This window comes from Enterovibrio sp. QJM3NY_24 (assembly GCF_057786035.1).
The window spans coordinates 2,882,258-2,997,600 of sequence record NZ_CM173519.1 but is presented as its reverse complement, the minus strand read 5'-3'; the positions used below and the strand labels follow the sequence as shown (position 1 = coordinate 2,997,600).

The following is a 115,343-nucleotide window of genomic DNA, read 5'->3' as shown; positions in this document are numbered from 1 at the left end:
CGCTCTGATTTACATCACTTTGATCGTGTTTGGCTTCATGTACTTGCTTCCTTTGTTTGTCATGCTAGTGACTTCGTTTAAAGAGTTGGATGAAATTCGTCAGGGCAACATGTTGGCGCTTCCTCAGGTTTGGACAATTGAACCTTGGGTTTCAGCTTGGGGCTCGGCTTGTATCGGACTGACGTGTGAGGGGATTAATGGGTATTTCATGAACTCCATTATGATCACAGTGCCGGGTGTCTTGATATCGACAATCTTAGGAGCCTTGAATGGGTATGTGCTGACTAAGTGGCGTTTTAGAGGGCATCGTTGGGTGTTTGGTCTCATGCTGTTTGGCTGCTTCATCCCGTTTCAGGTCGTGCTCGTACCCATGAGTCAGGTTCTAGGCGCACTTGGTTTGGCGAACACCACGGCAGGCCTAGTTCTGGTGCATGTGATTTATGGCGTTGGCTTTACGACACTGTTCTTCCGCAATTACTACGAAGCCTTTCCAAGTGAATTGATCCGTGCCGCCATGATTGATGGCGCAGGGTTCTTTAGAATGTTTTTCCGCATTTTATTGCCAAGCTCAGGCCCGATCATCGTGGTGACGATCATTTGGCAGTTCACGAATATTTGGAACGACTTCCTGTTTGGCGCGTCGTTTGCGTCGGGCGACACTGCGCCTATCACGGTCGCATTGAATAATTTGGTCAACTCTTCGACGGGTGTGAAGGAATACAACGTGCACATGGCTGGCGCCATGATTGCAGCACTTCCCACGCTTTTGGTTTATATCCTGGCCGGGCGCTACTTCGTTCGCGGTCTCATGGCGGGCTCAGTAAAAGGATAATACAATGGCATCTTTGACGCTAAATAACGTAAAAAAACGGTTTGGACAAATAGAGGTTTTAAAGGGTATTGATATTGCCATTGATGATGGTGATTTTTTGGTGCTGGTAGGACCTTCAGGTTGCGGTAAATCAACCTTGCTGAACATGATTGCAGGGCTTGATAGCATCAGTGATGGCGACGTGATGATCGGTGACAACATGATCAATACGCTGCATCCCGCTGATCGTGATATTGCGATGGTGTTTCAGTCTTACGCTTTGTATCCGAACATGACGGTGGCACAGAATATTTCGTTTGGTCTGGAAATGCGTCACGTTCCAAAACCAGAGCGTGAGCGCTTGATTGGCGATGTGTCAGCCATGTTGCAAATTGAGCACTTACTGAAGCGCAAACCGGGTCAATTGTCGGGTGGTCAACGACAACGTGTGGCGATGGGGCGCGCACTGGTGCGCGATCCGAAAATTTTCTTGTTTGATGAGCCATTGTCTAACCTTGATGCGAAGTTACGGGTAGACATGCGAACGGAAATCAAACGTCTCCACCAGCGCCTAAACGCCACGATTGTTTATGTGACTCATGATCAGATTGAAGCTATGACGCTAGCAACCAAAATCGCGGTCATGAAAGATGGTGAAGTGCAGCAGCTTGGCTCACCCGCTGAGGTGTATGACAACCCAGCAAATACTTTTGTGGCAACCTTCATGGGTAGCCCTTCGATGAACTTGTTTGATGCAAAGGTAGAAGCATCAGATAGCTCGAAGACTCAACTTGAGATCCATGGGCATGAAGGGGAAGCACAAGTCGTCAGCTATAACCGTGGTTTTTCTGAGTTGGCCTCTTATGTTGGTAAAACGGTGAGCCTTGGTGTGCGTCCGGAAGACATCTCTGACCAAAAGCACGGCGGTGAAGGAACACTGCTTTGCAAAGTGGATGTCACCGAGCCAACGGGGGCAGATACGTATGTGATTACGTTGTTGTCTGGAAAATAAGTCGTGGCGCGAATGCCCGCTAATGCTAATTTAAAACTGGGTGATATCACTCACTTTGCTTTCAACCCAGAAAAGCTGGTGTTGTTTGATCGAGAAACAGGCATGCGTATCCGGTGAGTGGTTAAACATGTAGAAAGCCCCACGTTGGTAAATCAACATGGGGCTTTTTTTTGCACTGAGGTTTTTACTTGGCGCTTCTTACTGGTGAATGAGGCTAGTTGCCCGTATTCAAGCCCGAAACAGTTTGTGCCACGTTTTCAGCGCCAACGCGAATTTCTTCCATTACAGACGAGGCTTCGGATATTTGTTGTTTACCGAGTTCAGCGGATTCTGACACGCTCGACATTTTGCGTGTTGCCTCTGCAGTAAGGTCTCGGTTCTTTTTCACCACATCGGCGATTTCAGCCGTTGATTGACTGGTTCTTGCTGCTAATTGTCGAACCTCATCTGCAACCACCGCAAAGCCTCGGCCTTGGTCTCCGGCTCGAGCGGCTTCAATGGCTGCATTAAGGGCAAGCAAGTTTGTTTGGTCTGCAATATCGCTAATCGTCGAGACAATCGCTTCAATACTTTTTGACTGCTCATTGAGCTGCGAAATTGACACAGATGTTTCCAACACTTGATCGGAAATGGATTGAGATGTCGCAACCGTTGATTCCAGAACATCAGCACCTTGCTTAGCAATTTGCGATGTTTCGATAGAAGTAGAGTAAGCAATTTCTGCCGCTGCTCGAATAGCCTGCTCTTGTTCTATCTTTTCGGTAATATTGCTGGCGAATTTTACAACACGGACAACCTTACCTTTGTCATCAAACACGGGGTTATAAGTCGCACGCAGCCAAAGCACCTTCCCCATTGAATCCTTGCGTTCGAATTGACCGCCCATGAAGTCACCGGCGGCGAGTTCCGCCCAGAAGTTCGGATTCTCTTGATAGAAATGATCCGGGCAGAACATGCGGTGATGCTTGCCCTTGATCTGATCAAGGGAATAGCCGACGGCACCAAGGAAATTGGCATTGGCTTTAACAATGGTGCCATCAGGAAGGAATTCGATCGTGGCCATTGATTTGTCTAATGCCGTCGCAACCGCTTCGTTCTCATCTCGTTGGATTTTATCTTTGGTGACGTCGGCAGCAATTTTCATCACTTCAGTGACAGTACCGTTCTCTTTGATCGGGAAGTAAGTGGCTTCAAGCCAAAGGCGTTCGTCTTTACTGTTTCTCCGAGCAACGGTGCCGCTAATCACTTCTCCAGCCCGCAAACGCGCCCAAAATTTTTGATATTCAGCGCTTTGGGCATATTCGGCATCACACAGTTCGCGGTGATGTTTGCCTGTGAGTTGTTCTAGGGTAAAACCGGCTGCGCCTAGGAATAGCTGATTTGCGCGTTTGACGATACCATCAGGCGTGAAGTAGATGGTGGCGACACTGTTATTAATTGCGTTGAGCAAAGCCGTGTTATGAGCCGCAGCTTCTTCAACGGCTAGAAGTTTGTTTTTTAATTTCCCATTGAACATTGAATCTACCTTCCACAAGTTATTCTCATTTGCTGATGCGCCGTTTAATCGGACATATCTGCAAAGTACTCATTAAAAAATAGTTCAAATATCACACTAACGTCTGATATTTAAGAAGCCATTTAATATGCACATCAAATAAAGATTGAGGGAGTGAGATCTAATGGGATGTGAATGTGTAAAAAAGCCAGCGATTAGCTGGCTTAGTCATGTCGAGAGCAGAAACTAGACGTTTGCGCTTTTGGGGACGGGAAGTATTTTGACTTGCTTTATCATGTTCTCTGCCACCTCGACAATTTCCATTTGATGACCTTCGACCTCAATGCTGACTTGGCTATCAGGAATGTCTTCCAAATGCTCGAGTATTAACCCATTTAAGGTACGAGGTCCATCGGTGGGTAATGCCCAGTTTAGGCTTTTGTTCAAATCACGAATGTTGGCTGTTCCGTCAATCATGTAACTGCCGTCTGGCAGCGCCGTGATTTCTTCAGCAAGGCTCGGTGAAAGTGATGTGGTGAATTCACCAATAATCTCTTCCAGAATGTCTTCCAAAGTGACGAGTCCGATAATGTCGCCGTATTCATCGACAACAAGACCTATGCGTTGCTTATTGCGCTGGAATTTGAGCATTTGCACGTTGAGAGGCGTGCCTTCGGGAATGTAGTAGACCTCATCGGCTGCTCTCAGCAGATTTTCTTTATTGAACTCATTTTCCACCATCATACGATAGGCTTCACGAACACGCAGCATCCCGACAACTTCATCAATGTTATCGCGATAGAGGACCATGCGACCATGGGGTGCATGCGTTAACTGACGCATGATGGCTTTCCAATCATCATTAACATTAATGCCAGTAATCTCGTTGCGTGGCACCATGATGTCATTGACCGTAATTTCTTCTAGTTCCAGAATCGAGATCAGCATGTCTTGGTGGCGACGGGGGATCAGCCCGCCAGCTTCATTGACCACTGTGCGCAGCTCTTCTGAGCTAAGGTGGTTTCTTCCATCATGGCTGGTGGTTAAACCAATTAAACGTAAAAAGCCATTGGTAATACCATTAATCAACCACACCAGTGGGTACATCACTTTCATTAGGATGTTAAGTAAGATACTACTGGTGTAGGACACGCGTTCAGGGTAGAGCGCGGCAAGTGTTTTTGGCGTGACTTCTGCAAAAACAAGGATGACTAAGGTGAGACCACCAGTAGCAATAGCAACGCCAAGGTCGCCGTACAAGCGCATACCCAATATGGTGGCGATGGCAGAGGCCAATATATTGACGAGATTGTTGCCAATCAGGATAAAACGCTATGAGCCTATCTGGGCGCGAAAGCAGCTTTTCTACGCGCTTTGCGCCTTTGTGTCCTTGGTTGGAAAGGTGCCGAACTCGGTAACGGTTTAACGACATCATTCCGGTTTCGGAACCGGAGAAATACGCTGAAACGACGATGAGCAATACCAATAGGGAAATTAACGTTCCCGTCGATATGTCGTCCAAATTACAAGATCCTTTTTATTCAATTCAGCCCTAATTAAGGACAAGAATGTGAGCTGCTGTCAAACCCGATGGTTAAATTTTAGCCCTGTCATCACGAAGCAATAATGACTTCGCGTACAAATCGGCTGCCGAAATAGGCCAGAGTCAGCAAAAATGCGCCTACAATACTTATCCAAATAACACGTCGACCACGCCATCCAGAACGATAGTGCCCCCATAGTAAGGTGCCATAAACACACCATGCCATGGCGGATAAAATAGCTTTATGCGCTTTACCTTGGGCAATCATGTCATGCACGAATGCAAAGCCAGTTATCAGCGTTAGCGTCAGTAAAATTTCACCAATCAAAATGATATTGAACAACTGACGTTCTACGGCCATTAGTGGCGGTAAATTCGGATTCATCATGAGCTTTTTCTTACTTTTCAATTGATGATCAAGCCACGCTAATTGTATGGCATACAATGTCGCTATCATCAGTGTTGAATAAGAGAATAGAGCCAGTGATATATGCAAAAGGACTTGTGGGTTCGCTTCAAGGTGCGAAATGACAGCCCCAGGAAGCAAGGTCGCAGCAGTAAGATTAATTGCAGAAAAGCTGTAGACGACGGGCAGTAATACCCAAACGCGCATTTTGAAAAGAAGACCGGTAGTGATAGCGGCAATAATAAAACTGATCAAAGACGCGACATTAAGGATACTGAGATTTTGGCCGCCATCGGCAAAAATAAGATCAGATATCAGATAAGCATGGAGAGCGAGTGCACCGCAAGCGCTGAGAAAAACGCGTTTTGCAGGGATCTGATTGGGGCCGGATAGCCCGGGTATGATCTGCATAAGTGCCGCTATATAGAGCAGTGCGGCTAGGAGTGCTATAAAAATATCCATGCGTCTTTCAACAACATCGCGTAAAAAATAAAGGTTTAGTATACCCTGCACAGCTAAGAGTCGCTATGCAAGGCAGCCGATCTTTTAGGCATAACCGTCTTGCAGCTTGCAAACTCAGCAGAAAGTGACAGCAACTACCTTTAAAACTATCGTCACTGCCATCATGTAAGACAAGCTTATAATGAGTTATAATCCCAGCAATTTTGTGTTGATCGCCACCTGAGTATTATCAGCTTTGTGGTGCCGTCGCGTAGAGAGCGAGTAGGACATGTTTGAGAACTTAACGGATCGTTTATCTCGATCGCTGAAAAATATCAGCGGTCGTGGTCGACTCACTGAAGACAATATTAAAGAGACCCTGCGCGAAGTACGTATGGCGTTACTTGAAGCCGATGTTGCGCTTCCTGTGGTGCGTGATTTCGTCAAAAAAGTAAAAGAAAGTGCGGTTGGCCTTGAAGTATCCAAAAGCCTAACGCCAGGTCAAGAATTCATCAAGATAGTTCAATCTGAACTAGAAGCTGTGATGGGTGAGTCCAACGCTGAATTGGATTTGGCATCCCAGCCTCCTGCGGTTGTTTTGATGGCAGGTTTGCAAGGTGCGGGTAAAACGACCAGCGTCGGTAAACTGGGTAAAATGCTGAAAGAGCGCCACAAGAAGAAAGTGCTGGTGGTCTCGGCTGACGTTTATCGCCCTGCGGCGATTAAACAGTTGGAAACGTTGGCGACGGATGTTGGGATCGATTTTTTCCCTTCAACGGCAGATCAAAAGCCTGTTGATATTGCATCAGCAGCACTGGCGCACGGCAAGCTGAAATTTTACGATGTGGTGATTGTCGATACTGCAGGTCGTCTGCATGTCGATGAAGCCATGATGGATGAAATTAAAGACATCCATGCTGCTCTAAATCCAATAGAAACCCTGTTTGTGGTTGATGCCATGACGGGGCAAGATGCCGCAAATACGGCAAAAGCATTTAACGATGCACTGCCATTGACCGGTGTGATCCTGACGAAAGTCGATGGTGATGCTCGTGGTGGTGCGGCGCTGTCTGTGCGTCATCTTACGGGTAAGCCGATCAAATTCTTGGGTGTGGGCGAGAAAACTGACGCACTTGAACCCTTCCACCCTGATCGTATTGCAAGTCGTATTTTGGGGATGGGTGACGTACTGTCGCTTATTGAAGATCTCCAGCGCAATGTCGATACCGATAAAGCGGAACAATTGGCGAAAAAGTTCAAAGAGAAGAAAGGCTTTGATCTGCAAGACTTCCGTGATCAGTTACAACAGATGAAGAACATGGGCGGCATGATGGGCATGATGGATAAACTGCCAGGCATGTCCAATCTTCCTGATGATGTAAAAAACCAAGTGGACGACAAAATGTTCGTTCAAATGGAAGCCATCATCAATTCCATGACGCCAAAAGAGCGTACACGCCCTGACCTAATTAAAGGGTCACGTAAAAAGCGTATTGCTGCGGGTTCTGGTACACAAGTTCAGGACGTTAACCGTTTGCTTAAGCAGTTCACCCAAATGCAGAAAATGATGAAGAAAATGCAAAAGGGTGGCATGAAGAACATGATGCGCAATATGAAAGGCATGATGGGTGGCATGGGCGGAGGCGGTGGAATGTTCCCGCGTTAAGCGTATGCTACGTAAATAAAGGTCTAGGAATGTGAAGTACCTAGGCCTGAAAGACTAAAGCAACCGGATTTGCTAAGTGATTGATTGTTTATTTGCACTGATGCTTTTTTAGCTAAAGCAGTTGCATTCGATCACAGAAAGCGTAAAATTCCGGAGCTTTATTTTGGCACGAGGCCCTGTATTTACGCAGGGCCAATTTAATTCAGTAATGCAATAGAGGACGATATGGTAACCATTCGTTTGGCACGTCACGGCGCTAAAAAGCGTCCATTCTATCAAATCGTTGTTGCCGACAGCCGCCAAGCTCGCGACGGTCGCTTCATCGAGAAAATTGGTTTCTTCAACCCGATCGCACAAGGTCAAGAAGAGAAACTGCGTTTGGACCTTGATCGCGTTACCCATTGGGTTGGCGAAGGTGCAGCGGTTTCTGACCGAGTAGCACGCTTGATCAAAGACGCTGCGAAAGCTGCGTAATTTATCAGTGTCAGGGTTAAAAGAAGAAATGAGTGAGCAAGAAAAGATTGTAGTAGGCAAGCTAGGTGCTTCTTATGGCATCCGTGGTTGGCTCAAAGTTTTTTCTTACACTGAAAATGCTGAAAGTATTTTCGACTACACACCTTGGTTTATTAAGGTGCGTGGCGAGTGGCAAGAATTCGGTCTTGAAGACTGGAAACGCCATGGTCAAGGTTTTGTTGGTAAACTGAATGGTCTGGATTTGCGTGAAGACGCCCAGGTCATGACGAATGCCGAAATTGCGGTTAACCCAGAGGTATTGCCTGCGCTGTCGGATGAAGAATTCTACTGGCGAGAGCTCTACGGTATGGAAGTGTTCACTACCAAAGGTTACAACCTGGGTAAGGTCTCGGACATTCTGGAGACAGGCTCTAACGATGTGTTAGTCGTGACTGCAAACTTGAAAGATGCTTTTGGACAGAAGGAACGCCTAGTGCCGTTCCTCGATGGGCAAGTCATCAAGTCGATTGATCGCTCTGCTCAACGGATCGAAGTTGACTGGGATCCTGGATTTTAAAATCCCCAGGTAACACTTAAAGCAATAGGAGCGGAAAAATGTGGGTTGGTATTATCAGCCTTTTTCCTGAAATGTTCCGTGCTGTTACCGATTTTGGGGTAACTGGCCAGGCGGTAAAAAAAGGCCTACTCGAAGTAGAAACGTGGAATCCCCGCGATTTTACTCACGATAAACACCGGACGGTTGATGATCGACCTTATGGTGGCGGCCCGGGCATGTTGATGATGGTACAGCCTTTGCGCGATGCCATTGACGCTGCCAAACATACCGCCAAAGGCAAGGCGAAAGTGATTTACCTTTCACCTCAAGGTCGAAAGCTTGACCAAGCAGGTGTCGAAGAGTTGGCGCAGAATGAGAACTTGATTCTTATCTGTGGACGCTACGAAGGGGTAGATGAGCGCATTATACAAACCGTAGTCGATGAAGAATGGTCTATTGGTGATTTTGTGCTCAGTGGTGGCGAACTGCCTGCCATGACGTTGGTTGACGCAGTCGCTCGGTTTGTACCGGGTGTACTTGGAGACTTTGCGTCAGCGGAAGAAGATTCTTTCGCAAATGGCTTGCTTGATTGCCCACACTACACGCGACCTGAAGTGTTAGACGGACTCGATGTACCTTCGGTACTGAAATCCGGTAACCATCAGGACATACGCCGCTGGCGATTGAAGCAATCGCTAGGCCGAACCTGGCTCAGAAGACCAGAGCTCCTGGAAAACCTAGCTCTGACTGACGAACAGGAATTACTACTTGCTGCGTTCATTAAAGAACACAGTTAAAGTTCCTAAACATACTTAGTATCAGTTTATTCTAGGGTATAGAAAATGAGTAACATCATCAAAGCGCTCGAAGAAGAGCAACTTAAGCAAGACATTCCTGGCTTCAAAGTGGGTGACACTGTTGTTGTTCAGGTTAAAGTTAAAGAAGGTGAGCGTTCACGTCTACAAACGTATATGAAGGTGTTGTAATCGCGAAACGTAACCGTGGTCTGCATTCTGCATTTACCGTTCGTAAGATTTCTAACGGTGAAGGCGTTGAGCGTGTATTCCAAACTCACTCACCAGTTGTTGACAGCATTACTGTTAAACGTCGCGGTGCAGTACGTCGTGCCAAACTGTACTACCTGCGTGAGCGTTCTGGTAAGGCAGCTCGTATCAAAGAGCGTCTCACTAAGAAATAATCGCTCCGGCGTTTATACCCCGCAAGGGATAGAAAAAGCCCGCCATTTGGCGGGCTTTTCTTTTATCGGTACAAAGACAAACGTTCAGCTAAAGCTTTCTTCTATATACAGCTGAGCAACCTCAAGATGCTTGTTCAGCGAGAAGTTGTTGGTTTGCCTGTCGCGCCGGCAAGGCGCTGATTTGAAAACATAGTGGCTTTACGTTGAAAGTCAGCAATACAGCCTGGAAGCCAACAAGACTGGTGCTCGGCAGCCACACATCATGCTCACTTTTTTTTGACGGAAAGGGTCGAAAGGGAGGACTATTCCTTCCACTTTTCTCCTTAAATTGAGCGTGATGTGTCGCTCTGAATCCTGCATATTGAGGTGACTCGGGTATAATGCGTTGTCGCTATGGAGGATTACGCGTGAAATACGATTGGATTTTATTTGATGCAGATGAAACTTTGTTTTCGTTTGATGCATTTGCTGGATTAAAGGCCCTGTTTTCTGGCCTTGGCGTTGATTTCTCTGTGCAAGACTTTTCTGAATACCAAGCCGTGAACAAGCCACTTTGGGGAAAATACCAAAACGGCGAGATCACTGCAAAGCAATTACAGGAAGATCGCTTCGTTCTCTGGTCTGAAAGACTGAATGTTTCCCCCGCGAAACTTAATCGTCTCTTTTTGAATGCCATGGTCGATGTGTGCCAGCCACTTGAGGGAGTGAGCGAGCTTATTCCTGTACTCGCTCAAAAAGCCAAACTCGGCATCATCACCAATGGTTTTACTCAGCTTCAGCAAGTGCGTTTGGAAAAAACGAATTTGAGTGAGTATTTCGATTTGGTGGTGATATCGGAAGAGGTTGGGGTCGCTAAGCCAGACGTGGCGATTTTCGATTATGCTTTCGAGAAAATGGGACTACCAGAAAAATCGCGCATTTTGATGGTGGGAGATAATCCTGATTCGGATGTTCTTGGCGGGAATAAAGCGGGTATCGATACTTGCTGGCTAAACCGTGATGAACAATGTGTGCCCAATGGTGTCTCTCCGACTTATATTGCCAACTCTTGGGCGGAGATTGAACGCTATTTACTAGGCTAATGCGCTAAACACTGTCTGCAGGCAGGTTGTTCGTGCAACCTGCTGACTATTTTCCCTTCATCTATTTGCCTTTCTCTTCTCATGTTGCTCTCCTGTTTTTGCAATATTCATTTGGTTTCAAAGATAGAACACCGTACTGACTCAAAGCAGTCTTCACTCTTTAGGTAAGTCAGCATCTTACCGACGCTAGTTGTATTTGTTGTTAGCTTGGTTTTCTGCTTGGGTTTTTGATAGAGATAAACCAAAAGAACAATTTGAGGAGACAAGTAATGGAACCAACAGAAACACTGGCTAAGCAAATGGTGGGAGTACTATCCCGTAATTGGTGGGTGTTATTGCTACGTGGTATTGCGGCCATTATTTTTGGCTTTATGATGTGGACGCTTCCGCCGGGAGAGTCGATAGAAACCTTAGTGCTGGTTTTTGGCATTTACGCGTTTGTGGATGGCAGCTTGCAAGTATGGACAGCCTTGGTTGAGCGTAAAGATCATGATAACTGGGTTGTGTTGTTACTTTGGGGCGTAGTGGGGATCGCGGCAGGGATCATGACGTTTGCCGTCCCTGGCCTGACGGCCGTTGCATTGCTTTTTTATATAGCGGTTTGGGCAATCGTCAAAGGGGTGCTAGAAATCATTACCGCGATCAGACTTCGTAAAGAAATCACAGGTGAGTGGCTGTTAATCTTTGGCGGTATTATTTCTATCTTGTTTGGTGGCTTCTTGATGAGTAATCCAGCAGCTGGTGCGATGGCGTTGGTATGGGTTATTGCGACGTATGCGTTTGTGTTTGGTGTGTTGTTTGTTGCTTTGTCTTTCAAACTCAAAAGCATGAAAACGTCAGACAGTTAGTTGATTGCATCAGGAAATCGCAGTCAAAAACGGGTTATTCGTCTATAGTGAATGCCTTTTCGTCTGAATGATAAATTGAGGAACAGGATGCTAAATAAATTCCTGACGTCGCTACTGGCGTTGCTTTTGGTTGGTTGTGTGAATATCGAAGCAACAGAGTCTTTGGTTCAAAAAGGTAACTGGCAGGCGGTCGGTGAGCGTGATGGTGTGAGAGGTTTACCCTCTCGTTCTATGTCCAATCTGGATGCTTTGGCCAATAAAGCTGGCGTTCAAAATGTAGACGTTGGTGGCTATGAAGCGGGTTATAACACTGGCATCGATCTCTACTGCGATGTTAACAATGCTTATGATATAGGTCTGTCTGGTATGCAATACCTTGGGGTGTGTTCAAACCAAGATGATGGTATGCGCTTTCAGATGCAATGGCAGCGAGGCTTTGAGGACTTCCAATCTGCCGATCAGACTTTCTGATTAGCTGCTGATCGTGTTCCAATTCAAAGGCCATTATTTGGCCTTTGTTCATTTTTGTTTACGAATATATTTCCCGACTTTATCCTTCCTCCCTTTCATAGCTTCCAATAAAGCCAATTTCATTTCTTTGTGTAAACTTATCATTACAATGTTATTTTTTCTTTACGAATGCTTGCAATCCCGTTTCAGATTGATAAGGTGTGTGACATCTGCGGCGAAAACAACGCTGTTCAATATGGTTAAGCACTAAAAGATTAAGTAAGGATTGTTTTCATGGAAAGAGATCTGCTGACGAATGTACACATTCAGGATGAAACGGTACTGATCACCCCAGAGCAGTTACGCCAAAAACTGCCGGTGAAAAAAGAGACGCTGGAATTTATCTCTAGATCACGTGATGACATCGCCAATATTATCCATAAAAAAGATCACCGCTTGTTGGTGGTTTGTGGACCTTGCTCAATTCACGACACCGAGGCTGCGATTGCATACGCTAAACAATTAAAAACGTTGTCAGATCAATTGAACGACCAGATTTATATCGTGATGCGTGTTTACTTTGAAAAGCCACGTACAACGGTTGGCTGGAAAGGATTGATAAACGATCCGCACCTTGACGGTTCTTTTGATGTAGAAGCGGGTTTGCACAAAGCGCGCGAGTTGTTGATTACGCTGTCAGATATGGGTTTGCCATTGGCTACTGAAGCGCTTGACCCAATTAGCCCTCAATACCTTGGCGACCTGTTTAGTTGGGCGGCTATCGGTGCGCGCACGACGGAGTCACAGACTCACCGTGAAATGGCCAGTGGTCTATCAATGCCTATCGGTTTCAAAAATGGTACTGATGGTAGCCTTTCTACTGCAATTAATGCGATGAAAGCGGCTTCGTCTGGTCACCGTTTTATGGGGATCAATAAAGAGGGGCAGGTTGCGTTATTGACTACCCAAGGCAATCCTGATGGTCATGTCATCCTTCGTGGTGGTAAACAAACAAATTACGATTCTGTCTCTGTGACGGAATGCGAAAATGAGATGAAAGACGCAGGGCTAGAAGCATCTCTGATGGTAGACTGCAGCCATGCTAACTCTCGTAAAGATTTTCATCGTCAGCCACTGGTGGCCGAGGATGTCTTTCATCAAATTCGTGAAGGTAATCAGTCTATTATCGGCTTGATGATTGAAAGTAACATCCATGAAGGAAATCAATCTGCGGATCTTCCGCGTGAAGAGATGGCTTATGGCGTGTCTATTACGGATGCATGTATTGATTGGGAGGACACTGAAACCCTGTTGCGTCGTGCACATAGTGATTTGACCCCATTCTTGGAACAGCGTTTAAAAGGAAGTTAAGCCTCATGGTTGCAGAGTTGTCCCTTCTCCGGGATCAGATTGATGAAGTCGATAAACAAATGGTGGAATTGCTAGCGCGACGCCTAGCACTCGTTTCGGATGTGGGCGAAGTGAAAAGCCGTCATGGTTTGCCTATCTATGCCCCTGATCGTGAGGCGGCAATGCTGGCTTCTCGCCGTCAGGAAGCCGAACTCAAAGGTATTCCACCTGATCTGATCGAAGATATTCTTCGCCGTACGATGCGTGAATCATACGCCAGTGAGAATGACTCGGGGTTTAAATGCCTTAATCCTGAATTGCGCTCCATTGTGATAGTTGGCGGTAACGGACAGCTGGGCAAATTATTCGGTAAGCTATTTCGTCTGTCAGGTTATGACGTGAAAGTGCTGGGTAGCCAAGATTGGGATAACGCGGAAGCCATGCTATCGGACGCAGGGATGGTTGTGGTCACCGTACCTATTCATCGAACAGACTCTGTAATTCGTCAGCTCAGTACCTTGCCAGATGATTGTATTTTGGCTGATCTTACCTCCATCAAGAGTGAGCCGTTGCAAGCTATGCTCGAGTCTCATAAGGGGCCAGTTGTGGGTTTGCATCCTATGTTTGGGCCAGACATTGCGAGTTTGGCTAAGCAGGTCATTGTGTATTGTGATGGTCGTAATCCAGAAGCTTACCAATGGTTGCTAGAGCAGTTTCGTATCTGGGGGGCGAGTTTACATCGTATCAGTGCGATTGAGCATGATCAGGGCATGACTCTGATCCAAGCATTGCGACACTTTACATCATTTGTTTACGGCCTGCATTTGGCCGAAGAAAACCCGAACTTGTCACAACTCACTGCACTCAGTTCACCGATTTATCGTCTTGAGTTGGCAATGGTAGGGCGCTTGTTTGCACAGGATGCACAGCTTTATGCGGACATTATTATGTCGTCTAACCAGAATATAGACATGATTAAGCGCTTCCATGCTCGCTTTGGTGAAGCGATTGAGTTACTTGATCAAAAAGACAAAGATGGTTTTATTACTGCCTTTAAGCAGGTTGATGGCTGGTTTGGTGATTTCGCTCCGCGCTTCTTAAAGGAAAGTCAGAACTTGCTGAGGCAAGCGAATGATACTGCTCACCGAGGTTAGTCTTTATTGGAAAGTGGCATAACGAGAAATGAAAAAAGGAGCAATTGCTCCTTTTTATTTACCTGGATAAAAGTCATGCTGACGGTGAGTTATGCCGTTAGACATCAATCTCAGTTGGGGCAACATTCTCAATAGGGTATGAGCCTAATACTTTGATGTAGCGTGTCAGCTTGGTTAACTCTTCTAGCGTCTCTTTCATGATGTCTGTGCGCATATTGCCTTCCACATCGACGTAAAACATTTCTTCCCAAGGGTTGCCCAACACCGGACGTGACTCAAGTTTGGTCATATTGATGCCTCGGGTGCGCAGCACCAGTAAACATTCCACCAGTGAGCCCGCAGTTTGTCCTGTCGACATAATAAAAGTGGTTTTGGCCGGTATCAGAGCAGTGACGTCAATAGGTTTACGCGCCACCACGATAAAACGTGTGTGATTTTCTTGCTGATTGGCAATGCCAAACTTGAGCGGTTTCAGCCCGTAAAGCTCACCACTGCTCGCATTGCCAATCGCCGCTACGTTTGGTTGTTTCAATTCAGCCACGACTTTCATCGCTTCGGCGGTGCTGGAGCAATATTCTTGTTTGATGTTGCCCAGTGAACGTAGAAACTCGCTGCATTGCTGGTGTGGCTGCGGGTGCGAGTAAAGCACATTAATCTTATCAACGTCAGTGTCCACCGAGGTCAATAAGCAGTGCTCGATAGGCTGCGTGATTTCACCCACGATGGACAAACGCGTGTGCTGAAGTTGGTCATAAACATCGTTTATTGAGCCAGAACTCGTATTTTCGATCGGCAGCACGCCGTAATCTGCGTTGCCACTTTCGACTACTTCAATGACTTCTTTGAAGCTTGGGCATTGAATTTCAGCAAGCTTAGTGTGTTTACGGGCGAAGAAATTGCGTGCAGCAAGATTGGAGTATGAGCCTTTCCCTCCGAGAAACGAAACACGAGCTAGGGGCTGTTCATTGTCTGGGTTCGCCAAGCGTTGTAAAAATGCTTGCTGATAGAGCACGGAATCTTCAATAACACTGTGGAAGATTTTGGTGACGTACTGCGGGTCGAGATCGTGGGTGTGGTCATCTGCTACCAGTCTTTCCAGAAGAGCTTGCTCTCGTTCTATATCACGAACAGGTTTCTGGGTTTGAATTTTGCTCTTCGCAACTTCCAGGCTGAGCTTGCGGCGATCAGCCAGTAGCGATAGCAATTGCTTATCGATTCGACTGACATTTTCTCTGATTTCATCCAGTGACATAGTTGGTTTACTCATTCCCTTTCCCTGTTGTTTCTTAGTCTGACCCTGACTGACATAAAAAAGCCCCCCTGATGGAGGGAGGCTTCGGGATTCTATCGTTATCGATGCTCGCCCTAAACCCCACCTCAAAAGGTGCGGATAACAAAGCGAAAGAAAAACGAGGTTGTCAGTGTCATCGATAGTGGTTTTAGTTGACGTTATATTGTTCAACCATATTGGGCTGACCGTGTCATGTCAAGACGAATCAGCCCCGCATTGGCGGGGCTGATTCTTTTTAATCCTCAATGGGTTTATACAACTTCAGATTCTTCATCTTCCGGCACGTCAATGTGACTTGCGCGGCGAGCTTCACCTTTGTGAGCTTGTTTGTTGAGTTGCTTCTCCAGTTTCTGACCTACGTCATTTATTGCTGCATACATATCATCATGTTCTGCTGATGCAACCAGCTTTGTGCCAGGAACCGATACGCCGGCTTCTACTTTGAATTTGTTTCCAGGTGCTTCACTGATGACTGCATGAGGGTTAATGAGAGCGACTTGCCATTTTTCCAGCTTTTCAAAACGAGATGTGATTCGATCGCGGATAGCTGCAGTGACGTCGATGTTTTTACCAGTAACTTCTACTCTCATAGGTCTTTCCTCTTTTGCTTGCCCTTTGCTGGGCTCACTTTCAGATTACGTTTCTGTAGGATAAATAAAGTGATCTAGATCACCTTTATGCCGTGAAAGTTTATCTGTCTAAGTAATTGTGATCCTGTTTTTAACTCTGATTTAAAACTGCCAGAAAGTGCTTGATGTAAGGATTGGATGTGTTGCAAGATGAAGAGATAAGGTCGCTAACAAACATTCAATGTTAGGGATTTTATTCGTGCTAAATAATCTTGTTGATGAATAATTCACCAGCTTGCATTACGTATCCTATGTGAGTACTTGGGGATATATCAGATTGGCATGTATACCGAATGATAAAAAAAGCAGCCAAATGGCTGCTTTTTTCGTTGATAGGTCGTGTTATGCGCCGGCGCCGTTTAACTGAATCAGTTCTCGAGTACGCTTCGCTGGTTCTTCAAGCTCAAGTTCTTCGTAAGCTTTAAGCATTAATGGCAATGATTTTTTCGCGGCGTCAGTGTCAGGGAAATCTCGCTGGATTTGTTGACAACGATTGATCACAGCAATCCATGCTTCACGTCTCACATAAAAATCAGCGGTTGCCAATTCGTAGTCCGCCAGGCGGTTTTTCAATGAGACTAGTCGCTTTTGAGCATCAGCAGCATATTCACTATCAGGATAGCGATCTAGCAAACGACGGAAATCAATAAAGGCACGGCGTACGGGCTCAGGATCTCGATCGCTCCTGTCTATGCTCATTACATCATGAATAAAGCTTCTGTCTTGCGCCATGCTCGTTAGGCCACGCATATACAAGACCCAGTCCATTTCCTGATGTCCGGGATTCATACGCATAAAGCGATCAATCGTCGCCTCGCCCAAGGCTAGGTCATCATTTTTGTAGTACGCGTAGACCAAATCAAGCTGCACTTGTTCTGAATAGGCGCCAAAAGGATAGCGAGAATCGAGGGCTTCGAGTTTTTGGATCGCGGTATTCCAACTGCCTTGGTTAAGTGAAACCTGTGCTTCCTGATACAGCTCCGACGGCGGAATATCAGGAACAATGTCTTCAGTGCTTGAACATCCAGCCAGCACGGAAATGGCAAGTAGTGAGGATAAAGTAAGGCGTTTCATTACTACAGGTGCTTCCTTGAAAGAATATTTTCAGCCTTTGCCATTACGGATTCAGCCGCAAAAAGCTACAATGGCGCGATAGAGGTTATTCTACCCATCGGCCAGATATAATACCAACAAGTAAACGTGACCAAGCCCTAGGGCTGAAAATCGCGTAATACGGTATTAGTCTCATTGAGAATCAAAAAGTTCGTTATGGCACAGCAGTTAGAGTTAAACAGTACAGTTAATGAGAATCAACTAGGGCAACGTCTCGATCAGGCGGTAGCGGAGTTGTTTCCGGATTATTCCCGATCGCGCATCAAAGAATGGATTCTTGCAGACAAAGTGACTGTCGATGGTGAAATCTCCAATAAACCGCGTTTGAAAATGATGGGTGGCGAATCCATCGTTGTTCAAGCGGATATTGAAGATGAACTGCGTTGGGAAGCTCAGGACATTCCACTTAATATCGTTTATGAAGATGATGATATTGTCGTGATCAACAAGCCACGTGGTTTGGTTGTGCATCCAGGCGCAGGTTGTCCAGATGGCACCGTCCTAAATGGTTTGTTGCATCTTTACCCGCAGATCGCTGAAGTTCCGCGTGCAGGTATTGTTCACCGTCTAGACAAAGACACCACGGGTCTAATGGTGGTTGCGAAGAATGTTCCAACCCAGACACGATTGGTTCGTGCATTGCAAAAGCGTAAAAAATTCACCCGTGAATATGAAGCGATTGCGATGGGCACCATGACAGGTGGCGGTACTATTGAGAAATCTATTGGCCGTCATTCGACCAAGCGAACGCAAATGGCGGTTCAGGAGTTGGGCAAACCAGCGATCACGCATTATCGAGTGGTTGAGCATTTCCGTGCCCATACACGCTTACGCGTGCGCTTGGAAACGGGTCGTACTCACCAAATCCGTGTTCACATGGCTTACTTGAATCATCCGTTGATCGGTGATCACTTGTATGGTGGTCGTCCACGACCGCCGCGTAATGCTGGTGATACCCTAATCCAAACACTTCGTTCTTTTGATCGTCAGGCACTACATGCAGCAATGTTGCGTATTGAGCATCCGACAACAAAAGAAACGATGGAATGGCATGCGCCGATCCCAGATGACATGGTGAATCTGACTGAAGTGTTACGTGCTGATGCGCTTGAGCTTGGGGACTTGGATTACTAAGCATGGATTGGATCACGCCAGACTGGCCAGCACCATTGTCGGTAAAAGCAGTGAGTACTACTCGAGCGGGAGGCGTAAGCCAACCGCCGTTTGATAGCTTTAATTTGGGTATTCACGTTGATGACTCTCTTGATGCTGTCTTGGCAAACCGTACTCGATTAGCTGATGTTATGTGTATGCCATCAGCGCCAAGCTGGCTGAACCAAATCCATGGAACAGATGTGGTGACACTACCATTGACGTCAACGTTGCAAGTACCAGATGCTGATGCATCTTTTACGGCTGAAATGGGGCAAGTTTGTGTGGTGATGACTGCAGATTGCTTACCTGTACTTTTTTGCAGTAAAGATGGCACTCAAGTAGCGGCTGCGCATGCTGGCTGGCGTGGTTTGGTTAATGGTGTATTGGAAGAGACCTTGGCTCAATTTTCTGATCCTAAAAACGTCATGGCATGGCTTGGCCCTGCTATTGGCGCAGAGAAATTTGAAGTTGGTGGCGAGGTGAGAGAGCAATTTATAGCGAAGGATACTGGCGCAAGCTCTGCATTTAAACCGCGTAACGGTCGCTGGTTAGCGGATATTTATCTTCTAGCCCGCCGTCGCCTTGCGCAGGCAGGTGTCACTGATATCTATGGCGGGACTCATTGCACGGTCTCAGAGCCAGAACGTTTTTTTTCCTACCGTCGAGAGGCTCGTACAGGCCGTCAGGCAAGCTGTATTTGGATCTCTACAGATAGCATGCGATAAAAATTTCACCAAATAACTTGAAATCGGTCACGATCGCTCCCATTTTCGTTATGCAAACTTAGACGAAATTAGAGGAGGGGCTATGCGCCTTGACCGATTTACCAGCAAATTCCAACTGGCCATTTCCGACGCTCAGTCATTGGCCTTAGGGCGCGATAATCAATACATCGAACCCGTCCACTTGATGGTGTCTCTCCTCAATCAGGACAGCAGTACCATTCGACCTTTGATGACACTACTTAATATTGATGTTACTCAATTACGCTCTAGTCTCAGTGAACTGTTAGATAAACTTCCCAAAGTCACTGGTACAGGCGGTGATGTTCAGCTTTCCCATGGCATGGGCATGTTGTTCAACATGTGCGATAAACTGTCGCAAAAGCGTAAAGACAAATTCATTTCCTCTGAGTTGTTTATCCTCGCTGCAGTCGAAGAAAAAGGGGCATTGGGAGAACTATTGCGTAGTCTTGGATTGGCTACAAAAAAAGTGGAAGCAGCGATCGATAAAGTTCGCGGCGGTCAGTCCATTGATGACCCCAATGCTGAAGAGTCCCGACAGGCACTGCAAAAGTTCACGGTCGACCTGACTGAAAAAGCCGAACAAGGCAAGTTAGATCCTGTGATTGGTCGTGACGAAGAAATTCGACGCACCATACAAGTGTTGCAACGCAGAACGAAAAATAACCCTGTGATCATTGGCGAGCCGGGCGTTGGTAAAACCGCGATCGTTGAAGGCCTTGCTCAACGTATCGTTAATGGCGAGGTGCCAGAAGGGCTTCGCAATAAACGCGTGCTTTCTCTTGATATGGGTTCATTGGTCGCGGGGGCGAAATATCGAGGTGAATTCGAAGAACGTTTGAAATCAGTTTTGAACGAGTTGGCGAAAGAAGAAGGCAATGTCATTCTGTTTATCGATGAAATCCACACAATGGTGGGGACCGGTAAAGCAGAAGGCGCGATGGATGCGGGTAATATGCTCAAACCTGCACTTGCTCGTGGCGAGTTACATTGTGTTGGTGCGACGACTTTAGACGAGTATCGCCAATATGTAGAAAAAGATGCGGCCCTTGAGCGTCGCTTCCAGAAAGTATTAGTCAATGAACCAACGGTGGAAGATACCGTTGCCATTCTACGTGGCCTGAAAGAGCGTTACGAACTTCACCATGCTGTGGAAATTACCGACCCTGCGATTGTGGCGGCAGCGAGCTTATCTCATCGTTATATCTCTGATCGCCAATTACCAGATAAGGCAATAGATCTTATTGATGAAGCAGCGTCTAGTATTCGAATGCAAATTGACTCAAAGCCAGAGCAATTAGATCGTTTAGAACGACGTCTTATTCAGCTCAAAATCGAGCAGCAAGCGCTGGCAAAAGAAAATGATGATGCAAGTAAAAAACGTCTTGAAACATTGCAGACAGAGATTGATGAGAAAGAGCGTGATTATGCTGAGCTGGAAGAGGTTTGGAATGCAGAAAAAGCGGCGCTTTCAGGCACACAACATATAAAGAGTGCGTTAGAGCAAGCTCGTACTGATTTAGAGATTGCGCGTCGAGCGGGTGATCTCAATCGAATGTCGGAGCTGCAATATGGACGTATCCCGGAACTAGAGAAGCAACTGGATCTTGCAAGCCAAGCTGAGATGCAGGAAATGACATTGCTCAGAAACCGAGTAACAGAAGCTGAAATCGCCGAAGTCCTGTCGCGTCAAACAGGTATTCCTGTCGCCAAAATGCTTGAAGGCGAGAAAGAAAAATTACTTCAAATGGAAGATGAACTTCATTCCCGTGTTATTGGACAAGAAGAAGCGGTCAATTCAGTGGCAAATGCCATACGTCGTAGCCGAGCCGGTCTTGCTGATCCAAATCGTCCAATAGGCTCATTCCTATTTTTGGGGCCAACGGGGGTAGGTAAAACGGAGCTTTGCAAATCGCTAGCTGAGTTCATGTTTGATAGTAGCGATGCCATGGTACGTATCGATATGTCGGAGTTTATGGAGAAACACTCTGTAGCGAGACTAGTTGGTGCGCCTCCAGGTTATGTGGGTTATGAAGAAGGCGGGTACTTAACAGAAGCTGTACGCCGACGTCCGTACTCTGTCATTTTGCTGGATGAAGTAGAAAAGGCACACCCAGATGTATTTAACCTTCTCCTACAAGTATTGGATGATGGTCGATTGACTGATGGGCAAGGTCGAACTGTCGATTTTCGCAATACTGTGGTTATCATGACTTCTAACCTTGGTTCGGATCGGATTCAAGAACACTTTGGTGAATTGGATTACGACGGTATCAAAGTGATGGTTATGGATGTTGTGAGCAAGCACTTTCGTCCAGAATTTATTAACCGTATTGATGAAGCTGTGGTGTTCCACCCGTTGGGTCAAGAGCACATCAAGCTGATTGCAGATATTCAGTTACATCTTCTCGCACAGCGAATGGCTGAACGAGACTTGGTGCTTGAGGTTAGTGAAGAAGCATTGACCTTGATTGCTCAAGCGGGTTTCGACCCCGTATATGGAGCGCGCCCGTTAAAACGTGCTATTCAACAGAGTATTGAAAACCCGTTGGCGCAGGCCATCCTTAAAGGTGAAGTCAAACCTGGTAAGCCAGTTCGACTGGTAGTAGAGGACGACCAAATAAAAGCAATCCAATAACTTTTTCAATTCGAGAACATGGAAAGAGGCTAGAAATAGCCTCTTTCTTGCTTTTAGTGCATTTAATCTGGTGGATTAGATTGCTTTATAAGCGTCTTGAGTGATTGTCGAGCAAAAAGGTCTATTTATTGAGGTTTTCTAAAAAATCCCTTGCCAACATATCAATTCTCCCTATAATGCAGCCCATCGACACGGTGAGTGCTTCCAGTAGGAAACGCCCATTGAATCGATATGGCGAAAACGGCTTCAAAACTGAATGGAAATAAACGCTTGACGTTAACGACCCAATCAGTAGAATGCCCGCCTGCTTCAACGGAAAAGCCCAGTGCTTATCGCGGTTGAAGGGAGTCAACAAGACGTTTTGGATGCGGTGAGCAGCACGCTGAAAAATCTCAAAATTTCTTCTTGACTTCATCGCCTGGCAGCGTAGAATTCGCAGCCCTGACGATGAGAAGACGTCTCCATGGAGTCGCTTCTACAGTCAACGTTCTTTAACAATTTGACCTATACAATCTGTGTGGGCACTCGTACTTGATAGACATAAGATTTATCAATGAACTGAGTGACCTAAGATGGTTGAACTCTACGGAGTCACACTGTCAACACAGTCAATGCAGATTTGCCTTAGGGCAAAAAAGTAATTCAGTATTCATTGAGCGTTAGACCTGTTTCTTCGGAAATGGGGATAACAAGAAAAATTCTAATTGAAGAGTTTGATCATGGCTCAGATTGAACGCTGGCGGCAGGCCTAACACATGCAAGTCGAGCGGTAACATTTCAAGAGCTTGCTTTTGAAGATGACGAGCGGCGGACGGGTGAGTAATGGCTGGGAACCTGCCCTGACGTGGGGGATAACAGTTGGAAACGACTGCTAATACCGCATGATGTCTACGGACCAAAGAGGGGGATCTTCGGACCTCTCGCGTCGGGATGGGCCCAGTTGGGATTAGCTAGTTGGTGAGGTAATGGCTCACCAAGGCGACGATCCCTAGCTGGTTTGAGAGGATGATCAGCCACACTGGAACTGAGACACGGTCCAGACTCCTACGGGAGGCAGCAGTGGGGAATATTGCACAATGGGCGCAAGCCTGATGCAGCCATGCCGCGTGTGTGAAGAAGGCCTTCGGGTTGTAAAGCACTTTCAGCAGTGAGGAAGGTTGGTACGTTAATAGCGTATTAATTTGACGTTAGCTGCAGAAGAAGCACCGGCTAACTCCGTGCCAGCAGCCGCGGTAATACGGAGGGTGCGAGCGTTAATCGGAATTACTGGGCGTAAAGCGCATGCAGGCGGTTTGTTAAGCAAGATGTGAAAGCCCCGGGCTCAACCTGGGAACCGCATTTTGAACTGGCAGGCTAGAGTCTTGTAGAGGGGGGTAGAATTTCAGGTGTAGCGGTGAAATGCGTAGAGATCTGAAGGAATACCGGTGGCGAAGGCGGCCCCCTGGACAAAGACTGACGCTCAGATGCGAAAGCGTGGGGAGCAAACAGGATTAGATACCCTGGTAGTCCACGCTGTAAACGATGTCTACTTGGAGGTTGTGGCCTAGAGCCGTGGCTTCCGGAGCTAACGCGTTAAGTAGACCGCCTGGGGAGTACGGTCGCAAGATTAAAACTCAAATGAATTGACGGGGGCCCGCACAAGCGGTGGAGCATGTGGTTTAATTCGATGCAACGCGAAGAACCTTACCTACTCTTGACATCCACAGAATTCGCTAGAGATAGCTTAGTGCCTTCGGGAACTGTGAGACAGGTGCTGCATGGCTGTCGTCAGCTCGTGTTGTGAAATGTTGGGTTAAGTCCCGCAACGAGCGCAACCCTTATCCTTGTTTGCCAGCGAGTAATGTCGGGAACTCCAGGGAGACTGCCGGTGATAAACCGGAGGAAGGTGGGGACGACGTCAAGTCATCATGGCCCTTACGAGTAGGGCTACACACGTGCTACAATGGCGTATACAGAGGGCAGCGAGACCGCGAGGTGGAGCGAATCCCAGAAAGTACGTCGTAGTCCGGATCGGAGTCTGCAACTCGACTCCGTGAAGTCGGAATCGCTAGTAATCGTGGATCAGAATGCCACGGTGAATACGTTCCCGGGCCTTGTACACACCGCCCGTCACACCATGGGAGTGGGCTGCACCAGAAGTAGATAGCTTAACCTTCGGGAGGGCGTTTACCACGGTGTGGTTCATGACTGGGGTGAAGTCGTAACAAGGTAGCCCTAGGGGAACCTGGGGCTGGATCACCTCCTTAACGATACTATTAATGCAAGTGCTCACACAAATTGTATAGGTTGAAAAAGCAAAGAACATTACTTAGATGTGTTTGTTGCCCCTGTGGTTAGCACCCCATTCCCTTGGTAAAAGAGGGTGAGGTCGTTGGTTCACAGCCAGGGACGCAAAATTGGGTCTGTAGCTCAGGTGGTTAGAGCGCACCCCTGATAAGGGTGAGGTCGGTGGTTCAAGTCCACTCAGACCCACCAATTTCGTTTCCTAGACGAGATTGGTTAAACACTAAGTATTCGATGGGGTTATAGCTCAGCTGGGAGAGCGCCTGCCTTGCACGCAGGAGGTCTGCGGTTCGATCCCGCATAGCTCCACCACTCTTTAAACGCATTCTCACGAGTGTCTTTAGAAAGTGGACATCTCTGTATCAGAGACACATCACTTTGCTCTTTAAAAATCTGGAAAGCTGACTAGTAGATTTATGACTTCTCTTTATAGAGAGGAAATAAATTGAAATCTGTTTCTTATCTCTCTACCCGAGAGGTAATGAAACAAAAGTTCTCAAAACGTTAATCCTGATGGGATTAACACCAAACACATTCAAGTGTTCTTGGTTTCATCGAAAGATGAACATATTTGAGTCCGGCGAAAAACCGTTCAGCGAAAGCTGAACCGACTCTTTAACGAGAGTCACCTTGGTTGTTTGTCCATACATAAAGACCTCTTGGGGTTGTATGGTTAAGTGACTAAGCGTACACGGTGGATGCCTTGGCAGTCAGAGGCGATGAAGGACGTATTAACTTGCGATAAGCGTAGATAAGGCAGTAAAAGCCACTTGAGTCTACGATTTCCGAATGGGGAAACCCACGTGCATAAGCACGTATCATGCAGTGAATACATAGCTGTATGAGGCGAACTCGGGGAACTGAAACATCTAAGTACCCGAAGGAAAAGAAATCAATTGAGATTCCGGCAGTAGCGGCGAGCGACCCCGGATTAGCCCTTAAGCAGTTTAAGTGTTAGTGGAAGCCTCTGGAAAGTGGCGCGATACAGGGTGATAGCCCCGTACACGACAATGCTTTTATTGTGAAAACGAGTAGGACGGGACACGTGGTATCCTGTCTGAACATGGGGGGACCATCCTCCAAGGCTAAATACTCCTGACTGACCGATAGTGAACCAGTACCGTGAGGGAAAGGCGAAAAGAACCCCTGTGAGGGGAGTGAAATAGAACCTGAAACCGTGTACGTACAAGCAGTGGGAGCCTCTTCGTGGGGTGACTGCGTACCTTTTGTATAATGGGTCAGCGACTTACTTTTAGTAGCAAGGTTAACCGAATAGGGGAGCCGTAGGGAAACCGAGTCTTAACTGGGCGAATGAGTTGCTAGGAGTAGACCCGAAACCGAGTGATCTAGCCATGGGCAGGTTGAAGATTGAGTAACATCAATTGGAGGACCGAACCGACTAATGTTGAAAAATTAGCGGATGACTTGTGGCTAGGGGTGAAAGGCCAATCAAACTCGGAGATAGCTGGTTCTCCCCGAAAGCTATTTAGGTAGCGCCTCGGACGAATACTACTGGGGGTAGAGCACTGTTAAGGCTAGGGGGTCATCCCGACTTACCAACCCTTTGCAAACTCCGAATACCAGTAAGTACTATCCGGGAGACACACGGCGGGTGCTAACGTCCGTCGTGGAGAGGGAAACAACCCAGACCGCCAGCTAAGGTCCCAAAGTTATCGCTAAGTGGGAAACGATGTGGGAAGGCTCAGACAGCCAGGATGTTGGCTTAGAAGCAGCCATCATTTAAAGAAAGCGTAATAGCTCACTGGTCGAGTCGGCCTGCGCGGAAGATGTAACGGGGCTAAGCGATACACCGAAGCTGCGGCATCAATTCTTCGGAATTGTTGGGTAGGGGAGCGTTCTGTAAGCCGTTGAAGGTGAACTGTAAGGTTTGCTGGAGGTATCAGAAGTGCGAATGCTGACATGAGTAACGATAAAGGGGGTGAAAAACCTCCTCGCCGGAAGACCAAGGGTTCCTGTCCAACGTTAATCGGGGCAGGGTAAGTCGACCCCTAAGGCGAGGCCGAAAGGCGTAGTCGATGGGAAACGGGTTAATATTCCCGTACTGCTTATAACTGCGATGGGGGGACGGAGAAGGCTAGGTGGGCTTGGCGACGGTTGTCCAAGTTCAAGTGCGTAGGTGGGTGTCTTAGGTAAATCCGGGACGCTGTTAACACTGAGACACGATGTCGAGTCACTACGGTGATGAAGTCATTGATGCCATGCTTCCGGGAAAAGCCTCTAAGCTTCAGGTTATAAGGAATCGTACCCCAAACCGACACAGGTGGTCGGGTAGAGAATACCAAGGCGCTTGAGAGAACTCGGGTGAAGGAACTAGGCAAAATGGTACCGTAACTTCGGGAGAAGGTACGCTGCCTCCGGTGAAGTCCCTCGCGGATGGAGCTAGAGGCAGTCGCAGATACCAGGTGGCTGCAACTGTTTATTAAAAACATAGCACTGTGCAAAATCGAAAGATGACGTATACGGTGTGACGCCTGCCCGGTGCCGGAAGGTTAATTGATGGGGTTATCTTCGGAGAAGCTCTTGATCGAAGCCCCGGTAAACGGCGGCCGTAACTATAACGGTCCTAAGGTAGCGAAATTCCTTGTCGGGTAAGTTCCGACCTGCACGAATGGCGTAATGATGGCCACGCTGTCTCCACCCGAGACTCAGTGAAATTGAAATCGCAGTGAAGATGCTGTGTACCCGCGGCTAGACGGAAAGACCCCGTGAACCTTTACTACAGCTTGGCACTGAACATTGACCCTACATGTGTAGGATAGGTGGGAGCCTTTGAAGCATCGTCGCTAGATGGTGTGGAGGCAATCTTGAAATACCACCCTTGTATGCTTGATGTTCTAACGTTGGTCCCTTATCGGGATTGCGGACAGTGCCTGGTGGGTAGTTTGACTGGGGCGGTCTCCTCCCAAAGAGTAACGGAGGAGCACGAAGGTGGGCTAATCACGGTCGGACATCGTGAGGTTAGTGCAATGGCATAAGCCCGCTTGACTGCGAGAATGACAATTCGAGCAGGTACGAAAGTAGGTCATAGTGATCCGGTGGTTCTGAATGGAAGGGTCATCGCTCAACGGATAAAAGGTACTCCGGGGATAACAGGCTGATACCGCCCAAGAGTTCATATCGACGGCGGTGTTTGGCACCTCGATGTCGGCTCATCACATCCTGGGGCTGAAGTCGGTCCCAAGGGTATGGCTGTTCGCCATTTAAAGTGGTACGCGAGCTGGGTTTAGAACGTCGTGAGACAGTTCGGTCCCTATCTGCCGTGGGCGTTGGATGATTGAGAGGGGCTGCTCCTAGTACGAGAGGACCGGAGTGGACGAACCTCTGGTGTTCGGGTTGTCACGCCAGTGGCATTGCCCGGTAGCTAAGTTCGGAATTGATAAGCGCTGAAAGCATCTAAGCGCGAAGCAAGCCTCGAGATGAGTCATCCCTGACACTATAAGTGTCCTAAAGGGTTGTTGGAGACTACGACGTAGATAGGCAGGGTGTGTAAGTGCTGCGAGGCATTGAGCTAACCTGTACTAATTGCCCGTGAGGCTTAACCATACAACACCCAAGGGGTTTTAGCGGACTCAGATAAGAACGTTGAATGTGTATTGAGAAGTCACTAGTCAGAATTTTCCCAGATTTTCGTTTTCCGCCTGCTGGCGGGGGACAATACAAAATTTGCTTGGCGACCATAGCATTATGGACCCACCTGATCCCATGCCGAACTCAGTAGTGAAACGTAATAGCGCTGATGGTAGTGTGGGGTCTCCCCATGTGAGAGTAGGACATCGCCAGGCTTCAAATTCGTTTTCATCTTTTTAAGAAAAAGATGAAGGCAAAAAGTTTAGATACACGCATTGAACGGTGTGTATCGGATAGACACCAAGGTGTTTATCTTCGTGTGGAGCGGTAGTTCAGTTGGTTAGAATACCGGCCTGTCACGCCGGGGGTCGCGGGTTCGAGTCCCGTCCGCTCCGCCATTTATTAAGAAGCCTCGTCAGAAATGACGTGGCTTTTTATCGTCTGTAAGTTTCAAATTCCCCCCTCGCTTTCCTTGACTTAATCACCGCTTGATATCCTCGCAAGCGACACAATACGCATTATTCTGTAATTTGTGACTATCTTGTGTTCTTACTTAATCCTCTTATTTGTGATTCCGCTGTTGGGATTCCGCTGTTGGTATTACGCCTCTCAAATTTCGTTAGGTTAACAATTTGAAAGAAGTAGCCTGCTAGGATGTTACTAAGGTGAATGTGGCGGGGGCGAAATGAAGAAAAATCTACTTATGATCCTTTTTATCTTTCTTTTCTTGCTTGGCAGTTTGATTGCTATAGCAAATGCTAATCCATGGGAAAATGTTACTAATCCTTCAAAAGGCAGTGAGCAGTCGATAGGAAGTTATGCCAATGGATGTTTGAGTGGCGCAGAAGCGTTACCGCTTAATGGTGTAGGTTATCAAGTGATCCGTTCTTCTCGTCATCGCTACTATGCACATCCTGACATGGTTGCTTATCTCAAAAAACTTGCTTCAAAGACACAAGGATTTGGACTGGATGATTTGATGATCGCAGACATTTCTATGCCACGAGGCGGAAATTTTACGAGTGGCCATTCAAGCCATCAAACAGGGTTGGATGCGGATATTTGGCTTAGCTTTGCACCGGAAACTTTAACTCGGGAAAGGTTAGAAAGCCCAACGGCGGTCAGTGTAGTTGATCTAAAGAGCTACTCACTTCGTCGAGATACTTGGATGGATGATCATGCGATCCTTTTTCAGGTCGCAGCTTCAGAGCCTGAGGTTGCAAGGATATTTGTACATCCCGTCATAAAAGAAACGCTTTGTGGCATGGAGTGGGAAGACAGAGCTTGGCTAAGAAAGGTGAGACCATGGTGGGGCCATCATTATCATATGCATGTCAGACTTCATTGTCCTGACGGGAGTCAGGAATGCGTGCCACAAAATGTTATACCAGCAGGTGATGGTTGCGGATCAGAGTTGATGAGCTGGCGACCTAAGCCTGACGATGGTAAAAAAAACAAAGAAACAGTCAAGAAGAAGAAGCGAGTTAAGGTGAAGCCTAGTGAGTGCTAGATAGTTCTGACGCAATAAAAAAAAGCGCCTCTAACAGGCGCTTACTCAACTAGGCTAAACCTTGCAGTTTGACGAACTTTTCCAATAGCTCGTCATTGGCTTCCTGATTGTCAGGATCAATGATGATGCAATTGTTGATTGGACAAACGGACTGACAGGTTGGCTTCTCATAGTGACCAACGCATTCCGTGCATTTGTCTGGATCAATTTCGTAGATCTCAGCCCCAAACGTTATTGCTTCGTTCGGACACTCTGGATCGCACATGTCACAGTTAATGCACTTCTCGGTGATCAGTAGTGCCATGGATTACGCACTCACCACTTCAATGGCGTTTGGATTACGGGTATTAGTACCTGCAACCAGATTGCGCATTAGCAAACCAAACGATAAATCCATATCTTCTGGCATCGGGATAAAGACAAAGTGTCCGTTACCTTTTGCGTCGTCGATAACTTCGCTCTTACGGTTTTCCATCGTTTCGAGTGTAAATACAACATTACCATTTGGCGTCATCATTTCGATTGAGTCACCAACAACAAATTTGTTCTTCACTTCAACTTCAGCCAAATTTCCACGACGTTTACCCGTGAATTCACCAACGAATTGCTGGCTGTCAGATACAGAGTATCCGTAGTCATAGTTTTGGTATTCGCTATGGTTGTGACGGCGAAGAAATCCTTCTGTGTATCCACGGTGAGCAAGGCTTTCAAGCGTAGACATGAGTGTTTCGTCAAAAGGCTTACCTGCAACAGCGTCATCAATTGCTTTTCGGTAAACTTGCGCTGTACGTGCGCAGTAATAGAAAGACTTGGTACGACCTTCAATTTTCAGTGAATGAACACCCATTTTAGTTAGGCGATCAACATGCTGAATAGCACGAAGGTCTTTTGAGTTCATGATATACGTGCCGTGCTCATCTTCAAACGCAGCCATTTTCTCTTCAGGGCGATGTGCTTCGCTCAGCAGAACAACGTCATCAATTGGCTTACCCAGACCCAAGGTGTTATCAGGGCGCTCTTCGGCTTCGTGAATTTGCACGCCAGACGTTTTAGGCACTTCAACGATTTGCCCGGTTTCGTCCTCTGTCGCTTTTTCTGCCTTATATTCCCAACGGCAAGCGTTGGTGCAAGTGCCTTGGTTCGGGTCACGTTTGTTGATGTAGCCTGAAAGTAGGCATCGTCCAGAGTACGCCATGCAAAGTGCGCCATGAACGAATATTTCAAGTTCCATCTCAGGGACTTCTTGTCGAATTTCTTCGATTTCTTCCAAAGACAATTCACGCGACAGAATGACACGCTCAACGCCTTGGGTTTTCCAGAACTTTACAGTCGCCCAGTTAACAGCATTTGCTTGGACTGACAGGTGAATAGCCATCTCAGGGAATGCTTCACGAACCATCATGATAAGACCTGGGTCTGACATGATTAGAGCATCAGGTCCCATGTCTACGACGGGCTTAAGATCGCGAATAAAGGTCTTCAGCTTCGAGTTGTGTGGCTGAATATTACATACCACGTAGAACTTCTTGCCCAACGCATGAGCTTCATCGATACCGATTTGAAGGTTTTCGTGATTGAATTCATTGTTGCGCACACGAAGGCTATAACGCGGTTGGCCCGCGTAGACTGCATCTGCGCCATAAGCGAAAGCGTAACGCATGTTTTTTAGGCTGCCAGCTGGCGACAAAAGTTCTGGTACAAACATATTCTTGGGCTTCTATTTTCTGAGTCTAAGTCAGGCCACATCGAACTTGATGCGGGGTAGCGGGCGATTTTACTGTGATCTGGTTAACATAGCCAGTTCCATTCGGGAAACCAATCGAAGAAAATAATGTCTTTCCTATGGTCTGCAAACTTACTCATTAGCAGCGCATAAATTGACATTATGATGAAATGAATTGTACGGTGCTTTATTATACTGTCACCTATAGTTCTCATTGAACGAGCAAAAATCAGAAGTTTGAGAAGTGGATTGATGTACGAAAAGAAACCCAAGACGTTTAGTAAGCTGTCTAAATCGATGCTTGGCTTGATGGGATTGTCACTCGTGACGATGGCGGTGTCCGTTAACATGAAAAACGACCCGATTCGAATCATCCCCCTCAACATCTCAGAATCTGTGATGCCATCGCAGCCTGCGGTGGAAGCGCCCTCAGAAATAGCCATAGACCTCCCTGCCTATGAATACACCATTCAGTCAGGTGATAGTCTCAGCGAAATTTTCATGAAACTGGGGATCCCATACAGCGACTTGCTGAAATTAATGGAAGCGGATTTAAACCACCTGCGTATCGATACGTTAAAACCCAATGACATTTTGCGCTTTTGGGTTGATGGCAGTGGTAAACACCTTGAAAAGCTAGAGCTTGAATTTAACATTGCTCAGAAGGTGCAATACAAACTTTTGGACGATGGCTCGTACGAGTTGGAAGAGATCATTGTCCCAGGTAAATGGATTCAGACAGTAGCCGCTGGTGATATCGAAGGAAGCTTTTCTGTCTCAGCCCGCCGAGCCGGATTGAGCTACAACGATGTTGAAGTTGTCACCAGCCTACTCAAAGACAAAATTAACTTTTCTCGTGATCTACGTGCCGGCGATAAGTTTGAAGTGGTTCGAGCGGAGCAGTTTGTTGATGGTCAACCCAGTGGGCAGCGCGAAATACAAGGTATCCGTATAGAGCGAAGAGGTGCGCCTATCACGGCTTATCTTCATTCGGATGGCAACTATTATGACAATCGAGGCGAAAGTCTTCAGAGTGCGTTTCAGCGCTATCCGATGACTTATAAGGGACGCATCAGTTCCCACTTTAACCCCAAAAGAAAACACCCAGTGACAGGGCGAGTTTCGCCGCACAATGGTACTGATTTTGCCGTTGCCACAGGAACACCGGTGGTTTCGACAGGTGATGGTGTCGTGGTGATGGTGCGTAATCACCCTTACGCAGGTAAGTATATCGTCATAGACCATGGCAACCAATTTCGTACTCGCTATCTGCATAACAGCAAGATATTGGTGCGCAAAGGGCAGCGCGTGAGCCGTGGTCAGAAAATCGCATTATCTGGACGCAGTGGGCGCGTGACCGGGCCACATATTCATTATGAATTGCTAAGTCGTGGTAGAGCTGTCAATCCGATGAAAGCCAAAATCCCTATGGCGACATCTGTGCCTCGTGCTGAAATGACTGATTTTAAGAAATCAGTCGCCGCGTTTGACAAGATGATGTTGGCACAGCAATTCAAGTAACCAAAAACGGGGCATCATTACGATGCCCCGTTTTAATATGCAGACTGTGCTGTTTACACCGAATTATTCCGCTCTATCGACGCCGTCAAGTTCCTCATAGAGGTTTGGCAGGAATGCGCCTAGCTCGCCGCACATTAGCGACAAATCTGCATCTAAACGTTGAGCCATATCTTCACGGTCAATGTCCGCATTTTGATCGCGTAGTTCTTCAGAGAACTTAATGCGCTTGATAGACATGTCATCACACAGCATCAAATCAATACGATCTTGCCAGTTGAGTGCCAGTTTGGTGACCAGCTTCTCTGCCTCAATATGTGCCAGAATCTCATCACTCGACAGATCTTGTTGCTTACAGCGAATCACGCCGCCTTGCTCCAAAATGGCTTTGAGTTCAGCCTCATCACCGATAGTGAAACCTTTTGGCGCGGCATTAGAGCGAACCCACTCAGTCATCGCCAGTTCCACCGGCTTGTTGGTTTCCACTGGAACAACAGGAAGACTACCCAAAGATTTGCGAAGCAGCGCCAAGATGTCTTCTGCTTTTTTAGCACTGCTAGCATCGACAATCACAAAGCCCGTCTTTGGCATAATTAACGCGTAGGTTTGGCTTAAGCGGCTAAATGCACGTGGGAGCAAGTCCATCACGATGTCATCTTTAATGCTGTCTTTTTCTTTCTTTTTAAGCGGGCGACCTTGTTCGGTTTCCATTACCTCAACGCGAGCATTTAGCGAATCTTTGATCACTGACGCGGGCAGCATTTTTTCTTCTTTGCGTGCACAGATCAGAATATTGTCATCGCTGACGTGAGTCATCATATCGCCGTGTTTACCCAGCGCCGTCGTCCAACCGAACTTCTGCATATCTTGGCTGCCACATGGCGTGAAACGAAACTCAGATAGCTGCTTTTCAATGTGCTCAGGGTCGAGATCGATTTCTCGAGTAAGGCGGTAGGCAAAAATATTCTTAAACCAAATCATGGCGAGGCTCTATCCATCCGATAATGACAAAGGCCACATGGTATTGCATTCATAGCAGAATGTCGCTCCAAATGGAGTACAATTTGGCGCAGATCTAAAACAGCGAGCACACAAACGGCAATGAAAATACTCCACACTTCTGACTGGCATTTAGGGCAAAACTTCTTCACGAAAAGTCGTCGAAGCGAGCACCAAGCCTTCCTCGATTGGTTACTTGACCAGATCGATGATCACCAAATCGATGCGGTTATTGTTGCGGGAGATGTGTTTGATACGGGCGCACCGCCAAGTTATGCCCGAGAGCTGTATAACCAATTTGTGGTATCGATTAGTCAACGTCACTGCTCACTGATTGTCTTAGGCGGAAACCATGATTCGGTATCGACGCTAAAAGAGTCTAAATCCGTATTGGCCTGCCTTCATACACAAGTGGTGGCCAATACCAGCGATGATCTTCAAGACCAATTACTGACGCTGAAAAACAAAGCGGGCGATGTCGGCGCGATTGTCTGTGCCGTGCCGTTTGTGCGCCCTCGTGATGTGATGATCAGCCGCGCTGGCGAGTCGGGCACTGAAAAACGCCAAGCGTTAGGCGATGCTATCAAGGCCCATTATCACGCGCTTTATCAAGCGGCGGTCGCGCTTCGCGATGAACACCAATGGCAAGTTCCCATTATTACTACCGGGCATTTAACCGCATTGGGCGTGAGCCCGTCTAAATCGGTGCGTGACATTTATATCGGATCGCTCGATGGCTTTGCCGCGGATGGTTTTCCCCCAGCCGACTATATTGCTTTGGGGCACATTCATCGCCCTCAAATTGTTGCCAAGTCCGAGCATATTCGTTACAGCGGATCGCCCATTCCCTTGAGTTTTGATGAGCTCAAATTTAGCAAGCAAGTGGTGCTGGTGGATTTCGACGGTGAACAGCGCAAAAGCATTGAACCAATCAATGTGCCGAGCTTTCAGCCTATGGCTGTCCTAAAAGGGTCACTGGAAGAGATTGAAGTACAGCTTTCCGAGTTAAAAGATCATGATGATCCAAAACCTATTTGGCTGCACATTGAAGTCTCGGTGCAAGACTATTTGTCTGACCTGCAGCAACGCATTCAGCTTCTTACCGAAGGCCTCAATGTGGAAGTGCTTCAGCTACAACGTGCTCGCACACAAAAATCGCAAGCGCTGACCCAAGAGGCAAAAGAAACCTTGGCAGAATTAACCCCGCAAGATGTTTTCCAAAAACGCCTCGACTTAGAAGTGTTTGACGGAGAGGTAGAGGAAGCACGCAAAGCACGCATTCAAACTCAATTCGCGCAAATCGTCGCGGAAGTTGAGCATGTGGAGGCCAGCGAATGAAAATCCTCAGCTTACGTTTTAAAAACCTGAATTCGCTGAAAGGCGAATGGAAAATTGATTTCACCCAAACGCCATTTGTAGACAATGGCTTGTTTGCCATTACGGGCGCGACCGGTGCAGGTAAAACCACCTTGTTGGACGCTATTTGCTTGGCGCTTTATCACCAAACACCGCGATTGGGGCTGATCTCTACCTCAAGTAACGAAATCATGACTCGCGGCACGGCTGAGTGTGCCGCGGAAGTGGAATTCGAAGTGAAAGGCCACCCGTATCGCGCGTTTTGGAGCATGCGACGTTCTCGCGGCAAGGTTGACGGTAACTTGCAGCAGGCCGATGTTGAGTTGGTCGATGCGAAAACCGACAAGGTGCTGGCAACACAAGTGAAGCAAAAAAATGAGCTGGTGGAAGACATCACAGGTCTCGATTTTTCGCGATTCACGAAATCCATGATGTTGTCGCAAGGTGACTTTGCGGCTTTCTTAAATGCCAAAGAAAACGAACGTGCGGAGTTATTGGAAGAACTCACGGGCACGGAGATCTACGGTCGAATTTCAGAGAAAGTGCACGAGCATTTTGCGGCAGCGAAGCTTTTACTTAGCCAAAAGGAAGCGGAAGCCAAAGGTGTTCAACTGCTGAGTGCAGAAGAAGTCGAGGCAGTCGAAAAGGCCTTGGCAGATGCGGATGCTAACCACAAAACCCAGCAAGGACGACAAGTCGAGCTGACAGCTCATCTTGCGTGGTGGAAAGAGCACCAAAAGAGCCAGCAAGAAAAGACTCAAGCTGAACAGCAGCAACATCTTGCCCAATCAAATTGGGATGCTGCCCAGCCGCGCATTGAAAAACTAGAAAACAGTGAACCTGCTGAAAAGCTGCGTATGCCTTACGAATTATGGCAAACAGCGATGCAGAAAAGTGCATCAAGTGCCGAAGCATTTGCGGCGAAACAGCATATGCTGACAACCAGCACAGTGCAAAGCGAGACGGCAGAAAAAGCCCTGACGGTAGCGCAAGAAATCTTGACGCAAACAAAAGCGCAGCACCAAGCGCTTGATGCACTGATCACCGAAAAAGTCATGCCTCTTGATGCTGAGATAAAACACAGCACCCAGCGTCACCAAGAGGTCTCTGCGCAGAGCCTGGCACTGCAAACCAAGTGTGCTGATCAAACCTCGGTTCGTGATGAAAAAGTGCGAATTCTAGAGGAGCAAACCCAAGCGCTGGGAGTGGTGACAGCTTACCTTAGCGAGCATCAATCGGCGGGAATGCTCAAGCAGCACCTTGGTCAATGGGCACAAATGGGTCAGCAGATCCAACAAGAACAATCCGCCATGGGGGCGCTTACCGAGCAAGAAAAAACGCTTAACGAGTCACTGAATGCTGACAAGGCTCGAGCAGAGAAAGATCAGCAGGCGCAGCGTGCCGCAGTTGCAGCCAGTGATTCGGCAAAACGCCACTGGGAAGCCTTGCAGCATGCCTTTGTAGAAGCGACAGCAAAGGGTGATGTGGAAGCCATCGATAAGCAGCGTGAGCAGCTCAACACGCAACTTTCAACGCACTTCCAGTTGAGTCAGTGGCAACAGCAGTGGATTGATATCGATAAAGACAATGTCGAGAAACGAACACTACTTGAACAGCAAACCGTGTTGGCGACAACCCTAGAGCAAGAACTGGTGGCACTTCGCGGTCAGTTCAAAGATAAAAAGCAGCTTATTGACGCGCTTGGCAAACTTGTCAGTCAAGAAGAGCACCTTGCTCAGTACCGCGCAGCACTTCAGCCTGAAGAAGCATGTCCGCTGTGTGGTTCGACCGAACATCCTGCTTTGACTGGTGCGGTGCTGAATGTATCAGAAACCGTTCAACAGAAAATCGATGCAGAAACAGTATTGAGTCAGCTGGAAATTACAGGCAAAGAAACAGGCGTAAAGCTGGAAACATGCAAGCGTTACGTCACTGAGCTTGATCAGCAATTAGCGCGCACACAATCTCAACAGGCAGTATTAGAACACCAATGGGCCGAAACCTCTTCTGCATTGGCTATGGCATTGGCGATACAGCAGAAAGACGCGTTTACGGCCATCACTGATGAGCAAAAACAAGCCCGAGATACATTGACGCAAACGCTGGCTCAACTGAAAGACCAAGACAAGCATCTTCAACTCGCGAAGCAGCAATGGGATGACGCAGAACGCGTTCAAACGGGTGTTGAGCAAGCTCTGTCTTTGCTGACGTTAACTATAAAAAATAATGAACAGCAGCTACACCGCTTGCAAGAAGACAAGCGCCTGCGCCTAGACAAAGTTGATACCTTACAAGCTGCCTTGAACACCGAAATTGTGGATAGCGGTTACACCGCGCCTGATGCCGACACGCTGTTAACCTGGCTTGAGGAAAGAAAGCAAGATGCGGAGTTATGGGATCAAAACACGCAGCGTAAAGACGCACTTGGAAAAGCGGTGGCTTTGTTGGAATCTGAACTCGCGGGCATATCTCGTGAGTTAATCGCATTGAACGAACAGCGGTTAGCCATGCAAGCGGACAGCGAAAAACTGCTCGGTGTATTGAATGGAGCGAAAGCACAGCGAGACGCGCTATTCGGCGACAAAGTGGCGGAGCAAGAACGACATAATAGTGCAGTGAAATTGGCGAACGCAGAACAAGCCCTGACGTTATCTCAGCAGCAAGCGCAACAATGCCAAGGTGATTTGCGCGCGATACAAGCGGAAGTGAGCAGCTTAGAACAAGCACTCAATAGCCAGAAAGAAGACACAGCAAACAAAGAAACAACGTGGAATGAACGCTTACTTGCTTCACCTTTTTCATCACTGGATGCCTTCCAATCAGCCTTATTGCCAGAAGATGAAAAGCAGCAATTGTTGGTAGAAAAGCGCCAGCTAGAACATGCGTTAGAAGTGGCGAAAGTCTTGCTTCAAAAAGCGCAAAATCATGTGGCAGAGGTATTGGCTCATGAAAACGCAGAACGATTGCAGCAAACGCCACTCGATGAAGTAGAAACTGCGCTTCAGGCGCAAACTGACGTACTTAACCAATTGGCAAAACGCAGTGGTGAGCTAAGTAATGAGTTGTCATCTGACAAGCAACGTCGAGAGAATCAACAAGCCTTGTTTGCTGAGATTGAACGCCTTCGTGCTGACTATGATGATATTCAGTATTTGCACTCGCTGATCGGTTCACAAAAGGGCGATAAATTCCGTAAGTTTGCCCAAGGCTTAACACTGGATAATCTGGTGTACCTCGCGAACAAACAGTTGGATCGCATTCATGGTCGATACCAACTTAATCGCAAGCAGGGTGAGGGGTTAGAATTAAGTGTGCTCGATACGTGGCAGGGCGATATTGAACGTGACACGAAGACCCTGTCAGGCGGCGAAAGCTTCCTGGTCAGCTTGGCGTTAGCATTGGCGCTTTCTGATCTCGTGAGCCACAAAACCAGCATTGATTCTCTGTTCCTTGATGAAGGATTTGGCACGCTAGACAGCGAAACCTTGGATATTGCTTTGGATGCACTGGATAGCTTAAACGCATCCGGCAAGATGATTGGGGTGATCAGTCATATCGAAGCGATGAAAGAGCGGATCCCGACGCAATTGCGCGTATCTAAAAAGACCGGATTGGGAATTAGCGAGCTAGAAAGTGACTATCGAGTCACGAGAGCGTAATCTGCTATAGACCGTATGTTTCGTGGTGTGTAGGGATAAGTCGACATAATCTAGCAATGTCTGTACACGCATTCATCGCGAAAGGTCACAAAACTGTCATAATAGAATCACATAATGGCGCCCATAAATCATAAGTTAACTGGGTATGAAATAATGGTAAGACGGATTCTTGTTGTCGAAGACGAAGCGCCGATTCGCGAGATGCTGTGCTTTGTACTGGAACAAAAAGGCTATCAGGCCGTAGAAGCAGAAGACTATGACAGTGCTCTGGAAAAAATCTGCGAGCCTTACCCTGAACTGATCCTGATGGATTGGATGTTGCCGGGTGGATCAGGGATCAACCTGATCAAGCACCTAAAACGCGATGAATTGACTCGTCAAATCCCTGTTGTGATGCTTACCGCTCGCGGCGAAGAAGAAGACAAAGTTCGTGGTTTAGAAGTTGGCGCAGATGATTACATCACTAAACCTTTTTCACCTAAAGAGCTGATGGCGCGATTAAAAGCCGTGATGCGTCGTGTATCGCCGACCTCTTTGGATGATGTTATAGACGTTCAGGGCTTGAAACTTGACCCTGTTTCTCACCGCGTGACTGCGAATGAAAAACCGCTGGATATGGGTCCAACAGAATTTAAGATGTTGCACTTTTTCATGACCCACCAAGAGCGCGTTTACAGCCGTGAGCAGCTTCTCAATAACGTTTGGGGTACCAACGTATATGTAGAAGATCGCACCGTAGATGTGCATATTCGCCGTTTGCGAAAAGCGCTGGAAGAAGACGGGCACGACAAACTGGTTCAGACAGTGCGTGGTGCTGGCTACCGTTTCTCAACGCGCGCCTAGCCTGACAAATTAATAATCATGTTGCTATCCGTTGGCCACGGGATGGCCTGATGGAGACATAGATGGTCGAAAGACTCACATGGAAAAAGCTGGCCCTAGAGCTGGCTTTTTTTTATTTACCTTGGTTTGTGATTGGCTGGTTCTTTGGCGGTCTGCCTTGGCTATTGCTGCTCGCTACTGTACTTGTTCTGTTGTGGAACTTTTATCACCAACTCAAGCTTTCTGATTGGTTGTGGAAAGAGCGCAGTCTCACTCCGCCTTCGGGTTCGGGCAGTTGGACACCGCTGTTCAATGGTATTTATCGGTTGCAGAAACGTAACCGTCGCCGTCGTAAAGAGCTCGCTAACCTGATCCGTCGATTCCGTAACGGTGCAGAATCACTCCCCGATGCCGTTGTGGTGTTTGAACACGATGGGTCGATTGTGTGGTGTAACAAGCTGGCACAAGATCTTCTTGGCTTTCGCATGCCCGATGATGCCGGTCAGTATATTGGCAACCTTATCCGTACGCCTGAATTCATTGAATATTTGAGCCGAGCAGAACTCGGTGAAGCATTCGAGATGCGCTCACCGCTACATGTATCGAAAACTCTCGAGTTTCGTACCATGCCTTACGCGGAAGGCGAGTATCTGATGGTCGTGCGTGACATTACGCAGCTTAAACAGCTTGAAGGTATGCGTCGGAATTTCTTCGCCAACGTTTCTCATGAATTACGGACACCCATGACAGTGCTTCGTGGCTACTTAGAAATGGCAGAAGATCCTGACATGCTGGTGGGCCCGATGTGGGATAAAGCACACGGCGTGATGACAGAGCAATTGACGCGTATGGAGGGATTGGTTGAGCAACTACTTACGCTCTCCAAAATCGAAGCCAGTGTGAAAATCGCGCTTGATCAGAAAGTGAATGTTCCTGCCATGTTGGATGTACTGCAAAAAGAAGCTCAAGCACTCAGTGGCGATCAAGCTCATGAGTTTGAATTTGACGTTGACCATTCACTTAGTGTGCTTGGGGACGACGATCAGCTGCGAAGTGCTATCTCTAATTTGGTTTACAACGCGGTTAAACACACGCCAGCCAGTGCGAAGATCGCCGTGCGTTGGTTTAGAACGCCTCAAGGTCCACGCCTCGAAGTGAAAGACAGCGGAGAAGGAATTGCACCTCAGCATATCGATCGCCTAACGGAGCGTTTTTATCGGGTCGATAAAGCGCGATCCCGTGAAACTGGCGGCAGTGGTTTGGGATTAGCGATAGTAAAACACGCTCTGAATCATCATGAATCGGAACTCGAGATATACAGCAAGGTCGGTAAAGGCAGCGTGTTCTCCTTTACCTTACCGGAGCGGTTGGCATGTTAAAGCAGGCCTTCGTCGCCATTGGTTTTTTGATGCTTGGTGGCGTTGCGTCGGCAGATGATCATCTGCCGCTTTATCATCGCGCTGATAGTATTTCTGGCAACCTATCTACCGTGGGCTCTGACACTTTGGCCAATTTGGTGACACAGTGGGGAGCGTTGTTCAAAAAGTACTACCCTAGCGTGAATGTTCAAATTCAAACCTCAGGGTCATCGACTGCTGTTCCGGCGCTAATTGAGGCAACGGCACAGTTCGGTACAATGAGTCGCCAAATGCGTCCGCGAGAAGTCGAATTGTTTGAACGTAAATATGGCTATCCGCCAACAGCCATCAAAGTGGCCATTGATGCGATGGCGATTTTTGTTCATCAGGATAATCCGCTGACAGTGCTCAATATGACGCAAATTGACGCATTGTTTTCTCAAACATTGCGCTGCGGTTCAACTGAGCGTTTTGAAAAGTGGGGGCAGTTAGGACTAGGTGGAAGCTGGGATAAACGTAACATTCAGCTATTTGGTCGTAACTCCGTTTCGGGCACATACGGCTTCTTCAAAGATAAAGCACTATGTGATGGCGACTTTCGTGCCGACGTCAACGAACAACCGGGCTCTGCCTCTGTGGTGCAGTCGGTGAGTTCATCGCTCAATGCGGTGGGTTATGCAGGGGTGGGGTATCGTACGGCAGGGGCTAAAATGTTGCCGCTGGATGTGGACGGTGAATCTGTGTATGCCACTGTCGATAACGTCACCTCCGGCGTCTATCCACTATCACGCTACTTATATGTCTACTTAAATAAAGTGCCAAATAGACCTTTAGCACCTATGGAAGCCGAGTTTATAAAGCTCATGTTGTCGCGTCAGGGGCAAGAACTTGCTGCCGCTGAAGGCTTTGTACCGTTGCCTGAAAATGTCATAGAAGAGCAATTAACAGCTTTGGATTTGCAGTGAGTTGCTAACCGAGATTGGTCGCGAATAATTGGCATAGAAAGGTTTGGTCTGGCTATAAGTACAAAAGTGAAAAGACCGATTAAGCCAACGCTTGATCGGTTTTTTTGTTTTTATTTTCTCAGTAGCCTCAAAGGCTATTTCGCAATGGTCAGTGTCCAGCCTACAGCAGCCCAATAGGCTTGTTCAGTCTCAAGATCAGCAGCAAGTAAGCGATTCTGGCTAAGCCAATGTTCTGGGAAAACGAGTGACCAATGGTCATCATTGGCCTCTAGTTTCACATCCGGTAGAGGATCACCAGAGCGCTGAACGTTAAGCACACAAGCCAGGCGCAAGGCACGAATGAGCGGAAAAATATGTTTTAGTTTGAACAGTGCAAACTCAGGCATTTCACCCAGTTTCAACGCTTTACGATGAAACCGTGTCAGTGTCGCCAATACGGTTTGTTGCTCTTGGTTAAAGCCCGATAAATTGGTGTTTTGTAGGATATATGCGGAATGCTTGTGAAAGCCTGAATGTGAAATACTCAGACCGACTTCATGCAACAGCGCGGCCCAGCTCATGAGGATCACCAATTCTGCTTTCTTGGGACCCAACTGAGGTTCCGCTTGTAAATAGACGTTTTCGGCTACCTGTTGAACGCGCTCGGCATGATCTTGGTCGATGTGATAGCGCTCAGCGAGATCGGCGGCGGTACGGCTTCGAATATCACTGTGTTGGAATCTGTCTTCCATTTCATAGAGAAGACCTTCTCTAAGAGCGCCGTCAGAGAAAACCATTTTTTCGATATTCAATGCGTGGAATACCCCTAAAAGAAGAGCAAGTCCCGCGGCGAAAACAGGCTGTCTGTCTGGTGATAGACCTGGAAGCACTAATTCGTCGCTCGACTTAAACGCCAGTACTTGTTCAATCAAACCATCAAGACGTTTGCGGGTGATAATGCCGTCGTCATGACCACTGGCAATCAACACTTCTCGTATTGCCTTGATGGTGCCAGAAGATCCGACCGCTTCCTCCCAGCCATATTTGATGTATTGGCGAGCCATGCCCTCGAGCTTCAATTCCGCAGCAAGTTGTGCGGATGCAAAGCGTTTTGGTGATATCTGTCCGTCTTTGAAAAAGCGCTCGTTAAAGCTGACGCAACCCATTCGTTTGCTGTTAACCAAGGCGGGATTGAAATTTTTCCCAATCACTAACTCAGCACTTCCCCCACCAATATCAACAACTAACTTCCGGTCTTCTCCTGGCTGCGTATGGCTAACGCCTAAATAAATCAGTCTTGCTTCTTCAACGCCAGGAATGATTTCGATGGGATAGGGGAAAGCAAGCTGAGCTCGTTGCAAAAATACATGACTATTTTTTGCTTCGCGTAAGGTGAAGGTTGCGGCGACACGCACGTTTTCCTGATCAAATCCCTGCAAACGCTCGGCGAACATGGCTAAGCATTCAATGCCGCGGTTAATTGCGGCATTGTCGAGGTTCTGATGGTTGTCGAGACCAGAAGCTAGTCTAACTCGCTGTTTATGGCGGCTGACAATTTGAAGCCCTTGACCGACGACACGGGCAACGACCATGTGGAAACTGTTTGAACCGAGATCAATGGCTGCGATCTCTCGTGGCTTTTCAGGATTGGTGGTATCACTCATTCTTCTGCTTGTCCGCTAACCGTCGTTTTTCAGTTCTCTCCATTTGTTTAAGGTAATCGTAAATTTCAATCTGCGAGCGTATTTTTTTGCGATTTCCGCGTTTTACATAGGCATTGGACATTTCTTTGTCCAAAACGCGTGCTTTGGCACGATCGGAAAACTGTATTTCAAGGATATCCATGATGCGGTCTTTCAAGCGCTGATCTTTGATGGGGGTAGCGACTTCAATGCGGTTATCGATGTTACGTGTCATCCAGTCGGCAGATGAAATATAAACGTCTCTCTCTCCGCCGTTTTCAAATGCAAAAACGCGAGGGTGTTCAAGGAAGCGGTCGACGATACTGATTGCCCGAATGTTTTGACTTAATCCCTTAACGCCAGGGATCAGAGAGCACATGCCTCGCACGACCATGCGTATTTTTACGCCCTCATTACTGGCCTTGTACAGCATGTTCACCAAGCCAACATCAACGAGATTATTCACTTTCAACGTAATGCCGGATTTACGCTTGGCTCTTGCATGTTCAATCTCGCGATCGATCAATTTGTACAATCGGCTTCGTGAGTTTCTAGGTGACACGATGAGGTGATTGAATTTGACCGGTTTGTAGGGGTTTTCGATGAAGTTAAACACCTTTCTGACTTCAGTGGTGATGGACTTGTCGGCGGTGAACAGGGAAAAGTCGGTGTAAAGACGAGCGGTTTTTTCATGGAAATTACCCGTGCCGATGTGCGCGTATTCACGTAAGCCGTCCTCTTCTCGGCGTGAGATAAGGCAAAGCTTGGAGTGGATTTTAAGCCCTGGTGTACCAAAGACGACTTTCACCCCCGCATCTGTTAATACGCGAGCCCATTCTATGTTGGCTTCTTCATCAAACCTCGCTTGTAACTCGACTACCACGGTGACCCGTTTGCCGTTGTTGGCTGCATCTATCATCGAATTGATGATGCGGCTTTTCTTTGCCACGCGGTAAACATTGATGCGAATGCTACGCACCTTGGGATCGTAAGAAGCCTGACGCACGAGCTCTGTCATGTGCTGGAAGGTGTGATACGGGTAGTAAAGCAGTATATCGCGTAAGCGAATGGCATCGAACGCATTGCCGGACTGACGAAAGTCAGCAGATTCAATGGGGGGCAATGGGGGGTTTTCTAAATAGCGCATGCCGACATTGGGAAAACCAATAAAGTCTTTGAAATTATGGTAGCGCGCACCAGGCAAGACGCTGTCATAGTCCGAGATCCGGAGCATTCTGATAATGCGCTTGACCATGGCTTTGGGCATGTCTCGCTGGTAGACGAAACGCACAGGCAGTGCGGTTATGCGTTGGTCGAGACTGTCTGACATGTTTTCTAGCAGACTATGATCGACTTCGTTGGTGAGATCATATTCAGCATCGCGCGTCATTTTCATCGCATAGGCTTCAACGCTGTCATAATCGAAAAAGCCTTGGAATATTTCATCGAGACAGAGCCGAATGATGTTATCAAGAAGAATGATGGTTTTTCGTCGACGTCTGCGACCTTGGGTTCAGGCACTTTAATAAAGCGCTCAATTTCATCCGTGGGGATTTCAATCAGCGCATAACGCGTGGCTTGATCTTCTTTTTTGAGTTCGACCACAAGATAGGAATATGCGTCTTTGAGGAAAGAAAGCAAATCCATATCGTCAGTAAGAATAATGGGGGTGATATGGGGAAGAAGATTGCTGACAAAGTGCCTTTTTAGCCAGTTCTGCTGATACTCAGTCAGTTGAAGCTCGTTAACCAGAAAAATGTGTCGACGAGCCATCTCCAATAGAATGTCATTGTATAGATGGTCGAAGTCTTGATTAAGCTTCAGTACCTTGTCTTGAATTTTGCTGAGTAATTCTTTAGCTGTATTGTCGATACCCTGTTCTTCGTTGATCAGGATTCGACGTTTCACATCAGCAAAGCGCACTTGATAAAACTCATCCAAATTACTGGAGAAAATACCCAAAAATCGAACCCGCTCAATGATAGGGACACTTTTGTCTGCTGCTTCTTGCAGCACCCTTTCATTGAAGGATAGCCAACTGAGTTCTTTATCTATGTAACAATTATCAGCGCTCATTCTTCCCTTTTCCTGCTAATGAATATCGTTGACGTCAAACTCCACGATCAGATCATCAGATAGGCCTTCCAATGCCTCGCCAAGATCGTCCAATGACGTTGTATTCGCAATGTCTAAATCGAAATCTGCCATGAAAATGACACCACCTGAATTAGCGGCACTTTGTGCAGTAGATTCCAGGTTGTTGATGTTTATTCCAAATTTTGCAATTTCGCGAGTCACTTCTTGAATAATCCCCGGGCGATCATTGCCTGTGACTGTCAAAGAGTGTGTTGTAGAGTCTGGTTCGGATTGATGAGGTGCATCGGTGATAAGAACATCAAGTTCGGAGATGTTATCCAGTGCAATGGACAATGCTTTTGCATCATCATTTTTAATGTCTATCTGAATGATACCCGCGAATTTACCCGCGAGCTTACTTAGGCTACTCGCCTGCCAATTGCCGTGATGCTTGAATACGGTATCAGAAAGCGTTTCTACGAGACCTGGGCGATCGGTGCCGATCAAGGTAATAACTAACTGCTTCATGGTTGGTCCTTAACGTATACAGCGGAATGAAATTTCATTATTAGATTTGCATGAAAGCGTGTCCACTGCTGCATTAATGAGCACTTCCGTTCTGTGCCACACATCAATGTTAGCGAGGCTAAACATGTTTTATTACAGATTTATTTCAGCTAGGCAACTTGGTCTATATTTCTGGGCTGTCACATTTTTGTCATCAAATAGAAATATTATAGGCCGCTTAATCTAGGAAAAGAGGTACCAATGGCAAACGCCACCCATTCGCTGACTCAAGGAGATCCTCGTCGGCGTTTTAAAGACAAGCTTGCTCGCCTATCTGTAACAGGGGGCGGTCTTTTGGTGTTATTTGCATTGTTGCTAATTTTTTTCTACCTCGCTTATGTTGTTCTTCCTCTTTTCAAAAATCCAGATGTGACTCTGGGTGAGCAATTTGACTTAGGTGTGTCCGATGCTCCTGTTCAAATTGGTATGGACGAAAATAACCAGATCGGCTTTCGCTATTCAGATGCGGGTGATCTGACCGTATTCTCATTGACCACACCTCATGAAGTATTGATTCAAAGACAGTTGGCATTATCGCCGACGAGTTTTTTCTCGCCAAATCCTTCGAGTAGTGTCAGCGCATATGGTTTGGGCGATGGCTCTGTGTCATTTCAACGGCTACGTTTTCTTGCTCACTACAAAGAGGGGGAGCGTAGCTTCACGCCTGATATTAACCCCCTTGACCGTATCCAGTTAGGAGTGCCAAGTGAGGCTGTTTCCAGTGTTTCTTTCGCCTTGAATGGTGATGATCGTGTCGTTGCGGGCATTGTGGGTGACACTTTACATATAGTCGCTCAGCAATCGGGGCAGGAATCATTGCGTGTCGCGATTCCCACGGAAGGTGATGCCTCTGTATTGGTAACACCGAATGGGAGGAAGCTATTTGAGCTGGTGGGAGAGGAACTCAATATCTATAACCTTTCTGCGAAAAAGGTGTCTCTACGTGAGACGGTGAACATCAAGACGGTGACGGGACAGTTGCCAGAATCGATGACCTTGCTGGCGGGAGGGCATTCACTGTTGGTGAGACTTGAAGATGGCCTTATTGGGCAGTGGTTTGATGTGGTGAAAGCTAACGCGCGAACATTGACCATGGTGCGAGAGTTTTCGACACCGAATGGGCATTTGGCTGTTGAAGCGCACCGAAATGTTTTCGCAAATCTAGCTGGCAGTGGTGAATTGTCACTTTGGCACGCGCCGAGTGAAACGTGGCTTGGGTTTGATTTCCCAATGCTGGCGAGTGATGTGGACGCGATGAGTTTTTCCCCGCGTGCAGACCGATTATTAGTCGAACAGAATCAGGTGATCACACTCTTAGACGTCGACAATCCTCATCCTGATGTCAGCATTACATCATTATGGAAAGAAGTTTGGTATGAAGGTTATAGTGAACCTGACTATGTTTGGCAGTCAACGTCTGGCAGTGAGGCGTTTGAGGGCAAGTTAAGTGTCGTCCCTGTTGTTTTCGGCACCATAAAAGTTGCCGCTTATGCGTTGATATTTGCGATCCCTCTGGCTGTTGGCGGCGCGATTTATACGGCGTATTTTATGCCTTCCGGCTTACGTAAAGTCGTGAAACCAACGATTGAAATCATGGAAGCGCTACCCACCGTTATATTGGGTTTTCTTGCGGGCCTGTGGCTAGCACCTATTGTCGAAACGCATCTGCCTGCCGTATTTATCATCTTCTTTGCAATGCCAATATCCTTTTTGGCGACGGCAGTCGTATGGACTTCATTACCTCGAAATTGGCGTAAAAAGTTGCCTCCGGGAGGGCATCTTTTCGTCTTGATTCCGCTGATTTTAGCGATTGGAACGATGGCTTTCGCGATCGGCCCATGGGTGGAAAATACCTTTCTGGGTGGTGACAGCCGTGTGTTTGTCACTGATGTGCTGGGCGTGAACTTCGATCAGCGCAATGCGATCGTGGTCGGACTGGCAATGGGTTTTGCCGTGATCCCAACGATTTTCACTATTGCGGAAGATGCCATTTTCTCTGTACCTAGCCACTTGACCAATGGCTCATTGGCGTTGGGTGCAACGCATTGGCAAACGCTCACTCGTGTCGTATTGCTTACCGCGAGTCCCGGTATATTCTCCGCGGTGATGATGGGGCTTGGTCGCGCAGTGGGAGAAACGATGATCGTATTGATGGCGACAGGGAACACGCCGTTGATGGAATGGAACCCGTTCGAAGGTCTGCGCACATTATCGGCAAATATCGCTGTTGAAATGCCTGAATCGGAAGTTGGTAGTTCGCACTATCGTGTCTTGTTCCTAACGGCTTTTATTTTGTTTAGCTTTACCTTCTTATTTAATACGGTGGCCGAATTTGTTCGTCAGCAGTTGAGAGATAAATACCGTGCTTTGTAGTTTATCCATTCTCGGTAGCATCTCGTTTTTAGCAACTCGCTTATCTAGGAGTGAGCATGTTTAAGCGATTAAACAGAAGCTCCCCGTGGGTGTGGATGACTGCAGGTATGGTCAGCTTATGTCTGGTTGCAGTGCTTGGTGTGATGCTGTTGATTGGTTGGAAAGGACTTGCCTATTTCTGGCCTGCACCTATCTATGAATTTCAAGTAGAAACACAACAAGGCACTGAAACATTGTTTGGCGAAATTTACGGTGTTGAATCCGTGCCTGCCAACCAACTTAAAGAGGCGGGTATTGAATTAAAACCGCATTTTGATACTGAGCAGAACCGCTTTTTGATCAAAATAGCCAACCGTGAGCGAGAGGATCATGACTTCGTTTCGGTGCTTGAACAAAATATTCTCTCGCAGAAGGCCCGCCCTGATATTGCCGTGATAGAGCGAACTGAGCATGGGGCTTTCTTCGGATTACCAACGGGCTATATGCACAATGGAAAGATTATTGACCATAGTGTTACTGCTGCATTTTTCGAAGGTAAGATTGACGTTGCTGAACAACAACGAGACGCCATAAGCAAGCTGGAGCAAGGCGATATAGAGAAAGCGAATCGTCAGCTAATTGCTTTGAAGTTGGAAGCTCAAGCTTACCAAAAAGCAGACCAAGCAGTTCCCGACTTTGTTCTCGATGAAATTGACACACTCACTGGGCGCTATCAAACGCTTGAAGCCACTTTGATTACGATGCGCACAGGGCTCAGTCTTGATTATCTCATCGTGAAAGAGCGGAGTGGTTTATCCATTAAAGTCCCACTCAATAATGTGCTGGCAATGTGGTATCCCAATGCAATGAGTTGGCATGAAAAGCTGCTTCACTGGGCGCACCAAATTGTCCGTTTTGTCACCGAGGATCCAAGAGAAGCTAATTCAGAAGGTGGTGTATTCCCTGCCATTTTCGGTACCGTTTTGATGGTGCTACTTATGTCTATCATGGTGACGCCATTAGGGGTGATGGCTGCAGTCTATCTTCATGAATATGCGGGTAAGAATACGTTTACACGTATTGTTCGTATCGCTGTTGTGAACTTGGCGGGTGTGCCGTCGATTGTATACGGTGTGTTTGGTCTTGGCTTTTTCGTCTATTTCGTTGGTGGAAACATCGATGATTTGTTTTATTCAGATACTTTGCCCAATCCAACATTCGGAACGCCTGGGCTACTTTGGTCATCGCTGACTCTGGCTATCCTGACGCTACCCGTAGTGATTGTGTCCACAGAAGAAGGGCTAACGCGTATCCCAGTGTCAGTGCGCCACGGCTCTATGGCTTTGGGTGCCACACAAGCTGAAACCTTGTGGCGCATTGTTTTGCCTATGGCAAGCCCTGCTATTATGACTGGCCTCATTCTCGCGATTGCCCGCGCTGCCGGTGAGGTTGCGCCCCTTATGCTGGTGGGCGTTGTCAAAGTTGCACCAAGTCTACCGTTAGACGGTAATTTTCCGTTCTTGCATTTGGATAGAAAGTTTATGCATCTGGGTTATCACGTCTACGATGTTGGCTTCCAAAGCCCCAATATCGAAGCGGCGCGCCCATTGGTGTATGCAACCTCATTGCTTTTGGTTACTGTGATAGTGAGTTTGAATTTAGCCGCTATCACCATTCGTAATCATCTGCGCGAAAAGTACCGCGCGTTAGAACAAGAACTGTAGGATCCCGAAAGGAACGAGCAACGAAATGATATCCATCAATGCCAACATAGGGTTACCCGGACCGATTGATCTATCGTCACTTTCTGATGAACAGACGACGCTGGCTATCCGAAATCTTAATTTGTATTACGGCAATTCCCAGGCATTGTTTGATATTAATATGCGTATTCCCAAAGGTAAGGTCACTGCATTTATTGGACCTTCAGGCTGCGGGAAATCAACGCTTCTTCGCTGTATCAATCGAATGAATGATCTGGTTGACGGCTGTCGGGTTGATGGTGAAATTTTATTGCATGGTACCAATGTCTACGACGAAGCCGTTGATGTGCCAGCGCTACGCCGAAGAGTGGGAATGGTGTTTCAACGGCCAAACCCATTTCCAAAGTCTATCTATGAAAATGTGATTTATGGGTTGCGATTGCAAGGCGTTAAAAATGCGAGAAATCTGGATGATGCAGCAGAGCGCTCTCTTCGCGCTGCTGCGCTTTGGGATGAGGTGAAAGATAGGCTTCATGACAACGCATTTGGTTTGTCGGGAGGGCAGCAGCAACGCCTTGTTATTGCGCGTGCGATTGCGATTGAGCCCGAAGTGTTGCTGTTGGATGAACCGACGTCGGCACTAGACCCTATCTCGACGCTGACCATCGAAGAGCTGATTAACGATCTTAAGCGAAAGTATACGGTGGTGATTGTTACACATAATATGCAACAGGCGGCGCGTGTCTCAGATCAAACGGCATTTATCAATCTAGGTAAACTGGTAGAATACGCGGATACCGACACACTCTTCACGACGCCTAAGAATAAGCAAACTGAAGACTACATCACTGGTCGCTACGGCTAAAGGATCCTGATTAGATGGATAATCACAATTTCAGTCGCCATATTTCGGGTCAGTTTAATGCTGAGTTGGAGTCCATTCGGACGCACGTTCTAGCAATGGGCGGGCTGGTTGAGCGTCAGCTAACAGACGCGTTGCGTGCTATACACTTTCAGGATGTAGATCTCGCTAAACAAGTTATTCGAGAAGATCACAAAGTGAATTCGATGGAAGTGGCGATCGATGAAGCTTGTACACGGATCATTGCTAAACGTCAGCCAACCGCAGGTGATCTGCGCTTGGTGATTGCGATCATCAAAACCATTACCGATCTTGAACGTATTGGAGATGTTGCAGACAGTATTGCTAAGATGGCGTTGGATAACTTTTCAAACCATCAGCAACCGTTTTTGGTTTCGCTAGAAAATCTGGGTCATAAAGCGGCTCGTATGCTACATGATGTACTTGATGCTTTTGCGCGCATGGATGTGGATGCAGCGATGAAGGTTTATCACAGTGATGATCATCTAGACAAAGAGTATGAGGCGATTATTCGTCAGCTTATGACTTACATGATGGAAGACCCTCGCTCAATACCGAATGTGTTGAAGGTCATGTGGTCTGCTCGTGCTATCGAGCGTGTTGGGGATCGCTGCCAGAATATTTGCGAGTACATTATTTACTTTGTTAAGGGTAAAGACATACGTCATACCAACAAAGAACAGTTAGAGAAAATGCTCAAGTAGACAGAAGCTAATCGCTGAAAAGCGAGTGCTTATCGGAAAGCATAATGGCATCGACATAAAAAAACCCGCTGATGCGGGTTTTTTAGTAACAGCGTTATCGAATCACTTCAAAGAAACTTGTACCAGCCTGAAAGTCTCCTTTCATGCCAATCAACTGACCGCTGTTATCAAAAGAGAGGATTAGCTCTTTTTGTTCAGGTTCTGAATGACCAGGTTTAAGCCATTGAACGAAATACCAAGTATTTGGATAGCCAGCTTCGACCAACATTGGTGGACCAAGTAAGAATTTGACTTGTTCTTTGGTCATGCCAAATTTGAGTTCTTCAACTGCACTTTGGTCGATGTAGTTTCCCTGATTGATATCTATACGGTAAACCAGCTTATTAACCCAAGAACAACCTGTCAGGCTGGCGAGGACAAGAGATACCGCAACGACGTGTTTCCAATGCATGACTTCTTACTTCATTTCTAAAATAGGGGACGATGATAAACAAGCAAGTGAGAGAAGTAAAAAACTCTTGTCTCAACTTGGTGTTCGACCGTGCTATTTCGAAAAAGTTTCTTTTCTGATTGCCGCTATGCCGCCACCAACAACTCTTTGGCATTCGCCAACGTGTGTTCTGTGATTTCGCTTCCTCCTAGCAGGCGAGCCAGTTCTTGCACTCGCGCGGTGACATCAAGCGGAATCATGCTGGTGGTCGTTGTTCCTTTCTCACTGGTTTTGGTGACAAACATTTGTTGGTGTCCGCAACCTGCGACCTGGGGTAAGTGCGTCACACACATGACTTGCGTTGATTCGCCAAGTCGGCGCAGCAGCTTTCCAACAATGGCTGCAGTTGGCCCGCTGATACCCACATCGACTTCATCGAAAATCAAACTTGGTGTATCGACTTTCTGAGCCGTAATGACTTGTATGGCGAGAGAGATACGAGATAGTTCGCCACCTGATGCTACCTTGCCCAGCGCTTGCATTGGCTGGCCAGGGTTTGTGGAGACCAAAAATTCGATGCTATCGACACCCATTGGTGACAGGTTACTGTCAGGCTGACTGTTGATATCAATATGGAATTTGCCATGTTGCATGCTGAGTTCATGCATGCTGGATGAAATCAGCTTATCAAGTTCTTTGGCGTAACGTTTACGGCTCTTACTGAGCTTTTCTGCAGCAGTAAGACAGGCTTGATGTTTCACGTCTACGTCTGCAGTTAGCTTTTCAATCTGGTTATCACTGTCATTGAGTGAGTCTAACTCGGCAACGAGCGATTGATGTGCCTGATAGAGTTCAGCAGGAAGCACTTGATGTTTGCGAGACAAGCGCATGATGCTTGCCATTCGATCGTCAAGGTAGCTCAAACGGGCTGGATCCATATCTAGTCGATCCATGTAGCTGATGATCTCGTGACTGGTCTCTTGTACCTGAATACAGGCCTCATCCAACATCTGCATTAGCGGCTTAAATTGGCTATCCATCGCGGTTAATTCAGCCAGTTTTTGCTGGGCAAATTGCAATAGGTGAAGAGCGTTATTGTCATCATCTTCACTCAGCGCTTGGATAACGCTTTGACTACAAATAGCAATGTCACCGCAGTTGGATAGGCGTTTGTGCTCGTCTTCAAGTTGGGGGTATTCGGTTTCACCTAGCGCTAACTCGTTGAGCTCGTTAACTTGATACTCTAAAAGCTGCTTTTGTGCTTCAAAAGCTTCTTTGTTTTTTTCTAGTTGTTTAAGTTCGTTACGCGCGGCACGCCAATCTTGATAGCGTTGACGCATGGTGACGAGAAGATGCTGGTGACCTGCATATTGGTCAAGCAAGGTGAGCTGGAAATCATTACGCATCAAAAGCTGATGAGCATGTTGACCATGGATGTTAATGAGGTGTTGGCCCAGTGACTTTTGTTGTGAAGCGGGAACAGGGCTTCCGTTAATGAAGGCGCGAGAGCGACCTTCTTTGGTGATCACTCGGCGCAAGATGCACTCTTCACCGTCTGCAAGCTCATTATCTTCGATCCAGCGACGTGCCGCTGGATTATTCTGCAAATGGAAGAGTGTTACGATTTCTGCTTTATCTTCACCAGGGCGAACCATGGATGCGTCTGCGCGGTCCCCAAGGCAAAGGCCCAGCGCATCAATGGCAATGGATTTACCTGCGCCTGTTTCGCCAGTGATCGTGGTCATTCCTTGATGGAAATCGAGTTCTAACGCTTTAACTATGGCAAAGTTTTGAATCGTAATGTGCGCCAGCATGTGTGAATACCTGTATCTATCATCACCTGTTTGTACATACAGTATATACTGTGTTTGTATACAGTAAAGTCGTTATGGCGGCCTCTTAGGGTTATTTTGTGATAGGGCTAACAAAAAAGAGCAGGATTGACCTGCTCTTTGGATGCTTATTCATCGAGTGATGACTAAAAAAGTTTATTTGACCATCCGAGTTTTGTTCGCAACGTTTTGTAGTAGCTGTAGTTTTTTGGATGAATCAGTTTGAGAAACGATGGGCTGCGATAAATATGTACTTCATCACCAGGATTGACGGGGAGTGAGACTTGGCTGTCACAACTCACTTCTAAAGTGCTCCCATTGTCTGGTGAAACAACGAGTTTGATGTGGCGCTTAGCATCAACCACAAGTGGACGACTTGAAAGTGTGTGGGGAAACATAGGGACGAGTGAGATTGCATCAAGGCTCGGCGACAAAATTGGGCCGCCGCCAGAAAGGCTATATGCTGTTGAACCTGTCGGGGTTGAAATGATGAGACCATCTGAGCGCTGTGAAAAGGCGAAGTTATCATCAATATACACTTCAAACTCAATCATGTGAGCCACTTGACCAGGGTGCAATACGGCTTCATTCAATGCGGCGTTGTGGCTTTTTATTTGGCCGTGGCGGTGCACTTCGGCTTCCAGTAAAAAGCGCGGGTCTTCAACAAAATCACCTGAAAGTACTGCCGATAGAGGCTCCTCGTATGCGTCAGGATCAAGATCGGTAAGAAAGCCTAAATTGCCGCGGTTGACGCCAATCACTGAAATATCGAAACGTGAAAGCACACGCGCAGCGCCTAGCATATTGCCATCGCCACCAATAACTATCGCAAGGTCAGCTTTAGCACCCATTGAAAGCAAATCGTGAAAATCTTCGGCAGGAATATCGATGTAACTGTCGAGCCTATTATCGACGAGCGTGCGATAACCTTGCTTCGTTAGCCAGTAGTAAAGATTTTCATGTGTTGTAACGGCTTCGGGGTTTCGCGGCTTGCCAACCAAAGCAATTGTTTCAAAACGCTTTGACATCTTATAGATCCTGCGTTGTCTAGTGGCTTGATTATATACCCAAATTCATTCGACATGTATGCGTTAGCGAGCTTTACCATCGGCTTAGATGACGGATATAAACGAAGCAAAAGTGCACCCAAATAAAGGCTAATATTGCCCTGTCGCATCGTAGAGGTATAAATATTCGGTAACTCTTGTCGAACTTTGCCGTAAATGACTCCTTGAAACACGGCTATACATCCCCATAATAAGCAAAACCGTCGAGATTGTTGCCCCATTGCTTAACAATGTGGGTTTCAACACAGAGTATTGTGTCGGAGAGAGCATGAACAAAGAAGAAAACAAGATCCAGGAAGACGAATTGCAAAACGAAAATGTTGAAGCAAAAAATGAAAATGTTCTAGATGCTGAAGCAGATGCAATGATTAGCCGGATTGCAGAACTTGAAGCGGCACTTGAAGAAAGTGAAGCCAAAGTGGGAGAGCAGCAAGACAGTGTATTGCGTGCTCGTGCTGACGTAGAAAACATGCGCCGCCGTACTGAGCAAGAAATCGATAAAGCGCGCAAATATGCGTTGGAACGATTTGCGGGTGAGCTACTCCCTGTTATTGATAATATGGAGCGTGCGGTTGAGCTGGCAGATAGAAACGATGACGCCATTAAGCCAATGCTGGAAGGCATCGAGCTTACGCTGAAAACGATGCAAGGCACTATCGAGAAGTTTGGCCTGAAAGAGTTAAACCCTCACGGCGAACCGTTCAACCCAGAATTCCATCAGGCAATGTCTATTCAGGAAAGTGCAGAGCATGCACCTAACACTGTGATGTTGGTGATGCAAAAGGGCTATGAACTGAATGGTCGAGTTGTTCGCCCTGCAATGGTAATGGTCTCGAAAGCCGCATCAGGCAACGTTGACGAGCAAGCATAATCGTCCGTTTTAAATAAAAACCCGCTTTTTGCGGGTTTTTTTCTTTTTGCCCCTTGAAAGCGGTAAAGCCGCCCCTATTTATTGTGCATCTAAAGAAAATTAAAAATTTTTCTTGTGCAGGGTTGAACCCTTTATCGCGACCCCCATATAAGGGGTAACGCAACATAGACGTAAGACGAATTTCGGAGAAAACCAAATGGGTAAGATCATTGGTATTGACTTGGGTACCACCAATTCATGTGTAGCAGTACTGGACGGTGACAAGCCACGCGTAATTGAAAACGCGGAAGGCGATCGCACAACGCCATCAATCATCGCGTACACCCAGGACGGTGAAATTTTGGTAGGTCAGCCAGCAAAACGTCAGGCTGTCACTAACCCAGAAAATACGCTGTATGCAATTAAACGACTGATTGGTCGTCGCTTCGAAGATGAAGAAGTTCAACGTGACATCGAAATCATGCCTTTCAAAATTGTGAAAGCTGACAACGGTGATGCTTGGGTAGAAGCGAAAGGCCAAAAAATGGCAGCTCCTCAGGTATCGGCTGAAGTTCTTAAGAAAATGAAGAAAACAGCAGAAGACTTCCTAGGTGAGGAAGTAACGGGTGCTGTTATCACCGTACCTGCGTACTTTAACGATGCGCAGCGTCAAGCAACTAAAGATGCTGGCCGTATTGCAGGTCTAGAAGTAAAACGTATCATCAATGAACCAACCGCAGCTGCTTTGGCATACGGTTTGGATAAAGAAGGCGGCGATCGCACTATCGCGGTTTACGACCTTGGTGGTGGTACTTTCGATATTTCTATCATTGAGATTGATGAAGTTGAAGGCGAGAAAACCTTCGAAGTTCTTGCAACCAACGGTGACACTCACCTAGGTGGTGAAGACTTTGATAACCGTCTGATCAACTACTTGGTTGACGAGTTCAAGAAAGACCAAGGTATCGATCTGCGTAAAGACCCGCTAGCAATGCAGCGTGTTAAAGAAGCAGCAGAAAAAGCGAAAATTGAACTGTCTTCAGCACAGCAAACCGACGTAAACCTGCCATACGTTACAGCAGATGCGAACGGTCCTAAGCACATGAACATCAAAGTGACTCGCGCGAAACTTGAGTCACTGGTTGAAGATCTTGTTCTTCGTTCACTTGAGCCATTGAAAGTTGCGCTAGCTGATGCAGACTTGTCTGTTAACGACATCAATGACGTTATCTTGGTGGGTGGTCAAACACGTATGCCAATGGTTCAAGCTAAAGTAACGGAATTCTTTGGTAAAGAGCCACGTAAAGACGTGAACCCTGATGAAGCAGTAGCTGTTGGCGCTGCAGTACAGGGCGGCGTATTGTCGGGCGAAGTAAAAGATGTTCTTCTACTTGACGTAACACCACTGTCTTTGGGTATCGAAACCATGGGCGGCGTGATGACTAAGTTGATTGAGAAGAACACGACGATCCCAACGAAAGCTAACCAAGTGTTCTCAACAGCTGACGACAACCAAAATGCGGTAACTATCCACGTACTACAGGGTGAGCGTAAGCAGTCGACGTACAACAAGTCTCTGGGCCAATTTAACCTAGAAGGCATCAACCCAGCTCCACGCGGTATGCCACAAATTGAAGTAACGTTCGATTTGGATGCTGATGGTATTTTGCATGTATCTGCGAAAGACAAGAGTTCGGGCAAAGAGCAGAAGATCACGATTCAGGCATCTGGTGGTCTGAGCGACGACGAAATTGAAAAGATGGTTCAGGAAGCGGAAGCGAATAAAGAAACAGATAAGAAGTTCGAAGAACTTGTTACTGCTCGCAACCAAGCTGACCAGCTAGTTCACGGTACTCGCAAGCAAGTTGAAGAAGCAGGCGATGCTCTGCCAGCCGATGAGAAAGAGAAAATCGAAGCAGCAATCAGCGAACTGGAAGAAGCGCGCAAGGGCGAAGATAAAGAAGCCATTGACGCTAAAGTTCAGGCTCTTATTGCAGCATCTCAAAAGCTGATGGAAGTGGCACAGCAAAAAGCTCAGTCACAAGATGCCGGTGAAGAAACTAAGCAAGACGACGATGTTGTTGATGCAGAGTTTGAAGAAGTCAAAGACGACAAAAAATAAGACTAGCTGATTAGCCGTTTTATTTTGCACGGGCGTAGGAGAAATCTCCTCCGCCCGTAGTTGTATGATGCGAAGCGGGTTAATGTTCGCTTGGTCTAAAAACAGGTGACAAGTAAAACATGTCAAAACGTGATTTTTATGAAGTACTTGGCGTAAGCCGTGACGCCAGTGAACGCGACATTAAAAAAGCGTACAAGCGTCTGGCGATGAAGTACCACCCGGATAAAAATCCAGGTGACGAGACGGCGACGGATAAGTTTAAAGAAGTCAAACTCGCGTATGAGATACTGACTGATGCGCAAAAGCGAGCGGCTTACGACCAATATGGTCATGCGGCCTTTGAACAAGGTGGCGGAGGCGGCGGTTTCGGTGGTGGCGGCAACGCAGACTTCAGCGATATCTTCGGCGATGTGTTCGGTGATATTTTTGGTGGCGGTGGTCGTCGTGGCGGTCAGGCTCGTGCTCAACGCGGTGCCGATTTGCGCTACAACATGGAACTCACACTGGAAGAAGCTGTTCGCGGCGTGAGCAAAGAAATTGATGTTCCGACTTATGTTAGCTGTGATCCTTGCGGTGGCAGTGGCGCAAAACCGGGTTCATCACCACAAACCTGTGGTACGTGTCATGGCCAAGGCCAAGTACAAATGCGTCAGGGTTTCTTTGCTGTGCAGCAGACTTGTCCAACCTGTCATGGTCGCGGAAAAATCATCAAAGATCCGTGTGACAGTTGCCATGGTCAAGGTCGAGTTCAAAAAACCAAAACTCTTAGCGTTAAAATCCCTGCAGGTGTCGACACGGGCGACCGTATCCGTCTGACGGGTGAAGGTGAAGCAGGAGAATATGGTGCGCCAGCAGGCGACTTGTATGTTCAGGTGCATGTTCGCGATCACCATATCTTCACGCGTGATGGCAACAACCTTTACTGTGAAGTGCCAGTCAGCTTTACCATGGCAGCATTGGGTGGTGAAGTTGAAGTCCCAACACTTGACGGGCGAGTTAGTCTGAAAGTACCTACTGAAACCCAAACGGGTCGTATGTTCCGCATGCGGGGTAAAGGTGTTCAGTCGGTGCGCGGTGGTGGTCTAGGTGATTTAATCTGTAAGCTGGTGGTTGAAACCCCAGTTAACCTAAGCAACAAGCAAAAAGAATTGTTACGCGAGTTTGAAGAAACCCTAGGTGGGAGTGCAGCTAAAAAGCACAAACCTAAATCTGAAGGATTCTTTGATGGCGTGAAGAAATTCTTTGATGACCTGACAAGCTAAGATTTAGAAAAAGAAAAACCGGCGAAAGCCGGTTTTTTTATATCCAACATTTATTGTTTAAGGCGTCACCATCTTTGTTTAGGTTCGATTGATCAGAACCAGCATTGATGACCATGATGTAGCAATCAGTATCGTTTTTTTGTTTAGACGTTGCTTTTGGTGTGGCCTTTAACTTGTAAGTATTATTGCCCGCACCTCCCACCTCAATACTGAAAGAGTATTCGTCAGACAACTGACAGCTTGTGCAATTGATTGCGTCAGGATAAGCCCCGTCAATTGTGTACTGTTGTTCCACCCAAACTTGCAATTGATACAGATCCGTCTGTACTCGGCTTCTTTCTGACTTAATCACATATTGTCCGAAGGCAGGAATCGAGATTGCAGCGATAGCACCGATTATGACCACGGCTACCAATATTTCGATCAACGTCATACCAGTTTGAAACGTTCGAGTTCTCAGTGTCATAATTTGTTTCGCCATACAGGATATTTGCTTACGTACCAGAGGGATAAATTATCTCTGTGTTAGCATTCAGACAAGTTGTGTGGGAATAATTGGATGCTCACTGTGGGTAAATGGAATCGACAGCTCGGATTGAGTTTAATTGAAATGATAACAACCTTGTCAGTACTGGCAGTGGTCACAGCGGTTGCTGTCCCCAATTTCATGTCAGCACATAAAACGGCATTGGTTGAAAACAAAGCGATGCAATTGCTATCGGTACTAGAGATGGGGCAATCAGAATCGCTAAAACGCCATCGCAATGTTTTCGTTCACTATGTTCCTACTTCTGAAAATACTGACGGCTGTATTGGCTTGAGTGAAAAATCAGATGTGGCGAATTTTGATTGCTCCGACAGTGAGGGGTTACAAAAAATTGTACTCAATCGTTTAGATTCTTTTTCTGTTCAGGAACCTGAGTTAAGCGAGCCGTCTAAACTCTTTCATTTCTCCTCTGTGACTGGGCTTCCTTCTAACAACAAAACAGTGAAGTTGACGTCGGGTACTGAAACCGGAAAGGAGTCAGGTGTCATGATCCGTCAATATTCCGGCCTAAAAGGGTGCAGTAATACCGCTATTGCCGATTGGGAGTCCTGCCCATCGTGAACGTATATCTTTCTCGGGGTTATACCTTGGTAGAAATGATGATTGGTATGACGGTTAGTCTTGTTGTGCTTGCATCATCAATGGCGCTTTTTTCTGTAAACACCAGTATGGGTAGTCAGCAACTTCAGAGCGATTTTTTGCATACACAACTTAATTCGATCGCAGCCAATATGAAGCGCGAAATATCGAGAGCGGGTTTCTGCTATGACTGCACGTCTAACAATGTCTTTTTGCTCAATGATGGCAGTACTACTTCATCCTCGATCTTGATTGATGACAGTACCACCCAAGAAACGGGAGATTGTATTCGCTTCGCTTATAACCATGATAAACGCTTGGGCGCAGCAACCTATGGGAAGGATGATGCAAAAGGATTTCGTTTAGGCACTGATCCTGACGGAAATGAAGTTATCGAAATCTACGAAAATTGGAAAGGATTAGAAAACTGGAATTGCAGCAGTGATAGCTCTGGTGGTGGCCTTAGTGGCTATTGGCGAGATATGACTTACGAAAGAATTGTGATTGATGCGCTTTCTTTTACGAGGTCGAGTTTTTCAGGTATTGGAAGCTCAAACAAGCTTCAATCTATACAGGTATTGATTGAAGCATCTTTAAAAGCTGATCCGACCATTAAGGATACGGTTGAGTTTTCTGTTTCAATTCCCAACGTGGATGGTTAGTGATGAATAGTCAAAATGGAATTGCAACACTCGCTGCAGTGAGTGGCATCTTAATCGTGATCGCTTTGTTCTCGGTATCTGTGGCGAGTTCTGGGTTGGGAGATATAAAGAAAGCTCAGAATTTGGTTGAGGATACGAGACAGAGAGCAAACGCAAAGACCGGATTAGATTGTGCGATTGCGGTGTTTGAACAGTTGAATCTAAATCCAACTGCTGAAAATTTTGTAGACAAATTTAATTTATGTAAAACGTCACGTGAAAGCTCTATGAGCTTGAAGACACATCCAACACACTGGGAATTAATCTCTAGCTTTGGTTACGCCTCTTATGTTGCGGTGATCAAAGCAGGATCAGGAGAAGATGCGGCCTTTAAAACCTCGGGTGATCTTACAATTGAAGGGGGGCATGCCTGGAAGTCTGTTATAGGAGAAGCGATTGACGATAAATTTGCCTGCACTGCAATCATCGCGGGAGGCTCTGTTACCATTGATGTTGGGAGCAGTGATGGTGCGTCATTCAATATAGTGACACCTGAATGCGCTGATGAATATAGTACAAATGTTATAGCCCATACTCCAGTGATAACAAATAGCTTTGAAAGCGACATATTAGTTAACCAAAACGGAAGCTTAGATGACCCAATGGACTTGTTCGATGATCTGTTTGGTGTGCCGCGAGAACAGTACCAAACAGTAATTGATAAGTATTCGCCCAAGCAGGTCGATATGAGTGGTATTGATATGACTACATGTGGAGCAAACATCAAATCGGCTATTAGTGATGCTGAAGTTTCAGGTAAAGATGATTTTATTTGGGTTAAAGGAGATTGCCAGTTAGATGGCATATCTAATCTCGGGACAGAGGCAGAGCCAGTGACCATCGTTATCCAGAACGGCATTGTTACAGTTCAGAGTGCTGTTTCTGAATTTAAAGGTACTATTTTCCAATATGCAGATAACTCTATGACGGGAGAAAGCCGTTTGGACTCTTGGGGGATAGTGGATGATGGCAATGGAAATCTGTCATGTACTTTTGGAATGCCAGCCTATGTATTGTGTGCCCAGTTAATAAATTTAGAAAACATGACAAAATCTAAGTGGGAGGCGCTGTCATTTTTCTTCTTTGGCTCTTTTACAAGCAGTGGGAGTTACATGGTTGATGTTCCTGGTGGGAACTCGATAATACGTGGCTCATTCAGCGGAGGTGCTCCAGACGACGATAATGTCTACTTATCAGGTAAGCCGACTCTAGTAAAAGGCAGCATTCATGACTTCTAATCGCGGATTTTCATTGATTGAAGTACTGGTCTCTATAGTTGTAGTGGCTTTGTCTGGAATTGGGACCTTGAAGCTCTATAGCTATATGGAAGTTGAAAAGGCCAATGCTGCCATGTTCGTTGAGGCCAAGCTTATTGCTGAATCTCAATTGGCTCTTCTTCAAACCGTTAACACTATTGGATCAAGTTGTGCAGAAAAGACGTTCGCAAACATTCAAGATTGTATCAATGAGCAAGATGAAGGTAGTCCTTTTACTGTAACCGTCACTAGCATCAAATCTTTAACGCATGAAACCGCAGCTGGAGAAGAAATATATGGAAAAGTCTACCAAGTAGCAGTGGCATGGACGGACAGAAATAATGAAGGAAAAACGCTGGCAATCCCTGTTTTTGTGTCTAAATACACCAATCTGCTTGAATAATGCGCGAGCAATACTGTTTTGTGATGTTTTTCACAGAAAGCCCTTGCCAAGATCTCAAGCCTCCTTATAATGCGACCTCACTGACACGGCGACCTGCTCCACACGGAACAAACAGCCCAATCAGTACGGCGAAAACGGCTTCAAAACTGAACGGAAATAAACGCTTGACGTTAACGACCCAATCAGTAGAATGCCCGCCTGCTTCAACGGAAAAGCCCAGTGCTTATCGCGGTTGAAGTGAGTCAACAAGACGTTTTGGAGGCGGTGAGCAGCACGCTGAAAAATCTCAAAATTTCTTCTTGACTTCATCGCCCGGCAGCGTAGAATTCGCAGCCCTGACGATGAGAAGACGTCTCCACGGAGTCGCTTCTGCAGTCAACGTTCTTTAACAATTTGACCTATACAATCTGTGTGGGCACTCGTACTTGATAGACATAAGATTTATCAATGAACTGAGTGACCCAAGATGGTTGAGCTCTTCGGAGTAACGCTGTCAACACAGTCAATGCAGATTTGCCTTAGGGCAAAAAAGTAATTCAGTATTCATTGAGCGTTAGACCTGTTTCTTCGGAAATAGTGATAACAAGAAAAATTCTAATTGAAGAGTTTGATCATGGCTCAGATTGAACGCTGGCGGCAGGCCTAACACATGCAAGTCGAGCGGTAACATTTCAAGAGCTTGCTTTTGAAGATGACGAGCGGCGGACGGGTGAGTAATGGCTGGGAACCTGCCCTGACGTGGGGGATAACAGTTGGAAACGACTGCTAATACCGCATGATGTCTACGGACCAAAGAGGGGGATCTTCGGACCTCTCGCGTCGGGATGGGCCCAGTTGGGATTAGCTAGTTGGTGAGGTAATGGCTCACCAAGGCGACGATCCCTAGCTGGTTTGAGAGGATGATCAGCCACACTGGAACTGAGACACGGTCCAGACTCCTACGGGAGGCAGCAGTGGGGAATATTGCACAATGGGCGCAAGCCTGATGCAGCCATGCCGCGTGTGTGAAGAAGGCCTTCGGGTTGTAAAGCACTTTCAGCAGTGAGGAAGGTTGGTACGTTAATAGCGTATTAATTTGACGTTAGCTGCAGAAGAAGCACCGGCTAACTCCGTGCCAGCAGCCGCGGTAATACGGAGGGTGCGAGCGTTAATCGGAATTACTGGGCGTAAAGCGCATGCAGGCGGTTTGTTAAGCAAGATGTGAAAGCCCCGGGCTCAACCTGGGAACCGCATTTTGAACTGGCAGGCTAGAGTCTTGTAGAGGGGGGTAGAATTTCAGGTGTAGCGGTGAAATGCGTAGAGATCTGAAGGAATACCGGTGGCGAAGGCGGCCCCCTGGACAAAGACTGACGCTCAGATGCGAAAGCGTGGGGAGCAAACAGGATTAGATACCCTGGTAGTCCACGCTGTAAACGATGTCTACTTGGAGGTTGTGGCCTAGAGCCGTGGCTTCCGGAGCTAACGCGTTAAGTAGACCGCCTGGGGAGTACGGTCGCAAGATTAAAACTCAAATGAATTGACGGGGGCCCGCACAAGCGGTGGAGCATGTGGTTTAATTCGATGCAACGCGAAGAACCTTACCTACTCTTGACATCCACAGAATTCGCTAGAGATAGCTTAGTGCCTTCGGGAACTGTGAGACAGGTGCTGCATGGCTGTCGTCAGCTCGTGTTGTGAAATGTTGGGTTAAGTCCCGCAACGAGCGCAACCCTTATCCTTGTTTGCCAGCGAGTAATGTCGGGAACTCCAGGGAGACTGCCGGTGATAAACCGGAGGAAGGTGGGGACGACGTCAAGTCATCATGGCCCTTACGAGTAGGGCTACACACGTGCTACAATGGCGTATACAGAGGGCAGCGAGACCGCGAGGTGGAGCGAATCCCAGAAAGTACGTCGTAGTCCGGATCGGAGTCTGCAACTCGACTCCGTGAAGTCGGAATCGCTAGTAATCGTGGATCAGAATGCCACGGTGAATACGTTCCCGGGCCTTGTACACACCGCCCGTCACACCATGGGAGTGGGCTGCACCAGAAGTAGATAGCTTAACCTTCGGGAGGGCGTTTACCACGGTGTGGTTCATGACTGGGGTGAAGTCGTAACAAGGTAGCCCTAGGGGAACCTGGGGCTGGATCACCTCCTTAACGATACTATTAATGCCAGTGTCCACACAAATTGTATAGGTTGAAAAAGTAAAGAGTGGTTGAGGTCCCAAGCCTCAACGCATCAGCAACGCGAGTTGTTGAAAGATAAGTGTCCCATTCGTCTAGAGGCCTAGGACACCGCCCTTTCACGGCGGTAACAGGGGTTCGACTCCCCTATGGGACGCCACGGGTCGTTAGCTCAGTTGGTAGAGCAGTTGACTTTTAATCAATTGGTCGTAGGTTCGAATCCTACACGACCCACCATTCTCTCCATGAGGGAATTAAAACTATCGTGGGCGATTAGCTCAGTTGGGAGAGCACCTCCCTTACAAGGAGGGGGTCACTGGTTCGAGCCCGGTATCGCCCACCACTCTCTAAAAATTTTCTGCAACGGAATCGCAGACCCAATAAGCAAATTATGTTATCGGGTGCGCATTTTTGCGTCGAAAATCATTAGAAAGTGGACATCTCTGTATCAGAGACACATCACTTTGCTCTTTAAAAATCTGGAAAGCTGACTAGTAGATTTATGACTTCTCTTTATAGAGAGGGAATAAATTGAAATCTGTTTCTTATCTCTCTACCCGAGAGGTAACGAAACAAAAGTTCTCAAAACGTTAATCCTGATGGGATTAACACCAAACACATTCAAGTGTTCTTGGTTTCATCGAAAGATGAACATATTTGAGTCCGGCGAAAAACCGTTCAACGTTCTTGGTTTCCACTTTTTCATAAAAGTAGGGTCAAAAACAGCGAACCGACTCTTTAACGAGAGTCACCTTGGTTGTTTGTCCATACATAAAGACCTCTTGGGGTTGTATGGTTAAGTGACTAAGCGTACACGGTGGATGCCTTGGCAGTCAGAGGCGATGAAGGACGTATTAACTTGCGATAAGCGTAGATAAGGCAGTAAAAGCCACTTGAGTCTACGATTTCCGAATGGGGAAACCCACGTGCATAAGCACGTATCATGCAGTGAATACATAGCTGTATGAGGCGAACTCGGGGAACTGAAACATCTAAGTACCCGAAGGAAAAGAAATCAATTGAGATTCCGGCAGTAGCGGCGAGCGACCCCGGATTAGCCCTTAAGCAGTTTAAGTGTTAGTGGAAGCCTCTGGAAAGTGGCGCGATACAGGGTGATAGCCCCGTACACGACAATGCTTTTATTGTGAAAACGAGTAGGACGGGACACGTGGTATCCTGTCTGAACATGGGGGGACCATCCTCCAAGGCTAAATACTCCTGACTGACCGATAGTGAACCAGTACCGTGAGGGAAAGGCGAAAAGAACCCCTGTGAGGGGAGTGAAATAGAACCTGAAACCGTGTACGTACAAGCAGTGGGAGCCTCTTTTATGGGGTGACTGCGTACCTTTTGTATAATGGGTCAGCGACTTACTTTTAGTAGCAAGGTTAACCGAATAGGGGAGCCGTAGGGAAACCGAGTCTTAACTGGGCGAATAAGTTGCTAGGAGTAGACCCGAAACCGAGTGATCTAGCCATGGGCAGGTTGAAGATTGAGTAACATCAATTGGAGGACCGAACCGACTAATGTTGAAAAATTAGCGGATGACTTGTGGCTAGGGGTGAAAGGCCAATCAAACTCGGAGATAGCTGGTTCTCCCCGAAAGCTATTTAGGTAGCGCCTCGGACGAATACTACTGGGGGTAGAGCACTGTTAAGGCTAGGGGGTCATCCCGACTTACCAACCCTTTGCAAACTCCGAATACCAGTAAGTACTATCCGGGAGACACACGGCGGGTGCTAACGTCCGTCGTGGAGAGGGAAACAACCCAGACCGCCAGCTAAGGTCCCAAAGTTATCGCTAAGTGGGAAACGATGTGGGAAGGCTCAGACAGCCAGGATGTTGGCTTAGAAGCAGCCATCATTTAAAGAAAGCGTAATAGCTCACTGGTCGAGTCGGCCTGCGCGGAAGATGTAACGGGGCTAAGCGATACACCGAAGCTGCGGCATCAACTCTTCGGAGTTGTTGGGTAGGGGAGCGTTCTGTAAGCCGTTGAAGGTGAACTGTAAGGTTTGCTGGAGGTATCAGAAGTGCGAATGCTGACATGAGTAACGATAAAGGGGGTGAAAAACCTCCTCGCCGGAAGACCAAGGGTTCCTGTCCAACGTTAATCGGGGCAGGGTAAGTCGACCCCTAAGGCGAGGCCGAAAGGCGTAGTCGATGGGAAACGGGTTAATATTCCCGTACTGCTTATAACTGCGATGGGGGGACGGAGAAGGCTAGGTGGGCTTGGCGACGGTTGTCCAAGTTCAAGTGCGTAGGTGGGTGTCTTAGGTAAATCCGGGACGCTATTAACACTGAGACACGATGTCGAGTCACTACGGTGATGAAGTCATTGATGCCATGCTTCCGGGAAAAGCCTCTAAGCTTCAGGTTATAAGGAATCGTACCCCAAACCGACACAGGTGGTCGGGTAGAGAATACCAAGGCGCTTGAGAGAACTCGGGTGAAGGAACTAGGCAAAATGGTACCGTAACTTCGGGAGAAGGTACGCTGCCTCCGGTGAAGTCCCTTGCGGATGGAGCTAGAGGCAGTCGCAGATACCAGGTGGCTGCAACTGTTTATTAAAAACATAGCACTGTGCAAAATCGAAAGATGACGTATACGGTGTGACGCCTGCCCGGTGCCGGAAGGTTAATTGATGGGGTTATCTTCGGAGAAGCTCTTGATCGAAGCCCCGGTAAACGGCGGCCGTAACTATAACGGTCCTAAGGTAGCGAAATTCCTTGTCGGGTAAGTTCCGACCTGCACGAATGGCGTAATGATGGCCACGCTGTCTCCACCCGAGACTCAGTGAAATTGAAATCGCAGTGAAGATGCTGTGTACCCGCGGCTAGACGGAAAGACCCCGTGAACCTTTACTACAGCTTGGCACTGAACATTGACCCTACATGTGTAGGATAGGTGGGAGCCTTTGAAGCATCGTCGCTAGATGGTGTGGAGGCAATCTTGAAATACCACCCTTGTATGCTTGATGTTCTAACGTTGGTCCCTTATCGGGATTGCGGACAGTGCCTGGTGGGTAGTTTGACTGGGGCGGTCTCCTCCCAAAGAGTAACGGAGGAGCACGAAGGTGGGCTAATCACGGTCGGACATCGTGAGGTTAGTGCAATGGCATAAGCCCGCTTGACTGCGAGAATGACAATTCGAGCAGGTACGAAAGTAGGTCATAGTGATCCGGTGGTTCTGAATGGAAGGGTCATCGCTCAACGGATAAAAGGTACTCCGGGGATAACAGGCTGATACCGCCCAAGAGTTCATATCGACGGCGGTGTTTGGCACCTCGATGTCGGCTCATCACATCCTGGGGCTGAAGTCGGTCCCAAGGGTATGGCTGTTCGCCATTTAAAGTGGTACGCGAGCTGGGTTTAGAACGTCGTGAGACAGTTCGGTCCCTATCTGCCGTGGGCGTTGGATGATTGAGAGGGGCTGCTCCTAGTACGAGAGGACCGGAGTGGACGAACCTCTGGTGTTCGGGTTGTCACGCCAGTGGCATTGCCCGGTAGCTAAGTTCGGAATTGATAAGCGCTGAAAGCATCTAAGCGCGAAGCAAGCCTCGAGATGAGTCATCCCTGACACTATAAGTGTCCTAAAGGGTTGTTGGAGACTACGACGTAGATAGGCAGGGTGTGTAAGTGCTGCGAGGCATTGAGCTAACCTGTACTAATTGCCCGTGAGGCTTAACCATACAACACCCAAGGGGTTTTAGCGGACTCAGATAAGAACGTTGAATGTGTATTGAGAAGTCACTAGTCAGAATTTTCCCAGATTTAGTATCTTGCCGTTATCCATAGAGATAGCGTAGGCAGGGTTTATTCTGGCAAAGCCGCCCACGAGCTGAGCGAGGAAGTGTACGACTGTACATGACCGAGTGAAGGAGGGAGGCAATGCAGCCAGAGTGACGCCTGACAAGCGGGATACAACAACAAAATTTGCTTGGCGACCATAGCATTATGGACCCACCTGATCCCATGCCGAACTCAGAAGTGAAACGTAATAGCGCCGATGGTAGTGTGGGGTCTCCCCATGTGAGAGTAGGACATCGCCAGGCTTCAAATTCGTTTTCATCTTTTTAAGAAAAAGATGAAAGCAAAAAGAAAAACAAAAGGCCACCCGATAGGGTGGCCTTTTTGTGTTTTTGATTTTTCCCCCTCGAAGGGAATGATATCCCTTCGTATCTTTGAGATTTTGCTCGTAGACATGAATGTAACGTTTATTACTTCAGCTGGTGTTAATGTCTGACATGTAAAATTGAGGGAGTTAACAGATACAGGGGGCTCAAATGAATAAAACACTATCAATAATCGTATTGCTACTGTCTATCTCTGGCTGCTCAAACGTTATTCTTGAAATGACGGAACAACAAGATTGGGTTGCAGTAGCTCAACATGATGTTGAGTTTGGTAAAAAGCAGAGAACCGATGATAACTTGGAGGAGCTTGGCGCTATTAGTTTTGAGGCAAAAGAAGAATATGTAGACGCATATCTCGCACATGTGAATTTTTATTGTGAGCCAAGAAAGGGTTATCTCGCTGGTCGTATTGGGAAGCCTAGAAATGATGTGTGCTTTACTACACCTAATGGGTGGATGTATGAGCAAAGTTGGCTGTCCGGAAGAACATCAGAGCGACTCTAGTTATTAATAAAAGACCAGCTAATGCTGGTCTTTTTAGATGAATTTATACTTGAGACTGTAACTAATTTTGTGTAACTGCTTATCACACCATACTCTAATGAGAGTTAAGGATAGGCAGATGCGCATGAACAAGAAAAAACTCGAAGCTTTCGCCAAGGAAGCAGCCAAAGGTATCAAAACACCTGAGGACTTGAACGAATTTAGTCAGATGTTGAAAAAGATCACCGTTGAAGCGGCTTTGAACGCTGAAATGGATGAGCACCTAGGCTACGAAAAACATCAAAAGTCATCGTCAAACAACAGTCGTAATGGCACGAGCAGCAAGCGTGTCAAAACCGAAGATGGCGAGTTTGAGCTTGATACACCACGCGACCGTGAGGGCTCTTTTGAGCCAGCGTTGGTGAAGAAACACCAATCCCGCTTTACCTCTATGGATGACAAGATCCTCTGGCTTTACGCGCAAGGCATGAGCACGCGTGACATCGTTAATGCATTCGACGAATGGTACGGCGCCGACATCTCTCCGACGCTGGTTTCACGCGTCACCAATGCGGTCATCGAGCAAGTTATTGAATGGCAGTCTCGCCCTCTCGATGCTGTTTACCCGATTGTTTACCTTGATTGCATCGTCGTGAAAATTCGCCAAGATAAGCGTGTCATTAACAAGTCTATCTTCTTGGCTCTGGGGATTAATACCGAGGGACATAAAGAGCTCATGGGCATGTGGATAGCCGAGAACGAAGGCGCAAAGTTCTGGTTAAGTGTATTGACTGAGCTTCAGCAACGTGGCGTTGAAGACATTCTCATTGCTTGTGTTGATGGCTTGTGTAGTGGTTTAATGATCCCTGACGCCATCAATGCTGTCTACTCCCAAACACACATCCAGCTATGTATCGTGTACATGGTGCGTAATTCATTGAAATACGTCTCTTGGAAAGATTACAAAGCGGTCACAGCCGCTCTGAAGCGCGTATACCGTGCTGCCACAGAAGAAGAGGCCTTGCTTGAATTAGAGCGGTTCGGCGAGACTTGGGATGCACAGTATCCACAAATCAGCAAATCGTGGCGTAATCACTGGGAGAATCTCAATACGTTGTTTAATTATCCTGATGACATTCGCAAAGCGATATACACCACTAATGCGATTGAATCTCTCAACAGTGTTATCCGAAGGGCTATCAAAAAACGGAAGGTATTCCCAAGTGATGATGCGGCAAGGAAGATGGTGTATCTGGCCATTAAGGACGCCAGTAAGAAATGGACAATGCCGATTCAAAACTGGCGCCAGGCGATGAGTCGATTTATTATCGAGTTCGGGGAACGCCTCGAAAAGCATATTAACTAAATGGCAGTTACACAGAATCTGTTACAGGCTCTAATACTTAGTTGTTTGCATGCAACTCTGCATTCAATTCTACTGCCGACTTATTCGTCAGACATTCGATCTTGCCAGTCAGCGAGTTTCGACGGAATAACAAATCTGATTTACCTGCTAAGTCACGTGCTTTCACGGTTTCCACTTCAGCACCGCCTGCATCCAGCATCGATACTTTAGTACCAGCAGTAACATACAAGCCAGATTCGATAGTACAGCGATTCCCAAGAGGGAAGCCTAGACCTGCGTTAGCACCCAGAAGGCTATTCTCGCCAATAGAGATGACTAACTGACCGCCACCACTCAATGTACCCATAATAGAAGCGCCTCCACCGATGTCGCTGCCATTTCCTACCATGACACCAGCAGAAATACGGCCTTCAACCATGCTCACACCTTCAGTGCCAGCATTGAAATTGATGAAACCTTCATGCATTACCGTTGTGCCTTCGCCTACATGTGCGCCCAGGCGTACGCGCGCCGTATCGGCAATGCGAACACCCGCTGGAACCACGTAGTCGACCATTTTAGGAAACTTATCGACGGAATCTACGGTCAGTGTTTCACCCGCTAAACGTGCTTCTATTTGGCGTTCAGCCAGTTCAGGTAGATCGATAGGCCCTTGGTTGGTCCATGCAATGTTGTGCAGCAAGCCAAAAATGCCATCCAAAACGATAGCATGAGGCTTTGCCAGTCGCTGAGAGATGAGTTGCAGTTTCAAGAAACCTTCTGCAACACTGGCCGGTTTTTCATCGTTTGCAAGAATAACCAAAACCAATGGCTGGTTAGATGTTGCTGCTTTCGCGGCAAAACTTGCTGCTAGTTGTTGGTCTGCTTTGGAAAATGCTGCTGAAATGGCATCACATTGAGACGCTTCTACGTTGAAAAACTGGTTACCTTCTTCGTATTTAACGACGTCAGCCAGAGCAACTATCAACGAATCTGACGGGTTTAGGGTTGGGGTTGGGAAAAATGCTTCAATGATTTTTCCGTCTTTATTTTTAGTTGCGGTGCCAAGCGCCAGAGCAAAACTTGCCATGATGAGAAGGTCTCCTTGTCTCTTTTCTGATCGCTGCATGAAACAGAGATCACTCAATATTGTGAATGCTGGAGACATCTTAAAGTGAAGGGAGACAAGATTGAAGGGCGAAGAATTAGATTCTTTCAGAAAACAGTACTTAGTGGAGGTTTCTCGACAATTAGACCGAAAACAGGTCTCAAAACAAAATAAAAAACGCCCCGATATCGGAGCGTCCTAGAAGATTATGCCGCTTCAGCGTCATCCTCTTTGGCCAGTTCAACTTTCTTCTTTGTCGGCTTTGGTGTTGGCTTGCGCTTTGCTCCCAAAGCACACAAAACGTCTTCGCGGTTTTGTGCCAAAAAGAGAGATAACTCTTCACGTTGCGCTTCATCTGCCGCAGCGCCACTTTTACCTAAAAGTTCGAATAGCTCATCAGCCATGTCGAGCATTTTGTCGTACGCATCAGCTTCCGCTTTAGAGGTAAAAGTCATCTTCTCTTCTCCATTGCGTTCAACCACATATTTGACGATAACGGCCACGGTTAACCCCTCATTAATTGTCTACTGTCTGTTTATACAGTAGAGTAAATGTATGTGTCTAGTTTAACCGTGATTAGTGTGATGGCATTAGAAAAATTCTCAGATATTTATTATCGCGCAGCGACAAGAAAAGGCAGCAATAGTGCTTTGGAACAACGCTTGTCGTATCCAAAATCTACTGAAGATTTGTTGAAAATCACCGATGACCGTTGGTTGGCGATGTTCAGTCAGAAGATTTTCCAATCTGGTATGAACTGGCAAGTAGTGAGAAATAAATGGCCAGGATTTGAGGAGGTTTTCTGGGGGTTCGATATCGAAAAGATGTGTTTGATCCCGCCTGAAATGTGGGAAAAAAAAGCCACGAATCCTGCCATTATTCGCCACCTTGGAAAAGTGATGACGATTCCTCACAACGCCCAGATGATTCAGCATGCCAGCAGAGATCGTGGGAGTTTTTCTCAATTTATTGCTGATTGGCCAAGTGCCGACATTGTAGGTCTATGGGCGTATCTGAAAAAACAAGGTAATCGATTAGGGGGAAATACGGGTCCCTATTCCCTTAGACTGATGGGAAAAGACACATTTATTTTATCTGGTGATGTTGAAGCTTATCTGCGAGCGCATAACATCATTGATGGTGGGCGTGATACTCGCAAATCTTTGCAAGCCGCTCAGGATGCGTTTAACTTTTGGCATGCTGAAAGTGGCCGTCCTTTCTGCCAAATAAGCCAAATCATCGCATTCAGTGTGGGCGATAACAGCAACTAACGCTGGTATATTAACCTGAAATCTGCCAGTTGGTACTGAAGGTGATAAATTGGTTGAGTAGGGGAGATAGGTGTTTGTCTTTATGACGGACGAGCCAGTACTGACGTCTGAGGTCTAAAGGTATATCAAGTAAGTGTAAACGGTTGTTAGACACAGCATGTCGAGCGGCGAGTTTTGATAAATAGGCGAGCCCTAATCCCGCGGCAGCACAGTTAATGATCGCTTCTGTGGTTCTGAGCTCAAAAGCAATGTTCCAATGTTCGAGTCGCGGTGCCATGCGTGAGAGAAAATGCTCCCGCGTCCCTGAACCCGTTTCACGTAGAATCCATGGATGCTCTTCAAGATCAAACAGTGTTAGCGTACTCTCTTGCACCAATGGATGATCCACGGCACAAGCGATACACATCTCATCTGACAGCCATGGTTCCATCAGTAAATCAGTATTATTGAGAAGACGCTTATTCTCTCCCTGCCCTTCAATTAATCCGATATCCAGTTCAAACGCCATCAGTCCATGAATAATTGTCTGACTGTTAGAAATCATTAATTCTTGATCGACATGATTGCTTTGATTGCGAAAGTCTCGTAGCAGGAAAGGTACCAATTGATTGCCAATGGTATCGCTAGCACCTATGCGTAAATGACCACTAAGTTCCCCTGTCGTATCCAATACTTTTATGATTTCATCGCTGCGCGTTAGTAACTCATCAGCAAGAGGCAGAAGGCGTTTACCGTGTTCGTTGATCAATAGGCGATTATTGACACGTTCAAAAAGGTTATGCCCGATCTGTTTTTCAAGTTCGGAGATCGCCATGCTCACCGCAGGCTTAGAGAGGTACAGCAGTGCTGATGCAGCAGTAATGGTTTTTTCTTGCGCGACAGCAACGAAAACTTGTAATTGACGTAAAGAAACAGACATAAGGTTAAGCTTAGTTGAAAGTGGGTTTAAATATATTCAGATATACTAAAACACAATGCCGTTCTATCATAATTTATATGTTTTTCTTCTAAAGACGTGATAGAGCGATGCGCAGACATTTAAATCTTCTTCCTACCCCCATGGCCGGTTTGGCGCTGGCAATAGCTAGTCTTGGTTGGAGCTGGGAAAATGCAGGTAACTTTAACGGATCGGCGCAATATATTGGAGCTGCTATTGGCGGCGTCATGCTGTTACTCATCGCATCCAAGTTTCTATTGAGTCCTAAGAACCTCTGGGCAGATCTGCAGCACCCAGTTGTAGGCAGTGTCGTCCCTACTTTTGCCATGGGTGTGATGATTGTCTCAAGTGCATTGGGGAAGTGGTCTCCTATGGCCGGCGACACCTTGTGGGTGTTTGCCGTTGCTATGCACTTGACCTTTCTCACCTCTTTTGTGTATCACCGAGCAAAGAGTTTCTCATTGAGCCACATGGTGCCAAGTTGGTTTGTACCACCGGTGGGTCTTGTTGTTGCCGATGTCGCCTTCTCGGGTAATCCTGCGTTGCGCCCGGTGGCTGATGCAATTTTGATCTTTGGTTTATTATCTTATGCCGTCTTGTTGCCGATGATGATCTACCGTTTGATCTTCTGTGGTGAAGTACCTGATGGAGCAAAACCAACGATTGCCATCATGGCAGCGCCAGCTAGTCTGTCGTTAGCGGGTTATCTCACCGTCAGTCAATCACCTTCGCCTGTGATTGTTGCAGTGCTACTCGGGATCGCGCTGCTGATGACCGCGGTAATTTATGTGTCATTCGCGTATTTGATGCGATTGCCATTTTCGCCAGGTTTTGCGGCATTTACCTTCCCCATGGTCATCGGTGCGACAGCACTTTATAAAACAGCGACTTGGATGCAATCGATAGGAATGGCACCTGAGTACGTTAACCAGATATCAGTGATTGCACTTATTGAGTTGGTCGTAGCAACCGTTGTTGTCGGCTATGTCTCTTTGCATTATCGCCGCTTTATTTCCTTGCAGTGGAAACAACCTGTTGCTGCATAAAAACTAAGTTCGCAAGATACTGAGTTTGTAAAAACTAAGTCTGCAAAAAAAAGCTCGCAAATTTGCGGGCTTTTTTCAACTTTCCGCTCACGCTTAACGGCCTGAAATTGCACTCTTGAAAGCATTCCGCCACAATCTCTCCATTCAAGTTCTCAAGAGTTCTGCACTGTGTTTACTGTCTACCATTCCAACCAATTAGATCTATTGAAAAGCTTGCTGGTAGCTATTGTTCAACAAAAACCGTTGGATAATCCTTTCCAGAAAGAAATTATCTTGGTGCAAAGTCCAGGGATGGCACAGTGGCTTAAGTTGGAGATGGCCAAAGAGCAGGGCATCGTGGCAAACGTAGAATTTCCTTTGCCTGCTACTTTCATTTGGCAGATGTTTACCCACATTTTGGATGGCGTTCCTCAGCGAAGCTTTTTTAATAAAGAAGCGATGACGTGGAAGTTAATGAAAGTGCTACCTGCCATGCTCGATGAGCCCGATTTCGCAGAACTCAAACGCTACCTCGAAGACGATATCGACCAACAAAAGCTCTACCAACTTGCTGGTAAGATTGCCGATATCTATGACCAATATCTGGTGTACCGTCCTGAATGGATTAAAGCGTGGGAAAATGAAAAGCCAGTACCAGAGCTCGAAGAAGAAAAAAACTGGCAGCCTTTACTTTGGCAGGCTCTCTACGATTACACGTTGCAGCAAGGCCAATCACCATTTCACCGCGCCAATCTCTATGAAGAGTTCATCGATACACTCGCTTCTCATTCATCCAAACCCGAGGGGCTGGCGGGTATTGAGCGCGTATTTGTATTCGGCATCTCAGCCCTGCCTCCGCGTTATCTGGATGCGCTGAAAGCCTTGGGGCAGCATGTTGATGTGCATTACATGTTTACTAACCCTTGTCGCTATTTCTGGGGGGATATTCGCGATAAACGCTATCTGGCGAAACGAGCCGCGGCAATGGATAGCCGTATTAGCCGCACAAACGGTGACGATGAACCCGCTCAATTCTCATTGCCGTTAGGCGGTGAAGATGATGCTGCAGAAATTGGCAATAGTCTGCTGGCTTCCATGGGTAAGCTCGGTCGTGATAATTTACTGTTGATATCAGAGCTTCAATGTCACGAAGTGGATCAGGGGTTTGTCGACATTCCACGCCACAGCTTATTGCAGCAAATCCAAGCTGATATTCTCGATTTGATTGAGCCGGGTAATGTTCTAGAAACCCTAACCAGTCAGAGCAAGCAGGAGATTTCGCCACACGATCGCTCAGTCACAATAGAAGTTTGCCACTGCCCAATGCGAGAAGTGGAAGTCTTGCACGATCGCTTACTGGATATGCTGGAATCCGATCCCTCTCTCACTCCTCGCGATATCGTGGTCATGGTTGCCGATATTAATGCCTACAGCCCTGCTATCCAGTCAGTGTTCGGGAATGCCCCCGGTGAACGCTACATTCCTTTTTCGATATCGGATCGTAGCGCCGATCAGGAAAGCCCAATTCTCACCACCTTCTTGCGTTTACTGGGCTTGCCAGACAGTCGTTGCAGCGCGGCAGAGTTATTAGAAATCCTCGAGGTTCCATCAGTGCTTCGCCGCTTTGGTTTTGATCACCGACAATTTGAGAAGGTGAAATTCTGGGTTGAAGAGGCGGGGATACGCTGGGGGTTAGATGATCAAACAGCTACACATTTTTCGCTGCCCGATCAGCATCAAAATACGTGGCAGTTTGGGCTCAATCGAATGTTACTGGGTTATGCGATGCCAAGTGAAAAAGGCTTGTATAACGATGTACTTGCCTATGACGAGGTGCAGGGGCTAGAGGCCGATGTCGCGGGTAAACTCGGCGAGTTTTTCCGCGTATTGAATGAGGCGCAAACTGCACTGACGCAAACTAAGATTGGTGAGGACTGGGTTCAGACACTTACGGTTTTGTTTGACGACATGTTTGCTCTTGATACAGATGAAGAATTGGCAGGGCGTCTGATCCGTGATCAACTTGATAACTGGCTCACCCAGCTCGATGATGCCGGTTTTAGCCAGACATTGTCGTTGGCTATTGTGCGCGATTATTTGAAAGAAAAACTCGGTGGTGAGCGAGTTAGTCAGCGCTTTTTGGCAGGTCAGGTTAACTTTTGTACCTTGATGCCAATGCGCTCCATTCCGTTCAACGTTGTGTGTCTATTGGGCATGAACGATGGCGATTATCCTCGTACTATTGCACCAGTCGGATTTGATCTTATGGCAGGCCGCACGCGAGCGGGTGATCGCTCTCGTCGTGATGATGACCGTTACCTGTTTCTGGAAGCACTGCAATCGGCACAGCAGCGTTTATACATAAGCTATGTGGGTCGTTCGGTGCAGGATAATTCTGAGAAAGTGCCTTCAGTGTTGATCAGCGAGCTACTCGACTATTGCCGACAAGGTTACTGCTTACAAGGTGACACTGCTCTTCCTGAGTTTGAGTCAGGGGAAAAGCTGCTTAGTTGCTTGGTTCATAACAATCCACTTGTACCATTTAGTCGTGTGGCGTTTAGCAGCGAAAGACAAAGCTATGCTGCCGAATGGCTGCCTGCAGCCAAAGGCGAAGGAAAGTTGGCAGCTTCTTTTCTTGGCGAACAGGGATTGACTGCAGAAAGCGAAGCGGACTTCGGGATTGTTGAACTGGCCGAATTACAGCGCTTTTGGCGTTTGCCCGTGCAATATTTTTTCAATCGCCGTTTGAAAGTCTTTTTTGAAGCGCCAAGCGGAGCAATGGAAGATGTCGAGCCGTTCGCATTGGACAACCTGCAACGTTATCAACTGCGTGATGCTTTGCTCTCACACGTCATCGAGCATGATGACAGTGAAGAATCACTTAATCGTTTCTTTCAACTGCAAAAAGCCAGTGGTGCCTTGCCACTCAGCCACTTTGGCGAGCTGACGCTTGAAAGTGAGCAAGCAGGCATTCTTGCCATGTACGAAAGGCTCAAACCGTATTTTTCAGAACGCCGCCAACCGCTTGAAATCAATTTGTCGATACCTACATCGCGAGGCACCGTCTTGTTACAAGGTTGGCTAGATGAACGCTATCGCGTAGGACGTGTTTTGTTCCGCAGCGGAAAAGTCCGTGCTCGAGACAGGTTGGCAGCGTGGATTGATCATCTGTGCCAATGCGCAGCAGGGGATATGACCGAGACGCGTTTTATTGGTGTTGATGAAGAAGTCATCCTCACGCCAATCCCTGCCGCTGATGCTGTCGCGTATTTGACGTTTTATTTAGAACAATATGATGAAGGCACAGAGCGACCGATGGCGTATTTGCCCAACACTGCGTTGGCCGGGTTATTGGCCTGCATCGACAAAAAAGGCAATTGGTCAGACGATGATGTAGTGCGAGATAAAGCCAAGATTAAAATGCGCGCAGCATTTGATGGCGGCTATATGACAACAGGCGAGGGCGAGAACGCCTATGTCAGACGTGTATGGCCTCAGGCCAGTGACCAATTATTGGATGACGTTTTGGCGTGGGGGGAAAACGTGCTGCTACCTGCGCTGAATGCAGAAAAAAAAGAAGACTAACAGCGGTTTTGTCAGTCTTCTCTCAATGCAGCACAGTGATCTGTGCTGCTTGTTTGCAAAGAATGGCTAGGAAGTAATGTTGAACTTTGCGAGTTGATTACGACCAGTCTCACTCAGTGACTTGACCTTGTCGCTAAGCACTAGCGTTTCTTCGCTGGCATCGCGGTTGGTATGTGAAATATCACTAACACTCACCACACTCCGTGCAACTTCCAATGATGCACTGGCTTGTTGTGAGGTGGAAGTGGCGACAGCGGTATTTAACTGTTCCAAGTCGTTGATAAGATCTGCCAGTGCAGACAATTGCGACTGTGCTTGACGCGCCTGCTCTAGACTCTGCGCAGTTTTGTCTGTACCACTGCTCATGATCTTCGCCGCTATTTGAGCGCGTTCTTGCAACTTCTCAATGATGGCGTTGATTTGCGTGGTCGACTCTTTAGTCGAATGAGCCAACTTTCTTACTTCATCAGCAACCACCGCCTGCGCTGCCTGCTCTAGCGGCTTCAATAGCGGCATTCAAAGCCAACAGATTGGTTTGCTCTGAAATATCATTGATAACAGTGACCACATCGCTGATCTGGTCGCTCGAAGCGGCAAGCTCACGAATGTTACGCTCAGCATCAATCACATCACGGTTAACCTCTTCAAACTTGCCAAGAGACGTTGAGAGTACCTTTTCCGCTTCACCCACCAGCATTCGTGAATGACGAGTACTGTCTTGTGCCGTCAGCGTGCTGGACTCTACGTCTTTGATGGCAGAAGACATCTCTTCCATGGCACTTGCGACTAAATCTAACTCCTGGCTTTGACTACGGATGCCATCTGTCGATCGAGTAGCCAGTTGCTCCATCGTTTTGCTGTCGCAATCAAGCTCGTGGAGCGTGGTATCCACGTTAGAGAGCAGAGTTTGAAGTTGTTGACAGGCATCGTTTAGGTTTTGCGCCATCTCTCCCAGTTCATCGCCACTATTAACGTCGGCCCTTGCGGTGAGGTCGCCTTTAGCAACAGCCCCTAACGCACGCTGGATTTCACGAATAGCTTTCAACAGCATACGGGAAAGTACTGTTGCCAATAGAATCAATACCATGGTGAAGGACAGCGCGAGTAAGGCAGATTTACTCGCCTCCTTCCAAACTAATGCTTCAAGGTCATCAATATAGATGCCCGTGCCAATCAGAAGCCCCCACGGCGCATGGCGTTTTACGGCGCTGACTTTTTCAATGGCGGTATTGCTACCAGGTTTGGCAAACCAATAACTGCTAAATCCACCACCTGCAGGTTGAGCCGCTTGCCTCATATCGCGTAACACCGCAGATCTATTGCTGTCGCGGAATGCATTGAAATCACGTCCGATCCAGCTTTTAGCACCAGCTAACATGGTGCCATTGTTATCAACAACGAAATAGTAGCCATCAGTACCAAATCGCAAGGGCTGTAGCGCCGCCATTGCATTGCTTAGCCCTTTTTCTGAGGCATCTTTTTGATAATTGTTGTCGATGATTTGCCAAGCAATATCAATGGTCTGCTTAAGATTGCTCTTTCTCTCCTGGAGTAGGTCATTATGTAGGCTTCGGACTTGGAAAGCGGTGAGAAGGGTAATGCTAATCACTGAAATGCAGACAATAAGCAGTAACTTATATTTCACCGAAAGATTTGCAACAAATTTTATACTAGAGATACTCAGCTTTTTAGTGTGCTGTAACAACTTTGAAACAAGAAGGGTCGCCTAATTTGAGGGGGGTATCAATAGCTATTCATACGCTGAAACATGTAATACTGAGAGTCTGGTCGCATGCATATTTTTCTTCGCGTTTTATGTCTAAGTTTTAAAGCGTGAACTGTCAATAAAGTCTGCGTAGGCATTTCAATTACATTCGGTGCCAGACTTGATAAAATCCAGCGATACATCTCAAGTGAGCCGACATTGCATGGCAATTCAACCTCTTCATCCCATGACTTTTCCGCTTTTTGGTCAGCGACTGATCGAAGCCTCTGCGGGGACCGGTAAAACCTTTACCATCGCGGGCTTGTACCTGCGGTTACTTTTGGGGCATGGCACTGAAGCGTCGGCACATGAAGTGCCACTGACGGTCGAAAAAATTCTGGTGGTGACGTTTACTGAAGCGGCAACGCAGGAGCTAAGAGATCGCATCCGTGCGCGTATTCACGAAGCAAGACTGGCATTCAGTCGGGGTGAAAGTCGCGATCCGGTCATTCAGCCATTGCTTGATGAAGTGAGTGATCACAAGCACGCTGAGCAACTACTGCTGCAAGCGGAACGCCAAATGGATGAAGCTGCGATATACACGATTCATGGTTTTTGTCAGCGTATGCTGACGCAAAACGCGTTTGAATCCGGTAGCTTGTTCAGTAATGAATTCATCACCGATGAGTCGGCATTGCGAGAGCGTGCTGTCTCTGATTTCTGGCGTCGTCAGTTTTATCCCTTGCCGAAATCCTTGGCGGGGGTAGTACGAAGCTATTGGGCGTCTCCACTCTCATTGTTGGGCGATGTTGGTGTGTATTTGTCGGGGCCACTGGTCAGCATTCAAGCGCCCGAGATGCCCGATGATTTAGAACAGTTGCACAAAGATAATCTAGCGCGCATTGAGGGTGTGAAATCGCAGTGGTGCGCTGCTGCGCCTGACTTAGAAGCGTTGATTTCGTCATCGGGCGTTGATAAACGCAGCTATAGCAAACGATCACTGCCAAATTGGCTAGAAGAAGTCGGTATCTGGGCTCTGGTCCCAACGATAAACTACGATTTTCCGACCAATCTACCTCGCTTCGCCGCATCCATCTTGAGTGAAAAAACCAAGAAAGGGGAAGTGCCCACACACACCGTTTTTGATGCCATTGATACTTTGTTGGCCTCTCCGCCGACACTCAAAGACGCGCTAACGGCACATGCCATTCGAGAAGTGCGAATTCTACTCGCGCAGGAAAAACGCCGCTTTGGCTGGTTATCGTTTGATGATTTGCTCTCTCAGTTGTCAGAAGCACTGAGTCAAGACAGTGAACGCGTGCTTGCAGAGCGGATCCGCACTTTGTTTCCTGTCGCTATGATTGATGAATTTCAAGATACGGATCCTCAGCAGTACCATATTTTTAGCGATATTTATGCTGATGCGCCACAGTGCGGTTTGTTTATGATTGGCGATCCGAAACAAGCAATTTATGCATTTCGTGGTGCGGATATCTTTACCTATATTCATGCACGTAGACAGATCACCGAACACTACAATCTTGGCATCAATTGGCGTTCAACGGCTGACATGGTGGCAGCGGTAAATCGCGTTTTCTCCTATGCTGACGCCCCGTTTATTTACGAAGGTGATATCCCGTTTACGTCGGTTGATCATGCTCCAGGAGCAGAAGACAGACATTGGCAATACGATGGCGCACAACAAGCAGCCTTAACCTTTTGGTTGCCGGATGACCGGGAATTGGTCAGCAAGAATGATTATCAATCGACTATGGCGATTGCTACCGCGAGCAGTATTCGAGAGATACTGACGGCGGGTAACGAGGAGCGTGCGCATTTTTGTAAAGGTGAGAGCCAAAAAGCCATTCACGCGGGTGACATTGCCATTCTTGTGAGGACAGGTAGCGAAGCGGCGAAAGTTAAGCAAGCGCTGGCGAGACAGGGCATTGCATCGGTCTACTTGTCCAATCGCAACAGTGTGTTTTCCAGCGCCTTAGCGACCGATCTACAGCGGCTTTTGGCTGGGGTGTTATCACCCGATAATGAGCGTGCACTTCGCGCGGCGCTCGCCAGTGGCTTATTTGCATTGACCGCAGAAGAGCTCGATGCCTTGAATCATGATGAAAAATCGTGGGAGCGGGCCGTTATCGAATTTGCCACCTACCAGTCAGTGTGGTTTTCACGCGGCATCTTACCTATGTTGCGTCAGGTTATGCAGCGTCGCGGTATCGCAGAGCGTTTATTGCTTGAAGACGAAGGCGAGCGAGCATTGACTGACTTATTGCACCTCGGCGAATTACTCCAACAAGCGAGCCAAACCCTAGATAGCCACCATGCGCTGATCCGCTGGCTTGCTGATCATATCGACAATCCCAATGGCAACAGCGAAGAGCAACAGGTGCGTTTGGAATCTGAACGTGATTTGGTTCAAATCGTCACCATCCACAAATCCAAAGGCTTGGAATATGATTTGGTGTATTTGCCCTTTGCGTGCAATTTCAGACCGTCAGACAGGCCGTTTTTCCACGACGAAGACAATACGCCGACCTTGGCATTGTCCAACCCAGAACCTGCGATTGAGCAAGCAGATAAAGAGCGTCTCGCTGAAGATCTGCGTTTGATTTACGTGGCATTGACCCGCGCTGTTTATGGTTGCTTTATTGGGTTAGCACCGCTGAAAGACGGACGTAAATCAACAGGGGATACTGGGCTGCACAAATCTGCGCTGGGGTATTTGATTCAAAAAGGCGAAGCAGGGGATGCTGATGCGCTTCACGCGGCTGTGATTGATCTTGTCAAAGACCAACATCAATGCACCGTTACCTCGCCACCAAGCGATGCCAGCGGAAAATTCGCGGCACAGGACGCGGTTGATGAGGCCATTGCTGCGCGAAAATTCAAAGGGACGATAAGACGCGATTGGCGCTTAACCAGTTATTCCGGTTTGGTTAAGCAAGGGCATAGCTCTGCGCTACCCGATTTACCTGCGTTTGATATTGATGCTGCCGACGAGCAAAGCGATGAGCATGAACCTATTGACCAGTTTGGATCGATCTTCCAATTCCCACGAGGTGCACGCCCCGGTACGTTTTTGCATACCTTATTTGAAAATGTTGATTTCGGCGAAGATATGTACAGCGAAGAAGTGGCGGAGATGATCCGTCATGCGCTGGCGATGGAAAACTACGACGAAGCTTGGGTGCCTGTTTTGCAGCGCTTGTTGACCGATGTTGTAGCGCAATCGCTTGGCGAGCAAGGACTTACGTTGTCGCAAATTGACGCGCCAGCACGGCTGACAGAAATGGAGTTCGTGATGCCCGTTGAACGTCTTCAATGTGGTCGCGTCAATCGCCTGATCCAAGCGCACGATCCGCTTTCTGCTAAGGCTTCTGAGCTTGGGTTTGATACGGCAAGTGGCATGCTAAAAGGTTTTATCGACTTGGTGTTTTGTTGGCAGGGACGTTATTACGTACTCGATTGGAAATCGAATTACCTTGGTGATACGCCCGCGGATTACACCGAAGCGGCGCTGAGTCAGGCAATGGTTGATCATAGATATGATTTTCAGTACCAGATTTATTCGTTGGCATTACATCGATTCTTGCGTCAGCGGATACCGGATTATGATTTTGAACGCCATTTTGGCGGCGTTTATTACTTATTTGTGCGTGGCATTGAAGCTGATACGCGGCATGGCATTTTCTACACCAAACCTTCTTATTCTCTGATTGACGGATTGGACATGCTTTTTACCGATGGAGAGAGCGCTGATGGCGATGAATGAGATGCTTCAGACGCTTTATAAGCGTGGCGTTATTCGGGCGATCGATCGTCAATTTGCGCTGTTCATTGCAGATCAGCTCAATGATACCAATACGAAAACTGCAGGTTGGGCGGCTTTGGTCAGTTTCGAGCTGGGCAAAGGCAATGTGTGCATCGATCTCGCCGCTATCGATCCAACAAGACTGTTTGACTTACCTGCGGCCGATTCTGCTCGCGTTGCTGCACTTCTCGAACCAGAACATGCACTGACATTGGTTGAGCAAAGTCCTGTTGTCGGTAAGGGCGATATTCCTACGCCACTCGTGATGGATGGTTCTAGACTCTACCTTCACCGTTATTGGCTGGCAGAGCAGCGCGTGGTGGCGGAGATCAGCAAACGCGTTAAGACGATTGAATTACCTGACGAAACACGCCAGCTTCTTGATAACTTGTTCGTGCCGGATATTGGCTATTTGAAAGAGCAATTTGCATTGTGGCCTGACGCAGAACAGCCACAAAAGCTGGTGGATTTTTTTGATGTTGTTGAGTCAAATCGCGTTGATACCCAAGCATTGATCACGCTGATTTCATCCGGTGCCAGTCATGAAGCAATATTGTCTGCAGTGCCAGAGTCGGCTCGACTCAATTGGCAAAAGGTCGCTGCTGCCGTGGCACTCAGTTATCGCTTTACAGTGATTTCAGGTGGTCCGGGTACAGGAAAAACCACGACAGTGGCTAAATTACTCGCCGCGCTTGTTAGTAGCAGTGACAAAGCGTCAGGGCTGGATATCAAGCTGGTGGCACCAACAGGAAAAGCGGCAAACCGACTTACAGAGTCAATCGGAAAAGCGGTTGCTGCATTGCCAGTAGATGCGAGTATTCGTGAAAGAATTCCGGTGCAAGCGTCCACCATTCACCGTCTGTTGGGGGCCATTCCGAACCGCGTTGAGTTTCGTCATCACGAGGGTAATCGACTCCATCTTGATGTGCTGGTGGTCGATGAAGCATCAATGGTTGATTTACCGCTAATGGCGCGATTACTTTCAGCACTGCCCGATCATGCGCGTGTTATCTTGCTTGGCGACCGCGATCAACTCGCCTCGGTCGAGGCCGGAGCGGTATTAGGTGATATTTGTGATGGCGCTGATGCGGGTTACAGTCCATCGCGTGCAAATCAATTATCAGCACTCACTGGATTCGAACTGCAAGGGCATGAGCATGTACCCGCCGTGTCCGATGGGGTTTGTCTGCTCAAGAAAAGCTATCGTTTTCACGCACGATCGGGTGTTGGTCAATTAGCTAACGCGATTAATGCTGGGGATCCGAAGCAATTAGAAAAGGTGTTGATGCAGGGCTTTGCCGATATCGCATTGCATGATTTAGACGGTGATGTATACGGTCATGCGATTACGCAGGCGGTAGAAGGATATAGTGCCTACCTCCGTGCACTATTAGCAGGAGAAGACCATCGACAGATACTGCGCTTGTTTTCTGATGTGCGCCTATTGTGCGCGTTGGCGGATGGGCCGTTTGGCGTGAAAGGGCTGAACAGTGCGATTGAGAAAGCCTTGTCAGCAAAACGCCTAATTGCTCCCGGAGAAGAAGCTTTCTATTCCGGTCGACCGGTTATGGTGATTCAAAATGACCATGGCTTAGGTCTTTATAACGGTGACATTGGCATTGTGGTTAAGCAAGAGGATGGTTTACGAGTGGTGTTTGAAATGTCAGATGGCACCGTGAGAGCTTTCTTACCGAGTCGCTTACCTGAGCATCAAACCGCGTATGCGATGACCATCCACAAATCTCAAGGTTCGGAGTTCAATCACACGCTGTTGGTGTTGCCACCAACGCCAACACCCGTCATGACGCGAGAGCTGGTATATACCGGCGTCACTCGGGCAAAGTCGAGGTTAGATGTTTACGCAACCCGCGCCAGTTTGGCGCGGGCAGTAAGAAGGAAAACGCAGCGCTTTAGTGGGTTGGCAGACGCATTACGTGCCCGTTAAGATCTAGGGTTAGTACCTTAGATCGGCGTTGCAGATTGTAAAGCTCCTGCTTGGCATCAGGGAGCGCACTCACATCTGCTTCGGCAAAACCGTGTTCGCGGAACCAGTGAATACTGCGTGTCGTGAGCACGAAAATGGTTTTAAGCCCATCTTGCAATGCTTGTTGCATGATGTATTGCAACAAGCGCGTACCGCGCTCGCTGTCACGATATTCTGGTTGTACGGCAACACAGGCCATCTCAGCGCTCTTTGATTCAGGGTAGGCGTAAAGGGCTGCACAACCGATGATACGATCGTCGCGTTCAATGACGGTAAAGCGAGGGATTTCTTGTTCGAGTTGCTCCCGTGAGCGCCGAACCAAAATGCCTTGTTCTTCCAGCGGACGAATGAGATCTAAAATACCGCCAATATCATTAATAGTCGCCTGGCGGATTTGCTCGGCACTTTCCGTGACAATTTGGGTGCCAATCCCTTCAATCGAGAATAATTCTTGGATTAAGGAACCATCGACTTTGTAGCTCAGAAGGTGGCTTCTTGGCACGCCAGAGCGACAGGCAGCGACCGCACCACGCAAAAAGCGGACAGTGCCTGACTGAATGTCTCCCGCCTGTTCGCGCTGGTGTAGAATTTCTTCAACCTGATGCGGGAAAAGCTCAGACAATACATTGCCGTTCGGGCCTATCACACCTTGCAATGAACAGAATCCGATTAATTTGTCGGCATTGAGACGAATTGCAAGTTGAGTCGCAATTTCTTCTGAGGTGAGATTAAAGCACTCTCCGGTAACAGAGCTTGCGACGGGGCCGAGTAAGACGATCGCACGCTGATCGAGCTGACGGTGAATACCTTCAATGTCGATCCGGCGTATTCGGCCGCTATGACAATAATCAATGCCTTCATCGACGCCTAGAGGCTGTGCGATGACAAAGTTACCGCTCACGACGTTGATTTGTGCACCAGCCATTGGTGTATTATTCAGGCTCATTGAGAGGCGAGCGGTGATGTCTAGCTGCAACTGCCCAGCAGCCTGTTTGACGACCTCCAGCGAAGCGGAGTCTGTCACCCTTACACCATTGTGATAGGGCGTTTCTAGCCCTTGCTTGTCTAAAAGCTGGCTAATTTGAGGGCGCGCGCCATAAACCAGAACAAGACGCAGACCTAAGCTGTTGAGAAGCGCAATATCGTTGACGATATTACCAAAGTTGTTATCCGCGATCGCTTCACCGCCCAGCATGATGACGATGGTTTTATTTTGGTGTGCATTGACATAAGGCGCAGATTGCCTAAATCCTTTTACAAGTGCTGTACTACGAAGTTTCAACACCTTACTCCATTATTATGATTTTATATGCTTCAATATTGACTAAATATTCCATGTTTGGCAAGGGGGGTGATATACCTTCAAACTATTGATGCCCGCCTTTATCGGCAGTTCGAGAGTTTTTATAATAAAATGGTTAATAAACAAATCCTTTTCTTCTCTCTGGTGAGACTTTATTTGTGAGCATTGTTGGACAATCTATCGCGCTCTTTGTTCTACTGATTGGCGGATTGGTCGGTTTTTTGGTTGCGAATGACGTGCCGATTTTTACCGAAGTTGATCAAACTGTCATTTATGGCGAGTGGGTTGAACAAGGGGTGGCACCCTATGCTGCGGACAAATTTGAAGTTCGTAAAGACGGTATCTATACGAAAGGCGCTCGCACCACAAGCCACTATGAATTCACGGGCCGTAAGTTGATTTATACCGTCGGTAACCATACGTATTTGTATGTTATGGAAGATGACAAAACACTACAAAGAGAAAAACCGTATCACTACAGTACACCTTTCATCAAGGTACGCTGATACGGAGACTGAGTTATTGCAGCTTAATAATTTGCTGGCAACACGCTGAGCAATTCAGTCACGGGTGTTAATCCCAAAGCGACGCGTCGAATGCGATCGGCGACATCATCATTTCCGCCTAAACAGCGTCGAATACTTGAGTTGATCATTTCTTTGCTGCTGCCGTCACTGGCGAGTGTTCGAATCCACTGATATTCGATCGATTCGGGATCTAGCAGTGTTTTACGACCTATTTTCAATTCCATCTCGTACTCCCTTACGAAATCAATGTTTAACTTTTAAGACACTTTCATTACGGATGATTAGAACCAATTTTGATTACAGTAATGTGACAAAATGTTGCAAGCTGAGTGGTGTTGGATATGGATCGCATTCTAAAGGGCACTATAGGTAAGGGTTTTACGGGTTTCATTTGCAGAAAATCTGTGCATCTGTCACCCTCTTTTTATTGTTTTATCTATCAGGATTAACCGTGAATCGCGCACTCTGTGTTGTTGGCATTTCTATACTTTTAGCCGCATGTGCTCGTCCTACTGATCGTGGGCAGCAATATATTGATGGACGCTTTGATGAGGTGCTCAACCCGATTGAGTCAGTCGCGTCTGATCAGCCAAAAGATTACAGTCTGTTTCCCGCTCAACTGGAAAAAGTGGAGTCACTTTCGCCTTCACTGTCTAAACCCAATCAGCCGCTTTATGACAGTGTTAAAGCTTGGCTCAATGAAAGTGGTGAACCAACAGCATTGACTGATTACGGTATTCAGCTAGAACAGATGGGCGGTGGTGATGGCTTCGGCAATGTTATGTTCACTGGCTATTTTTCGCCTGTGATTGAGATGCGCCATCAGCCAGATGTTTTATTTCGCTATCCTGTTTATGCCATGCCTACTTGCGGCGAGTCGTGTCCAACGCGCGAAGAAATCTATAATGGTGCTCTTGAGGGTTTGGGACTTGAACTGGGCTACAGTGCATCACTCATTGATAATTTCATTATGGAAGTACAAGGCAGTGGCTTTATCCATTTTGGTGATACCGATCAATTGGAGTACTTCGCCTACGGTGGGAAAAACGGTCATCCCTATGTCAGCATCGGTAAAGTGCTTATCGAGCGTGGAGAAGTATCGCGAGAGAAAATGTCACTGAAAGCCATTAAAGATTGGGTAGAAGCGAACGATGAAGTCAGTGTGACTGAACTTCTCAATCAAAACCCTTCCTATGTGTTTTTCTTGCCAAGAGCGGCTGACCCCGTCTCAGGTACCGCAGGTATTCCGTTGTTAGCGGGTGCGTCTGTTGCGGCTGACCGTGAATACTTACCAATGGGGAGTGTGCTATTGGCAGAGGTGCCTCAGCTTGATAAAGAAGGCAATTGGAATGGTCAGCATGTGCTGAAGCTTCTGATGGCATTGGATACAGGCGGAGCAGTGAAGAAAAATCACCTCGATCTTTATCATGGTACTGGTGAAGACGCTGGCATTAAAGCTGGGCATCACAAGCACTTTGGTCGTGTTTGGAAGCTAACTAAGCCGCTTACGGTTGAATCGTTATCTGTTAAGTCTCAATAAAACACTTAATTGAAATGGGGCTGGCGTAAGCAATAAAAAAGGCGGGAGTATTTTATACTCCCGCCTTTTTTGATCGTGTAAGCCGTCTTATTTAAGCAGACCTGCTTCTTTGTAGTACTTTGCTGCGCCAGGGTGAAGAGGTGCAGACAGGCCATCTGCAATCATTTCTTCTTTTTTAAGGTTTGCGAACGCTGGGTGCAGACGACGGAAATCATCAAAGTTCTCGAACACAGCTTTCGTTACGTGGTAGATAACTTCTTCTGGTACTTCAGTAGAAGAAACGAAGGTCGCACCTACACCAAAGGTTGCTGTGTCAGCGTCGTTACCGCGGTACATGCCGCCAGGAATAGTCGCCGAACGGTAGTAATCGTTATCGCTAACCAACTTCTGAGCAGCCGTATTGTTTACTTCTACGATGACGCTGTCACATGCAGTGGTTGCTTCTTGGATTGCGCCACTTGGGTGACCCACGGTGTAAACCATGGCATCGATTTTGTTATCACAAAGCGCTTTAGATTGCTCTGCCGCTTTCAACTCGGAAACTTGTTTAAAGTCATCCATTGTCCAACCCATTTCGGTCATCAGCACTTCGATAGTACCGCGCTGACCTGAACCTGGGTTACCGATGTTTACACGTTTGCCCTTCAAGTCATCAAACGTTTTGATGCCCGAGTCAGCGCGTGCAACCACTGTGAACGGTTCTGGGTGAACAGAGAACACGGCACGAAGGTTTTTGTATGGACCTTGTTCAGTGAATTTGCTGCTACCGTTGTAAGCATGGAACTGCCAATCTGATTGGGCGATACCCATGTCAAGCTCGCCAGCACGAATGGTATTGATGTTGTAGATTGAACCGCCAGTTGATTCAACTGAACAACGGATGCCGTGCTCTTTTTTCGATTTGTTGACCAGACGACAAATTGCACCACCAGTTGGGTAGTACACACCAGTGACACCGCCAGTCCCGATTGTTACAAACTGGTTAGCCTGTGCAGGCACGGCGGTTAAAGCAGCTGCAAAGCTCATTGCGGCCAGTGTTGGTTTTAACGCTTTCATGCTTTATTTTCCTTGTCTACGATGTGATTGCTATCGCGGTGCGAGTCCGCTTGTTGTAAAACTGTAACTCCGCTGTAAGATTAAATTATCTGACAGTTGCATTTTAGATCGCAAGAGATATACCTCACGATTCAAAGCTACGAAAGATATTTTTCCTTAAATCTTCCACAGAGTTGATATATAAACCCATGTTTTGAGACAAAACCGTGATTTGCTGGACAAGCTCTGCATTGTTATCCGCATACTGTCCTATTAAATTCATTAGATTATTTTCAAATCCGACCCGAACATCGCCACTCAATGACATTGCTGCACTTAAGCATTGATGCTCATTCTGTCCAAATGCACATGTTGCCCATGAAATACCCTCATCAGACAAACGTTTAATGTCAAAATCGAGCAGATCACGAGGGGCTGACAACATGTCTTTTTTGTACTTTCCTAGTACCAATAGTAGGTGATGTCCGACATTTGGCAAAACCTTGTCATTAACCATCTGAAAGTAAAGGGATAAATCCGCAGCATCATACAAAATGTATTGCACATAGATTTGTCGTTCGGCCAGTTCAAAAAAGAAGCGGCTGGCTTCTTTTTCAAAGCTCGCATTCGGGCGGAGTTCTCGAAGAGCAAGAGAGACAGCTTCGGGATCTGTGCCTCTGACCAATGCCATTTGTTCGCTAGGTTGATACTGGCCTATTGCCTCGGTGGTCTGTTGGATAACTAGCCGGGAATCAAAACGCGCCCGTATTTCTGTTAACCACTCACGGTTCAGCCCCACATCTAATGAATGCTTTCCATGTGCGTCTCGCACGTGCATGTGCGCCATGGCGGCGCCGGCATCAGCGCATTGCGCTAAACATGTGCTCATTTCATCAACAGTTAGGGGGAGTTGGCTGTGTGCATCCTTGCCCCGTCGCGCCCCGTTTGGCGCGACAATAATCGTTCTTCCTGTTTGCACGATATATCCTTATGCGAAGACATTGTCCATGGTGGTGCAGAGTCGGCGTACCAGTTCGTCCATTTCTTGCTCGGAAATAATGAAGGGAGGCGCCAAGAGAATGTGATGTCCGTTAATGCCATCCAGTGTGCCAGCCATGGGATAGCACATTAATCCTTGTTCCATTGCTATTTTCTTCACCTGCTGGTGGAGAGAACGTTCTGGAGAAAAGGGGCTTTTGCTGACTCTGTCTTGCACCAGCTCTAGACCAAGGAACAAGCCCCGCCCTCGAATATCACCGACAAATGGGTGCGTTCCTAATTTTTGCTGTAACTGTTTGACTAAGTATTGACCCTTTTCGGTCACTTCTGCCAGCGTCCCTGATTCTAACGCATCCAAGGTAGCGCAGGCTGCTGCACAGGCCAAAGGATGAGCCATGAAGGTGTGTCCATGTTGAAAGTATCCCGAGCCCTGCGAGATGGCGTCGTAGATTTTGCGGTGGATCATAACGGCACCAATGGGTTGATAACCTGCAGCCAACCCTTTTGCTAGCGTCACGAGATCAGGAATAATATCTTCTTGTTCATATGCATAGTAGGTGCCCGTACGACCACACCCGCACATCACTTCGTCAAGGATCAAAAGTACGCCATATTTGTCGCAGATCTCTCGAATCCTTTTGAAGTAACCTTTTTCAGCGACCAAAGCACCTGCCGTTGCACCGACGACGGGTTCTGCTACAAATGCGATCACGGTTTCAGGCCCGACAGCTAACAACCTTTCCTCGAGTTCGTTGGCGACACGTTGTCCATATTCGAAATGGGTTTCATCCTCTTTTTTATCACGATAGGCGTAACAAGGCGCGATAAGCTCACCGTTTTGTAGCAGTGGTGCGAAGGGCTCTTTTCGCCACATGTTCCCACCTACGCCTAGCGCCCCTAGCGTATTGCCATGATAGCTCTGACGTCTTGCGATAAAACGAGTGCGAGACATCTCGCCTTTTTCAATAAAATATTGTCGCGCCATTTTGAGGGCCGACTCTACCGCCTCCGACCCTCCACTCACGAAGTACACGTGGTTTAGCGGACCAGGCGCTTTGTCAGCTAATCGTTCAGCCAGCTGTTCTGCAACCGGAGAGCTAAAAAATCCAGTATGAGCATATGGAATGGTGTGCAGTTGGTGCTGGATGGCATTTAATACGCCTTGATGGCTGTGCCCGAGGCAAGAGACTGCCGCACCTCCGCAGCCATCGAGATATTGTTTTCCGTTAGCATCAAGAAGAAATACTCCCTCCCCGCCAGAAACTAAAGGAGGGTTTGAGTGACAGTGCCGTTGCAGTATGTGAGTCATTGTGTTTATTTCGCCGCATTTTAGATGAAGTTGAGCCGTTTACTCACTTCAGTATTAGCGGGTTGGAAATTGTACGGCAAACGATATAAATTCAGAGGGTATGCTAAAAATTCATAGCTAGGCCGAGAGAAATCAAAATGACGATGCCAATTCCGCCCATGAAAACCTTGCGCACCTTTACAGTGGTTGCACAAACTTTGAGTTTTTCGAAGGCGGCAAAGCGACTTAATCTGACGCAAAGCGCGATCAGCAAGCAGATAAGTCATTTGGAAGAGTTAATGGGGTGCTCATTGTTCGAGCGAAGTGGTGGCCGCGTTGAGCTGACAGAAGCGGGTCGTCGTTATTTACCTTCCGTTGTCGAAGCGTTGGAAAATTTGCAGCATGCTACGTCAACAGTGATGCAATCATCGGAGACCAAAAGCCATGTTGAAATATCCGTACCTCCTTCATTGGCCAGTATGTGGTTAATTCCCAGACTGACGGCTTTTCGCGCACAGAATCCCAACATCGAACTTACCGTAAAAGCAAGTGTGACGTCTGATGCTCAGAATCTTTATCAAAGTGATATTGCAATTCATTGTTTACCGCTTTCAACCCAAGAAGAAGATGCTGAGTTGCTCATTCGCGAAAAGTTGAGGTTAGTGATTCATCCTGACCAAATGTCGCAAGATGTAATGGAGATTACTGATCTCTTATCGCTCCCTTCTATCAGTCATATTACTCGCCCTCAGATATGGAATCAGTTCTGGCACCACCATGCTGTTGCGCCAACTGGGCCAATTTATGGTACAGGGTTTGAACATTTCTACATGGCATTGGAAGCAGTCAGATATCAACAGGGAATGGCGTTGATCCCTGGTTTTTTAGTGCGAGATTACTTGAAGCAGGGGGTGGTGATTAATCCATTGTCGTTGCGATTTGATAGCCCCTATGGCTATTTTTTGTTTAGCCATGGGTACAAGCGAAGGCTTGGTCCAGTGAAGCAAGTCATCGATTGGTTTAAGCAAGAAATTATTCGCCCCATTAGCTAATCAACAATAGGGACACGCTCCCAGATAGCATGGACATTTTGGCGTCAAACGCGTATAAACCGCACTTTATAATCACCACCCAAACACTGAGCGATTTAGTATGACCACAACATCACCAGCATCAGAAAGCTACCAGCAACGCTTTGGTGGCACACGCCGTTTATATGGCGTGACCGAGCTTGAGATTTTAAGGCAATCTCACGTTTGTGTGATTGGGATTGGTGGTGTCGGCTCATGGGCGGTGGAAGCGCTGGTGCGCAGTGGCATTGGTGCACTGACGTTGATTGATATGGATGATATCTGTGTGACTAACATCAACCGTCAGATCCATGCCATGGCAGGAACAATCGGACAGAGTAAAATTGAGGTGATGGCAGAGCGTGTTCGTGCCATTAATCCAGATTGTCAGGTTAATCTGATTGATGATTTTATTTCCGAAGAAAACATCCCAGAATACATCACTAAAGATTTTGATTACGTGCTTGATGCTATTGATAGCATTAAACCAAAAACTGCGCTTCTGGCTTACTGTAAGCGTAATAAAATCAAAATTATCACGGTAGGTGGTGCAGGTGGTCAAATAGATCCGACGCAAATCCAAGTGGCAGATTTGACGAAAACCATACAAGATCCGCTTGCAGCAAAATTGCGAAATAATTTACGTCGTTTCCATAATTTCACGAAGACCAAAGGACGAAAGTTTGGTATTGATTGCGTGTTCTCGACAGAACAGCTTAAGTACCCGCAGCCAGATGGCAGTGTTTGTGAAACTAAAGCGACTGCTGAAGGGCCAAAGCGAATGGATTGTGCCAGTGGATTTGGCGCAGCAACGATGGTGACAGCGACTTTTGGTTTTGTGGCGGTTTCACGCATTATTGCCAAGCTAACAGCAAAGAAAATGGCTGAATAAATAAGCCTTGAAATACCCTGTGCACCAAAGACAAAAAAAGCCGCATTGCGGCCTTTTGGTTTTAAGCGAGCGTTAGCTTATGCTTCTACTTTGGAGCGCGGCTTTTTGGCTTGAGGCTCGGGTTTCGCTGCAACAGGCAACACCTGCTTCACGTAATCTCCCGGCGCAACAGTTAGAACAGGGAAGTTATCAGAACCTGCTTGATACGGTTCGACCTTCTCTTTCGGACTGTAAGCTTCTAACCATTTATCCCAATGCAACCACCACGACCCTGTGTTGTGTTTCGCTGAATCAAACCACTCATCAGCTGATTCACACAGTTCATCGTTAACCCAAAAACCATACTTTTCTTTTGCTGGGTGATTCACAATACCTGCAATGTGGCCAGATTCACCGAGTACAAAAGTTTTGTTACCGCTCATGTTTAACGCGCCACGATAAGTGCCTTGCCACAGAGCAATATGGTCTTCTTTTGCCGAGATAAAGTAAGTTGGGATTTTGATTTTACTCAAATCAATCCAGACTCCACCCACTTTGACACCTTTATCTTCAATCAGACGATTGTTGAGATAAAGCTCGCGCAGCAAAAAGTTATGTGTTGTTGCGGCGACATTGGTGCTGTCGCTGTTCCAGTATAGGAGGTCGAAATCGACAGGGCTGTTGCCCTTGAGGTAGTTGTCGACATAGTAGTTCCAGTACAGGCTGTTTTCGCGAAGTAAGCTGAAGGTGACACTCAAAGAGCGACCATCCATGTATCCGCGAGAATTGTTTTGTAACTCAATAGCACTGACTAAACTTTCGTTGATGTAAGCGCCGACTTCACCAGGCTGCGCAAAATCGAGCAGTGTAGTGAAAAATGAGGCTGACTTGATGCGAGCCTTCATGCGCTTAGCCGAATAGTAGGCTATGGTCGATGCCAATACTGTACCGCCAATGCAATAACCAGCAGCGTTGATTTGCGACTGACCGGTGATGTCTTCTATCGCGCTAACGGCTTTCACTACACCTTCGGTGATGTAATCTCCGAATTCAACATCACGCTGCTCAATACCTGGGTTGCGCCAAGACATCATAAATACGGTGTGGCCTTGTTCTACCAGCCAGCGCATCATTGAATTCTTCTCACGAAGATCCAAAATGTAGTATTTGTTGATAAAAGGCGGAACGATTAACAGTGGCGTTGCATTCACTGTTTCGGTCATTGGGCGGTACTGAATGAGCTCAAACAATTCATTTTTGTAAACGACATCACCCGGCGTGTTGGCCACATCTTCACCAATGCGGAAGGCATTGGTATTGGTCATGCGTACTTTTAAAATGTCAGAGCTTGATTCGATATCTTCTTGGAGCTGTTGAAGGCCTTTCACCAAGTTCTCACCTTTTTTTTCTAAGGTGAGCTTAAGCAATTCTGGGTTTGTGCCCACGAAGTTGCTAGGTGACATCGCGTTAATCGCTTGGCGAGAGAAAAACGTCAGACGCTCTTTCGCTTTCTCATCTAAGCCTTCAACTGCGTTGATTGTTTCCAAATAGGTGCGGCCAAATAATAGGTATGATTGCTTGATGAAATTGTAGAATTTTTCATCCTGCCAGCTTTCATCTTGGAATCGTTTGTCGTCTTTTTCTGGCGATACAATATTGGTTTGGTTGGCTTCTAGTGCAACGTTTTGCCAAATTTGCATTTGCTGTTCCCACCACTGCATTTGAATTTGCAGCATTGCGGCGGGTTGACTTGAAGCGCCCTCAAGAAGCTTTGCAGTATCTTGCATGCTCTGCTCTTGCATCGCTTTATTTAAGGGGGTATCTACGGCTGCCTTGCCTTGCTCAACATCCTTACACCATTTCTGGTTACTCTCTTGGAGTTTTACAAGGTAGTCCGAGAAGAAGTTCTGATACATGTGTAAACCCTCTTGATCGGAAACAACCCACCCTCGAAAAGAGGATGGGTTGACGACCTAGTTTAAGCTGGAGTAGCTGCTTTCACGTTATCAGCAGTCAGTTGCTCGAGATCCTCTTTGAACTCTTTGGCGATAGATTGCAGCTTGTTGCTGTCATCCATCATTTGCTGAGAGAGTTTCGTCATCGCTGCCATTTGCTGGCCACCAAATGCAGTCATAGACGTTACATCGGTAACGCTGCTAGCGGCTTTAACTTGTGACAAACCCATGTCGCCGTATGTGCGAACAGCGGTCAGCTGAAGCTCGGTTAGGGTTTCAACATTTTTAGCCAGCAGTTTGTTGAATTTCACGTAAGGTGCCAGTGCTTTTTCAGTTTGCTCTGAGAATGTTTTGAACATATCTGTGTACATGGTGTATCTCCTGAGTGTATTAATTAGATCCAAGGGGGTTTTGTTTAAACCGTCTTAGCTGTCAGCACGTTTGACGACCACTGCCGTCCCCATGCCGCCACCGATACAGAGCGAAGCAACACCGTATGTGCCTTCGCGTTTTTCCAACTCGTGGATCAGGGAAACCAAAACACGGTTACCTGATGCGCCGAGAGGGTGACCCAATGCAATTGCGCCACCGTTAACGTTTGCCTTTTCCAAAATCGCTTCTGGACTTACGTTATGTGTGTCAGCCAATTGGTGGACAACACCTAGGGCCTGAGCGGCAAAGGCTTCGTTGAGTTCAAACAGATCCATATCGGAAATCGAGAGCTCTGCTTTTTTCAGAGCTTCGGTTACAGCACCCACTGGGCCTAAGCCCATTATTTTAGGATCTAACCCAACTTGCGCGTAGCTGGTAATTTCTGCTAATGGCTTCAATCCCAGGCGTTTAACTGCAGCTTCAGAGGCAACAATTACCGCGCTGGCACCATCGTTCAGACCTGATGCATTACCCGCAGTGACAGAACCTTCACGGTTAAATGCCGGGCGCAATTTCGCCAGACCTTCTTGCGTGCAGTCTGATTTAGGGTATTCATCAGTATCAAAAGAAACAGTTTGACGTCGTTGCTTCACTTCAACCGGTACGATTTCATCTTTGAATCGTCCCGCTTCAATCGCAGCAACCGCTTTTTGTTGGCTTTGTTGAGCGTAAGCATCTTGTTGCTCGCGGCTTAGGCCGACGAGTTCTGCAACATTCTCTGCTGTTACACCCATGTGGAATTGGTTGAATACATCAGTCAGACCATCGTTGATAAGAAGATCTTTTAAACCGATGTCACCCATTTTTTGGCCGCCGCGCAAAGAGCCCGATGCAGCAAATGGGATTTGAGACATGTTCTCTACACCAGCAGCGACAACCACTTCGGCATCACCACAACGGATGTGAGCGACAGCATCCATGACAGCTTTCATGCCACTTCCGCATACCATGTTAATGGCGTAAGCGGGAACTGTTTCAGGCAGCCCAGCAAAGATAGCAGCTTGGCGACCAATACCCATGCCTTGACCTGCGCTAACAACGTTGCCAAGGATGACTTCATTGACAGCATCTGGTGCGATATTACCGGCTGCTAATGCGCCTTTGATAGCAACGGCGGCAAGTTGGCCTGCTGGTGTGTCTTTCAGTGAGCCAGTGAATGCGCCAATCGCCGTGCGTTTGGCGGCAACGATATACACTTTTTCCATGTTAACTCTTTCCTTTTTTAGAGCACGTACAACGAGTGAATACGTGAACCTTAGTGCATGTATAAACCGCCATTGACTGACAGCGTTTCCCCGGTGATATAGGCACCTGCATCACTAGCAAGATATGCCACTGCTTCCGCAATTTCTTCTGGACGAGCCAGACGCTTCATTGGAATCTCACTTTTGATAGATTCGAGCACTTCTTCTCGCATCGCTTCTACCATTGGGGTTGCTGTGTAGCCAGGGACACGACGTTTGCCGTTACGCCATATCTCGCACCTTCCATTGCCAATGCTTTCGTAAAACCAATCATGCCGGCTTTCGCAGCAGAGTAGTTGGTTTGACCAAATTGACCTTTCAGTCCATTAACTGAGGAGATGTTGACGACGCGACAACCGCCTTTTTCACACATTGCAGCAAAAAGAGGTTGAGTAACATTGAACAGGCTGTTCAGGTTGGTATCGATAACTGTGCGCCAGTTTTCGGCTGCCATTTTTTTGAAAAGACCATCTCGGGTGATACCCGCGTTGTTAACCACAACGTCGATAGTGCCTTCTTCAGATAGCAAGAGCGGGAGACGTTCTGCACACTCTTCTGTGTTTGTAACGTCTAGTTCGAAAAGGCGCACTTGGTCAGATGTGAATTTCTTCTCATCGAACCATTGTTCGGCACACTGCAGGTTTCCGGTGAAGTAGGTAGCAATAACACGATAGCCCTGACTTACCAGTTTCTCTGTGATCGCTGAGCCGATACCACCTTTTGATCCGGTGATGAGCGCGAGTTTCTTCATTGATGACTCCATTCTTAACAACAAGCAATTGAAACATGACCCCTGTAACTGCATCTGGAAGTCCAAAAATACAGGCACCGTTAATTATCTAGTATTAGCGCGTAAGGGTTGAAACCAGTGAAACTCAACTAATTTCGGTAGTACTTTAAATTATTATTATGATGGTTTTGTGACCACTGAGTTCAAAGATATACAATCTTTTGAGTAAGGCAAAAGGAATGGAGGGAGAATTAGCAAAACAAGATCTAGATCCACAATAAACGACCAAAAGTTAACGGGGTGTTAACTCTTGGTTTTCGGTTGGATCTATTTGATTTTAATCTGGGTAAAATGCTTATTTTTTATGAGAGAGACACCTAATTATTTAGATTTTCAATAATGGCGTGTGCCGAGTAAAGAATAAGCAAACTTAGTAAAGGAATAAAAGCTGAAATACGCAACTTCAATGTCGGGATTATTGACTGAGGTCTCAGCATTAAAAAGTGTAATGTACGGTAAGGTGGTCAGTTAACGTTTTGAATTGATGAAGGGATTTGTGTTGATCTTGGGCATTATATTCGCTGAATTTGCTCTACTATTGCACGAACTCCGTTGTTTCGAGATGGGCTAAGATGATCTAATAAATTCATTTTTTCGAAGTACTCCTCAAAATTAAATGCCACTAGATCTTCACGGGTTTTTCCTTCAACGGCTGCTACTACTATTGTTAACAAACCTTTTACAATGCGTGCATCGGAATCTGCGGCAAAATGATAGAGGTTGTTTTCAATTCTCCAAACTAGCCAGACTTTGCTTTCACAGCCGGGGATTGGCATGCTTTCTGACTTTAGCTGTTCATCTAAATTAGGTAGTTGCTTACCCAGTTGAATAATTAGACGATATTTGTCTTCCCAGCTACGGCATTTTTCCATTCTTTCAGTGATATGTGCAGCAGTAATGTCTGTACCAAAAGGGTGTGCTGGAAATGTAGTCATAGTCATCATTATTTCTTAGAGTAAATCACAAGCTTTTTGAATGGCGGTGATGCAGTGTTTAATATCATCAGAGGTATTGTATAAGGCGATAGAAATTCGTACACACCCGCTGATGCCAAGTGCATCCATTAAGGGATGCGCGCAATGTTGTCCAGAGCGTATGGCGATGCCCTGTTGGTCAAGCAAGGTTGCAATATCAGAGTGATGTACACCATCGATATGGAACGCCACCACGCTCGCTCCTGCTTGGAGGCCAATAATCGACAGATCTTCAATATTTTTAATGCCATCAACCAGTTGCGCTTGAAGTGATGCAATGTGCTTTTCTGCGCCATCACGATCGACGCCATTTAACCACGTAATGGCTTCAGCCAATGCTAGAGCCCCAGCGACGTTTGGCGTACCTGCTTCAAATTTGGCGGGAGACCTTGTATAGGTCGTCCCTTCAAAAGAGACGTTTTCCACCATCTTCCCACCGCCGTGCCAGGGGGGCATTGCCTCCAACATGGCGGGTTTGCCATAAAGCGCACCAATGCCTGCGGGGGCAAACAATTTGTGGCCGGAAAATACATAGAAATCCGCGTCCATTTCTTTGACGTTGATGCGCTCATGCACGATAGCTTGTGCACCATCTACCACTACGATTGCCCCGAGGCCGTGTGCCTTTTTTATGATGGCTTCTATGGGATTTCGTGTGCCCGTTACGTTGCTGATATGGGCCACTGCGACTAATTTTGTGCGAGGGTTGAGCAGTGAATCGAACACCGACATATCAAGCTGGCAGTGAACGGGTTCTATTGGCCATTTGACGATTTTTGCGCCAGTTTGTTCTGCAACGATTTGCCACGGGACAATATTGGCATGGTGTTCCATTTCACTGATCAGGATCTCATCGCCTTCTTTGAGTATTTGTCTTGCGTAGCTTTGTGCGATGAGATTCAACGCTTCGGTTGCGCCGCGGGTCCAAACCATACCGTCGACAGATGCACCGATGAAATCAGCAACCGTTTGTCTGGCCGATTCAAAGCGCTGTGTCGCCGATGCGGTTAAAGAGTGGGAGCCACGGTGAACGTTAGCGTTAGCGCCAGAGTAATAATCGCTGATGCATTTAATGACAGACAACGGCTTTTGTGAGGTGGCAGCACTGTCAAGATAGACCAGAGGTTGTCCATTAACGCACTGATCCAGCGATGGGAAATCGCAGCGGATGGCTTCAACATTAAAAGGGCGAGTTGTCATTATCTGGGCGTCACGTTATTGAATGGGATACAGGGTGTTGATGATCGCTTTTCTATGTCGTTAACTCAAGAGAAAGTGTTTGATGCTCTCTGCTTGAGCAATAAGATGGATTGATTGCCACCAGTGAAATTTGAGCAAAAAAAAAGCACCGAGTGAAATGCTCGGTGCGATGAAAAACTATTTCATAGTAAGGTGTAAAAATACGGTATGTATTCAAAGGTAGATGTGACTACCGAGACTCGGCTGAGGCCGAAATATGCAAACACAACATCGCAACCACAATATAAAACGCACGTAGGGAACGTTTATCTCATGGCGCACGCAAACTATAGGTTTTCTCTGGTGACTGAACAATGGACATTTTATAATGTTCTACATTAGAAAAACTTATTCATGAGGGCGAGAAATGGCCAGACGTCTACCACCCCTTAATTCTCTTCGAGTGTTTGAAACAGCAGCGCGGCACTTAAGCTTCACGCGTGCAGCAGAAGAGTTGTTCGTCACCCAAGCTGCGGTGAGTCATCAGATAAAGGCATTAGAAGAGTTTCTTGGTTTAAAGCTATTTAGGCGCCGTAATCGATCCTTGCTACTCACTGAGGAAGGGCAAAGTTACTTCCTCGATATTAAAGATATTTTTGTGTCACTGGCGGATGCCACTGACAGAGTATTAGAGCGCGGGGCGAAAGGGGCATTGACGATCAGTTTACCGCCTAGCTTTGCCATTCAATGGCTAGTGCCGCGTTTATCGGATTTTAATCAGGCTCATCCTGAAATTGATGTGCGGATTAAAGCCGTTGATTTAGAAGAGGGCTCATTGACTGATGATGTCGATGTCGCCATTTACTATGGTCGCGGAAACTGGCCCGGTTTGCGCTGTGATGAGTTATACCCTGAGTTTCTCTTGCCAGTGTGCAGCCCTGCTGTGTTTCATAGCGAAAAGCCGTTGAACACGCTGGAAGACCTCAAATACCACACCTTGCTTCATGACCGTTCACGTAAAGATTGGACAGCTTATGCAAAGTACTATCAGATTACTGATATTAATCTTAACTATGGTCCCATTTTTAGCCATTCAGCAATGGTGTTGCAGGCTGCAGCGCTTGGGCAAGGGATCGCCTTGAGTAATAACGTGCTCGCGCAACCTGAGCTTGAATCTGGGCGCTTGGTGTGTCCGTTCGAACATTTTCTGATGAGCAAAAATGCTTTTTATTTAGTCAGTCAGCAAAGAGATGCTGATTCAGGAAGAATTACGGCATTCCGTGATTGGGTTTTAGCAAAAGCCGCGGCAGAACAGGAGAGTATTTCTGCATGAACAATGTCGTCATTAATGGACCAGAGCACGCTGACGTGACCTTTATTTTTGCCCATGGTGCTGGCGCAGATATGAACCACGACTTTATGGCGGATGTGGCGGGAAAAATCGCTGAGCATGGCATTCGCGTTGTGAGATTCAACTTCCCGTATATGGTTAAACGTGCAGAGGATGGGAAACGACGTCCCCCAGACAGAGCGCCAAAGTTACTGGAGGCTTTCAATGAAGTCATTGACGTCTTTGGTTCAGACAAGACTTTCATCGGGGGCAAGTCGATGGGAGGGCGTATGGCAAGCCATTTAGCCGAGCGGGATGATGTTAAAGGTATCGTATGTCTTGGTTTTCCGTTTCACCCACCCGGTAAGCCCGAGAAGGACAAAGGTGAGCATCTCTCGACAATCGCCAAACCCACGCTCATTTTGCAGGGGGAACGCGATACGTTTGGTAACCGTGTAGAGCTCGAAAACTATCCGCTATCCGAAAAAGTGACCGTGATCTTCGTGCCTGATGGCGACCATAGCATGAAGCCGCGTAAAGTATCGGGACACACTGAAGCGAGCAACCGCCAATTGGCGGCAGATAAAACTGCCGAATTTGTATTGGGGGCTGGTTGATGAAGGGGAACAAATTTGCGGCCGTTGGCTGTCTTTTCGCTGCGATGGCTGTGGCGTTGGGGGCTTTTGCTGCGCATGGATTGAAATCACAGATCACGCCCTATGCGCTCTCAATTATTGAAAAGGGCGTTCAGTATCAGCTCTGGCATGCGCTGGCACTTATCGTATTGGGTCTTTGGTTGAAGGTTGCACCGCAGCGATTACTGGTTATTGCTGGTGGTTTTATCGTGGTGGGCATTCTTTGTTTTAGTGGAAGTTTGTATGGTCTAGCACTGATGGATTGGCGATGGCTGTGGCCTGTCACGCCTATTGGCGGCATGAGTTTATTGATTGGCTGGGGGCTGGCTGCGTGGTCGTTATGGCGACAAACGAGTTAGGTGCGCTGAATCACGTTTTCTGAGGTATAATTGCGCGTTATTTTTACCACGGCATTTAAAGGCATCGTGTGAATCAGATTTTATTGTATTGCCGTCAAGGCTTTGAAAAAGAATGTGCAGGTGAGATTCAAGACAAAGCGACAGCTGCAGGCGTTTACGGCTTTCCTCGCGTAGAGAAAAATGCAGGCTATGTGTTGTTTGAATGCTATCAGCAAGGCGATGCAGAGAAATTGCTTCAAACGCTTCCTCTGAAGTCGCTCATTTTTGCACGTCAGATGTTTGCTGTTATTGAGCAACTGTCCGATCTCGATCCAGGTGACCGTATTTCACCGATCTTGGCGTTAGGTGGTGAGTTACCAAAATGTGGTGATCTGCGTGTTGAAACACCGGACACTAACCAAGGTAAAGACTTGCTTAAATTCTGCCGTAAGTTCACGGTTCCGCTTCGTCAAGCATTGCGTAAACGCGGTGTTTTGCTGGCGAAAGAAAACCTTAAGCAACCTGCGCTACATATCTACTTTACCGCACCAGGTTGTTGCTATGTGGGTTATTCACTGAGCAACAACAACTCGCCACATTTCATGGGAATTCATCGTTTGAAATTCCCTGCTGATGCGCCAAGTCGTTCAACGCTCAAACTAGAAGAAGCATTTCACGCATTTATCCCGCGTAATGACTGGGATGAGCGAATTGCTCCGGGGATGAGGGCGGTTGACCTGGGCGCGTGTCCGGGGGGCTGGACGTATCAATTAGTGAAACGTTCTATGTTCGTCCATGCCGTAGACAATGGCGCGATGGCAGAAAGTCTTATGGAAACGGGTCAGGTTAAATACCATGCTGCGGATGGGTTCAAGTTTGAGCCGCCACGTAAAAACGTAACATGGCTGGTTTGTGACATGATCGAAAAGCCGTATCGCGTTGCGCAATTAATGGGTGAATGGATCATTGAACGTTGGGCCAAAGAGGCCATTTTCAACTTGAAGCTGCCGATGAATCGACGCTACGAACAAGTGAAAGAAGACATTGATAACTTGAAAAAGTTTTTGATTCAAAACGGCGTGAAGTTTGAAATTCAAGCTAAGCACCTGTATCACGATCGTGAAGAAGTGACGGTACACCTTCGTCGACTAGACTGATGCGACGTCGAAAAAGCACACAATGAAACGGCAGCCAAATGGCTGCCGTTTCATTATTCATGCGCGGTGACACTTACTCATGCTTAACCGGAGTGATGTTAGTTCGATGACAAACTGTGTTGTGAAAAGCGGATTAAGCGTCAGGTGTGTAGCGAATATCTTGAAGATTAAAGCCGAGCGTAATATCGGTTTTTAACGTCGCTACTTGTTTGCAGCGCTGTGCTAAATCTTCATTCCCGTCCAATTTCTTCTGCCATTTAGGCTCAATATCATCTGCGGCGAACAACTGCTCTAACGTGTTATATCGCTGAAGCAAAGTAGCCGCAGTTTTCGGGCCAATACCTGGTACACCCGACACTCCGCTGGAGCTAATTCCAACCAATCCCCAGTAGTCGACAAGCTGGCGAGGCTGCACGGTGAACTCCTTTTCAATAAAAGGACTGTCTAACCAGCGCTGCTGAAAATAATCGCGAATACGCAGTGTGGGTTGGAGCAACTGGCAATAGCCTTTGTCGGTCGAGACAATTGTGATTTGTCCCTTTCTGCTCGCAACTTTCACCGCGAGTGTGGCAATCATGTCGTCTGCTTCATCACCAGATGAGAGCAGTGAGTCAATACCCATGTCCCAGAAGGCATCCTGAATTTTGTTTAAGCCATCGTGAAGGGGCTCTGGCATGGGTTTTCGCCCTTGCTTATACTCAGGGATCAGCTCTGCACGCCAACCTCTGTCTTGCTCTGCATGATCGAATACCGCAACCATGTGCGTAGGCTCGGACGATTTGATGATTTTCTTCAGTGCACGGCAGCAGACCAGCGCAGCGCCGTCGATATCGTTCGGATCCGGTTGGGCGGCATGAACGCGTCGGATAAGATTCATTGCATCAATGATGACGAGATGAATAGACATGAATGGTGTGTCCGCTAAATTAGAATGGCCCAATAGGGCCATTCTAATTGCTTGAGAGATAAATGAAAGGCTAACCGTTTCTATCCGTTACCTTTGCCTTGCACTATCTCATAGCAAGGGACATAAGCAGTTCCGGGCAATTTCATACGTTGCTGCTCAACAAAACCGCGTAGAAGCTTATCCATTTTCTTCATTAAGACGGCATCACCATTAATTTTAAATGGGCCGTTACGTTCAATTTCACGAATACCCTCTTCTTTCACATTACCCGCGACGATGCCAGAGAAGGCTTGACGCAATGCGGATGCCAGCAATTCAGGACGCTGATTCATGTGCAGATCGAGGTTCGCCATGTTTTCATGGTTGGGTTCAAAAGGCAGCTGGAATTCCGGTGCAATTTTTAGAGACCAGTTGAACGAGTACGCATCGCCAGTGGATTTACGGTGCTCTTTCACCGCAGGCATACCTTGCTTGATGATGCGAGCTGCTTTAGCTGGGTCGCCGACGACAATTTGATAGTACTTAGTGGCTTCTTCACCAATAACATCACGAACAAATTCATCAATGACACGGAAGTAACTTTCACTTTCTTTTGGTCCTGTTAGTACGACAGGCATAGGCTGATCAACATTGTCAGGATGCATTAAAATACCCAGCAAGTAGAGTAGCTCTTCCGCCGTACCAGCGCCGCCGGGGAAAATGACAATTGCATGCCCCACACGAACAAACGCTTCGAGGCGTTTCTCGATATCAGGCATGATGACCAGTTCATTGACGATGGGGTTCGGTGGCTCGGCGGCAATGATCGAAGGCTCGGTTAACCCCAAGAAACGACTGCCGGTGACACGCTGCTTAGCATGGCCAATAGCAGCACCTTTCATTGGTCCTTCCATTGCACCAGGGCCGCAGCCAGTACAAATATTGAGTTCGCGTAGGCCAAGCTCGTGGCCAACTTCACGGGTGTATTGATATTCAATCGGGTTGATGGAGTGTCCGCCCCAACAGACCACAAGATTAGGATCGCGCCCCGGAACCATTGCTTTTGCGTTGCGTAGAATATCGAAAATCAGATTGGTAATGTGGTTTGAGTTAGTGAGATTAAATATCTTCGCATGTTCGAGCTGCACGTTGACGTGAATGATATCGCGCAACACCGAAAACATGTGCTCTTGGATGCCCCGAATGATTTTCCCATCGACAAACGCATGATCGGGTGGGTTCACCAATTCAAGCTTCACCCCTCGTTCACGACGCATGACGCGGATGTCGAACGTTTTGTATTGCTCAAGCAATTCTTTCGAGCTATCGGTATGGCTGCCCGAATTGAGTACCGCTAATGAGCAGTTGCGGTAGAGGCGATACAAATCGCTCTTTGCTGTGTCTTTGAGTCTGTCGACCTCAAGTTGAGAGAGTAGATCCATTGCCCCGACTGGGCTGATATGAGTGATCATAGTCACCTCCTGTGCGAAGAAAACACACTGTACAACGTTGAGAGGCGTTTTTTTACACCAACTCAATCAAAGGGTTACAATTTTCAATACTATAAAAATCAGTGTGTTAATTAACCATACACATAGATATTAAGTTTAGCCAGTTTGGTGCAATAAAAGAAAAATGTATCGAGATATGAGGGGCCGCCAATGCTGGCTGAGGGGATGCTAAATGGAACGAAAAATCGTGAAAGTGGGGATTATGCCCACACCAATTTGTTGCGACCGTTGTGTTTAGCGTTATATAGCGCATTGTCAGCACGCTCAAGCACTTCGACGGTATTATCATTTTCTCTAAACATACTGGCACCAATAGAAACCGTCACCGTCAAGCGGCTGTCTTTGAACTTAAAGGGCAGTTTGGCGACAGTTTCACGTACTTTAGTAAGCAGTGCTTTTCGGGTTTCTTCGTCTGCATCGGGCAGCAACACCACGAACTCTTCGCCACCAAATCGCGCGATAAAGTCGGTGTCACGTAAACACTGATGAATGGTTCGTGCGACGACCTTGAGAACTTTATCACCCACTAGATGCCCGTACTGGTCATTGACACTCTTAAAGTGGTCGATATCAATCATGGCAAGGCAGAATGGTGTTTCGTAGCGAATCCAGCAGCGGTACTCGTGCTCCAGGCGGTCATCTAGTGCCGCACGGTTATAGACCTTAGTGAGCGGGTCTAACAGCAGTTTACGCTCTTGATCGCCCAGACGACGGCGGTAGTCCATGGTTTGCTGATACAAGGCATCCAGTTTCTGCTCGTTATGCTGAAGCTGTTCTAGCAGTTGCTGCTCGCGTTCTTCAAGTTCTCTGTTACGCGCGACCAATGATTCAAGGTTTACTGATACCTGAGATATCTTAGGGCGCAGAGTTTCGAGAGACTCTGCCTCTCTAAGCTGAGATTGAATCGTTTCTACAGATGAAGCGAGCTCATCATTGAGTGAACTTCGTTGTGATGAAATGGTTTGAGAGCTATCAATAGAGCGGCCATTGTGACGCTGAAGAGCCGATAAATCTTCGTTGACCTGGGACAAAAATACTTGTGAAGTTTTACGCTCGTTTCGGGTGCCATCAAGAATGAGTTGGACAGATTCAAGCGTTAGCTCAAGCAGGGTTTGTGAGTCCGGAGTCAGTAGAAGTCGACTTCTAATATCCAGCAATTTGTCGCCCACTTCACCGTCAAAATCGAGTTCGGTGATGAGATGTTGTAGTTCAGTACAAAGTTGGTGGATGCGATCGATGTTCAGAAGATCTTTGGCAGAAAGCCCATTTGAAGGCAGAGACAGCAATTTGAGTGCACGTTCGTAAAGTTGTAGCAGTGCCACCATTTTATGGTGACCATCTTGTTGTTGATTGTCAGCGTTAATCAGTAAGTTACGGAGATCACGTTTTAACTGCGCAGGGAGGCCTGGTAAACATTTGAGCGTTTCACCACTTTGCTGAAATTGACATTCCAGTGCGTCTTTGGCTTTCTCCGTTGCCTGATTATGTCTGTTGACCATTCGCTCTACCAATGCAAGTTGAGGGATCAATCTACTGACATCATCCTGACTGTCAATATCACGTCGTATCTGAGACAACCGCTCGTTGAGCTGTGGGTCTTCATGCGCTTGAGAGGCGGCGATAAGGCGTGAAATGAGCCTTTTTAAGATCGTCGCTTCGCGCCGGGATTTAAGTGCTAAATCCCGGAATACCAGCTGAGAGTGCTGCAACTTTTCTTTCAGTGTAATGACGTCTTCATCTGACGAGAAGTTGGACATAAATACGACTATATCTCCAAACCCCCGTCTAGAGCGCACTTGCACTGACTATTGGGGCTGATAAATAACAAGCGCTCACGCGCAACGCCTAGCTATAACGGTTTATTGCCTGCTTTATCAATAAATTGGCGTTAGTTTTTGTCAGATTCGTGAACCGTCTGCCAGTTAATCTCGCCATGTGCTGAAGTTTTGACCTTAAGCAACCCTGTACTTATGCCATCTAAACAGGCTTGGCGAACGTTGTTATTCGCGAAACAAGCGGCGGGAGTTGAGTCAATTGCGCTGATATGAACCCATTGGCTAGAGTGTTGGGTTTTGCAGGCCTGACGGGCGGCACTGGTTGCCATTAGCAGGATGTCGATAAGCTCCTTGTCGTTGATTGACGTGAAGGCGCGAGGAAGGAAAGGGTAGTCGGCCATGCCTACGCGTAGACGGTTATCAACGTCGTTAAGTCCAGATTCTTGGATAAAGCCATCCACCAACATTTGAATTTTAGTGGCCAATTTTTCGGGGGCATTCAGGGTTTCGGCGTTGGGCTCAATATAAATGAACATGGCATCCGAAAAATGATAGAGACGTGCTGGTTTCTGGAGACGTGATTTTAGGTAATCTCCCATTTTTCGTTCTAACTCTAAACCTTGGTGGTAGCCATGTTGCAGATAAACCACTTTTAGAAACGGCACTTCGAACATGGCAAAGCTGAGTTTATCGCTTAGTGGTTCATGGATCATTTCACCTAAATACCATTGCTCAAAATGTGCACTGCTTTTGGCGAGTGAATTCGACAATCTGTCGTTGAGCATTCGCAAGTTACGTAAGCCACTTCGCGGGTGAGTATAAAGTTCTTTTCGAAGCTCCTGCAATTGCTCTAATCGCATGCCTGCCGCACGGTTTCTCAACACTAATACGAGTAGCAACACGCTCAAGCTGCCCAAAAGAAATAGGTTAATTTTCTTTTGTTCAACAATGGTTTGTGTGTCGTCTGCATGCTTTTTCTGCATGTCATCAAACTGAAGTTGACGCTCAATAACGCGCTGCCGGTGCTTAAACGACTCAACTTCTTTGATCTGGCGTTTTTTCTCATCACGCTTGTTGAGTTGATCATAATGACGTTGGAAGTGCAGTGCGTTGTCGAAGTCGTCTTTTTGCTCATAGCAGGTTTGTGATAAACGCGCAAGGCTTTCAAGCATTAGAGGACGGTTTTTTAAGGTTTCAGCATGACTTAGTGCTTGTTTGAGGGCCTCTATGGCGATGTCAGTCTGTAGGGTAAGAAATGCTTGTTCACCTTTTACAAGAAGCGCTTGGGAAAGCTCCTCGATAAGCGAGGCATGTTCAGCAATCTCTATGGCGTTATTGACGTACTCTTCAGCTTGCGGATAGCTCTGTAATTTGAGGTATGTGTTGGCGATAGCCACGTTGATGTCGGCGATGTTCACGGTGCGAGAGAGCATGGTTTCAAGCTCTAAGGCATTGAAGTAATGCACCAATGCAAAGTTATAGCGGCCTTGTTGGCTATAAATCGCGGCGAGAAGCGTCTGTGTTTCGGATAAGCCGCGCTTCAAATCGTAGTGCTCGTAGAACTCCGCTGCTTGGTTTGCATGTTGAAGTGCTTTATCAAGCACACCTTGTTGTTGATACAGTTTGGTTAACGAGATATTCGCACTGGCGATTTGCACCGCGAAATCATTTTCACTGGCTTGCCAGTAAGCGCTAAGTAATTCCGATAATGCACGTTCGTAAGAGTTAATACTGAGGAAATAATTACCCAGTGCGATTTGATAACGCACTTTGTGTTTTAAGTCTGGTGTCTCACCTAACGCTTTGAGCGCAGCATTAAATTGCGCAATGCTCTGCTGCTCGTCTTCTTGTGCGGTAATAATGATGGCATTGAGTAACGAGGCCTCAAATCTCAAGCGTTCAATTCGGCTGGATTGCATGTCGTCCAATGTTAATAGCTCGGCGAGCAGAGATTGAACAAGGGCTTGTGCGGCGTCAGGGTTATTGTCGAGATAATAAAGCAGCGAGGTTTCAGCCAGTGTTGCTTCTAATGATGCTCGCGTTAATTGGTTGCTTTTCGCGACATCTTTTGCCTTTGCCAGTTCTGCCCATGCCGCTTCTTGATGGCCAAGCGCACCGTGCGCCTTTGCGGCGATCAAGTGAGCGTGCACGGTGTTTAGCGGAGTGCGAATAGAGCGATCTGCATCATTGTTGCTGTGCGGGCGATTCGTGCTTTCAGCCAACCGGCGTTGCATGAGATAGCGTTCAGTCACCCGCAAGGCTTGTTCTGGCGAGGTTTGTAGCAAAGCATCTGCTTCCGCCAGAATTGGCGTTGAATTGAGCTTAGCGCTGACAGTAGCGCTTATTAGCAGCGAAAAGAAAAGCAGTGCGGTTGTCAAAAATCGCATGATTGGCTGAGTCTATGGTAGTGAAGATACAGGCCCAGATACGAGATACTGAGCCTGCTTCAGGGTTATTGACGAGCGAGTCGGTTGTTTTCGCTTGGCGTTTTACCCATGTTAGTACGATATGGGTTGATATCCAAACCACCACGACGTGTGTAACGTGCATAGACGGTTAACATCTCAGGCTGGCAGTACGTCATGAGATCGGTAAATATGCGTTCGACACATTGTTCATGAAACTCATTATGACGACGAAACGACACAATATAACGCAGTAGTTTTTCGCGATTAATTCGCGGGCCTTTATACGCAATGCGCACTGACCCCCAATCTGGTTGATTGGTGATCAGGCAGTTTGATTTCAATAGATCGCTGTTAAGGGTTTCGCTGACGATAGGTCCTTCAGCTGCATCTTCGAGGATGCTCGAGTCAAAGGCATAGCCAGTAATCTCAATATCTTGATCATCGATGTTCTCACCGCCAAACGCGACAACGGGCGTATTGCTGAATTCATCGAGAGGTAAGATGGTGACATCGACATCTTCACCCGCACAGGCCGACAAGTCTTTAGCCAGTGTATCCACGACTTTTTGCCAGTTTTCAAAACGGGTTTGATTGAAGCTGTTTAAATAGAGTTTGAATGACTTGGATTCAATCAGGTTCGGGCTGGTGGCGGAAAGACGCACTTCACCGATGACCACTTGAGGCAGTCCTTTAGTATTAAGCCAGGATAATTCGTAGAGCGTCCAAATGTCGTAGCCGGTAAAAGGCAGCGAGTCCCCCAAATTAAGGTCATCGCGGTTAAGGCTACGCGGAACGGGTTGCAGCAGTTCAGGGGCGTAGTGCTCCTGATAGTCCGTTTTCTGTCCTAATGTCAGGCCAGCAAGTTCTTTTGCATCTTGATATTTGCTCATACGGTTTTGCCACGGATCGATTAGAATGCGCAAAGTTTACTGAATCTTGAGGAATCTTGCTAATGAATCACTCTGTCACTAACGCGCTTTGGTCGTTTAGCGAGCGCTTTGTCGATGCTTGGAATGCGCAACATGGCTCTCAGCCACAGAGCGATGCTTATCGTGGGCTCATATCGCCTTGCGTGGTTCAAGAAACCGATGACGTTGTGATCTGGCAGCCTGTTAAGCGCGATGAGCGTGCTGATTTCAGCAATGTTGAAGACGGCATTGGAATTAGTTTGCATGATGATATTAAGGCTTTTTATGCGGGTCTTTATTGTGGCGATATGTCTGCAACGTTGAATGGTCAGCCACTTGAGCTTATTCAGGTGTGGAGTGACGAAGACTTGCCGCGCCTGCAAGAAAATATGCTTGGTCACTTGTTGATGCAAAAGCGCCTAAAGCAAAACCCAACCGTGTTCATCGCCTCGACCGATGATGAGCTGGACCTAGTGTCTATTTGCAATGTAAGCGGCGAAGTCATCAAAGAACGAATCGGAACCAAAGAGCGCAGTGTGCTTGCGCCCGATGTAGTTACCTTTCTTAGCTTGTTGACGCCTGAGGTTTAACAATTATGTACGTGGTAGAACTGACATTCGAATGTTTTGATGACACAACGATCTCAGCGGTTGATCGCGCGGTCAATGGGCTGATGGATACCTTGCGCTACAACGGACAAGTATTAGGTCGAGAGTTTCCGATGGTCATGGGGGATGGGGTGTTTCATATTCGCGCAGTGTGCCCAGAAAAAGACAGCCTCAATCCAAAACACCACAGCCCACAGGTGGCACTAAAAATTCGTCAGCTGTCTGATGCGGGTTTATTGTCGCCTAAGCTTAAAGTACTTGGGCGTGACATCAATTCTGAAGAAAGTGCGCTAGACGAAGATCGCTCTTGGCAGGTGCTTTACACCACGTATGTACATACTTGTTCACCGCTTCGCTGTGGTGAAACACTGTTGCCTATTCCCTTATATCGCCTTCCTGCGACCTTCAATGGCGATCATAAAGCGGAAGTGAAATGGCAAACTGAGTGGCAGGCGTGTGATGAAATTCAGATGGCGGGTGCGTTTAAAGCGGAGTATGCGGCACTGGCTGAAATCCAGGACGCGGATAGTCTGCTGTTTCGAAAGGGCTGGGAAATTAGAGGTCGCATCGAGCATTTAACCAAGGTGCCGACATATTATTATCAGTATCGTGTGGGCGGAAAAAGTGCGGAGTCTGAGCTGGGCAGAAAATGCCCGAAATGCGGAGGTGACTGGTTGCTTGAGCAGCCCCTCCATGATGTGTTTCATTTCAAATGCGATACATGTCGAATAGTGTCTAACTTGTCGTGGGACTTTCAATAATCGCCTAAAGAGCTAGCTCTCACTGTTGTTTTTGCTGTGTTGTTCCAATGCATCAAGTCGTTGGGTCAACACTCTCACTTGAGCCTCCAACGCTTCGATTCTTGCATCGGCATCTTTTACTTTCTCGATTATCTCTATCTTCGGTACTTTGCCGTTTTTTTTCCAACGCTGCAGCGCACTGATGATCAGCGGCATAGGCACGGATTGATTCAAGCGGCTTTTGACTAAAGCAACCGTGGGTTCTTTACCTTCGCGCAAAAGTGCCTCAATGGCTTGCTGCAATGCGGGAGTGAAATCAGTGCTCATGGTGTTTTTCCTTTCCATCAAACCTTTACTGTCCATCAAGAATGTACCAGCGTAACTAGGAATGATGAATACAGGAAGTTTATGCCTTACGCAATAAGGTATCGAGGGTATCAATTTGTTCTACCCAGTCAGCGTCTTGTGATTTTGCTTCTTCTAAAAATTGACGTTGACTGGTTGTCCAGAACGCTGCTGCAGGCAAACTTTCACTGTCAGAAAGTGAATGCTTGTTGATAAAGTCCCGTATAGCAGTGTCATCTGCGGGCAAGCCAAGCTGCAGAAAAAGGTGTGCTAAGTTGTGATCAAATACTTCCATCGGCAATGCCCTCCTCAAAGTGTTCAGAAAGTATAGAAGCTGGTTTGGCAAGGTGTCCTTACCGCTTGTGAGAGATCTCTTACAAAGGGGTAAGATTATACTGCTTTCTTCAATGTTAATCTCTAAGGTTGATTAATTAATCAATTTAAAATCAATGACTTAATTAATGCTGGTCGGCGGGTGATTCAAAGTGAGAGATCGATCAGTTAATCATGGCTTGTGTAGAAAATTGATTCGCGTAATCTTTGCGGTGTCGGAAGGATACTGACACACGGAACAGGAACTAACACCACGGACTTGGTAAGCTCAGGATGAGCAGGTAACGCAAGGATTGTGTTACTAGCAAGGAATGCGGCATTAGGGACACGGATGGAACCGTAGCAGTAGATAGGATATTTACTGGTCAGGAAGACACTTAGGACAACCCAGGATGGGGGCTTAAGGAATCACTTCAGGATGAAGTTAAGGACACCCTTAGGATGAGGACGAGAATCGAGACAGGATGACTCGACGGGTCAAGGTAAGACCGAAGGACACCTCCAGGACGGAGAGTTAAGGATTGAGCTGAAGGATTCGGCCACTGATCATGGAATGATGCAGGGAGCACATTCGTAGCAGGATAGCTGCAAGTAAGACCTCAGGGCACGACGAAAGTCGTGCCCGTTCTTGTTTATGGCAATTGGCTTTTCTTCACTGTGACTTTCATCCCCCAACTTTCTTCTTCGTTTATTCTAAAAGCTTCACGCTACTTTTTGTGGTGAAACCACTCAAAACCATTCAAGTTACCTACAAACTAGCAACAACTCGGATAGATAAACTGATTGG

At 47.1% G+C, this 115,343-nt stretch carries 81 protein-coding genes, 6 tRNA genes, 6 rRNA genes and 8 pseudogenes (1 of these 101 cut by a window edge); 62 read left to right on the top strand and 39 right to left on the bottom strand.

The genetic code is table 11. The annotated features are described in order from the left end of the window. Both AC3CIC_RS13285 and AC3CIC_RS13280 read left to right on the top strand, forming a co-directional pair. Positions 1-832, top strand: the 3' portion of a protein-coding gene (locus AC3CIC_RS13285; protein ID WP_488514837.1) for a carbohydrate ABC transporter permease. It extends 50 nt beyond the left edge of the window; only the last 832 of its 882 coding nucleotides appear in the window; the start codon falls outside the window, past its left edge; the stop codon is at positions 830-832. A gap of 4 nt (positions 833-836) precedes the next feature. After that, positions 837-1,940: pseudogene (locus tag AC3CIC_RS13280) on the top strand (ABC transporter ATP-binding protein). Between the two features lie 97 nt (positions 1,941-2,037). Here the strand turns inward: AC3CIC_RS13280 and AC3CIC_RS13275 are convergent. From AC3CIC_RS13275 to AC3CIC_RS13260, 4 genes and pseudogenes are all read right to left on the bottom strand, one after another. After that, a pseudogene (locus AC3CIC_RS13275) lies at positions 2,038-2,457 on the bottom strand (methyl-accepting chemotaxis protein); the annotation flags it as partial. A 114-nt stretch (positions 2,458-2,571) separates the two neighbouring features. After that, positions 2,572-3,339: pseudogene (locus tag AC3CIC_RS13270) on the bottom strand (PAS domain-containing protein); the annotation flags it as partial. Between the two features lie 225 nt (positions 3,340-3,564). After that, positions 3,565-4,840 (bottom strand): annotated as a pseudogene (locus AC3CIC_RS13265) (HlyC/CorC family transporter). 91 nt (positions 4,841-4,931) lie between these two features. Beyond that, a complete protein-coding gene (locus AC3CIC_RS13260; RefSeq protein ID WP_016958169.1) occupies positions 4,932-5,729 on the bottom strand; it encodes a cytochrome C assembly family protein in 798 nt (265 codons plus the stop codon). 268 nt (positions 5,730-5,997) lie between these two features. Here AC3CIC_RS13260 and ffh point away from each other — a divergent pair, with 268 nt between their 5' ends. From ffh to tyrA, 10 genes and pseudogenes are all read left to right on the top strand, one after another. Continuing rightward, the gene (gene ffh / locus AC3CIC_RS13255) at positions 5,998-7,374 is read left to right on the top strand and encodes a signal recognition particle protein (protein WP_016958168.1); all 1,377 of its coding nucleotides are present in this window, start codon (positions 5,998-6,000) and stop codon (positions 7,372-7,374) included. A gap of 225 nt (positions 7,375-7,599) precedes the next feature. Then, complete coding sequence (gene rpsP, locus AC3CIC_RS13250; protein ID WP_016958167.1) at positions 7,600-7,848, top strand: 30S ribosomal protein S16; 249 nt, start codon at positions 7,600-7,602, stop codon at positions 7,846-7,848. 28 nt (positions 7,849-7,876) lie between these two features. Beyond that, positions 7,877-8,404, top strand: a complete 528-nt coding sequence (gene rimM / locus AC3CIC_RS13245; protein ID WP_016958166.1) for a ribosome maturation factor RimM — start codon at positions 7,877-7,879, stop codon at positions 8,402-8,404. A 38-nt stretch (positions 8,405-8,442) separates the two neighbouring features. Further along, complete coding sequence (trmD, locus tag AC3CIC_RS13240; RefSeq protein WP_016958165.1) at positions 8,443-9,180, top strand: tRNA (guanosine(37)-N1)-methyltransferase TrmD; 738 nt, start codon at positions 8,443-8,445, stop codon at positions 9,178-9,180. A gap of 45 nt (positions 9,181-9,225) precedes the next feature. Beyond that, positions 9,226-9,581, top strand: a pseudogene (gene rplS / locus AC3CIC_RS13235) (50S ribosomal protein L19). 407 nt (positions 9,582-9,988) lie between these two features. Beyond that, the gene (yjjG, locus tag AC3CIC_RS13230) at positions 9,989-10,663 is read left to right on the top strand and encodes a pyrimidine 5'-nucleotidase (RefSeq protein WP_488514836.1); all 675 of its coding nucleotides are present in this window, start codon (positions 9,989-9,991) and stop codon (positions 10,661-10,663) included. Between the two features lie 269 nt (positions 10,664-10,932). Then, the gene (locus AC3CIC_RS13225; protein ID WP_016958161.1) at positions 10,933-11,511 is read left to right on the top strand and encodes an HdeD family acid-resistance protein; all 579 of its coding nucleotides are present in this window, start codon (positions 10,933-10,935) and stop codon (positions 11,509-11,511) included. Positions 11,512-11,598: 87 nt separating this feature from the next. Further along, positions 11,599-11,982 (top strand): DUF2799 domain-containing protein, encoded by a 384-nt coding sequence (locus AC3CIC_RS13220; RefSeq protein ID WP_016958160.1) that lies wholly within the window; start codon positions 11,599-11,601, stop codon positions 11,980-11,982. A 273-nt stretch (positions 11,983-12,255) separates the two neighbouring features. Further along, positions 12,256-13,332, top strand: a complete 1,077-nt coding sequence (locus tag AC3CIC_RS13215; protein WP_016958158.1) for a 3-deoxy-7-phosphoheptulonate synthase — start codon at positions 12,256-12,258, stop codon at positions 13,330-13,332. A 5-nt stretch (positions 13,333-13,337) separates the two neighbouring features. Further along, positions 13,338-14,465: a bifunctional chorismate mutase/prephenate dehydrogenase gene (tyrA, locus tag AC3CIC_RS13210; protein ID WP_017003219.1), complete on the top strand. Its 1,128-nt coding sequence runs from the start codon at positions 13,338-13,340 to the stop codon at positions 14,463-14,465. Positions 14,466-14,562: 97 nt separating this feature from the next. On the opposite strand, the gene pheA is transcribed toward tyrA, so the two are convergent. From pheA to bamD, 3 genes are all read right to left on the bottom strand, one after another. Next, the gene (gene pheA / locus AC3CIC_RS13205) at positions 14,563-15,732 is read right to left on the bottom strand and encodes a prephenate dehydratase (protein ID WP_488514835.1); all 1,170 of its coding nucleotides are present in this window, start codon (positions 15,730-15,732) and stop codon (positions 14,563-14,565) included. A 275-nt stretch (positions 15,733-16,007) separates the two neighbouring features. Continuing rightward, the gene (hpf, locus tag AC3CIC_RS13200) at positions 16,008-16,346 is read right to left on the bottom strand and encodes a ribosome hibernation-promoting factor, HPF/YfiA family (RefSeq protein ID WP_016958155.1); all 339 of its coding nucleotides are present in this window, start codon (positions 16,344-16,346) and stop codon (positions 16,008-16,010) included. Positions 16,347-16,727: 381 nt separating this feature from the next. Beyond that, entirely contained in the window at positions 16,728-17,459 is a 732-nt protein-coding gene (gene bamD, locus AC3CIC_RS13195) for an outer membrane protein assembly factor BamD (protein ID WP_016958154.1), read from the bottom strand. A 195-nt stretch (positions 17,460-17,654) separates the two neighbouring features. Between bamD and rluD the strand changes: the two genes are divergently transcribed. The 10 genes from rluD to mepA all read left to right on the top strand — a co-directional run bounded on the left by rluD (position 17,655) and on the right by mepA (position 29,415). Beyond that, positions 17,655-18,632: a 23S rRNA pseudouridine(1911/1915/1917) synthase RluD gene (gene rluD, locus AC3CIC_RS13190; protein ID WP_016958153.1), complete on the top strand. Its 978-nt coding sequence runs from the start codon at positions 17,655-17,657 to the stop codon at positions 18,630-18,632. A 2-nt stretch (positions 18,633-18,634) separates the two neighbouring features. Continuing rightward, the gene (gene pgeF / locus AC3CIC_RS13185; protein ID WP_488514834.1) at positions 18,635-19,378 is read left to right on the top strand and encodes a peptidoglycan editing factor PgeF; all 744 of its coding nucleotides are present in this window, start codon (positions 18,635-18,637) and stop codon (positions 19,376-19,378) included. Between the two features lie 82 nt (positions 19,379-19,460). Next, the gene (gene clpB, locus AC3CIC_RS13180; protein ID WP_488514833.1) at positions 19,461-22,034 is read left to right on the top strand and encodes an ATP-dependent chaperone ClpB; all 2,574 of its coding nucleotides are present in this window, start codon (positions 19,461-19,463) and stop codon (positions 22,032-22,034) included. 701 nt (positions 22,035-22,735) lie between these two features. Next, positions 22,736-24,280 (top strand): 16S ribosomal RNA (locus tag AC3CIC_RS13175). A 152-nt stretch (positions 24,281-24,432) separates the two neighbouring features. Next, positions 24,433-24,509, top strand: a tRNA-Ile gene (locus tag AC3CIC_RS13170). Positions 24,510-24,553: 44 nt separating this feature from the next. Continuing rightward, positions 24,554-24,629, top strand: a tRNA-Ala gene (locus AC3CIC_RS13165). A 359-nt stretch (positions 24,630-24,988) separates the two neighbouring features. Further along, positions 24,989-27,881: ribosomal RNA gene (locus AC3CIC_RS13160) — 23S ribosomal RNA — on the top strand. A 123-nt stretch (positions 27,882-28,004) separates the two neighbouring features. Beyond that, positions 28,005-28,120: ribosomal RNA gene (rrf, locus tag AC3CIC_RS13155) — 5S ribosomal RNA — on the top strand. The 16S, 23S and 5S rRNA genes sit together here with 3 tRNA genes alongside, the layout of an rRNA operon. A 106-nt stretch (positions 28,121-28,226) precedes the next feature. After that, positions 28,227-28,303, top strand: a tRNA-Asp gene (locus tag AC3CIC_RS13150). Positions 28,304-28,590: 287 nt separating this feature from the next. Beyond that, entirely contained in the window at positions 28,591-29,415 is an 825-nt protein-coding gene (gene mepA, locus AC3CIC_RS13145; RefSeq protein ID WP_488514832.1) for a penicillin-insensitive murein endopeptidase, read from the top strand. Between the two features lie 49 nt (positions 29,416-29,464). Here mepA and AC3CIC_RS13140 read toward each other — a convergent pair whose 3' ends face one another. Then, positions 29,465-29,719: a YfhL family 4Fe-4S dicluster ferredoxin gene (locus AC3CIC_RS13140; protein ID WP_016960570.1), complete on the bottom strand. Its 255-nt coding sequence runs from the start codon at positions 29,717-29,719 to the stop codon at positions 29,465-29,467. Between the two features lie 3 nt (positions 29,720-29,722). Next, positions 29,723-31,120 (bottom strand): prephenate-dependent tRNA uridine(34) hydroxylase TrhP, encoded by a 1,398-nt coding sequence (trhP, locus tag AC3CIC_RS13135; protein ID WP_017005046.1) that lies wholly within the window; start codon positions 31,118-31,120, stop codon positions 29,723-29,725. 270 nt (positions 31,121-31,390) lie between these two features. Here trhP and AC3CIC_RS13130 point away from each other — a divergent pair, with 270 nt between their 5' ends. Further along, on the top strand, positions 31,391-32,659 hold the full coding sequence (locus AC3CIC_RS13130; protein ID WP_488514831.1) for a peptidoglycan DD-metalloendopeptidase family protein: 1,269 nt from the start codon (positions 31,391-31,393) through the stop codon (positions 32,657-32,659). Between the two features lie 63 nt (positions 32,660-32,722). On the opposite strand, the gene rdgC is transcribed toward AC3CIC_RS13130, so the two are convergent. Further along, positions 32,723-33,634, bottom strand: coding sequence for a recombination-associated protein RdgC (rdgC, locus tag AC3CIC_RS13125; RefSeq protein ID WP_488515915.1), 912 nt, complete (start codon positions 33,632-33,634; stop codon positions 32,723-32,725). A gap of 123 nt (positions 33,635-33,757) precedes the next feature. Here rdgC and sbcD point away from each other — a divergent pair, with 123 nt between their 5' ends. The 5 genes from sbcD (at position 33,758) to AC3CIC_RS13100 (ending at position 41,815) form a co-directional block, all read left to right on the top strand. Further along, a complete protein-coding gene (sbcD, locus tag AC3CIC_RS13120; RefSeq protein WP_488514830.1) occupies positions 33,758-34,993 on the top strand; it encodes an exonuclease subunit SbcD in 1,236 nt (411 codons plus the stop codon). Continuing rightward, positions 34,990-38,670 (top strand): AAA family ATPase, encoded by a 3,681-nt coding sequence (locus tag AC3CIC_RS13115; protein WP_488514829.1) that lies wholly within the window; start codon positions 34,990-34,992, stop codon positions 38,668-38,670. The genes sbcD and AC3CIC_RS13115 overlap by 4 nt, the downstream gene beginning before the upstream one ends. A 153-nt stretch (positions 38,671-38,823) precedes the next feature. Next, positions 38,824-39,513, top strand: coding sequence for a phosphate regulon transcriptional regulator PhoB (gene phoB / locus AC3CIC_RS13110; protein WP_016960564.1), 690 nt, complete (start codon positions 38,824-38,826; stop codon positions 39,511-39,513). A 62-nt stretch (positions 39,514-39,575) separates the two neighbouring features. Then, entirely contained in the window at positions 39,576-40,871 is a 1,296-nt protein-coding gene (phoR, locus tag AC3CIC_RS13105) for a phosphate regulon sensor histidine kinase PhoR (RefSeq protein WP_016960563.1), read from the top strand. Next, positions 40,865-41,815, top strand: coding sequence for a PstS family phosphate ABC transporter substrate-binding protein (locus AC3CIC_RS13100; protein ID WP_488514828.1), 951 nt, complete (start codon positions 40,865-40,867; stop codon positions 41,813-41,815). The genes phoR and AC3CIC_RS13100 overlap by 7 nt, the downstream gene beginning before the upstream one ends. A gap of 134 nt (positions 41,816-41,949) precedes the next feature. On the opposite strand, the gene ppx is transcribed toward AC3CIC_RS13100, so the two are convergent. The 3 genes and pseudogenes from ppx to AC3CIC_RS13085 form a co-directional block, all read right to left on the bottom strand. Next, positions 41,950-43,458, bottom strand: coding sequence for an exopolyphosphatase (ppx, locus tag AC3CIC_RS13095; RefSeq protein ID WP_488514827.1), 1,509 nt, complete (start codon positions 43,456-43,458; stop codon positions 41,950-41,952). Next, a pseudogene (ppk1, locus tag AC3CIC_RS13090) lies at positions 43,451-45,552 on the bottom strand (polyphosphate kinase 1). The gene ppx and the pseudogene ppk1 overlap by 8 nt, the downstream one beginning before the upstream one ends. A gap of 15 nt (positions 45,553-45,567) precedes the next feature. Next, positions 45,568-46,080 (bottom strand): glycine cleavage system transcriptional repressor, encoded by a 513-nt coding sequence (locus AC3CIC_RS13085; protein ID WP_016960559.1) that lies wholly within the window; start codon positions 46,078-46,080, stop codon positions 45,568-45,570. 240 nt (positions 46,081-46,320) lie between these two features. Here AC3CIC_RS13085 and AC3CIC_RS13080 point away from each other — a divergent pair, with 240 nt between their 5' ends. From AC3CIC_RS13080 to phoU, 4 genes are read left to right on the top strand one after another with little or no spacing between them, the layout of a single operon-like run. Beyond that, positions 46,321-48,492, top strand: coding sequence for an ABC transporter permease subunit (locus AC3CIC_RS13080; protein WP_488514826.1), 2,172 nt, complete (start codon positions 46,321-46,323; stop codon positions 48,490-48,492). 56 nt (positions 48,493-48,548) lie between these two features. Next, positions 48,549-50,195 carry a phosphate ABC transporter permease PstA gene (pstA, locus tag AC3CIC_RS13075; RefSeq protein WP_488514825.1) on the top strand — a complete coding sequence of 549 codons (1,647 nt, stop codon included), beginning with the start codon at positions 48,549-48,551 and terminating at the stop codon, positions 50,193-50,195. Between the two features lie 25 nt (positions 50,196-50,220). Continuing rightward, positions 50,221-51,039 carry a phosphate ABC transporter ATP-binding protein PstB gene (gene pstB / locus AC3CIC_RS13070; RefSeq protein WP_488514824.1) on the top strand — a complete coding sequence of 273 codons (819 nt, stop codon included), beginning with the start codon at positions 50,221-50,223 and terminating at the stop codon, positions 51,037-51,039. Between the two features lie 14 nt (positions 51,040-51,053). After that, entirely contained in the window at positions 51,054-51,761 is a 708-nt protein-coding gene (gene phoU / locus AC3CIC_RS13065; protein WP_488514823.1) for a phosphate signaling complex protein PhoU, read from the top strand. 94 nt (positions 51,762-51,855) lie between these two features. Here phoU and bamE read toward each other — a convergent pair whose 3' ends face one another. The 3 genes from bamE to nadK all read right to left on the bottom strand — a co-directional run bounded on the left by bamE (position 51,856) and on the right by nadK (position 55,051). Continuing rightward, positions 51,856-52,212, bottom strand: a complete 357-nt coding sequence (bamE, locus tag AC3CIC_RS13060) for an outer membrane protein assembly factor BamE (RefSeq protein ID WP_016960554.1) — start codon at positions 52,210-52,212, stop codon at positions 51,856-51,858. Positions 52,213-52,337: 125 nt separating this feature from the next. Then, positions 52,338-54,005, bottom strand: a complete 1,668-nt coding sequence (gene recN / locus AC3CIC_RS13055; RefSeq protein ID WP_488514822.1) for a DNA repair protein RecN — start codon at positions 54,003-54,005, stop codon at positions 52,338-52,340. Between the two features lie 164 nt (positions 54,006-54,169). Then, positions 54,170-55,051 (bottom strand): NAD(+) kinase, encoded by an 882-nt coding sequence (nadK, locus tag AC3CIC_RS13050; protein ID WP_488514821.1) that lies wholly within the window; start codon positions 55,049-55,051, stop codon positions 54,170-54,172. Between the two features lie 307 nt (positions 55,052-55,358). Here nadK and grpE point away from each other — a divergent pair, with 307 nt between their 5' ends. The 3 genes from grpE to dnaJ all read left to right on the top strand — a co-directional run bounded on the left by grpE (position 55,359) and on the right by dnaJ (position 59,324). After that, positions 55,359-55,961 carry a nucleotide exchange factor GrpE gene (grpE, locus tag AC3CIC_RS13045; protein ID WP_488514820.1) on the top strand — a complete coding sequence of 201 codons (603 nt, stop codon included), beginning with the start codon at positions 55,359-55,361 and terminating at the stop codon, positions 55,959-55,961. Between the two features lie 196 nt (positions 55,962-56,157). Next, a complete protein-coding gene (dnaK, locus tag AC3CIC_RS13040) occupies positions 56,158-58,062 on the top strand; it encodes a molecular chaperone DnaK (RefSeq protein ID WP_016960550.1) in 1,905 nt (634 codons plus the stop codon). 119 nt (positions 58,063-58,181) lie between these two features. Continuing rightward, a complete protein-coding gene (dnaJ, locus tag AC3CIC_RS13035; protein ID WP_016960549.1) occupies positions 58,182-59,324 on the top strand; it encodes a molecular chaperone DnaJ in 1,143 nt (380 codons plus the stop codon). A 37-nt stretch (positions 59,325-59,361) separates the two neighbouring features. Here the strand turns inward: dnaJ and AC3CIC_RS13030 are convergent, their stop codons facing one another. Next, a complete protein-coding gene (locus AC3CIC_RS13030) occupies positions 59,362-59,805 on the bottom strand; it encodes a type IV pilin protein (protein WP_488514819.1) in 444 nt (147 codons plus the stop codon). 78 nt (positions 59,806-59,883) lie between these two features. Between AC3CIC_RS13030 and AC3CIC_RS13025 the strand changes: the two genes are divergently transcribed. The 12 genes from AC3CIC_RS13025 (at position 59,884) to AC3CIC_RS12970 (ending at position 70,958) form a co-directional block, all read left to right on the top strand. Further along, a complete protein-coding gene (locus AC3CIC_RS13025; RefSeq protein WP_488514818.1) occupies positions 59,884-60,432 on the top strand; it encodes a pilus assembly FimT family protein in 549 nt (182 codons plus the stop codon). Next, positions 60,429-61,112 carry a prepilin-type N-terminal cleavage/methylation domain-containing protein gene (locus AC3CIC_RS13020; RefSeq protein ID WP_488514817.1) on the top strand — a complete coding sequence of 228 codons (684 nt, stop codon included), beginning with the start codon at positions 60,429-60,431 and terminating at the stop codon, positions 61,110-61,112. Before AC3CIC_RS13025 ends, AC3CIC_RS13020 begins: the two co-directional genes overlap by 4 nt. A gap of 2 nt (positions 61,113-61,114) precedes the next feature. After that, on the top strand, positions 61,115-62,389 hold the full coding sequence (locus tag AC3CIC_RS13015) for a hypothetical protein (RefSeq protein WP_488514816.1): 1,275 nt from the start codon (positions 61,115-61,117) through the stop codon (positions 62,387-62,389). Next, positions 62,379-62,810: a type IV pilus modification PilV family protein gene (locus AC3CIC_RS13010; RefSeq protein ID WP_488514815.1), complete on the top strand. Its 432-nt coding sequence runs from the start codon at positions 62,379-62,381 to the stop codon at positions 62,808-62,810. The genes AC3CIC_RS13015 and AC3CIC_RS13010 overlap by 11 nt, the downstream gene beginning before the upstream one ends. Positions 62,811-63,405: 595 nt before the next feature. Further along, positions 63,406-64,950: ribosomal RNA gene (locus AC3CIC_RS13005) — 16S ribosomal RNA — on the top strand. 111 nt (positions 64,951-65,061) lie between these two features. Beyond that, positions 65,062-65,137 (top strand) — tRNA-Glu (locus AC3CIC_RS13000). A 1-nt stretch (position 65,138) separates the two neighbouring features. Then, positions 65,139-65,214 (top strand) — tRNA-Lys (locus AC3CIC_RS12995). Between the two features lie 30 nt (positions 65,215-65,244). Then, positions 65,245-65,320 (top strand) — tRNA-Val (locus tag AC3CIC_RS12990). Positions 65,321-65,771: 451 nt separating this feature from the next. Then, positions 65,772-68,665, top strand: a 23S ribosomal RNA gene (locus AC3CIC_RS12985). 247 nt (positions 68,666-68,912) lie between these two features. Continuing rightward, positions 68,913-69,028, top strand: a 5S ribosomal RNA gene (rrf, locus tag AC3CIC_RS12980). Positions 69,029-69,259: 231 nt separating this feature from the next. Then, positions 69,260-69,613 (top strand): DUF2799 domain-containing protein, encoded by a 354-nt coding sequence (locus AC3CIC_RS12975; RefSeq protein ID WP_488514814.1) that lies wholly within the window; start codon positions 69,260-69,262, stop codon positions 69,611-69,613. 124 nt (positions 69,614-69,737) lie between these two features. Next, complete coding sequence (locus AC3CIC_RS12970; protein ID WP_488515914.1) at positions 69,738-70,958, top strand: IS256 family transposase; 1,221 nt, start codon at positions 69,738-69,740, stop codon at positions 70,956-70,958. 37 nt (positions 70,959-70,995) lie between these two features. Here AC3CIC_RS12970 and dapD read toward each other — a convergent pair whose 3' ends face one another. Next, positions 70,996-72,027, bottom strand: coding sequence for a 2,3,4,5-tetrahydropyridine-2,6-dicarboxylate N-succinyltransferase (gene dapD, locus AC3CIC_RS12965; protein ID WP_488514813.1), 1,032 nt, complete (start codon positions 72,025-72,027; stop codon positions 70,996-70,998). Positions 72,028-72,251: 224 nt separating this feature from the next. Continuing rightward, positions 72,252-72,548 carry a YebG family protein gene (locus tag AC3CIC_RS12960; RefSeq protein WP_016959376.1) on the bottom strand — a complete coding sequence of 99 codons (297 nt, stop codon included), beginning with the start codon at positions 72,546-72,548 and terminating at the stop codon, positions 72,252-72,254. 81 nt (positions 72,549-72,629) lie between these two features. On the opposite strand from AC3CIC_RS12960, the gene AC3CIC_RS12955 reads away from it, so the two are divergent. Further along, positions 72,630-73,316, top strand: coding sequence for a DNA-3-methyladenine glycosylase I (locus tag AC3CIC_RS12955; protein WP_488515913.1), 687 nt, complete (start codon positions 72,630-72,632; stop codon positions 73,314-73,316). Between the two features lie 10 nt (positions 73,317-73,326). Here AC3CIC_RS12955 and AC3CIC_RS12950 read toward each other — a convergent pair whose 3' ends face one another. Continuing rightward, positions 73,327-74,235, bottom strand: coding sequence for a LysR substrate-binding domain-containing protein (locus AC3CIC_RS12950; protein WP_488514812.1), 909 nt, complete (start codon positions 74,233-74,235; stop codon positions 73,327-73,329). 107 nt (positions 74,236-74,342) lie between these two features. On the opposite strand from AC3CIC_RS12950, the gene AC3CIC_RS12945 reads away from it, so the two are divergent. Further along, positions 74,343-75,299 carry an SLAC1 family transporter gene (locus AC3CIC_RS12945; protein ID WP_026024001.1) on the top strand — a complete coding sequence of 319 codons (957 nt, stop codon included), beginning with the start codon at positions 74,343-74,345 and terminating at the stop codon, positions 75,297-75,299. A 168-nt stretch (positions 75,300-75,467) separates the two neighbouring features. Then, positions 75,468-78,863, top strand: coding sequence for an exodeoxyribonuclease V subunit gamma (gene recC, locus AC3CIC_RS12940; RefSeq protein WP_488514811.1), 3,396 nt, complete (start codon positions 75,468-75,470; stop codon positions 78,861-78,863). A gap of 66 nt (positions 78,864-78,929) precedes the next feature. Here the strand turns inward: recC and AC3CIC_RS12935 are convergent. Further along, a pseudogene (locus tag AC3CIC_RS12935) lies at positions 78,930-80,472 on the bottom strand (methyl-accepting chemotaxis protein). A 319-nt stretch (positions 80,473-80,791) separates the two neighbouring features. Here AC3CIC_RS12935 and recB point away from each other — a divergent pair. Together recB and recD are read left to right on the top strand one after the other, a co-directional pair. Then, the gene (recB, locus tag AC3CIC_RS12930) at positions 80,792-84,352 is read left to right on the top strand and encodes an exodeoxyribonuclease V subunit beta (protein WP_488514810.1); all 3,561 of its coding nucleotides are present in this window, start codon (positions 80,792-80,794) and stop codon (positions 84,350-84,352) included. Further along, positions 84,339-86,336, top strand: coding sequence for an exodeoxyribonuclease V subunit alpha (gene recD / locus AC3CIC_RS12925; protein WP_488514809.1), 1,998 nt, complete (start codon positions 84,339-84,341; stop codon positions 86,334-86,336). The genes recB and recD overlap by 14 nt, the downstream gene beginning before the upstream one ends. Here the strand turns inward: recD and argA are convergent. Then, complete coding sequence (gene argA, locus AC3CIC_RS12920; protein WP_026024370.1) at positions 86,302-87,657, bottom strand: amino-acid N-acetyltransferase; 1,356 nt, start codon at positions 87,655-87,657, stop codon at positions 86,302-86,304. The genes recD and argA overlap by 35 nt on opposite strands. 179 nt (positions 87,658-87,836) lie before the next feature. On the opposite strand from argA, the gene AC3CIC_RS12915 reads away from it, so the two are divergent. Then, positions 87,837-88,184, top strand: a complete 348-nt coding sequence (locus tag AC3CIC_RS12915; protein ID WP_016959385.1) for a DUF2850 domain-containing protein — start codon at positions 87,837-87,839, stop codon at positions 88,182-88,184. 23 nt (positions 88,185-88,207) lie between these two features. On the opposite strand, the gene AC3CIC_RS12910 is transcribed toward AC3CIC_RS12915, so the two are convergent. Next, complete coding sequence (locus tag AC3CIC_RS12910) at positions 88,208-88,429, bottom strand: hypothetical protein (protein ID WP_016959386.1); 222 nt, start codon at positions 88,427-88,429, stop codon at positions 88,208-88,210. Between the two features lie 227 nt (positions 88,430-88,656). Between AC3CIC_RS12910 and mltA the strand changes: the two genes are divergently transcribed. Further along, positions 88,657-89,745, top strand: a complete 1,089-nt coding sequence (gene mltA / locus AC3CIC_RS12905) for a murein transglycosylase A (RefSeq protein WP_488514808.1) — start codon at positions 88,657-88,659, stop codon at positions 89,743-89,745. 87 nt (positions 89,746-89,832) lie between these two features. Here mltA and AC3CIC_RS12900 read toward each other — a convergent pair whose 3' ends face one another. The 3 genes from AC3CIC_RS12900 to AC3CIC_RS12890 all read right to left on the bottom strand — a co-directional run bounded on the left by AC3CIC_RS12900 (position 89,833) and on the right by AC3CIC_RS12890 (position 93,088). Next, complete coding sequence (locus AC3CIC_RS12900) at positions 89,833-90,801, bottom strand: TAXI family TRAP transporter solute-binding subunit (protein WP_488514807.1); 969 nt, start codon at positions 90,799-90,801, stop codon at positions 89,833-89,835. Positions 90,802-90,925: 124 nt separating this feature from the next. After that, entirely contained in the window at positions 90,926-91,759 is an 834-nt protein-coding gene (locus AC3CIC_RS12895) for a beta-keto acid cleavage family enzyme (RefSeq protein WP_016959389.1), read from the bottom strand. 9 nt (positions 91,760-91,768) lie between these two features. Beyond that, positions 91,769-93,088, bottom strand: coding sequence for an aspartate aminotransferase family protein (locus AC3CIC_RS12890; protein ID WP_488514806.1), 1,320 nt, complete (start codon positions 93,086-93,088; stop codon positions 91,769-91,771). 137 nt (positions 93,089-93,225) lie between these two features. Here AC3CIC_RS12890 and AC3CIC_RS12885 point away from each other — a divergent pair, with 137 nt between their 5' ends. Both AC3CIC_RS12885 and tcdA read left to right on the top strand, forming a co-directional pair. After that, positions 93,226-94,119, top strand: a complete 894-nt coding sequence (locus AC3CIC_RS12885; protein WP_394213178.1) for a LysR family transcriptional regulator — start codon at positions 93,226-93,228, stop codon at positions 94,117-94,119. 100 nt (positions 94,120-94,219) lie between these two features. Continuing rightward, positions 94,220-95,029 carry a tRNA cyclic N6-threonylcarbamoyladenosine(37) synthase TcdA gene (gene tcdA / locus AC3CIC_RS12880; protein WP_488514805.1) on the top strand — a complete coding sequence of 270 codons (810 nt, stop codon included), beginning with the start codon at positions 94,220-94,222 and terminating at the stop codon, positions 95,027-95,029. Between the two features lie 77 nt (positions 95,030-95,106). Here the strand turns inward: tcdA and phaC are convergent, their stop codons facing one another. The 6 genes and pseudogenes from phaC to AC3CIC_RS12850 form a co-directional block, all read right to left on the bottom strand. After that, positions 95,107-96,924, bottom strand: a complete 1,818-nt coding sequence (phaC, locus tag AC3CIC_RS12875) for a class I poly(R)-hydroxyalkanoic acid synthase (protein ID WP_394213176.1) — start codon at positions 96,922-96,924, stop codon at positions 95,107-95,109. Between the two features lie 62 nt (positions 96,925-96,986). Next, a complete protein-coding gene (locus AC3CIC_RS12870) occupies positions 96,987-97,334 on the bottom strand; it encodes a phasin family protein (RefSeq protein WP_017007583.1) in 348 nt (115 codons plus the stop codon). Between the two features lie 54 nt (positions 97,335-97,388). After that, entirely contained in the window at positions 97,389-98,600 is a 1,212-nt protein-coding gene (locus AC3CIC_RS12865) for an acetyl-CoA C-acetyltransferase (protein ID WP_017004488.1), read from the bottom strand. A gap of 50 nt (positions 98,601-98,650) precedes the next feature. After that, positions 98,651-99,390 (bottom strand): annotated as a pseudogene (locus AC3CIC_RS12860) (SDR family oxidoreductase). 551 nt (positions 99,391-99,941) lie between these two features. Next, positions 99,942-100,364 carry a cysteine desulfurase sulfur acceptor subunit CsdE gene (gene csdE, locus AC3CIC_RS12855; protein ID WP_488514804.1) on the bottom strand — a complete coding sequence of 141 codons (423 nt, stop codon included), beginning with the start codon at positions 100,362-100,364 and terminating at the stop codon, positions 99,942-99,944. Between the two features lie 15 nt (positions 100,365-100,379). Then, complete coding sequence (locus AC3CIC_RS12850; RefSeq protein WP_488514803.1) at positions 100,380-101,603, bottom strand: aminotransferase class V-fold PLP-dependent enzyme; 1,224 nt, start codon at positions 101,601-101,603, stop codon at positions 100,380-100,382. 406 nt (positions 101,604-102,009) lie between these two features. Here AC3CIC_RS12850 and AC3CIC_RS12845 point away from each other — a divergent pair, with 406 nt between their 5' ends. The 4 genes from AC3CIC_RS12845 to rlmM all read left to right on the top strand — a co-directional run bounded on the left by AC3CIC_RS12845 (position 102,010) and on the right by rlmM (position 105,042). Next, positions 102,010-102,915 (top strand): transcriptional regulator GcvA, encoded by a 906-nt coding sequence (locus AC3CIC_RS12845; RefSeq protein ID WP_016959399.1) that lies wholly within the window; start codon positions 102,010-102,012, stop codon positions 102,913-102,915. After that, a complete protein-coding gene (locus AC3CIC_RS12840; RefSeq protein ID WP_488514802.1) occupies positions 102,912-103,529 on the top strand; it encodes an alpha/beta fold hydrolase in 618 nt (205 codons plus the stop codon). Before AC3CIC_RS12845 ends, AC3CIC_RS12840 begins: the two co-directional genes overlap by 4 nt. Further along, positions 103,529-103,906, top strand: coding sequence for a DUF423 domain-containing protein (locus AC3CIC_RS12835; RefSeq protein ID WP_488514801.1), 378 nt, complete (start codon positions 103,529-103,531; stop codon positions 103,904-103,906). The genes AC3CIC_RS12840 and AC3CIC_RS12835 overlap by 1 nt, the downstream gene beginning before the upstream one ends. A 68-nt stretch (positions 103,907-103,974) precedes the next feature. Next, positions 103,975-105,042: a 23S rRNA (cytidine(2498)-2'-O)-methyltransferase RlmM gene (rlmM, locus tag AC3CIC_RS12830; protein ID WP_488514800.1), complete on the top strand. Its 1,068-nt coding sequence runs from the start codon at positions 103,975-103,977 to the stop codon at positions 105,040-105,042. A gap of 133 nt (positions 105,043-105,175) precedes the next feature. On the opposite strand, the gene xni is transcribed toward rlmM, so the two are convergent. From xni to queF, 5 genes are all read right to left on the bottom strand, one after another. Then, complete coding sequence (xni, locus tag AC3CIC_RS12825; protein ID WP_488514799.1) at positions 105,176-105,949, bottom strand: flap endonuclease Xni; 774 nt, start codon at positions 105,947-105,949, stop codon at positions 105,176-105,178. Between the two features lie 80 nt (positions 105,950-106,029). Further along, the gene (gene ppnN / locus AC3CIC_RS12820) at positions 106,030-107,400 is read right to left on the bottom strand and encodes a nucleotide 5'-monophosphate nucleosidase PpnN (protein ID WP_016959404.1); all 1,371 of its coding nucleotides are present in this window, start codon (positions 107,398-107,400) and stop codon (positions 106,030-106,032) included. 239 nt (positions 107,401-107,639) lie between these two features. Continuing rightward, positions 107,640-109,196: a GGDEF domain-containing protein gene (locus AC3CIC_RS12815; protein WP_488514798.1), complete on the bottom strand. Its 1,557-nt coding sequence runs from the start codon at positions 109,194-109,196 to the stop codon at positions 107,640-107,642. Between the two features lie 131 nt (positions 109,197-109,327). Then, on the bottom strand, positions 109,328-111,601 hold the full coding sequence (locus tag AC3CIC_RS12810; protein ID WP_488514797.1) for a GGDEF domain-containing protein: 2,274 nt from the start codon (positions 111,599-111,601) through the stop codon (positions 109,328-109,330). A 65-nt stretch (positions 111,602-111,666) separates the two neighbouring features. Then, positions 111,667-112,512, bottom strand: a complete 846-nt coding sequence (gene queF / locus AC3CIC_RS12805) for an NADPH-dependent 7-cyano-7-deazaguanine reductase QueF (protein ID WP_488514796.1) — start codon at positions 112,510-112,512, stop codon at positions 111,667-111,669. Between the two features lie 62 nt (positions 112,513-112,574). Between queF and syd the strand changes: the two genes are divergently transcribed. Together syd and AC3CIC_RS12795 are read left to right on the top strand one after the other, a co-directional pair. After that, on the top strand, positions 112,575-113,120 hold the full coding sequence (gene syd / locus AC3CIC_RS12800) for a SecY-interacting protein (protein WP_017004473.1): 546 nt from the start codon (positions 112,575-112,577) through the stop codon (positions 113,118-113,120). A gap of 5 nt (positions 113,121-113,125) precedes the next feature. Continuing rightward, a complete protein-coding gene (locus AC3CIC_RS12795) occupies positions 113,126-113,899 on the top strand; it encodes a Zn-ribbon-containing protein (RefSeq protein ID WP_488514795.1) in 774 nt (257 codons plus the stop codon). Between the two features lie 12 nt (positions 113,900-113,911). Here the strand turns inward: AC3CIC_RS12795 and AC3CIC_RS12790 are convergent, their stop codons facing one another. Then, entirely contained in the window at positions 113,912-114,205 is a 294-nt protein-coding gene (locus AC3CIC_RS12790; protein WP_016959413.1) for a hypothetical protein, read from the bottom strand. Positions 114,206-114,284: 79 nt separating this feature from the next. Next, a complete protein-coding gene (locus AC3CIC_RS12785; RefSeq protein WP_016959414.1) occupies positions 114,285-114,518 on the bottom strand; it encodes a DUF2789 family protein in 234 nt (77 codons plus the stop codon). Positions 114,519-115,343: the final 825 nt, after the last annotated feature.

Excerpts from the sequence above, each read along its gene's own strand:
- AC3CIC_RS13260 (WP_016958169.1), bottom strand. The coding sequence starts at position 5,729 with ATGGATATTTTTATAGCACTCCTAGCCGCACTGCTCTATATAGCGGCA.
- ffh (WP_016958168.1), top strand. The coding sequence starts at position 5,998 with ATGTTTGAGAACTTAACGGATCGTTTATCTCGATCGCTGAAAAATATC.
- rpsP (WP_016958167.1), top strand. The coding sequence starts at position 7,600 with ATGGTAACCATTCGTTTGGCACGTCACGGCGCTAAAAAGCGTCCATTC.
- rimM (WP_016958166.1), top strand. The coding sequence starts at position 7,877 with ATGAGTGAGCAAGAAAAGATTGTAGTAGGCAAGCTAGGTGCTTCTTAT.
- trmD (WP_016958165.1), top strand. The coding sequence starts at position 8,443 with ATGTGGGTTGGTATTATCAGCCTTTTTCCTGAAATGTTCCGTGCTGTT.
- AC3CIC_RS13225 (WP_016958161.1), top strand. The coding sequence starts at position 10,933 with ATGGAACCAACAGAAACACTGGCTAAGCAAATGGTGGGAGTACTATCC.
- AC3CIC_RS13220 (WP_016958160.1), top strand. The coding sequence starts at position 11,599 with ATGCTAAATAAATTCCTGACGTCGCTACTGGCGTTGCTTTTGGTTGGT.
- AC3CIC_RS13215 (WP_016958158.1), top strand. The coding sequence starts at position 12,256 with ATGGAAAGAGATCTGCTGACGAATGTACACATTCAGGATGAAACGGTA.
- tyrA (WP_017003219.1), top strand. The coding sequence starts at position 13,338 with ATGGTTGCAGAGTTGTCCCTTCTCCGGGATCAGATTGATGAAGTCGAT.
- pheA (WP_488514835.1), bottom strand. The coding sequence starts at position 15,732 with ATGAGTAAACCAACTATGTCACTGGATGAAATCAGAGAAAATGTCAGT.
- hpf (WP_016958155.1), bottom strand. The coding sequence starts at position 16,346 with ATGAGAGTAGAAGTTACTGGTAAAAACATCGACGTCACTGCAGCTATC.
- bamD (WP_016958154.1), bottom strand. The coding sequence starts at position 17,459 with ATGAAACGCCTTACTTTATCCTCACTACTTGCCATTTCCGTGCTGGCT.
- rluD (WP_016958153.1), top strand. The coding sequence starts at position 17,655 with ATGGCACAGCAGTTAGAGTTAAACAGTACAGTTAATGAGAATCAACTA.
- pgeF (WP_488514834.1), top strand. The coding sequence starts at position 18,635 with ATGGATTGGATCACGCCAGACTGGCCAGCACCATTGTCGGTAAAAGCA.
- clpB (WP_488514833.1), top strand. The coding sequence starts at position 19,461 with ATGCGCCTTGACCGATTTACCAGCAAATTCCAACTGGCCATTTCCGAC.
- mepA (WP_488514832.1), top strand. The coding sequence starts at position 28,591 with ATGAAGAAAAATCTACTTATGATCCTTTTTATCTTTCTTTTCTTGCTT.
- AC3CIC_RS13140 (WP_016960570.1), bottom strand. The coding sequence starts at position 29,719 with ATGGCACTACTGATCACCGAGAAGTGCATTAACTGTGACATGTGCGAT.
- trhP (WP_017005046.1), bottom strand. The coding sequence starts at position 31,120 with ATGTTTGTACCAGAACTTTTGTCGCCAGCTGGCAGCCTAAAAAACATG.
- AC3CIC_RS13130 (WP_488514831.1), top strand. The coding sequence starts at position 31,391 with ATGTACGAAAAGAAACCCAAGACGTTTAGTAAGCTGTCTAAATCGATG.
- sbcD (WP_488514830.1), top strand. The coding sequence starts at position 33,758 with ATGAAAATACTCCACACTTCTGACTGGCATTTAGGGCAAAACTTCTTC.
- AC3CIC_RS13115 (WP_488514829.1), top strand. The coding sequence starts at position 34,990 with ATGAAAATCCTCAGCTTACGTTTTAAAAACCTGAATTCGCTGAAAGGC.
- phoB (WP_016960564.1), top strand. The coding sequence starts at position 38,824 with ATGGTAAGACGGATTCTTGTTGTCGAAGACGAAGCGCCGATTCGCGAG.
- phoR (WP_016960563.1), top strand. The coding sequence starts at position 39,576 with ATGGTCGAAAGACTCACATGGAAAAAGCTGGCCCTAGAGCTGGCTTTT.
- AC3CIC_RS13100 (WP_488514828.1), top strand. The coding sequence starts at position 40,865 with ATGTTAAAGCAGGCCTTCGTCGCCATTGGTTTTTTGATGCTTGGTGGC.
- ppx (WP_488514827.1), bottom strand. The coding sequence starts at position 43,458 with ATGAGTGATACCACCAATCCTGAAAAGCCACGAGAGATCGCAGCCATT.
- AC3CIC_RS13085 (WP_016960559.1), bottom strand. The coding sequence starts at position 46,080 with ATGAAGCAGTTAGTTATTACCTTGATCGGCACCGATCGCCCAGGTCTC.
- AC3CIC_RS13080 (WP_488514826.1), top strand. The coding sequence starts at position 46,321 with ATGGCAAACGCCACCCATTCGCTGACTCAAGGAGATCCTCGTCGGCGT.
- pstA (WP_488514825.1), top strand. The coding sequence starts at position 48,549 with ATGTTTAAGCGATTAAACAGAAGCTCCCCGTGGGTGTGGATGACTGCA.
- pstB (WP_488514824.1), top strand. The coding sequence starts at position 50,221 with ATGATATCCATCAATGCCAACATAGGGTTACCCGGACCGATTGATCTA.
- phoU (WP_488514823.1), top strand. The coding sequence starts at position 51,054 with ATGGATAATCACAATTTCAGTCGCCATATTTCGGGTCAGTTTAATGCT.
- bamE (WP_016960554.1), bottom strand. The coding sequence starts at position 52,212 with ATGCATTGGAAACACGTCGTTGCGGTATCTCTTGTCCTCGCCAGCCTG.
- recN (WP_488514822.1), bottom strand. The coding sequence starts at position 54,005 with ATGCTGGCGCACATTACGATTCAAAACTTTGCCATAGTTAAAGCGTTA.
- nadK (WP_488514821.1), bottom strand. The coding sequence starts at position 55,051 with ATGTCAAAGCGTTTTGAAACAATTGCTTTGGTTGGCAAGCCGCGAAAC.
- grpE (WP_488514820.1), top strand. The coding sequence starts at position 55,359 with ATGAACAAAGAAGAAAACAAGATCCAGGAAGACGAATTGCAAAACGAA.
- dnaK (WP_016960550.1), top strand. The coding sequence starts at position 56,158 with ATGGGTAAGATCATTGGTATTGACTTGGGTACCACCAATTCATGTGTA.
- dnaJ (WP_016960549.1), top strand. The coding sequence starts at position 58,182 with ATGTCAAAACGTGATTTTTATGAAGTACTTGGCGTAAGCCGTGACGCC.
- AC3CIC_RS13030 (WP_488514819.1), bottom strand. The coding sequence starts at position 59,805 with ATGGCGAAACAAATTATGACACTGAGAACTCGAACGTTTCAAACTGGT.
- AC3CIC_RS13025 (WP_488514818.1), top strand. The coding sequence starts at position 59,884 with ATGCTCACTGTGGGTAAATGGAATCGACAGCTCGGATTGAGTTTAATT.
- AC3CIC_RS13015 (WP_488514816.1), top strand. The coding sequence starts at position 61,115 with ATGAATAGTCAAAATGGAATTGCAACACTCGCTGCAGTGAGTGGCATC.
- AC3CIC_RS13010 (WP_488514815.1), top strand. The coding sequence starts at position 62,379 with ATGACTTCTAATCGCGGATTTTCATTGATTGAAGTACTGGTCTCTATA.
- AC3CIC_RS12975 (WP_488514814.1), top strand. The coding sequence starts at position 69,260 with ATGAATAAAACACTATCAATAATCGTATTGCTACTGTCTATCTCTGGC.
- AC3CIC_RS12970 (WP_488515914.1), top strand. The coding sequence starts at position 69,738 with ATGAACAAGAAAAAACTCGAAGCTTTCGCCAAGGAAGCAGCCAAAGGT.
- dapD (WP_488514813.1), bottom strand. The coding sequence starts at position 72,027 with ATGGCAAGTTTTGCTCTGGCGCTTGGCACCGCAACTAAAAATAAAGAC.
- AC3CIC_RS12955 (WP_488515913.1), top strand. The coding sequence starts at position 72,630 with ATGGCATTAGAAAAATTCTCAGATATTTATTATCGCGCAGCGACAAGA.
- AC3CIC_RS12950 (WP_488514812.1), bottom strand. The coding sequence starts at position 74,235 with ATGTCTGTTTCTTTACGTCAATTACAAGTTTTCGTTGCTGTCGCGCAA.
- AC3CIC_RS12945 (WP_026024001.1), top strand. The coding sequence starts at position 74,343 with ATGCGCAGACATTTAAATCTTCTTCCTACCCCCATGGCCGGTTTGGCG.
- recB (WP_488514810.1), top strand. The coding sequence starts at position 80,792 with ATGGCAATTCAACCTCTTCATCCCATGACTTTTCCGCTTTTTGGTCAG.
- recD (WP_488514809.1), top strand. The coding sequence starts at position 84,339 with ATGGCGATGAATGAGATGCTTCAGACGCTTTATAAGCGTGGCGTTATT.
- AC3CIC_RS12910 (WP_016959386.1), bottom strand. The coding sequence starts at position 88,429 with ATGGAATTGAAAATAGGTCGTAAAACACTGCTAGATCCCGAATCGATC.
- AC3CIC_RS12900 (WP_488514807.1), bottom strand. The coding sequence starts at position 90,801 with ATGAAAGCGTTAAAACCAACACTGGCCGCAATGAGCTTTGCAGCTGCT.
- AC3CIC_RS12890 (WP_488514806.1), bottom strand. The coding sequence starts at position 93,088 with ATGACTCACATACTGCAACGGCACTGTCACTCAAACCCTCCTTTAGTT.
- AC3CIC_RS12885 (WP_394213178.1), top strand. The coding sequence starts at position 93,226 with ATGACGATGCCAATTCCGCCCATGAAAACCTTGCGCACCTTTACAGTG.
- tcdA (WP_488514805.1), top strand. The coding sequence starts at position 94,220 with ATGACCACAACATCACCAGCATCAGAAAGCTACCAGCAACGCTTTGGT.
- phaC (WP_394213176.1), bottom strand. The coding sequence starts at position 96,924 with ATGTATCAGAACTTCTTCTCGGACTACCTTGTAAAACTCCAAGAGAGT.
- AC3CIC_RS12870 (WP_017007583.1), bottom strand. The coding sequence starts at position 97,334 with ATGTACACAGATATGTTCAAAACATTCTCAGAGCAAACTGAAAAAGCA.
- AC3CIC_RS12865 (WP_017004488.1), bottom strand. The coding sequence starts at position 98,600 with ATGGAAAAAGTGTATATCGTTGCCGCCAAACGCACGGCGATTGGCGCA.
- csdE (WP_488514804.1), bottom strand. The coding sequence starts at position 100,364 with ATGACTACATTTCCAGCACACCCTTTTGGTACAGACATTACTGCTGCA.
- AC3CIC_RS12850 (WP_488514803.1), bottom strand. The coding sequence starts at position 101,603 with ATGACAACTCGCCCTTTTAATGTTGAAGCCATCCGCTGCGATTTCCCA.
- AC3CIC_RS12845 (WP_016959399.1), top strand. The coding sequence starts at position 102,010 with ATGGCCAGACGTCTACCACCCCTTAATTCTCTTCGAGTGTTTGAAACA.
- AC3CIC_RS12840 (WP_488514802.1), top strand. The coding sequence starts at position 102,912 with ATGAACAATGTCGTCATTAATGGACCAGAGCACGCTGACGTGACCTTT.
- AC3CIC_RS12835 (WP_488514801.1), top strand. The coding sequence starts at position 103,529 with ATGAAGGGGAACAAATTTGCGGCCGTTGGCTGTCTTTTCGCTGCGATG.
- xni (WP_488514799.1), bottom strand. The coding sequence starts at position 105,949 with ATGTCTATTCATCTCGTCATCATTGATGCAATGAATCTTATCCGACGC.
- ppnN (WP_016959404.1), bottom strand. The coding sequence starts at position 107,400 with ATGATCACTCATATCAGCCCAGTCGGGGCAATGGATCTACTCTCTCAA.
- AC3CIC_RS12815 (WP_488514798.1), bottom strand. The coding sequence starts at position 109,196 with ATGTCCAACTTCTCGTCAGATGAAGACGTCATTACACTGAAAGAAAAG.
- AC3CIC_RS12810 (WP_488514797.1), bottom strand. The coding sequence starts at position 111,601 with ATGCGATTTTTGACAACCGCACTGCTTTTCTTTTCGCTGCTAATAAGC.
- queF (WP_488514796.1), bottom strand. The coding sequence starts at position 112,512 with ATGAGCAAATATCAAGATGCAAAAGAACTTGCTGGCCTGACATTAGGA.
- syd (WP_017004473.1), top strand. The coding sequence starts at position 112,575 with ATGAATCACTCTGTCACTAACGCGCTTTGGTCGTTTAGCGAGCGCTTT.
- AC3CIC_RS12795 (WP_488514795.1), top strand. The coding sequence starts at position 113,126 with ATGTACGTGGTAGAACTGACATTCGAATGTTTTGATGACACAACGATC.
- AC3CIC_RS12790 (WP_016959413.1), bottom strand. The coding sequence starts at position 114,205 with ATGAGCACTGATTTCACTCCCGCATTGCAGCAAGCCATTGAGGCACTT.
- AC3CIC_RS12785 (WP_016959414.1), bottom strand. The coding sequence starts at position 114,518 with ATGGAAGTATTTGATCACAACTTAGCACACCTTTTTCTGCAGCTTGGC.